This is a genomic window from Bradyrhizobium barranii subsp. apii (assembly GCF_011516635.5).
GTDB classification, from domain to species: domain Bacteria; phylum Pseudomonadota; class Alphaproteobacteria; order Rhizobiales; family Xanthobacteraceae; genus Bradyrhizobium; species Bradyrhizobium barranii.
In genome coordinates, this window is the sequence record NZ_CP096255.1 from 5888116 (window position 1) to 6000966 (window position 112851).

The following is a 112851-nucleotide window of genomic DNA, read 5'->3' on the forward strand; positions in this document are numbered from 1 at the left end:
TCATCGGATCAAGCACGTCGGCGCCGGTGTAGAGCGCAACCAGCCTGCCCTGCTGCGCCTCGGGCACTGAGAAGCCCGTATCGACCATGCCGAGGCGATCGAAGATGCGCGCCTTGAGGAAGGTGTCGAGCGCATGGCCGGAGACAACCTCGACCACGCGGCCGAGCACGTCGGTCGCGACCGAATATTCCCAGCCCGCGCCGGGATGATAGGACAGCGGCAGATCGGCGAGCTTGTCGATCATGTCGGAGAGCGGCGTCAACGGATTGAGCACGCGCGCCTCGTTATAGCCTTTGAACAGCACAGTGCCGGGATCGAAGATGCCGTAGCTGAGGCCCGAGCTGTGGGTCAGCAGCTGGCGGATCGTGATCGAGCTCTTCGCCGGCTCGACATCGGCAAGGCTCGCGGCACCCTGCTTCAGCACCTTGCGATTGCCGAGCTGCGGCAGGAATTTTTCGACGGGATCATCAAGCCCGATGCGGCCCTCCTCGACCAGCAGCATGATCGAGCACGTCACGAAGATCTTGGTATTGGAAAACGCGCGGAAAATATGGTCAGACCGGAGCGCCGTCTTCGCCTCGCGATCGGCAAAGCCGACGCATTGCTGGTCAACCACCTCATGACCACGGAGCACGGCCCAGGACACACCCGGAATGATCTCCTGATCGACATAGCGTTCCATCGCCGTCCGTGCGGCGGAAAAATCCGTTGTCCTGACGTCCATGTGTTTCCCCCAAATTATGGTTGGGATGGATATAGCGCGCTTTCGCGGGAAATGAAGACCGTCCGATCGGCCCTCAAATCTTCATCAGCGCCGTGACGTGCAGCCGGCGACGGATCTTCATGCCCTGCCGTTCGTACAGCGCAATCGCCGAGGCGTTATGAGAAAACACGTGCAGGAATGGAATTTCGCCGCGCGCCTCGATCCGGCGCGCGACCGCCGCGAGCAGCGCCTGCGCGTAGCCGCGCCCACGATAGTCCGGATGCACGCAGACGGCCGTCATCTCGACGAACTTTCCCGGCTTCATCCGCTCGCCCGTCATCGCAACCAATTCTCCACCAACGCGAATGCCAAGGAAGGTGCCGAGCTCATGGGTGCGCAACGCGAACGGACCAGGCTTGGTCAGCTCCGTCAGCGCCATCATGGCGGCGACGTCGGCCGCGCCCAATTTGACGATCTCGGCATCGCGAAGCGGACTGTCGGCCGGCGAGCCGATCATCTGCTCGCCGGTCTCGGCGAGCACGACCTTGAAGCCGGCGGGAACGTCGACCGGCTCCGGCGTGAACAGCGCGGCGACCTGCGAGCCCGCCAGGAGATCACCGAGCGCGGCGAAGCTTGCCTCAGACATGTCGACCATGTCGGCAAACGGCGTCATGTCCACGGGATAGCGCCGCGCGCGCGGGCCGCCCTCCGCCAGATGCTTCTGGCTCGTCGTCAGCGCACTCCAGATCGGACGATCCAGTAGCCGCTCATCGCCGTCGGACACCGGCCTAGTCCTTGTCGAAGCTGACGATGACGGCGGCGTTGGCGATGAGGATGGGATCGTTGGCCACTTCCGTGGCCGAGGGAATCTCCAGCCCGCCCTTGACCGCAGTCACGGTCACCGTGCCGTAAGGCAGCTCCTTCGCAACGGCGTCCTTGTCCACCGCCTCAGGGTTGGGCACCGCAATCGTGACGTCGACGAACATATCGTTCGCGGTCTTGCCGATCATCCGGAAGAATCCGAGGCTCGAATGCCTGATGGCATCCGATACGGCGCGCTTCGCCGCCTTGGTGGCGTCCCTGCCGTGAACGTCGACGCCCATGCCCATCTCGGTGATACAGCGAACGCGAGTCATGTCTTATTCCTGTGGTTGGTTGAGCTACGTTGATGCAGGTTGTTATCGGATTTTGGCTGATCAGCATACTCCGTCATTGCGAGGAGCAAAGCGACGAAGCAATCCAGACTGCCTCCGCGGAAAGATTCTGGATTGCTTCGCTGCGCTCGCAATGACGATGTGGCGAGAGCATCGACCACATCACGCCTTCGACTTCTCGTGCGCCCGCAGTTCATCTACCAGCACGCGCACATTCTCCGAATAGTCGATCGGGATCACGACCAGATGCACGCCACCCTCCTTGCAGGCCGCATCGAGCGTCGGGCCGAAGCTGTCGATGCTCTCGATGCGATGTCCCTTGGCACCGTAGGCCTTCGCGTAAAGGACGAAATCGGGATTGCCAAAGGTCATGCCGTAATCGGCGAAGTGATCGACGGCCTGCTTCCAGCGGATCATGCCGTAGGCGTTGTCCTCGAGCACCAGCACGACCAAATTGAGCTTGAGGCGGACGGCGGTCTCCATCTCCTGGCTGTTCATCATGAAGCCGCCGTCGCCGGCAACCGCGAGCACGCGGCGCTCGGGATAGAGCATCGCAGCCATCATGGCCGACGGCAGGCCGGCTCCCATCGTCGCCAGCGCATTGTCGAGCAGCAGCGTGTTGGCGACGCGGGTTCGGTAGTTGCGCGCGAACCAGATCTTGTACATGCCGTTGTCGAGCGCGACGATGCCGTTCTCCGGGATCACCTGCCGGATGTCGTGCACGATGCGCTGCGGTGTCGGCGGCCAGCGCGCCTCGGTCGCGCGGTCGGCGAGGTGCCTGAGGATCTCCTCGCGCAACGGCAAGAGTGCTGGCGCCTGCGGCAGCTTGCCTTCGAGCCGGTCGGCGAGCAGCTCCAGGCTCGGGCCGACGTCGCCGACGACCTCGGCATCGGGGAAATAGACCAGCTCGACGCTCGCCGGCGTGTAGCTGACGTGAATGACCTTCGGTCCCGACGGCCCCATGAGGAAGGGCGGCTTCTCGATCGGATCATGGCCGATCGCCACGATCAAATCGGCTGCATCGATCGCATCATGGACGTAGTCGCGCTCGGACAGCGCCGCCGTGCCCATGTAGAGATTGGTGCCGCCGGGCACCGTGCCCTTCCCCATCTGTGTCGTGAAAAACGGAATGCCGGTTCGCCGAACGAAGCTGGCGATGCCGTGGGTCGAGCTCGGCCGGCTGGTCGCAGCTCCCATCATCACCAAGGGACGTTTTGCGGCCAAGATCATCTCGGCCGCGCGGTCGAGCGCGGCGCGATGGGCGACCGGAATTTCAATCGGATGGACCGGGATCACGGGGACGGCCGGCACTTCGTCGCCCGCGATGTCCTCGGGCAGCTCGAGATGCACCGGCCCCGGCCGTTCCTCCATCGCCACGCGAAAGGCATCGCGCACCACGGTCGGAATGCTGGAGGCGCTGATGATCTGCCGGGAGAGCTTCGTCAGCGGCTTCATGGTCGCAACCACGTCCACGATCTGGAAGCGCGCCTGCCGGCTGCTCATGATCGGCTTCTGGCCGGTGATCAAAATCATCGGCATCGCGCCGAGATGTGCATAGGCGGCGCCCGTGGACAAGTTGAGCGCGCCCGGACCGAGCGTCGAGAGACACACTCCCGGCTTGCCGGTGAGCCGACCGTGCGTGGCGGCCATGAAGGCCGCGGCCTGCTCGTGACGGGTCAGGACCAGCTCGATCTTGGAGGTGCGCAGTGATTCGACGAGGTCGAGATTTTCCTCTCCGGGGATACCGAAGATGCGATCGACGCCCTCGTTCTCCAGCGCCGCGACAAACAGGTCCGATCCTTTTGCCTTGCGTTCCTGCCCGCTCATATCGCCTCCGCTCGCTGTGCGTCCCGTGGTCGGGAGCGATCACATGGTAGCGGCTCGTGGCGCAGGCACAACTCACAAAGAGGCGGGCGATTGTCCCAACATCGTCAATACGATCGCAGCGAAGCAATCCAGAATCTTTCCGCGGATATTTCTGGATTGCTCCGCCGCGCTCGCAACGACGCCGTTTCCGAATTCCGGTAGAGCGGATTGACCGACTGTTCGGGCATTTTGCCTGTCGGGCTACGAAGCTCTACAGCTTCGCCTCGGCAAAGATGCCTGATATCCAGTCGAGGAAGACGCGCAGGCGGAGTGCAAGCTGTCGGTTTTGTGGATAGAGCGCGGAGAGCGGCGTCGGCGACGGCGGATAGCCGGCCAGGACCTCGACCAGCGCACCGCTGGCGAGATCCGCCGCGAAGCGATAGCGGGGCGCCTGCGTCAGGCCGAAGCCGAGCCGCGCGAGATCTGCCATGGTGTCGGAATTGTTGACGCGAACCCGGCTTGGCAGCACGACATTGCGCAGCGTGCCGGCAACGGAAAACTCCAGCGGCAAAACATCGCCGGTGCGCGATGAGATGAACGCGACCATCTGATGGCCGTCGAGCGTATCAGGCGTCGCGGGCATACCGTGGCTGGCGAGATAGGCCGGGCTCGCCACCGTGATTTCCTCGACCGTGCCGAGGCGCCGCAAAATCATCCCGCTGTCCTCGGGCTCGCCCGACCGGATCGCGCAATCGATGCCCTCGCGCACGAGATCGACCAGCCGGTCGCCCTGCCCGATCTGCAAGTCGAGCTGCGGATGGCGCGCCAGGAATTCCGGCAGGTGCGGCAAGATGAAGGTGCGGGTCAGCAAAGGATGTGCGTCGATGCGCAGCAAGCCACGCGGTCGCGCATCGCGCATCGTGGTTTCGGCTTCCTCGACCTCCGCGAGGATGGCGACGCAGCGGCGGTAATAGTCCTCGCCGTCGAGCGTCGGCGTGACATGCCGTGTCGTGCGTTCGAGCAGGCGCGCGCCCAGCCGCGCCTCGAGCCCGCGCAAAACCTCGCTCGCCGTCGAGCGGGGAATGCCGAGGTCGGCAGCCGCAGCCGTAAAGCTCTGCCGTTCGACGAGGCGGACGAACAGGCGCATGGCGTCAAATCGGTCCATGGCCGATTGTTCACCACAGCCGACAAGTGATGACAAGTTTTTCGCGATTATCCGGTCGCGGCGATCGGGCATTCTCGAACAGGAGCAACCACACCCCATCACACGGAGAGACCCATCATGCCCTTCGCGAATATCAAGATCCCCCAGGCCGCCTTATCGCGGGCGCAGAAGGCGGAGATCGTGCACAACCTCACCGCGCTGTTCGCGCACTATTTCGGCGAAGCGGCGCGGACGCACACCATGGTGCTGATCGAGGAAGTGCCTGATGGCGGTTATGGCCGCGCCGACGAGGTGTTCGTGGTTCCCGACGCCTATCGCGCAAGCGACGCCGCTACCTCAGCTTCAGGCTGAGCTCGGTGCCGCCCTTGAGCGGCAACGTCATCGAGACGAAACCGTTTTTGGGATCGCGGATGAAATCGAGATAGTCGGGCTCGGCATTGTCGTTCATGACGTAGCCGCCGACGCGCAGCTGCGGCGCGACGATCCCGATCACCTCGCGCGCCAGCGAGGGACCGCTCTCACCCGGCCAGCCGTCGATCAGAACGAAGTCGACGGGACCGCCGAGATCGCGCAAGGTTTTTCGCGCATCGCCCTCGCGGATCTCGGCATAGTCGGCAAGGCCGGCCTCGGCGAGATTGCGTTTGGCGGTCTCGACCTTGGCCGGCACAATCTCCGAGCCGATCACGGTGCCGCCGCCATTGTCGCGGATAGCGGCCGCGAAATAGAGCGTGGACATGCCGACCGAGGTGGCGAACTCGGCCACGCGCGTAGCACGCAAGCCACGGCACAGCAGATAGATCAGTTCGCCCTGCTCGGAATGAATCGAAAAGCCCTGCTCGGCATAGGCGTGGGGATCACGGCTGTTGAAGGAGCCGCGCGGCCCGCCGCCGGCCGGCCGCTGCCGCGCGCCTTGGAGGCGCGCGAGGACGGCGTTGACGCGTGGGTCTTGAATCGGGCTGTGGGGCCGATCATTCATGTGTTGCTTCGCCTCTCAGTTATTTGCCGAGGATTTCCGCGGCGGCACGATCCAGGATCGCCGCGATGCGGCGCGCCTCGGCGGGGTCGCTGCCAAGCCTGGAACGCAGCGCGCGCTTGAGGTTGTGGCGGGCACGGTGCAATTCGTCGGAGGCGTCGGCATCGAGATCGCTGACGCCGGCAAAGGCCTCGCGCACCTCGTCCATGCGGCGCCCGATCCGCGACAGCGCTTGCAGGATCGCGTCCGCAGTCGCGCGGTTCTCGGCGAGATGCGCCTCGCCCTGCGGCGTGATGCTGTAGAGCTTTCGACCGCCATCCTGCTCGACGCTGCTGTGGCCGACCTCTTCCAGATAGGTCAGCGCCGGATAAATCACGCCCGGGCTCGGCGTGTAGAAGCCGTCGGACCGCTCCTCGATGATCTTGATCAGCTCGTATCCATGAGCCGGCTTTTCGGCGAGCAACGCCAGGATCACGAGTTGGAGGTCCTGCGAGGACAGCCGCCTTGCGCCGGGGAAATCGCCCCCCGGGCCGCGCCCGAAGAAGCCATGCCCGCCGCGGCCAAAGCGTCGACCGCCGCCGTGCCGGCCCATGACGAAATGGGCGAAATGCCCAAAATGGAAGTCTTTGTGGTCTCGTCCGTGGTGCATATCGTACGTCCTTTTGTAAAACATATCTTACGATATAGTTTGCGATAGACAGTCCGCAACCCACGAGTCTGTGATCGGCGCCTTGGCGCTGGTCCCGGCTCGGGGGAACAGCACCGCCGGCGACCGATTACTCCGCGGCTTCGCTGTGAGGAACGCCCTGCTCGACCTCGAGCTGAAGGATGTCGTTGAAGCGGTTGAAGGCACCGCAGAGCGCGATGCGCCAGGTCAGCTCGACGATCTGGGCTTCCGAGAAATGCGCGCGCAGGCGAGCGAAGATCTCGTCGCGAGTCTTGTTCCAGTTGTTGGTGACGGCGATGGAATATTCGACGACGAGCTTGTCGAGCTCATCGAGCTCGGGATGGTCCTTGTAATCGACGAGGCGCGCGGCGCCGTCCTCCGACACGCCCTGCACCGCCAACTTTGGTGCGTGGTGCGAGACACAATAGTCGCATTTGTTGAGCAGCGAGACCGTGACCAGCGCGAGCTCCAGATGGCGCTTCGAGACATTGCCTTCTTCAGCAAGATCGACCAGCAACGACCACATATGCTTGAAGATCGGCAGGCGGTGCGCCATGACACCGGCCTGGTTCTCGAACGCGCCGTAGGTCGTCATCTTGTCCCACAACGGCCTCAGCGCCTCCGGCAAATCGTCCCTGGTCTTGATCGAAACGCGCGACATGGCCATTCATCCCTGGTTGGAAGACGCATGTTGCCATAACGGCGGGCCTTTCGTCTCAAGTGCGAGCGCATGACACCCAAGACATTCGAAGCCCGCTGTTTGCGCCTGCCCGCAGCCACCAAGGCGGTGCAGTGGGAAGGCACCTCCGTGTTCAAGGTCGGCGGCAAGATGTTCGCGCTCGGCGGCGGCTTTGCCGCGGGCTCCGGCAGCTACATGTTCAAGGTCTCGGACATGGCCTATGCAGTGCTGATCGAGCATGGCGTGGCACGACCAGCGCCGTATCTGGCGCGCGCCAAATGGGTGCAGCTCACCAGCAACAACGCACTTCCCGATGCGGAACTCACCGCCTATCTGGCGCAGGCCCATGCCCTGATCGTCGCAAAGCTCACGCGCAAATTGCGCAAGGCGCTCGGGCTGGACTGAGCACTCTCCACAACGTGATGCGCTGATCATCATACTCCCATTGGACTTTTGCTGCACCGCACCTAGCTCGAAGCAAAGCCCATTCGAGATGGAGTGCTCCATGAGCAAGCCCAACACCACTGCAGCCAACACTTATCGCTATGAACTCGTGCATGATGATGATGACGCCGACTTCGTCGCTTACCAGCGCCGTCGCGAAGACGGGTTCTGGCAGACTTTTGCGACCTGGATGATTCCGCGCACGGTCTGCAACTAGAGCCGCGCGCTTTTCCTCGTACTTGTATCGGAGGCGGAAGCCGCCTCCGACTTTCCCAGCGGGAAGGCGCTGCCCGCTCAGCGTTTCTTCTCTCCGGCCGCCTGGGTCGCGCGCAGCAGGTTGTCGCGCAGCCGGCTCACCGTCTTCTGCACCACCGGAAAATCGTCGCCGAGACCGGTCGCCTCGATCACGGACTCGCCGAGATCCTGTTCGATCAGTTTTCGGCCGCCCGGCGTCAGGCTTACCCGCACCTGCCGCTCGTCGGCGGGATCGCGGTGGCGCTTGATGTAACCGATCTGCTCGAGCTTCTTCAGGATCGGCGTCAGCGTGTTGGATTCCAGAAACAGCTTGTCGCCGAGCGCGCTGACGGTCTGCTCGTCCTCGTCCGACAGCGCCACCATGGCGATGTACTGGGTGTAGGTCAGCCCGACCTTGTCCAGCAGGGGCTTGTAGGCGCGGCCGAAGGCCAGATTGGCCGAATAGACGGCAAAGCACAGGAAATTCGACAGTTTTCGGCCTTTGCCGGCGGCTTTGGCGGGACGGGACACGTGAACCTCCGCAATTCGTTATCTCCACGTCAATGTAAATCGCATCCGATTAAATCGGAAGAGCTTGACCGGACGGAGTGACAGGTTTATTTCGGCATGCATCCGCTTAGATCGGATACGATCTAAATCAAACCCGAAAGGATCCGCCATGACCACCGCTGCAAAGCTTCTCTTCACCGGCAAGACCCACGTCACCTCCGGCCCCGACGGCGCCGCGCACGCGAACGACGGCTCTCTCGATATCAAGCTGGCCCAGCCGCACCCGGCCGCCGAGAACCTGTTCGCCGCCGCCTGGTCGGCCTGCTACCTCGGCGCGCTCGGCCTCGCCGCCGCCCAGCGCAAGGTCAAGCTGCCGAGTGAGCCGTCGGTCGACACCACGATCGACCTGAACAATGCGAACGGCGCCTTCTTCCTGCGGGCCCGTCTCGACGTCAGCGTTCCCGGCGTCGATCGCACGATCGCCCAGGAGTTGATCGAGGCGGCGCACAGCATCTGCCCCTACTCCAAGGCCGTCCACGGCAACATCGAGGTGACCACCGCCCTCGTCTGACCCGCCATCAAGCGAACATCAGGAGCCGACCATGAGCCCCTATCCATTACGAACCCTGCGCATGCTTGCGGGCGCTGCCGTGCTCGCCACCAACCTTCTCACCCTGCCGGCGGCAGCCCAGCCGGCCGGCGTCACGCGCACCGACCTCCAGCGCCATGATCTCAGCGCGCCCGGTCGCGAGGCGGTCCAGGTCCGCGTCGACCTCGCGCCCGGATCTGCGTTCGGCCGGCACACGCATCCAGGCGAGGAGATCATCTATGTGCTGACAGGCGCCATCAAATACGACGTCGAGGGCAAGCCCCCGGTGACGCTTAGGGCAGGCGACGTGCTGTTCATTCCGGCCGGAGCGGTGCATGCGGCCAAGAACGTCGGCCCGGACACCGCGAGCGAGCTTGCGACCTATATCGTCGCCAAGGACAAGCCGCTGCTGACGCTGGTGAAGTGAGACCGGCCGTCTCGATTGACCCGCACACAATATCTGACTAAAGTCAGGTATCATGCTCGATCCCGTCTCCCGCGTCCGCCGCTTCAATCGCGCCGTGACCTCCGCCGTCGGCGCGCTCGACACCTCGTTCCTCGGGCGCGGCCGGCCGCTCGGGGCGGCGCGCGTGCTCAATGCGATCGGACATGGGCGCTCGGACGTGGCGGAGATTCGTGACTATCTCGGGCTCGATTCCGGATTGATGAGCCGGCTGCTCCGCAGCCTCGAGGACGAAGGGCTGGTCGAGACCACGACGCATGAGGACGATGCGCGCCGCCGTGTCGCGACGTTGACGCGTGCGGGACGGCGCGAGTTCGCAGCCTACGAGGCGCTGTCCAATACGCAGGCCGAAGGCTTCCTGGCGCAACATTCGCAGCGCGAGGCGCTGCTGGCGGCGATGGACCTGATCGCCTCGGCGTTGACGCGCGAGCGCGTCGGGCTGGAGGAGATGGATCCGCGGAGCGAAGCAGCACGTTATTGCCTGCGCGAGTACTATTCCGAGCTCGGCCGCCGCTTCAAGCAGGGTTTTGACGTGTCGCTGTCGCGCGATCCTGACGCCAAGGACATGCGCCGACCGCGCGGCACCTTCATCGTGGCGATGTCCGACACGCTGCCGATCGGCTGCGTCGGACTGAAAGGAACGGATCACGGCTATGCCGAGATCAAGCGTCTCTGGGTTGCCCCCGCAGCGCGCGGATTGCGGCTCGGCCGGCGCCTGATGGACGCGGCCGAGAATGCCGCACGCGACCTCGGCATCACGCTGCTGCGGCTCGACACCAACAGCGCGCTCGCCGAGGCCGGCCAGCTCTACCGCACCACGGGCTGGCGCGAGATCCCCCGCTTCAACGATGATCCCTACCCGGATCTCTTTTTCGAAAAGCAGATCCAGTCATAGACCTCGTCACGCCGCTGCCGCCGCGGCCTCGCCTTGCGGCTTCGCGAATGGCCTGAAATTCATCGCCATCAGGAAGGCGCCGAGGCCCATCGCCCAGGAGGCGATATAGAGCCAGGCGTAGCTGGAGAACGCGTCGTAGATCAGGCCGCCGGCGAGCGGGCCGGTCGCCATGCCGAGGCCGCCGGCCATCGCCGTGCCGCCGATCACCGTGCCCATCATGCGCAGCGGAAAGTTTTCGCGCACCAGCACGGCATAGAGCGGCATGGTGCCGGCATAGATGAAGCCGAAGACGGCGCCGACCGCGTAGAACGTCGCGAGTTGCTGCGCGAAGACATAGGCGAGCGCGCCGAACGCCTGCAACAGCAGCCCCGTCACCAGCACGCGCTTGGCGCCGAAACGATCGCCGAGCAGCCCGAAGGCGATACGGCCGCCCATGCCGGCAAAGCCCTCGATGCTGTAGATCGTCACCGCCGCGATCAGCGGGATGCCGCAGCTCACGGCATAGCTGACGGTGTGGATGATCGGGCCGGAATGGGTGGCGCAGCAGAAGAAGTTGGTGGCGAGCAGGATCATGAATTGCGGCGAGCGCAGCGCCTCGCCCAGCGACATCTCCCCTTGCGACGCGCTCTCGCCCGCAGGCGCGGCCACGGCATGCGCGAGCGCGGGCGGGCGTCGTACCAGGAACGAGACCGGGATCATGATGGCGCCGACCACCAGTGCCACGATCTGCATCGAGGTGCGCCAGTCATGGCCGGAGACGAGCCAGGCCGCGAGCGGCGCCATCGTCATCGGCGCCATGCCCATGCCGGCCGACACCAGCGAGACCGCGAGGCTGCGATGGGTGTCGAACCAGCCGGTGACGGTCGCCATCATCGGCGCGAAGATCGCCGCGCAGGAGGCGCCGACCAGAAGGCCGAACATGAACTGGAACGCCAGCAGCGAGGTCGCATGGCTTGCGGCGAACAGGCTGAGCGACAGCACTATCGATCCTGTCAGCACCACCGGCAGCGGCCCGTATCTGTCGGTCGCCGTGCCCCAGGCCATGCTGGTGAAGGCCATCGCCAGGAAGCCGATCGTCATCGCGCTGGAAATGCCGGTCACCGACCAGCCGGTGTCCTTGGCGATCGGCTGGAGGAACACCGGCAGCGAAAACATGCCGCCGATCGCGACGCAGCCGAGCAAGCCGCCGGCGGCGACGATCACCCAGCGATAGGAAGAAGCGTTCATTTGGGTCTCCCGTCAGGTCTGTCTGGGTGGAAGACGAATGGGAACTGCGCCTGCCGACAACGGCATCGAGGACACCAGATTTTTTTGGCGCCGCCAAACAAAAATCCCGAAAACAACCCCATGCACAGTAGCCGGCCGCCGCCGGATCAAGGACTTACCAACGACCCGCAACGTCAGGGCCGCGTTTGACACGTCGGGCAAAACACCGGCACAATGTCATCATCCCGCCAACGCGATCTCATCATGCTCGGACGCTGCCGATCTGGCGCACGCCACCGATCCGGTGCGCTGTCAATGCTCCGATTTCGGAGGGAATGCTTGCATGCCGAAGATTGATATAGCCACCGTGCCGGGCCGGAAAGGCTCCGGTTATCCCGCGCCGCTCGACGCGCCCTGCGCCGAGCGCATCCGCCAACAGCTGGGCAATGCCGGAAAGCTTAAGGATTTCGGCGTCAACCTGATGCGTCTGCCACCGGGCAGCTGGTCGAGCCAGCGACACTGGCATTCGCATGAGGACGAGTTCGTCTATGTGCTCGAAGGCGAGCTGACGCTTGTCGAGGACGAGGGCGAAACCGTGCTGAGCGCCGGCGACTGCGCCGCCTTCCCGAAGGGAAGCGGCAACGGCCATCACATGATCAACCGGTCCGATGCAACGGCCGTCTACCTCGAAGTCGGCTCGCGCTCGCCCGATGACCTCATCACCTGCTCCGACGTCGACATGATGAGCCCGGCTTCCAGCGGCCGGTTCCTGCACAAGGATGGCACGCCTTATCCGCGCGAATGAACGGCAACGGCGACGCCTCACATGGCTGCGCCACGCCGCCACTCGGTCACGGTCAGCCATACCGCCGAGACCAGGAAGTAGATCGCGCCGACCGCAGCGTAGCCCGCGACATTCGCGATCGTTGGAGACATCGGCGTCGTGGCCTGAAAGATGAAGAAGCCACCGGCCAGAGCCGACTGGCCGCCGCTGAGCACCATGGCCCACTGCGCGCCAAAACTTCTCCAGCGGCGAATCGCGGTCCCCAGCTGGAGCAATCCGGACAGGATCGCCCAGGCCCCGAAGACGCCGAGCACCCCGTTCATGCTCATCTGCAAGGCGACGAGGACCGCGACAGTGGTCACCAGGCTGACCAGAACGTTCAGCGCCTGCGTGCGATTTTGAGTGAGCCCGCCACTGCGCAACGCGTCGACCAAGTTCGCCGCCGCATCCCATGCCGGATAGAGCACGAGCAAGGCTCCTGCGATCGCCGCAGATGGCGACCCGACGGCAAAGGCGGCAACGACCCACGCGACGGAGAACGCCGCCCGGATGAAGTAGTAGAATTTCAGCCATTGCTCGCGGTCGGCCCGAACGAGATCCAATTGATGATGCGTCACTGCACTCTCTCCTTTACCTACTAGTTGGTAGCTTTCCCGCACAACAAGTCACCCTCGCCCGCAAGATCACCTGCGGGCGTGTCGTTGTCGTCTCGTCGATATGTTTCAGTGCCTGGCGGACAACCGATCCAGCAGCGGCCCGGTGATCACACCGAACATCTTTGGATCGCCATAGGCACGCGCCGACAGCATCGCGCCGTGAACGGTCGCCATGAAGCCTTCAGCCTCGATCTTCGCTGCGCTGGAGAGATGCAGCTGCCCCTTCCGCTTGCCGCGCTCCATCACCGAGGTCAGCCACGACGCCAGCGAACGGAAATGCGCGCGGACCTCAAGCGCCACCTGCTCCGGCAGGATCGGTAGCTCGCAGGCAAGCAGCGCACACACGCAGAAAGGCGCCGTCGCATCATTGATGCACGCCTCCCAATACCGGACATAGCTTTTGAGCTGGTCGCGGGGGTCCGCGACATTGCGTTCGAGCGCGGACAGTCCCGCCTCGGCTTCCGCGCGATAGCGCGACACGAGGGTTCGGACCAGATCGACCTTGCTGGCGAAATGGTGGTGGATGCTCGGCTTGCGGATACCGACGATTTCGGCCACGTCGGCATAGCTGAAGCCGTTATAGCCGCCCGCGATGATCAGGGTGCGCGCGCAGGCCAGGATGTCGTCGGCCGTCGAGGAAACGTTGGTCATGGCGGATTAACTACCTTCCAGTTGGTAGGTAGTCAAGAACGGGATGCTTCAACCATCCGTGAGTGGTAGGGAGCCTGCATGACCATTCGTCCCCTCCTCCGCTATCCCGATCGCCGGCTCGCGACGCCGGCCCATCCCGTCACCGCATTCGACGGCGCGTTGCGCGAGCTTGCAGCCGACCTGCTCGACACCATGCGCGCCGCGCCCGGCATCGGCATCACGGCGCCGCATATCGGCGTGCCCTTGCGCGTCGTCGTGCTCGAGCTCGACGCCAAGGCGGGCCCGCAAACCTACGTCAATCCGGAGATCGAGTGGGCTTCGCCCGAGATGATCCTGCACAAGGAAGGCAGCGTCTCGATGCCCGGCGTCAACGACGAGGTCCAGCGCCACGCACGGGTGCGGATCAGCTATCAGGATGTTGACGGCAACACGCACAGCGAGGAGTCGGACGACTTGCGCGCCGTCTGTCACCAGCACGAGATCGACCAGCTCGACGGCATGTTCTGGATTCAGCGGCTGTCGCGGCTGAAGCGGGAACGGCTGGTGAAGAAGTATGAGAAGATGTCGCGGGATTGAGCGCATCGCCAGTGCAGGCTCCCCGACAGCCGGGGTTGTGGCCGCGTGTCGCAATTCGGCGATGCTCATGGATTTCGGTAGAGGTCGGCACTGGGTCTCGGCATACAGAGCGAGATTTCAGAGAGAACTCCCGCCACTGCAGCTCCAGGTTTGCACGAAATTCAAGCCGATTGGCGTTGTACTTCCAGAGGGCGTGTACTCATTGAGGCGAGATGTCCGCTTTCGGATGCGAAGCAGAACTCACGTGCTCGATCCAAGCCTTACCGGTCGTGACCCAACTCGGACCTTCCGAGTTGCCGCACGCTTACTGCCGCCGTGCAACAGCAAATGCCGCCTCGGGGCAACAGGGCCCTCCCGCGATTACCGCTCACAGGTTCGCAACAAAGTGCTAGGCTCCTCCTGGCCCCAGCGACGAATTTTTGGCTGGCCGTTCGGAGAGCGCTGTGACGGAGCAGCGGGTTCAAAGGCGATTAGCGGCGATTTTGGCTGCCGACGTGGTCGGTTACTCTGCGTTGATGCAACGCGCTGAGGAAGCTACCTATGCCGAGTTCGAGCGGCTCAAGCGAGAACTGATCGAGCCGAGCCTCTCCCGCCACGAAGGCCGTCTAATCAAGACAACGGGTGATGGCGCACTCGCCGAGTTCGCCAGTCCCCTGGCCGCCATGAGATGCGCGGTTGAGATACAGGATCATCTCGCCGAGGGTAGCGGTCCATTCAAGCTACGCATCGGGCTCAACCTTGGTGAAGTGATCGTTAGAGTCTGTCCGGAAAGATTACCTTGGATTGCATAGCTTTCGCAGCATGAGTCGGATGGAGGCCAGCTTGAGAAAGGCGAGCGCCCTGTGATTGAAGCATTCCCAATCTTTGGACAGTCTTCGGCATCGCCCGATGCCAGGCAAAGGTACGCTCGACGATCCAGCGTTTGGGCAAGACGACGAAACGGTGAGCCTGATCGGAGCGTTTGACGATTTCGAGGTTCACGCGCTTCAGAGCGCTACGCAGCCCCTTCTGGAAATGTGGCCCTTGATATCCGCCGTCGGCGTAGAGCTTCAGAAGAAAGGGATAGAGGCCGAACAACGTTGCCATCAGGAGCACGCCGCCGTCGCGATCCTGGATGTCCGCCGCATGCACGATGGCGTGCATCAAGAGGCCTTGCGTGTCGACGAGAATGTGCCGCTTCTTGCCCTTGATCTTCTTGCCCGCGTCGTAGCCATGGAGATCATGAGGCCCCCTTTTTCAGCGCTTTTCACGCTCTGGCTATCGATGATGGCGGCGGTGGGAGAAGCCTCGCGCTCGGCCCTTTCGCGACATTCGACATAGAGGGCGTGATGAATTTTATCGAGCGTGCCGTTCCAGCTCCACAGATCGAAGTAGCCATACAGCGTCGAGCGCGGCGGCAGGTCCTTGGGGATCGCGCGCCACTGGCAACCTGTGCTCAGGATGTACATCAGCCCGTTGGCAATCTCGCGCAGGTCCACCGTACGCTTGTTGCCGCCGCGCTTGGCCGGCGGGATGCGAGGCGCGATCAGCGCCCACTCCTCGTCGGTCAAGTCGCTCGGATAGCGCAGGCGGCTGCGGTCGTAGCGTGCACGGTTCTCGGTAGTCCACATTGGCGGCGCGTCCCCATCGAATCAGGCCGCTCACCTTGAATCACAACCGATTCATTCGACTCAACATGTTTTGGAACAGACACTTAGACAGGACGACGACCTCTACGGCGACGGGATCAACATTGCTGTTCGGCTGGAGGGGATCGCCGATCCGGGCGGTATCCTGATTTCCGACAAGGTCTACAACGAAGTCGAGGGCAAGCTAGACGCTGGCTTCGAGGATCGTGGCGAGCAGCAGCTCAAGAACATCTCCAAGCCGGTCCGCGCCTACGCTGTCCGCGCCGGAGCGCCAGGGGCGCTGACAGAGGGGCTGAGTGCGGCCCCGCCACACCCGGACAAGCCTTCCATCGCCGTACTGCCGTTCGAGAACATGAGCGGCGATCCCGAACAGGAATACTTTGCGGACGGAATGGTCGAGGAGATCATCACCGCGCTGTCGCGCTTCAAGTCGCTGTTCGTGATCGCGCGCAATTCGAGCTTCACCTTCAAGGGGCGAGCGGTCGATATCAAGGAAGTCGGGCGAAGGCTCGGCGTGCGCTATGTCCTCGAGGGGTCTGTGCGGAAGGCGTCGGGGAAAGTTCGCATCACAGGGCAGTTGATCGATGCGGTTACAGGCGCGCACATCTGGGTGGACAGGTTTGAGCGTGACCTGACCGACGTTTTTGCTCTTCAGGACGAAGTAACGCTCGCCGTTGTGTCGGCCATTGAGCCAAAGATGCTTCAAACAGAAATTGAATTGGCGACGCGGCGGCGGCCAGAGAACCTCACCTCGTATGATTTTTATCTCCGTGCCATGCCGCAGTTCTACCTAAGGACCCGCGAAGGGTTGGCCGAGGCAATCCGACTGTTCCACCGCGCCTTGGAGCTCGCCCCTCGGTTCGGCGCTGTCGCGGCTCTGGCAGGTGTCTGCCACATGCTCAACGTCCTTTTGGGCTATGCCAACGATCCTCAGTTCGACCGCAAGGAAGCGGTTCGGCTTGCTCGTTTGGCATTGAGCATCGACGATGGCGATCCGGACACGTTAGCAAGGGCTGCCGTAATCTCGGCGTTCATGGTCGGCGATCGTGAAGCCGAGATCGAAATGGCTGACCGGGCGGTCGGGCTCAACCCAAATTCATGGCTCACATGGAGCTGCAGAGGCCATGTCTATAGAATTGCGGGGCTGCCGGAGGAAGCGATCTGGAGCTTTGAACGTGCCGTTCGCATGAGCCCAGTAGACCCGCTACTATACATGACGCTTACTGGCATTGGGCAGGCCCTTATCGAGCTTCGCCGCTTTGACGAAGCCATCGTCGTATTGAAGAAGGCCCTTCGTCAGAACCTTTATTTGGCAACTTACCAATGGCTCGCGTCCGCCTTCGCCCATCTCGGACGTGACGCTGAGGCGCACGACGCGGCGGCGCGTGTGCTTGAGATCGATCCCGCCTTTACAGTATCGGCGCTTATCGCCCGGGCCGGACTATCAAACGCAAAGCTGTTTATTGAGGGTCTTCGGAAAGCGGGGTTGCCCGATTAGCTCTCCATCCCATGAGGCGATTGAATAGCGGCACTCTGCTGCGACGCATGAGTCCGGTCATGGCCCATCGCTTCAGTTTGCGACATGTCCGGAGCGGGTAGTAGACCGGAAGTCGTCGAGCTACGGGCCAACCGACGCGATTGACCCAACTGAGACATTGGCGCACTAGTTTACTGTTGCGCAAGAATGCGGCAGGCGCTGTGGTGAGCTGCAACGCTCCGGCCCGAGCGGAGACAACGGTCACGGCAGACCTGAGCTTGGCTAGACCAGCTCCGCTGAGACCGACGCTGGCGGTCATAAAGCGGATTGCGATTGTCCATCCCAGCGAACCGTCCTCGGGTCTTGCGACGTCGCGGCCTCGAGATGCTTGGGAGCGGTGTGCGCGCGGGCGCCGGTCTCGATGCGCTAACGCACGAAGATGCCTTGCTTAGCGATGGTTGCGCGATATGGCGCCCGTCCTGTTCCTCGGCGGGAGGCGCATCACGACCGCAACTTTCAATTTAGGCAATCTTGGCGACGCGACCGAGACCGGCCGCACCTGCGCCACAGGTGCGCCCCATTGTCATCCCCTCACCTCCTTAATCTGCGTGCCAAGTCGGGGACGTGAATGGGGGGACCGCGGCCGCGCGGCTGGCGACATTGAAGATTTGGCAAACAAGCTGTATTGCCGGCGCGCTGACAGCGACTTCGCTTGTCGCGATTGGTCAGATCGCGGTACCGCGCCCAAGCATCGCAACGCCGAATGCAAGAGTGGCTGATGCATTCAGCGGCATCCCGCTGAATGTGACGACGGTTCTGTCAAATGCTGGCGCCGCGTTTCCGGCCCCGGCCATCGAGACGAAATTCGATACAGGATTATCGGCTAATGCGATCGTTGCGGCGGGATTCAGCGCCGCGGCGCCGGACTCGGTGCCGCCGTCCGATGTAACCACTTCGCAAGAGCCAATGGTGCAGGTCGCCAGCCTTGAGGCAGCGTCGCCCGAGAACTCGGCAACGCTACAGCAGGACCGTCCGCCCGTTGCTTCGCCCAATCCGGGCGAAGGCAAACCGTCGTATCTCAAATACTACGTCTACTCGGAAATTCCGCCGCCGGAAAAACCCGCAAAGATCGCCTTGTCGGCGTTGAGCGACGTTCCGCTCGGAACGCCCGTCCAGGAGATCGAACGTGCAGCCGAAGCGTTCGGTGTCGATGTCAACTTCATGAAGGCGGTCGCCAAAATCGAATCCGATTTCAATCCCAAGCAACGCACCGGCTCCTATATCGGCCTGTTCCAGCTGAGCAAGTTTGAGTTCAGCAAATACGGATCGGGCGACATCCTCAATCCTCGCGACAACGCTGTAGGTGCCGCCTACAAGTTTCTCAGCGAGGCTGCGCTATTCGAAATATTGACGCAGAAAAAGCCGACCCTTTCCGACCTCTACCTGATCCACCAGCAGGGCTGGGAAGGAGCCGCCCAACACATCAGCCGTCCGCAGCGGATTGCCTGGAAGTCGATGTGCGCAACCCGGGAGGGCTCGGCAAAGGGCGAGCGATGGTGCAAGCGCGCTATCTGGGGCAATACGCTGCCTGCGGTCAAACGCGAATGGAAGTCGGTCGATGATCTCACCTCGGGTGCGTTCGTGGCGATGTGGCGGGACCGCGTCGACACGCTCTATGCCCGCTATCCTGTGCTAGAGCGTTTTCCGATCACGTTGCGTCGTAACCAGCCGCGACGAGATAATTTTGACATTCCTCGGGTGAGAAGCGTTTGAGAGCGTTGGCGATTGCTTGCCAGAGATCGGGCATGGTGCGGGCTGCGGCGGTCCGCAACAGCGCTTTCAGTTTGGAGAAGGCCATTTCAATCGGGTTGAAGTCTGGACTGTAGGGCGGAAGATAGAGCAGGCTAGCTCCGACCGCCTGGATGGCCTCTCGAACGCCATGGACCTTGTGAGCGGGCAAGTTGTCCATGATAACGGTATCGCCCGGCCGCAGCGATGGGGCGAGCAATTGCTCGACGTAGGCCAGGAAAGCGTCGCCATCCATTGGACCGTCCAGAACAAGCGGCGCGATCAGACCGTCGGAGCGCAATCCAGCGGTGAACGTCGTCGTCTTCCAATGTCCGTGTGGGATAGCTGCACGACATCGCTCGCCGCGTGGCGAGCGCCCGTAACGCCGCGCCATTTTGGTGTTGGCGCTGGTTTCGTCGATGAAGACGAGACGCTCAGGGTCAAGGTCGATTTGCCCTTCGAACCACTCCTCACGTGCGGCATTTATATCGCCGCGCCGTTGCTCGGCGGCGTGCGCTGTCTTTTTTTAAGTGTGATCTTTCTGCGCTGGAAAAAACGCCAGAGCGACGCGATGCCAGTCGATATTCCACGACGTTTCAACAGTTCTCGCAACTCGGCAAGCGTGATATCCGGCCTCGCTGTCACCGCCTCCAGAATCAATTGCGAATGCGCTTCGATGCGCTGCGATTTGCGGTCACCGCCCTGGCGTTTAGGAACGATGTCGCCAACTTTCTTGAGGCGACCGCGCCAGCGGATTGCACTGGCCGCGCTGACACCAAAGCGCTCAGCAGCCTGTCGACAGGACATGCCACCGTCAATCGCGGCTACCACCCTTTGGCGAAGATCAACCGAAAGCGCCCTGGCCATACATGCTGGCCTCCCTCGCCAGCATGCAGCTTGAATCTGACTCGCGCCGTTTTGGGAATCTGGAGGGTTCTGTGAGGTCGCGCTCACGCGAGGGCGCGGCAGGCGCTTATGACGCGACCTCATTGAAGCCGGATTGAACGAAGGCGCGGGAGGCTATTCGCGGTTTTGCAGCTATGGGGATTGTTCGAGATCGCCATGCCCGATCTGCTGGCTCGGCGCGTGAGGCAGAGACACAGGAGTGCGCATCCTGGAAGAGTTGAGATCAGACGCGCTTCGCCTGAGATCGCGATAGGCCTTTTGCTGCATCGGACGGTTGTTGTCGCGCAGTGTGACAGCACGGATTCGACATCGTCCGCGATGATCGAGACGCTGGGAGCGAAATGACGAATGATGATCGTCGTGCACGACATGACTTGGCTCACGATGTGTCGCATCGGAACGGTGATGTTCGAGGGCTGGGGCGTCTGAAGCTATGTCGAAAGCGCTCAATGATGCGCATGACGCCACCACAATCGGGACAGGCAGGAACCTCGGCCCAGGTTTGAGCCTCCGAATCCACAGGCGACGGCTGGCCATCGTTTGGGGCTGTTCGCTCATGATCGAGAAGTTCGCGGCAAAGGGCGAGCTTGGCAGCGCGATGGCGGTTGGCCATGAAGCCGAAGTGGCGGATGCGGTGGAAGCCGTCAGGCGGCGTATGAAGCAGGAAACGGCGAATGAACTCATCGGGCTTGAGATTCATGATCTTTGTCGCGCTGTTTTGGCGATAGTCCTTCCATGAGAAGGCGACATGATCGTCGTCGAGTGCGACGAGCCGGCTGTTGGCGATCGCGACGCGATGGGTGTAGCGGCCGAGATAGGCCAGGACCTGTGCGGGTCCGCCGAAGGGCCGCTTGGCGTAAACAACCCAGTTGATGCGTCGCATGGCGTCGAGGTGGGCCGCAAAGGCAGCCGGCTCGGCCAGAGCTCCGAGATCGCCGAAGAAACGCAAGGCACCGGAGTTGAAGGCTGCCGACAGACGTTTGAGAAAAAGTGTGCGAAATAGTCTGGACAACGGTTTGACGGCCAGGAAGAAGTTCGGTCGGCAAGCGGTCCAGCGCGCGCCATCGGGCGAGAGGCCGCCACCCGGAACGACGCAATGGACGTGGGGATGATGCATCAGCGTCTGTCCCCAGGTGTGGAGGACGGCGACGCCGCCGATCGCACCGCCGAGCCGGCGTGGATTGGCGGCGAGCGTCGTCATCGCCTCGGCGGCAGCCTTGAACAGGATGGCATAGACGACGGCCTTGTTCTGGAAAGCGATCGCGGCGATCGGTGCGGGAAGTGTAAAGACGACGTGGAAATAGGGAACCGGAAGCAGGTCGGCTTGACGCGCGGCGAGCCACGCGGCTCGGGCTCTCCCCTGACACTTCGGACAGTGCCGATTGCGGCAGGAATTATAGGCAACGCGTGTCGTGCCGCAGTCGTCGCAAGCCTGCATGTGGCCGCCGAGCGCCTCGGTCCGGCACGCAACGATCGCGCTCATCACGCGCCGCTCGACCCGCCCCAGATGACCGGCATGTACACGGCGATAGGCGTCGCCATGCCGGCGCAGAATATCGGCAATCTCGATGGCGGGCCTGTTGGAGCGGATGTCGGAGCGGGTCATGACCCGCATCCCGCTGCGGGTCATCCAGGTGGCGTCACCTCCAGCGACAGGCGATCGAGCGGGCTCTGCGTCGCTCGGATCGTATCGGTGGCGACCTGCGTGTAGCGCGCTGTCGACGACAAATTATTGTGCCCGAGCAAGACCTGGATGATCCGGATATCGGTTCCGTTCTCGAGAAGATGTGTCGCGAAGCTGTGGCGCAGCGTGTGCAGCGTGACGCGCTTGGTCAGGCCCGCAGCCTTCACCGCCGACCGGCAGGCGGCATGCAGCACGGTCTGATCGATCGGATGATCTTCGTCACGACCAGGGAACAGATAAAGCCGCGGCCGGGCGAGCCGCCAGTAGGTGCGCAGGATGCCCAGCAGCTGGGGCGACAGCATCACGTTGCGATCCTTCGCGCCCTTGCCGTGGCGCACCTGGATGACGCCGCGGGCGCTGTCGATGTCTTCGATCCGCAGTCCCGCAACCTCCGAGGCCCTGAGCCCGGCCGCATAGGCGGTGGTGAGCGCGGCGCGGCTCTTCAGGCTCGATACCGCTTCAAGAAACTGAACCACTTCGTCGGCGCTGAGAACGACCGGCAGCTTGCGCGGTTCTCGCGCATAGGGAATGCGCTCTGGGATGAGCGCCTCGCCGAGCGTGACGCCGTAGAAAAACCGTAGCGCACAGACGATCTGGTTCAGCGCCGGCCATGAGATGCCGGTCGAGACCAAATGCACCTGGAAGGCGCGGACGTCTTCCAGCTCTAACCGGTCAGGCGATCGGCCAAAATAGCGGCTGAACTTCGAAACCGCGCTGATGTAGGATCTTTGCGTCGCCGGCGACAGATTGCGGACGGTCATGTCTTCGATCATGCGGCGGCGAAGAGGGCTCAAATCGGCCATCTCGATACTCCTGTCTGAGGGGGTGGGCTCCAACACCCACATCCTCTCAGCCAGGAGGCGATCTATGCCACCTTGCCCCCTACGCCGCGGCAGCGGCTTCGTTCAATCCCCACCCGATTCTTTCCGGTCGGAAAATGCTCTAACGGCGGCGGCCGAACGCTCGAGATAGAACAGCTTGCGACTGCGCACACGCACACCTCTGGGTCGACATTCGTTCCGTCGAGAAGCTGTGTCGGCAATCTAGTTTCCGGCGCCAGGTAAGTTTGCGTTCCGCTCAGAGACTGGGTGGCTGTTCGGCTCCCACGGCCGGATTGACCCAATACCTCGACCAGTGCCGCTCCGCGGCCCGGACTCCTAGATTATTCACAGGCAATCACGTCGGCTGATAACCCATCAGCGAAGTGACGACACTCCTCGTTGAGGTCCGCTTAGTGGGGTGAAGCGGACTGGATTTGCTCACTCTGAGTTCTTCGCATTTTGACCCAAAGCAGACTTTCACCGGCCTGATTACACTTCCAAGGCGCCACCTTTTGTCTGTACGATAGTTCGGCTTGGCTGAGGGCCGCATGAAACGGCGCAAGTTCATCACGGTTGTTGGGGGTATGGCTGCAACGTGGCCGTTCGCAGGTCATGCTCAGCAATCGACCAAGCTTCATCAGATCGGCGTGCTTTCACTCGGCCGCGGTGACAAGTCCGACGCAAGTCTAAAGACTCTCGATGCGTTTGTGCCGGCATTGCGTGTGCTCGGCTATACTGAAGGAAAGAATGTCGCGTTTTACCGTAAATTCGCAGACGGCGATGAGGACAAGCTCAACGAGTACGCGCAGGAATTCGTGACGCACCGCGGCGACGCAATTGTTGCTTTGGCTACCCCGGCCGTCCGCGCAGCCAAGAAAGCGACTTCCACCATTCCGATTGTCGGCATAGGCATGGCAGATCCCGTCGACGACGAACTCGCTTCCAGTCTGGCGCGGCCGGGCGGCAATGTCACCGGGACGGCATTTCTCGGCCCGGAGTTGGTGTCCAAACGGCTTCAACTGCTTAAGGAGATCGTTCCCGGTCTCTCTCACGTTGTCGTTTTGTGGCACCCTCGTGCATACGGTGAGCGCACAATGAAGGGGATGCTGAACGAGATTGAGAGCGCCGCCCGATCTCTCGGAGCAAGCCTTCAACTTGTGCCGGCGGATAGCCCCGCCGATCTCGAAAGCGCGTTTGCGGAGTTGGCCAAAGCGCGAGCGGATGGTCTCGTCGTGTTTCCTAGTCCGATGCTGTACAGCCAGTACTCTCGGATTGTACCCTTTGCCGAGAAGAACCGCCTCCCGACGATCTACGCCGCCAGAGAGGGCGTGGAGCTCGGTGGCCTTGTCTCTTACGGAGTCAACCTGCCTGACCTGTCACGCGCGACCGCTATCTATCTGGACAGAATACTCAAAGGCGCAACGCCAGCCGAGTTGCCGATACAGCAGCCAACCAAGTTCGAGCTGGTTGTAAACCTTAAGGCGGCCAAGGCGCTTGGTTTGGCGGCTGGTCGAGACTCTCTCCTGACCGCCGACGAAGTGATCGAATGAGCAGGCAGAATGTCTGCGATTGGCCCTTTTGAGGGGGATGTCCCGATCGCTGTTGAACTACGTCGGGTCGACGTTGCCGGAATGAATATTACGCAGCCCTCGTGACGTGGGCAACGGACTTGATTGTCATGCGATCGTGGTGAGCTTGAAGGGCCGCACGCAGAACCGACAATTGCTTATGCGCCTTCAATCGTCGGAAGCCCTTGTTGGCCTCGATCATACCGGCCGCGACCCATCGCAAGGCCATACCGGCATCCCGCCAGCGTTTAACGTTGCGCGTGACGCGGCGAATGGTGCCCATCATGTTCTCGGCGATATTGGTACAGGCGAGCGATCGGCGAAGCTCCTTCGGCAACTTCAACCGGACGACAGTCAGGATTTCGTCGAGGCCTTCGAGGATACTGGCCGCAACGCCGGGCCATTGCTGGTCGAGTCGACGCGCGAGATTGCGGATCAATTTTTCAGCCTTGTCGGCGTCATCGAGCTCCCAGGCCTGGCGCAGCACCCGGCGGGTGGCCGCATGATGCTCTTTCGGCAGGCGTTCCATGATGTTGCGCGCCTTGTGGATCTGGCAGCGCTGGATCGCAGCGGCCGAACCGAAGGTGCGGCGGATCGCCTTCGACAACGCCTTCGCGCCGTCGGCGATGAACAGTCTTGGCACCGTCGGGTCGAGCCCGCGCGAGACCAGGTTGTCCAGCAGGGCCTGAACCGTTGCTGCATTCTCGGTCGCCCCTTCCACCAGCGCCAGCGGATGCTTGTTGCCTTCGCCGTCAACCCCGATCGCGGCCACCAGCACGAGATCGTCGTCGAGATGCAGCCCGTCGATTTGGACCACCAGAAGGTCGAGCGCGGACAGATCGGCAGCCATGAAGTCGGCCAGCCGCGCCGCCGACAGAGCCACGAACCTCCGCGAGGCCGCCGACTTCGAAATCCCCGATCCGGGCGGTGCCGGCACGTCACCCTCGGGCAGCCGGACGGCGCGGCCGAACCGGCGCGTCGACACATTGATCAGCATCAGGTTCATCGCCCAGCGACCGAGCCAGTCCTCCTGCGCCGCCGTTTCCCAGCTCGGGATCGTGACCTCGCGGCCGTCCATGCCCCGGACCCGCGGGCGACCGACCTCGATCTTGCCGCCGTGGAAACCGATCCGCCCCCGCGTTCGGCCCCAACGGTGCGCCCGCCGCGCCGCATCACGACCGTGGCGCGGCCCGCAGGCCGCTGTCACATCCGCCTCCATCATCGTGCCGAGCGCCTCGATTCCTGCCGCAAGGCAGAACCGATCGAAGCTCGCTCGCACTTCCGCAAATGATTTCTCCACAGCCCCGGTCGCCGGCCAACCAGCCGGTGTGATATCTCTCGTCATGGCGTTGCTCTCCTTTGTGGAATCAGCACCCCGAGCCTACCGGCTCAAGGTGGGCAACGCCGACCTCTTCAGAAATTCAACAGAACCCGGGACATCCCCTGATGCTGCCCTTGTCCACGCCGCCCTCGAACAGCCGGCCCTGGTAGAACGGGCCGCCGGTCAGGGAGAACGGAAACGGCGCCGGCACCTTTGAAAGCTTCATCGTCACGGTGCGCGACGGCGAAGCCGGGAACGTGCCCTTGAACTGGCCGGCCGGCGGCTGCGTGTGATTGAACTGCTCGGCTGTGATCGTCAGCTCGCACTTCTTCGGCAGCGGGACCGCGACCGGCGCGGACACGCTGGTCACCCTGAGATAGGAATGATAGCGCGCGCGGGGGAAGATGGGGATCCGCGGCCTGCGGATCGGAAACGGAATCAGGGGGTCATCGAGCGCACTGAGCGAACCGGCCAGGCTCGTCAATCCCGAGCCCGCCGCCGCTTCATCTTCGTCCGCGTCGCCCACCGGCACCACGGGCCCCACCGGCGGGATCGGACCGATCACCGGCCGGCTCGAGTAGAGATCGCCGCTGACGATCAGATGGTCGGCGCCGCCGTCGGGTGCCGAGCGATCGACGCGCAGCGTGCCTTCAAAGGTCACGAAGCCCGCGGTCGGCCGGAAGTTGATCTGGTAGCAGCCTTCGCGGAAGTCGAGCCTGCACAGCCTGAACGGCGGAAACGGCTGTAGATCGGTCGAGGCCGGCTGATCGCCGGACTCCTCGTCGCTGAAGCTGATCTGGCGCGACAGCGGGACTTGCGGCTTCATCGCGGGCTCGACCGATGCCGCGGTCATCTTGGAAAGGCTGCCACTCGATTCATGCTCTGAGCAATTGCACATGTCGTCTTCTCCTCGTTGAAAGGGTGAGACGATCGACGTGAGCATCGGGCTCGTTCGCGGGTACAGCCGCGTTATTTCGGTCAGCTGTGGCGTGCGCAGTCCTACGCGCGCCGATAGGTCACGACACAGCCCTCTGAATCCGTAAACTCAAATCGGTCGGCCTTGAGTGAAATGCGATAGGTCACAAGTTCATCAGTCGCCGTCCCGACGACGAGTGTGTTGGAATCCTCGAGACGGTAGATTCCCGCGTCCCACCACACCATGCCCTGCCCTGGTCCGCGCATGCCGCGGTAGGTGCCGGTCGAGAATGTGAGAGTGGCGGGATATTTGTCCGCACACGCAGCCGACGTGGATTTGGTCCACGTACCAACCATGCCCTGTTCGTGTTTGTCAGCCATAGTGTCTCCATAGCTCTCATCGGCCGAGCGGCCGATTGGAGGCTATTTCAACATGCCGTTCTGGCGTGTGCAGCTCATTTGAGGCTGATGTGATGGCGGGTGTGTCAAATCGACCAAATTCACCACGTTCAATCACAACAGGTACTCTATCGCAGCATTGACGCAAGCGTGCGTGTGAGATGCTTCACACCGAAGGTGCGACAATTGAGCACCGGCGATGAGAGCGCGATGAAAGCGCGGCGGAGAAGCAGCTCAGTCCGCATCTTGCGAGAGCGGGCTCAAGTCAGAGCCGGCGACAATGAACAGGACATTGGATGGCGCGGTTGGCAGAGGCGTGGTCGCGTTGCAGCTTGGCAGCAGGCCTGACATTCACCGTGGGCACCAACTGACGCAAATTCAATCGGAGACGTTCGCTTCCGAGCCGTGCGGTTGACCTTGGTGTCCATCAAGGCGCTGAGAGGTCCGGTAGCGGCCGGGCGACATGCCATGATGTCGATGAAAGAGTTTCGAAAACGCCGCCGCTGTCTCGTAACCGACCTGGCTCGCGATCCGTGCGATGGGCTCATCGCTGGTTTCGAGCAGGAACGCCGCTTCCGCCATCCGGCGTTCGATCACATAACGATGCATCGACTGGCCGACGAGGTTGGTGAAGCGGGCCGAAAATACCGAGCGGCCGAGCCCCACGCGATGGCCGAGGTCGCTCAGGGTCCAGGGCCGCTCCGGGTTTTCGTGGATCAATTTGAGCGCCGGTCCGATATGCGGGTCCGATATGGCCCCGAGCCAGCCGCCTTGTCCGGGACTGAGAGACGCGATCCAGCTTCGGAGCACCTCGACAAACAGCACTTCCGTCAGTCGTGAGAGCGCGACGCGCTGGCCGGGACGCTCGAGCGCAGACTCGCTGACCATGCGCCGCAGGATGGCTTCGAGCCAGCCACCGTCCGCCGTCGGCTTCAGCAGAAGCACGGGCGGAAGCATCTCCAGCACGCTGCTGAACGAGGGCCGCGACACGGTGAAATTGCCGCAGATCATGGTCGAGAGCGGCTTTGCACGGCCGCCGTGACGAACGACGCCCAGACGTGCCGACGATCGATCGAGGTCCACAATCTGCAAAGGCTTGGCCCGGCGATCCGAATAAAACACATGGGGCTCGCCGCGTGTGATGACGACGAAATCGCCCTCGGTCATCTGGATTTCCTGTCCGAGTTCGAGCGCGAGGGTCGCGGAGCCCCGACTGAGATAGTGAAACAGCGCGTAGGGGCGCGCCGGCAGCGCCAGATTCCAGGGATGACCGAGCTCGAAGTGGAACAGCAGCGTCCCGCCGAGACGAACGCGATCGAGCACTTGGGCAAGGATGTCCATGCCGCCGAAGTTAGTCCGGTGGACGGTCGGACACAACATCCGGACGATTGATCCCTACCGTCCGAAAAGCCCGCGAACTAGGTCATGTCGCGGCGGGCCGACGTCATGTGCGGCAACCATTTCGCCAACGGCGGATGGAAGAAACCGCGACCAGGCAGGAAACGCCTGTCCATTCCCCCGGACCTTATTCCGTCCGACATATCAACAGGAACAATCAATGCTAAATATCCTTCTCTCAGCCGCCACCGTACTCCTGGCCGGAACGGCATGGGTCGGCCCCGCCCATTCCGCTGAGTTGCCCAAGGGAGCAGCCCACAACATCGTGCTCGTGCACGGCGCTTTCGTGGACCAGACGAGCTGGCAGCCCGTTGCCGATATTCTGTCGAAGAAGGGCTACAACGTCACGCTCGTGGAAAATCCGCTCACTTCGCTCGCCGCTGACGTCGATGCCACCAAGCAGGCGCTCGCGAAACAGGACGGCAGGACCGTTCTGGTCGGCCATTCATGGGGCGGCGTGGTGATCACGCAAGCCGGCAACGATCCCAAGGTCTCGGCGCTGGTCTATGTATCCGCCTTCGCGCCGGAGGTCGGTCAATCCCTGGCGTTGCTGGCCAAAGACGGCCCGCAGACCGAAGGCGTCAAGGCGATCCATCCCGACGCGAAGGGCAATCTGTATATCGATCCCAAGTTGTTTCCGTCAGCCGTCGCGGCTGACCTTCCTCCGGAGATCGCCGAGCACCTGGCCAACTCGCAGCTTCCGCTGAGCCTCGCTGCGTTCGAGGCGCCTGTCAGCATTGCGGCCTGGCGCGACAAGCCGACGTTCTACGTCATCACCACGAAGGACAAAGTCATCGCGCCCGAGGTCCAGAAGTTGTTCGCAGCCAGGATGAAGGCTCAGACGACGGAAGTCGCCGGCAGCCATGCCTCGCTCGTGGTCCATGCGAAGGAAGTCGCTGAGGTCATCGAAAAGGCGGCACTCGCGAAGTGACGAACCTGCTCCCGGCGCTGTCGCGCCGGGAGCGCACACGCTCGCTCGGAGGAATGCGGAACGCCTCGGACCGCGATGGCGCGAAGCGCCAGCGACATCCTGGAGGAAGGTTTCGGTCGCCGCGCTACGTGCCTCACCCGCTCGATCATTTCATGCCAAGCATCCGGAGTACGATATGACTCAACTCGACATCGCGAACCAGGACGCCCTCACACTCGAAACGGCGCCAACCCGTTACATCGAAGGCCAGGGAATCCGCTTCGCCTATCGCCGTCTCGGCCCCGCGACTGGAACACCGCTGGTTCTTCTGCAGCACTTCTCGGGAAACATCGACGGATGGGATCCCGCCGTCGTCAACGCTCTGGCCGCTGATCGCCCCGTGATCGCCTTTGACAACGCAGGGGTCGGCCGGTCGACCGGTCAAACGCCCGACAACGTCGCGACGATGGCACGAGACGCCGTGGATTTCATCGACTTGCTCGGCCTCCTCGAAGTGGACCTGCTTGGCTTTTCTCTCGGCGGCTGCGTCGCTCAGCAGATCGCCGCCGAGCACGGACTGCTGGTCCGCAAGCTCATACTCGTCGGTACCGCGCCGAAAGGCGGAGAAGAACACTTGTTAGCGGTTCTGCAGCAAGCGTTTTCCCAAACCGATGTGCCGGCCCCCCGCCTGCCGCTGTTCTTCACGAATTCATCCGCCAGCCGGTCTTCCGGCTTGGCCTTCCTGAAGAGGACCAAGGTGCGCAAGGATGATCGGGACACCGATAACGGCAGCGCGGTAACCGATCCACAGGCCAAGGCGCTGATCACCTGGTGCGCCACACCTGATCCCGGGCACGCCATTCTGCGCGCTATCCGCCAGCCCGTTCTTGTGGTCAGCGGCAGCCACGTTCCCCAGGCGCACTTTATCCATGAGAATTGTTACAGAGGACAAAATGACAATCGCTAAAATCGAAGTGGAGCGCTTCAGCCTCACGAGCTTAAAATCATTCGACACTATTGTGGCGGCGCTCAAGTCGGCGGTCGGGCAGCCCAACATGGTCGAATTTTTCAAGGAAACGAGGGCGACAAATTCCTTCCCGGATTTGGAGCGCGTTGTACGAAGCGGCCTCGGCCGAACGGACCTTATGCTCTTCGCGGAATTTGACTTGGGCGACATTCTGCGTCGCGAAGCCGGATCCAAGACGCCTAAAATCATACGGCTTGTGATCGGCAATCCACTCATCATGAAAGAAATGGTCAAGCACGTGCCCGATGCTGGATCTTACGCTCCGGTCACAGTGCTCATTGATGAGCGTTCCGATGGCGTGCATGTCTCTTACGACAAAATGGAGAGTTTTCTGCTGCCTTATGGCAATTCGGACGCACTCTCCGTCGCCCGAAATCTCGATGCGAAAATCACAACCTTGCTACGCGAATGTGCAAGCTGAACGCCCTCGACGTCTTCGGCCGATGGAAGTGCGATGGCCGGCTCGCCAGCTACGCCGTCCGCAGTACCAGCGCGGGCGGCTGCGACGGCCGGATCAGCGCGAACGCGACCTGGATGATGCCACCGGCCAAGCCCAGCGCCACGCCGGTGCGCCAGGCCGTGGTGTAGGAGCCGAGCGCGTCGTAGAGAACCCTTCCTCCGTAGGCGCCGAGGAAGCTGCCGATCTGGTGGCTCATGAAGACGAGGCCTTGGATCATCGCCTGCCAGCGCAGGCCGAACATCTCGGCGCCCGCGACCAGCGGGCCGACGCCCGTCCACGCGCAAAGAGCGGATAGCCTCGCACATTGAGTGCACTATCACCGTAATCGCGAGTTCGGTCGAGAGGCCGGCGGCGTCGCCCGTCATGATGGCCCGCACAGCACGCGCGAAGGCAAATCCCAGCGCGGCGCACCAGCAATGCCGGTTCGCTTTGCGCCCAGAATCCGCCCTCCTCGTCGGTTCGCTTTGTGAATGGTCCTGATGGGCGCTCGACAAACGAGGATAATGGCTCTCGTTCACCCGCCGTTAACCTGGAACTTCTTTTGATTGTGCGACACGTCTTGCGCAACCCCTGATTATGATCGACTTTAGGTTGATCACGACGCTCATGCGAACCCATCGGTTCGTTTTGATTGCAAGGTTCGCTGGGAATGAAATCCGACGCAAGAATGACGGCGGTCAAGGGGAGCGCCGAGCCGCCGAGAAACTCACATAAAATCGACGAGGATCCTCAAGCCGCCTGGCAGCTGTTCAACGCAAACTGGTTGATCATTGCCGTTATGGGGAGTCTGCTCGCGTTAGGGCTGACGTCCACCAATCTTCGTCTCGAACCGATCGCGTTTGGCACAACGCTGGCGATCGCGGCGGCCCTGCTCGCTGTCGCTTATCATCATCGGCTGACCAGGGGTGATCGCACCGATCCGAAGCTCTTTTTCTCGCTCGGAACGATTGGACAGGTCATTCTCACTTGCGCCATCGTAGGACCGCTTAGTTATGTCGCGGGAGCAATAGGGTATCCTCTCCAGGATCAGGCGCTGCTTTCTGTGGATCGCGCACTTGGTTTGGATCCCGAGCCCATCATTCGGTACGTCAACGACCACCCATGGCTTGCGATCATCTTGTCGCGCGCATATGGGCTGATCAAATGGCCACTGCTCGGCATTCCCATTGTACTCGTCCTCACGGCGCGGTACGCACGGTTGCAATTGTTCATGCTCGCAATGAGTGTTGCGCTCGCGGTCGCAATTGCCATCTCTGTTTTCGTACCTGCCATCGGCACCTACTACGGATTGCAGCTGCCACCGGCTCGGTACCCGAACATCGACACATCGGTCTATGCTGGACAATTGCGGGACATCCTGGCCTTGCGTGACGGCAGCCTGCGCGAACTCGGACTTTTCAAGCTGGCCGGTATCGTTTCATTCCCGAGCTTCCATGCCGCGTCAGCCGTGCTCTACATGTGGGCGTTGTGGCCGGTACGCGCCGTGGGAGGCATCGCGGCAACTATCAATATCCTGATGATCGCGGCGACCCCCGTGATCGGCGCACATTATTTGATCGATCTTGTTGGCGGCATTCTGCTCGCCGTAGCATCAATCCTGGCGGCGACGAGTTATCTCAAATGGCTCAAGCGGACCCAGAGGACATCCGCCGCGTCGGCACCCGACTGGTCGCAAAAGCTCGTCAATTGTGCGAACGGCAGCCAGACACTCTCGCCTTGAGTTGGAAGTTGGCAGTGCCATCATCTCGGGCGGACTGCGCTTGTCTCGTCGAACTCTCAGCAAGGCCACGCTCAGGGCAATTTCCGCATAGGCCGCGATGTCGCTTGGAGCGTTCGCAGCTCGGCTTCCGACCGGATTACGGCAAGCGTCGCCGGCGACCTGCCGCGTCAGTCGCGCGATATGGACAGCCCCGCGAGAAGCGGAGCGTACGCGGCGAGCCTGCGGGATACGAACTCGGTGAAGAGCCGCACGCGCTTCGTCTTGCGCGTCTCCCCCTGTGTGAGAAGCCAGAGCGTTCCGTACATGTGCGGGTCGGTGCCCGGCACCCTCACCAGCAAGGGATCGGCATCTCCGACAAAGCACGGCAGTGTCGTGATCCCGAGCCCTTGCCGTACAGCAACGATCTGCGCCCCGGCATCTGTGACCCTGAACGGAACTTCGGCGGTGCGAACCTCACCCTCGTGGGCCCAATCCGGAATTCCATGAATGCTTATGACGATCCACCTGACGGGATCAGGCGCGCCCGCACGCCACGCGGCCAGGCGATCCCTGGACATGTAGACGCCGCCGAACAGCTCCGGTCCCTTCAGGCCGTGAAGATTGAGCGGCAGGGTTTTGCGGTCGTAGACGACGCGGATCGCGACGTCGGCCTCTCGGTTGGTCAGATTTGCCAGCTCGCCGAACGACAGGATGTCCATCTCGATGTCCGGATGCAGACGCGCGAAATCGGCGAAATCAGGCATGAGCAGGTGTGTCGCCAGCGGCGGTGCCAGCGTCACCCGCAGAAGCCCGCGCACGCTCTGGTCGCGGCCGAACACGCGCGTCTCCAGCTGGTGCGACGACGCCTCCATCTGGTCCGCGAGCTCGAGGACCTCCTCCCCTGCAGCCGTCAGGCGGTAGCCCGAAGGCAGCTTCTCGAACATGAGCGCCCCGAGCCGTTCCTCCAGCTGGGCGACGCGTCGCAGCACGGTCGAATGGTTCACCCCGAGGCGCTCGGCGGCGGCCCGCACCGAGCCTCCGCGCGCGACGGCAAGAAAGTAGCGAACGTCATCCCAGTCGATCATGGTGCAATCCTGCACCGCTGGGGTGCGCCTTCCAAAGCCCGTCCAATACATCGAACAGCATCTCGTATGTGGGTAGCACGGGCGGTCATCGCAGCCTATGCCGGCAAGCGCGGCCCAATTCCGAACGGCGAACGCCAATCGTCGCGGCTGGCGCCAGCCGTCCAGCCGGATCGATTTCGCACCACCGCTGTGCGCGCTTCCGCACTCAACGCCTGACGCCGACGGACCTATGTCGAGGTCCTCGGGGGTCTCCCCGAACGACCAAAGACGGAGTCTCAAAGGAGAAGTCATGGGAAAGCTTGAAGGTAAGGTTGCAGTCGTCACGGGTGGATCGAGCGGCATGGCGCTGGCGAGCGCCAGGCGGTTCGTTGAAGAAGGCGCCTATGTCTTCATCACGGGCCGAAGGCAGGAGGCGCTCGACGAGGCCGTCAGGCTGATTGGCCGGAACGTGACTGGCGTGCGCGGCGACGCGGCCAATCTCGACGACCTCGACCGTCTGTTCGACACGGTCAAGCGGGACAAGGGCAAGATCGACGTCCTGTACGCAAGCGCCGGCATGGGCGAAGCCGTCCCACTGGGCGAGATTACCGAGCAGCATTTCGATGCTGCCTTCGGCCTGAATACGCGCGGCACACTGTTTACGGTTCAGAAGGCGCTGCCGCTGTTTGGCGATGGCGGATCGATCTTCATGACCGGGTCAGTTGCGTCGGTGAAAGGTTTTCCCGGTTACGGCGTGTATGCGGCGAGCAAAGCGGCGTTGCGCTCATTCGCGCGCACATGGCTCAACGAACTGAAGGGCAGGAATATCCGCGTGAACGTGCTGAGCCCGGGGCCGATCGCCACACCGATGCAGGACCAGGTTCTCACCGAGGAGGCGAAGCGGATGTTCGAATCCCTGATCCCGCGGGGAAAGATGGGTCGTCCTGAGGAAATTGCGGCGGTCGCGCTGTTTCTTGCCTCAGACGATTCGAGCTTCGTGAATGGAGTGGAGTTGTCTGTCGACGGCGGCTTCTCGGCCATCTGAAAATCGGAGACGCATGATGAGCTACGCAATTATAGGATTCGGCAAGGTCGGCCAGGCCCTCGCCCACGCCTTCGCCCGCAAGAACATCGAGGTAACAGTCGCGAGCCGCCGGCCGCCCGAGACGTTGGCGCCGCAGGCTCTGGCGATCGGCCCCACGGTCGTCGCCAAGTCGCTGCGGGAAGCACTCGAGGCCGAAACGATCATCCTGGCGGTCCCCTTCGGGGAGCATCGCGAGGTTGCGAAGGCCCTGCCGAGCTGGAAAGGCAAGACGGTCATCGACGCGATGAATGCGTTAGTTCCGCCTGAGGAGCTGGACGGTCTCCCGTCCTCCGCCTTCGTCGCGAAGGCGTTCACCGGCGCCAGGCTCGTGAAAGCTTTCAATCATCTGGTTGCGGCCAAGCTGGCCGCCGATCCGATCGTCGAGGGCGGCCACCGGGTCGTCTTTTTGTCTGGTGACGACGAGGACGCGACCGTTCCCGTGGCGGCCCTGGCCAAACAACTCGGCTTCGCACCTGTCAAGCTGGGAAAGCTCAACGAGGGTGGCGCGCTGGTGCACGCACGCGACCGCATCTGGGGCCAGCTCATCTTCCAGGATTTATTCAAAAAGGAGCAGTAGTCGATCTACGATCGTGTGATTTGGCCAGAGAAGTAGAATCTCAAAACGAATTGCGGTGACAGTGAATTCAACTCGCAAGCCTTCTTTGCCGAGCGATAGTTAAATGCACTGTCACCGTAATCCTATGGGTTTCGCTGCGCTCTACCCGTCTTACGCACTTGCTAGAGCGCGCTTTTCGAGATCGTCGGCCTCGTCCTTCATCGGCTTCACTTGGCGATTTGCATCCACCCAAAGCGCGCCGAGGGTTGAAGGCGCAGGCAGTAGTGAGAGCGCGAACATCACGACCGTGGTCCATTCGTAGCCTTCGATGACATCGTCCTGCGCCTTGTATGCGATCGCAACCAAGACGATTGCCAGAAGCACTGCAACGAACGAATTGATGCGAACGTATTTCCGGTATTCTTGGAAGAGCCGAATTTTGAAGATCTCGCACCTGCTTTCGAGCCGGTCCAGTTCCTCTTCCAGAGCCTTGGGCGGCCGTTCTCCGTCAGGAGCAAGGAATAGGCTCCGCGTACGGCCAATTGTCCGGACCAAGGGCGCAACCCCCAGCTCGCCGTACATCTGAAGCAGGGCGGTACCGACGTGCAGCCCAACTCCTAGTTGAACCAAGCTAGAAAAGTCCCCATATTTCATAGTCAGGCGCCCCACTGCCAAGGACGATTCGTGGCCTACAATCCGAACATTCTTCGCGAAGTTTTGCGAGCCCGTTCCCTCACCCGGGAGCAACTTTCGAAACGTCTCGGACTCAGTGTTACCCAACTCGAGTCCGAACTCCAGCGCGAACCAGAGCCGCGCCAAGGCATCTTAAATGACATCGCCAAAGAGCTCGCGCTTCCTCCGTTTATATTCTTCATGGAGCGAGCGCCTCAGTTTCACGATGTGCTACCAGATTTCCGATCGCCCAATCCGGCGCCCCGGGCCAAGTCGCGCGAGACGATAGAAGCCATCCACTTTGCCGAGGGCATCCAAAGGACGGTTATCGAAGGGCGCGTCCGCGGCGCACCACAGCTACCTGCATTCACAGCCACCAACAACGACGACGTTGACGAGTTCGCGCTTGCGGCTCGTCGCTTTTTCAACATCACGATCGAGGACCAGTCAAACGCGAAGGACGCGCGCGAGTTCTACAACGTTTGCCGGAATAGGATCGAAGAAAAGGGCATTTTCGTCCTTCATGACAGCTTCCCGCATGCCGATGGAAGCGGCTTTTGTCTCGCACATTTTCTGTATCCCGTCGTTGTCATCAACACGATGCAGCAGACTCGGGGACGACGCTTATTCACCCTCATTCAAGAGCTAGCTCATGTTCTCATGGGCAAGTCGGGTATCTCCGATCCGTTCGTGCGCGAAAATGTGACAGAGCGCCTTTGCAATCGCTTCGCTGGCGCTTTCCTTGTGCCCCGCAGCTATGTCGCGCCGCTTCTCGGCACCTCCTCGCCTGCAAATGACCCAGACCAAGATGACGTACGCTGGGCTTCGCGCAGACTGAAAATCAGCCAGGAAGCCACTGTACTACGCCTTGAGCAGCTAAGCTTCTACCGCTCCGGCAGTTACGACAAGTGGAAACGTCTCGTCCACAACGCCAACCCGGACTACTCTGAGAAAAAAGGCGGACCACCGCAACCGCCCGCGCAGGAAAAAGTGAAACTAGCCAAGTATGGCTATCAGTTCGCCCGCGCGTTCGATGCTCTCCTTAGCGACGGTCGCATAAGCGAAGTCAATCTCTACCGCTCGACCGGACTCAAGCCAAAGTACCAACGGCCCTACTTCGCGTACGCGAAATCGATCTCTGATGCCGAGCTCCGCGAGCTCCAAGATGAATGAGGCGGCGCCGAAGTGCTCTTGTGTTGTCGACACCAGCGGGCTTCACGCGATCGCAGCTGCATCTGGGAATCTACAATCTATTCTCATCGAAAAATTAGCTAGCGGCACGATCGGGGTGCCCGCCTGCGCCTGGCAGGAATTTGACGAGTTATACGAAGAGGAAGCTGCGATCCTGGCCCCGCACATCAGTAACAAGATCATAATGAAGAAGTCGACATATGTCGGAGCTGCACGCATCGCAGAAAAGCTGAACTCCGGCTTTCCGCGTGGGGCATACGACAATCACACTGAGCTCTACACCGCATCAATCGCATCGAACAACGGACATCGTGTACTCACGTCATCAGATCAAGTAGCCCAGTACGCCAGAATGGATTGCGACGCTGTCGACATCGAGACTTGGGTGCAAGAACTGCCAGACTGACCCACTTCGTGATCGCCCCCTACTCCCACTCAATCGTCCCAGGCGGCTTGCTCGTCACGTCGTACACCACCCGGTTCACGCCCTTCACCTCGTTGATGATGCGCGTGGCGGTCTCGCCGAGGAACTTCATGTCGAACTGGTAGAAGTCCGCGGTCATGCCGTCGGTGGAGGTGACGGCGCGGAGGCCCACGACGTAGTCGTAGGTGCGGCCGTCGCCCATGACGCCGACGGTCTTGACGGGAAGCAGCACCGCGAAGGCCTGCCAGATGTCGTCGTAGAGGCCGTGCTTGCGGATCTGGTCGATGTAGACGGCATCGGCCTTGCGCAGGATGTCGAGCTTGTCCCTGGTGATGTCGCCGGGGCAGCGGATGGCGAGGCCGGGGCCCGGGAACGGGTGGCGGCCGACGAAGATTTCGGGCAGGCCGAGCTCGCGGCCGAGCTTGCGCACCTCGTCCTTGAACAGCTCGCGCAGCGGCTCGACGAGCTTCATGTTCATGCGCTCAGGGAGTCCGCCGACATTGTGGTGCGACTTGATCGTCACCGAGGGGCCGCCGGTGAAGGAAACGCTCTCGATCACATCAGGATAGAGCGTGCCTTGCGCGAGGAAGTCGGCGCCGCCGATCTTCTTGGCCTCCGCCTCGAACACCTCGATGAAGAGGCGGCCGATGGTCTTGCGCTTGGTCTCGGGGTCGGTGACGCCTTCGAGCTCGCCCAGGAATTGCTTGGAGGCGTCCAGATGCACGAGCGGGATGTTGTAGTGGTGGCGGAACAAATCGACGACGGTCTTGGCTTCGTCGAGGCGCAGCATGCCGTGGTCGACGAACACGCAGGTGAGCTGGTCGCCGATGGCTTCGTGGATCAGCACGGCCGCGACGGCTGAATCGACGCCGCCTGAGAGGCCGCAGAGCACCTTGCCCTTGCCGACCTGGGCGCGGATCTTTGCGATCTCTTCCTCGCGGAAGGCGCGCATGGTCCAGTCGCCGGAGAGGCCGGCGATCTTGCGCACGAAATTGCGGATCAGCTTGGCGCCGTCGGGCGTGTGCACCACTTCGGGGTGGAACATCAGGCCGTAGTACTTGCGCGCCTCGTCCTGGATGATCGCGAACGGCGCGTTCGGCGAGGTGCCGGCCACCGAGAAGCCCGGCGGCATTTTCGTGATGCGGTCGCCATGGCTCATCCAGACCTGGTTCTTGCCGCCCGGCGACCAGACGTCCTCGAACAGCTTGCTCGGCGCCTTCACCTCGACATCGGCGCGGCCGAATTCGCGATGATGGCCGCCCTCGACCGTGCCGCCAAGCTGCTCCGCCATGGTCATCTGGCCGTAGCAGATGCCGAGCACCGGCACGCCGGAGGCGAAGATCAGCTGCGGCGCGCGTGGCGAGCCGGCCTCGTGCACCGACTCAGGCCCGCCGGAGAGGATCACCGCTTTCGGCTTCATCTCCTTGAAGGCCTCTTCGGCCTTGTTGAACGGGACGATCTCGCAATAGACGCCGTCCTCGCGCACGCGACGCGCGATCAGCTGCGTCACCTGGCTGCCGAAGTCGACGATGAGAATCTTGTCGTGCGCCGAGGCCACCGAGGGCGTCGACGCGGAGCGGTCGTTCTGTGCTGCTGTCATGGCCAGCAAATACGCGACCGTGCCCCTGCCCGCAACCGCGCGATGCGCGCGCCCACATTCTTCTTTGGGCATGGACAAATCGATATAGGTCAGTATTATTGACCTAATATGCCCTCACGCCAAACAGGGGGCCAATCAGGGAGAACGCGATGTCACAGCACCATCAGCCATCAACGCTTGCCGCGCTCGGCCGGACCTGGGTCGAGGCCTGGAACGCGCGCGATCTCGAGCGCGTGCTGACGCTCTACGCCGAGGACACCGTGATGACCTCGGACCGCATCCCCGCGATGGGGTTCGACGCCAGCGGCACCGTGCGCGGCAAGGACGCGTTGCGGGGGTATTGGGGCAAGGCGCTCGCCCTGCTGCCGGAGCTGCATTTTGCGCTGATCGACCTGTTCGTCAGCCCGGATAGCGTCGTGGTGTTTTACGAGAACGAGCGGGGGAAGCGGATCTGCGAGTATCTGCGGGTGAATGACGCGGGGCTAATCGTGCAGGGGTCGGCGAACCATTTGGCGCAGTGACGCTTGCGCGCATTGCTGTCGGCCACGCGCTTATCGTGTGCAGACGGTGCCGCCCCATCCACCGCTGTCATTCCCCGCGCAAGCGGGGAATCCAGTACGCCGCGGCTTTTCCGCATCACGGCGCGGCCTCTGGAATGCTGGATCGCCCGATCAAGTCGGGCGATGACACCGAGTATCGCCCGCAATGACGGAGACTGCCGGACACGCGTGCGCTAACAACAGCGCCGCCGGCTCTGACATAGGATTCCCCATGAAACTCCCCGCCTCTCCCTTCACCGTCACCGACTGGAGCAAGGTCGAGGCCACCACGCATCCCGGCGAGACCGGGCAGGCCAAGTGGCGGACGCTCAACATCGGCGATCTCCGGGTGCGGATGGTCGAGTATTCGCCGGGCTATCTCGCCGACCATTGGTGCGACCGCGGCCACGTGCTCTACGTGCTCGAGGGCGAGCTCGACAGCGAGCTGCGCGACGGGCGGAAATTCAAGCTGACCGCGGGGATGAGCTACCAGGTCTCGGACTTCGGCGACGCCGCGCACCGGTCCTCGACGGCCACGGGGGCGACGCTTTTCATCGTGGATTGAGGGCTGTCGGGCGGCTCATTTGCACCGCAAAATAGCAAAGCCGCGCCACATGCCGGCCCACGGGTGGTGCCTTGAAGTAGCCCCAAATTCTCGCTATATTGTGATCATCGATACTTGGCCGAACGACTGGGCCGCTTCGCTTCGTTGCAGACGGGCGCGCACGCTTCAGATGACTTCCCCAAACATCGACTGAACAGGATCATGGGCGCAATTTCGCGTACCGGTCCACGTGCGTATCCTCTCTAACTAACTAAAGGAAATTCCCATGGCTATGGGCACCGTGAAGTGGTTCAACACCCAAAAGGGTTATGGTTTCATCCAGCCGGATGACGGCCAGAAGGACGTGTTCGTTCACATCAGCGCCGTCGAGCGCGCTGGCCTCTCCTCCCTCAACGAGGGTCAGAAGGTCTCGTTCGACATCGTCGCCGACCGCCGCAGCGGCAAGTCGTCGGCTGACAATCTCCGCGTCGGCTAACGCCCACGCACCGTTCTGACCACGGACGTACCGGCAGAACGTCGAGTTAGAAAGCCCCGCGAGCTTCGGTTCGCGGGGCTTTTGTTTTGGGGGAACTGCGGCGCGGCACACGCGGTGCCGTAGGGTGGGCAGAGGCGCGCTCTTCGCGCGCAGTACCCACCATCTTTCAAACTGCGAATGGTGGGCACGCTTTCGCTTTGCCCACCCTACGAGAGCTACGTCTTCCGCAGCACCGAAACGAAGAACCCGTCCGTGCCCGTCCGCCGCGGCGTCATCAGCCAGCCTTCGTCTGACTGCAGTGCGGCCTTTGCGAAATCCTCCGCCTTGTCCCAGAGCACGCTTGCGGTCTGCTCGGGCGGCACGATCGCGAACTCTGGATGGCGGGCGGTGAACGCCCTCACCTGCTCGCCGTTCTCTTCCGCCAGCACCGAGCAGGTGATGTAGGCGATGCGGCCGCCGGCCTTGACCAGCGGCACGGCGCGCTCCAGCACCTCGGCCTGGTCGCGCAGGCGGATCTCCAGCGCGCCGGGGCGCATGCGCCATTTGGCGTCGGGGTTGCGGCGCCAGGTGCCGGTTCCCGTGCAGGGCGCATCGATCACGACGAGGTCGGCGGTGCCGCTGATGTCGGCCAGCGGATCGGCCTCGCCTTTGGGCGTGTGGACATCGGCATTATGGACGCCGGCGCGCGACAGGCGCTCGTGGATCGGGGCAAGCTGGCGCTTGTCGCTGTCGGTGGCGATCAGCCGGCCCTTGCCCTGCATCATGGCTGCGAGCGCCAGCGTCTTGCCGCCGGCGCCGGCGCAGAGATCGATCACCTGCTCGCCGGGCTTTGCCGCGGTGAAGCTGGCCGCAAGCTGCGATCCCTCATCCTGAACTTCAACGGCGCCCTTGATGAAATCCTCCTCCGCCTGGAGGCCGGGATTGCGCGCATCGGCCGAAAGCTCGATGCGCAGGCCGTTTGCGGACCATGGCGTCGGTTCCGCATGAAGATGAGCAAGCCCGCGCAGCACCTTGTCGCGATTGGATTTTAGCGTGTTGACGCGCAAATCGAGCGGCGCACGGCTCGCCATCGCGGCCGCCTCCGCGGCGCGCTCCTCGCCGAACACTTTCGCAAAGTACGGGTCGAGCCAGTCAGGATAATCGCCGGCGATCGCAGCCGGCGCGTCCTTGAGGGACCGCGAGACCAGCGCGGCCTGCTCGGCCTCGGTCAGCGGCGCCGGTGCAAACCGGCTGCCGTCGAACAGCGCGCCCATGGTGGCCGCGTCCATGTTGCGCTCGAGGCGGAGCATGCCGATCAGCCGCGCACGCGCGGTGTCGGCGTCCATCAGGAAGGCGCTCGAGGCATAGCGGCGCAGCACGTCCCAGACGAGGCCGGCGATGGCGGCGCGGTCGCCGGAGCCGGCGAAGCGGTGCGCGGTGCCCCACTCCTTCAGCGCCTTGGCCGCGGGCACGCGGTCCTTCTCGATGGTGTCGATCAGTTCGATGGCTGCGGACAGCCGGGCAGCGGGAGTCATTTGAATCTTTCAGGTCAGGATTGGCTATTTTTGTTTTGCGCATGATCTTGTCGGAAAACCGGTATCCACTTTGCGCTAACGCGGCCCTCCGGGTCCGGATCATGCGCGCGCCTAGATCAGCAACAGCATCTTCAGCGCGAAGTAGATCCACATCGCGAGCAGCACAAGCGCGCCCGCGAGCCAGATCGTGGAGCGCCGGCCGAGATCGTTGGAGGAGACGAACACGCCGGCATGGGCGAACCGCGTCACCACAAACACCCAGGACATCAGCACGATGAAGAGATCGGCATGGCGCAAGGGCAGCGCCAGCGCGATCAGCGCGTAGAACAGCACCGGCAATTCGAACTGCTCGCCCAGCGCAATGTCGCGGCTCTTGGTCTCGCCGGAGACCGGCGAGCGCCGGCGCGCCAGCGCCATTCCGATCAGGAGTACGAAGGTGAGACCGACCTGCACGAAGACAGGCAGCAAAACCATTTGGATGGACATCGGAACTTTCCCGTCAGGCGGAACACCGCGGACCGTCATTAGCCGCGACTGCTGGCGCTGACAATCAACGAGTTGAACCGGTGTTCCCGGTCCCGCGACCAAAGGCCGATAGTTAAAGCGATTTCGGTCCCCGGGGCCGCAAGGCGAGCTAGCGCCAAGAGGCTGACATGAACACCCTCTCCAGCCTTTTGACCGAATCCGCGGACGGCCGGCTCGGCGTCCTGATGTCGGCGCTCTCAGGCATGGCGGCGGCGCTCGCGGTCGCGCTGGCGATGACGGTGTACTTCCGCCTGGGCTACCGGAGCTGGCGCGACGTCGTCAGGCATGGCCTCGCCACTCTCGCCGCCCTCGCCCTGTTGGCCTTCGCCGCCTACGACATGCGCCACGCCGCGCTGGCCTATCTTGGCCTCAATCCCTCCAAGCCGGCGGTCGAGTTCGAGATCCGGATGCCGAGGGAAACGCTCACAGCGGTGTCCGACAGCCAGATCGAGCTGCGCACCGATCGCAACCAGACGCTGGCGCTGGTCGATGGCGTGCGCGAGCTCGGTGATGGCCGCTCGGTGCTGCGCGGCGCCGTGGCGCTCAACCACCGCACCGCCGACCGCGTGCTGGTCGTGAACCTGCCCGGCAAGGGCACCTTTGAATTCCGCCTCCGCCTGCCCGCCGAGCCGCACCGGTCCGAGCAGTTCGGACCCTGGCACCTCGCCGACCGCATCGCCTCGCCGGCCACCGGCAGCGTCGCTCCGCAGGACGCCTACACGATCCGCTATCGCGTGCTTTAAACTTTGTTTCATCGCAATGCATGCGCGCGCCGTCATCGTTCCGACGTGCGACAACGCGTATGCTCATGCCATGTCCGAATTTCGCCTCACGCAGATTTCCGACACCCATCTCGGCCGGCGCTTCCCCGGCCTGATCGCCAACTTCGATCGCGTCAGCGAGCACATCGACGCTGATAGGCCCGACCTCGTCGTCAACACCGGCGACGTCTCCTTCGACGGGCCGACAAGTCGCGACGATGTCGAATTCGCCAAGAGCCGGCACGACGCCCTGCCCGTCGCCTGCCGCTACATTCCCGGCAATCACGACATCGGCGACAATCCGACCGCGATCGGGCCTGCGCCCAAGCCGCCGGTCGAGGAAAAGCACCGCCAACAATTCCGTGACATCATCGGCGAAGACCATTGGTCGTTCGAAGCGGCCGGCTGGCATTTCATCGGCCTGAACTCGCTGGTGATGAATTCAGGGCTCGCCTTCGAGGCCGAGCAGTTCGACTGGTTGTCCCGGGAAATGGCGCGCATCAACGGCAGGCCGATCGCGCTGTTCGTGCACAAGCCGATGTTTCGCAACCTGCCCGACGACCCCGAGACGCCGGAGACCTCGATCCGCTACGTGCCGCAGCCGGCACGCGCGCGCCTGATCGAGATGTTCTCGACAGTGGACCTGCGCCTCATCGCCAGCGGGCACGTGCACCAGCGGCGCGACTTCACCTACCGCCACACCCGCCATGTCTGGGCGCCGTCGGCCGGCTTCAGGATCAACGACGCGCGCCAGGACCGGATCGCGATCAAGGAAGTCGGGCTCGTCGAATACCGCTTTCGGCCGAACAGTCTTGAAGTTCGTCACGTCAGGGCCGCGGGCCAGGTCGATGTCGATATCGAGGAGCTGCTCGCCCAGATGGGCGGCGAGCACTAGCCCAATTCACGGGTACAACACCTTACCAAATTACCTCCCTGCATCGAATTCGCGCCAAGATTGGCTAGAATCCGCTAATGACAACGTTGTCATTCCGACCTATCGTTCCCTGGCGGTCGAGGGGCCGCTGAGGGAGCGATGATGCAGTTCTTGTCCCGGTGGGAGAGCCAACGTCTTTCAACGACCACGCGGGGCATTCCCTTGGTCGATGGCCTGCCGATCGAGGAGATCGCCCGCCAGAATTGGCAGCCTTGCCGCGGCGATCTCGCTCTGCCCGCCCTCACCCTCGATGAAGCCGCCTTCGCGGCCAATCGCGAGCTCTTCCTGCGATGGTGCAATAGCGCCGGCGTTGCCGTTGCGCCCCACGCCAAGACGCCGATGTCGCCGGAGCTCGCCCGGTCGCTGCGCGAGGCCGGCGCCTGGGGCACGACGGTTGCCAACATCCAGCAGGCCGCCGTGCTACTCGCGAGCGGCGAGCGGCGCCTGCTGCTGGCCAATGAGATCGGCGGGCTCGCGGCCGGCCGGCGGCTCGGCGCGTTGCTCGGCGCCTATCCCGACGTCGCATTCCACGCCTTCGCGGATTCACCGGCGGCGGTCGCAGCGCTGGCGGAAGCGGCGCGGATTGCGGACCGCCGCGAATTGTCCGTGCTGGTCGAGCTCGGCGCGGGCCGGGCCGGCGCGCGAGATCGCGCCGCGGTCGAAGCGACGATCGCAGCCGTGCTCGCGGCCGACCGGCTCATGCTCGGCGGTGTCGCCACTTACGAAGGCGCGGTCGCAACGCCCGATGCCGACGAGACGATGCCCGCGATCGCGGCGCTGATGGAGCGCACCATCGAGGCCTTCGCGCTGGTACGTCATGCTGCTCCGGGCCGGCCGCTGATCATCAGCGCCGGCGGCTCGGCCTATTTCGACGTCGTCGCCCGCGCGCTCGCGCCAAGCGCGCAGGCAGACGGCAACGCCAGCGTCCTCTTGCGCTCAGGCGCGCTGTTCTTCGGCGATCACGGCATTTACGCGCGCGCCTTCGCCGAGCTCGACCGTCGCGGCGGTCTCGTCATCGACGGCGCGCGGCATTCGGCGGTCGAAGGTTTCCAACCTGCGCTTAAACTCTGGGCCGAGGTGCTGTCGCGGCCGGAAGCAGGTCTTGCGATCGCCGGCTTCGGCATGCGCGATGCCTCCTTCGATCAGGGATTGCCGGTGCCGCTACACGTCTTCCGCGACGGCGTCGCGCAGCAGGGGCTCGCCGAGACCTTGTCGGTCACCCGTCTCAATGACCAGCATGCATTCCTGTCCGTTGCGCCCGATGGCACGCTTGCGGTCGGCGACGTCATCGCCTTCGGCATCTCGCATCCCTGCACCTGCCTCGACCGCTGGCGCGTCATCCTCGGCCTCGACGCCGACGGCGTCGTGACGCGCGCCCTCCCCACCCAGTTCGGCTGAGGCGGCGCGCGCGATGAATTTCCTGCCGCTGTGGCGCTATCAGAACCAGCTCATCGACGGGGCCATCGTCACGCTCGAACTGACGGTGATCGCGGCGCTAGCCGGGCTTCTGATCGGCGTTGCCGGCGCGGTCGCGCTGAACGGCCGCATCACGCCGCTGCGCTGGCTGGTGCGCGGCTACATCGAGCTGTTCCGCAACACGCCGTCGCTGATCCAGATCTTCATCGTCTTCTTCGTGCTGCGGAACTTCGGCCTGAAGCTGCCGGCCTTCGAAGCCGCCGCCGTCGCGCTGTCGCTCTATTTCGGCGCCTATTCGGTCGAGATCATCCGCGCCGGCCTCGACTCCGTGCCGAAGAACCAGATCGAGGCAGGCCAGTGCCTTGGCCTGTCGGGCTGGCAGGTGTTCCGTCACATCCTGCTGCCGCCGGCGCTGCGCAACGCCTATCCGGCCGTGACCAGCCAGTTCGTCCTGCTGCTGCTCGGCACCTCGCTCGCTTCGCAGGTCGCGGCCGACGAGCTGTTTCACGTCGCGGGCTTCATCGAGAGCCGCACCTATCGCAGCTTCGAAGTCTATGCGGTGATCTGCGTGGTCTATTTCGCGATGGCGATGTCGTTCAAGGCGCTGTTCGCCATCATCGGTCTGGCGGCCTTCCGCTGGCCGCGGCGGCGCTGAGGGGAAAGCGATGCGATCCTTCACCCTCATCGATTTCGTCTCGCTGTTCGCGGCGCTGCGCTGGACAGTTGCGCTGGTCGTGCTCGCGCTCGCCTTCGGTGCGCCGCTGGCGCTGGCGCTCGCCACGGGCCGCATCAGCCGCGTCGCCGGCCTGCGCTGGACGATGGCGGCGTGCATCCAGGTGATCCAGAGCGTGCCGCTGCTCGGGCTGCTGTTCTTCTTCTATTTCGGCATGCCGATGTTCCTGGGCATCCAGGTGCCGGCCCTCGTTGCCGTCACCGTCGCCTACACGCTCTACACCGCCGCCTTCCTCGGCGAGATCTGGCGCGGCGGGCTGGAAGCCGTGAAGCAGGCGCAATGGGAGGCAGGCAGCTGTCTCGGCCTCTCGGCCTGGCAGCAATTCCGTCACATCATCGCGCCGCAGGCGCTGCGGCTGTCGCTGCCGCCGACCGTCGGATTCCTGGTGCAGCTCATCAAGGGCACCTCGCTCGCCTCGATCCTCGGCTTCGTCGAGCTTGCCCGCGCCGGGCAAGTGGTGAGCGCGGCGACGTTCCAGCCGCTGCTCACCTACGCGCTGGTCGCCGCGATCTATTTCGCGCTGTGCCTGCCGCTCACGCTCTGGTCCCGCTCTCTGGAGGCCCGCCTCGATGGCTCTCGTTGAAATCCGCGACGTGCACAAGACATTCGGCAAGGTCGAGGTGCTCAAGGGCGTCTCGCTCGACGTCGAGGAAGGCGAAATCGTCACGATCATCGGCCGCTCCGGCTCGGGCAAGTCGACCCTGCTCCGCTGCATCAATGCGCTGGAGAGCGTCGATTCCGGCGAGATCCGCGTCGAGGGCGAGAAGGTCCACGCCAGGATGCCTGACCTGAAGGCATTCCGTCAGCGCGTCGGCATCGTGTTCCAGGCTTTCAATTTGTTTCCGCATCTGAAAGTCGAGCGCAACATCACGCTCGCTCCGCTCCTCACCGGCCGTATCGACAAGGCCCGCGCGCGGGCGCTGGCCGAGGACGTGCTGACCAGGGTCGGCCTCGCCGACAAGATCGACGCCTGGCCGGAGCAGCTCTCCGGCGGCCAGCAGCAGCGCGTCGCCATCGCGCGCTGCCTCGCCATGGCCCCTCACCTCATGCTGTTCGACGAGGTCACCTCCGCGCTTGACCCCGAGCTCGTCGGCGAAGTCCTGAAGGTGATGGAGGCGATGGCGAAGCAGGGCATGACCATGATCCTCGTCACTCACGAGATGGGCTTTGCCCGCAACGTCGCCGACCGCATCGTCTTCATGCATCAGGGCCGCGTCTGGGAACAGGGAACGCCGGCAAAGCTGTTCGCCAATCCTGAAACCCCCGAGCTCGCCAGCTTCATCGCGTCCGCCAAATAACCATCCACCAATCCCCGATCAGGAGAGAGCCATGACACCACTGAAATCCCTCTTTGCGATCGCAGCCACCGCGCTCGCCGTGCTCGCTGCCCCCACTCTCGCGCAAGCCGACAAGCTCCAGGACGTGCTCGGCGCGGGCAAGCTGCGCGTCGGCCTGCTGACCGATGCCGCGCCGTGGGGCTTCAAGGACGACAAGGGCGAGATCGCGGGCCTCGACGCCGATCTCGCCCGGCTGATCGCCGCCGACATGGGCGTGAAGCTCGAGCTCGTGCCGGTGACGGGCGCAGCGCGCATCCCGAGCCTGCTCTCCGACAAGATCGATATCCTGATCGCGGGCCTCGGCGCGACGCCCGAGCACGCCCAGCAGGTGATGTTCTCGCAGCCCTATGCGGTGGTGAATCTCGGCGTCTATGGCGCCAAGGCAATTCCGGCCGCGACCGGCAAGAAGCCCGACAATCTCGATGGCCGCAGCGTTGCGGTGGCCAAGGGCTCGACGCTCGACGTCTGGCTCACCGACAACGCGCCGAAGGTGAAGCTGGTGCGCTTCGAGGACACGCCGGCCGCGCTCGCCGCGTTTCTCGCAGGACAAGCCGACACCTTTGCCGAGAACAGTGCCATCGCGTTGAAGGTTCAGGACCAGAACCCGACCAAGGAGGTCGAGCTGAAATTCCTGATCCGCCAGTCGCCAGCCCATGTCGGCGTGCGCCAGGGCGAGCAGAACTTGCTCAACTGGATCAACACCGACATCTTCTTCAACAAGCTCAACGGCAAGCTCGGCGCACTTCAGCTGAAATGGTTCAAGGAAGAGCAGACGCTGCCGACGCTGTGAACTAGCACACGGCTCCCGCACCAATGTGGGAGCCAAGCTTCACGAGGAGAATTTTGAGATGATCAAACGTTACGTCGTCGGCTCGCGCATGAGCCAGGCCGTCGCCGCCGGCGGTATGGTGCACATCGCCGGCCAGGTCGCTGACGACCGCAAGGCCGGCATCGTGTCGCAGACCCAGCAGGTGCTCGCCAAGATCGACGCGTTGCTGAAGGAAGCGGGCTCCGACCGGTCGAAGCTAATCGCGGTCAACGTCTTCCTGCCTCATATCACCGACTTCGACACCATGAACTCGGTCTACGATGCCTGGATCGATCCGGCCAACCCGCCGGCCCGCGCCTGCGTCGAAGCCCGCCTCGCCGATCCCGACCTGCGCGTCGAGATGACCGTTGTCGCCTTGCTGTAAAGCCAAGGCACCGCCACCCTTTCAACCTTTGGCCGGCGCCGGCGACGGCGCGGCCGCGAGGCAAGCCATGCATACCGGACTTTTCCACGAGATCGATTTCGAGAAAGACCAGAAATGGTCGGGCCATCTCGGCATTCCCTTCTCGATCGATCGCTCCCCCTACTACCAGCTCAAGATCCCGATCTTCCGGATCAGGAACGGCGCCGGGCCAAAACTGCTTTTGATGGCCGGCAATCACGGCGACGAATATGAGGGCGAGATCGCGCTGACGCGGCTGTATCGCCGGCTCGATGCAAAGGACGTCAAAGGCGAGATCACCATCCTGCCCTTCGCCAATTGGCCGGCCGTGATGGCGGCGCGGCGCCGCTCGCCGCTCGACGAAGGCAACCTCAACCGCGCCTTCCCCGGCGATGCCGCGGGCACGCCGACGTTCCGGCTTGCGCACTTCCTCGAGCACGAGCTGTTTCCGCGGCACGAAGTCGTCTTCGACATCCATTCCGGCGGCACCTCGATGGCGCATGTGCCTTGCGCGCTGATCGAGCGGCAGGGCACGCCCGAGATGTTCGGCCACGCGCTGCGCCTGATGGAGGGGTTGGGGATGCCCTTCGCCTTCGTCGCCGAAAACGGCGCGACCGCTCCGACCTCGATGGCCGCGGCTGCACGCGCCGGCGCGATCGGGCTCTCCGGTGAATTCGGCGGCGGCGGCACCGTCACGCCGCAGACCATGGCGCTCACGGCGCGCGCGATCGACCGGCTGTTGCTCGCGCTCAGCATCGTCCAGGCGCCGGTGCTGGGCCCTCACGCGCCGGTCGAGCGCGCCACCGAATTGCTGGCGCTGCAAAGCCATGCGCAGGCGGTGTTCGCGACCCGTCGCGGCTGGTTCGAGCCCGCCGTCATGGTCGGCACGCGGGTTGCGGCCGGCGACGTCGCCGGCTGGTACCATGATTTCGAGCGCCCGGAGCTGCCGGAAGAGGTGCTGCGCTTCCCCGCCGACGGCATCGTGATCTCGCAGCGCCTGCACACCGACAGCCAGAGCGGCGACTGCCTGGTCCAGGTCGGCCGCGCGCTGTCGCGCGACGAGCTGCCGGCGCGCTGAGTTTTGGAGACGATACCGACTGCGATTACACTCGGGATTCGATGACCGATCCGGCAAAGCCGACCTATGACGACGTTGTGCGCATTCCAGCGCCGCCCGGCCGCGCCAGCGCGAGCGGGCGGCCGCCGCGCATCGAGGAGGTCGCGGAGCGTGCGGGCGTCGCGCCGATCACGGTGTCGCGGGTGCTACGCCACCCCGAGAAGGTCAATCGCGAGACTCGCGAGCGTATCCTCGAAGTGATCGAGGCGACCGGTTACGCCTCCAACCCGCATGCGCGCGCGCTGCGCTCGGGGCGCTCGAATGTGGTGATGGCCTTCGTCTCCAACATTCTCAGCCAGCAGTTCGGGCTCGCGGTGCGCAGCTTCGCCGCCACGCTGGAGCCGGAAGGCTTCGAGGTGCTGGTCGGCCAGACCTCCTACTCCTATGCCAAGGAAGTCGCGATGATCCATTCGCTGCGCGGCATCCGCCCCGCAGCAGCGATGTTCACCGGCGTGATCGAGCTCGAGGAGAATCGCGCCGCGCTGCTCGAGCTCGGCATTCCCGTGATCGAGACCTGGGCGTTTCCGCGCGACCCCATCGACATGCTGGTCGGCCTGCCCAATGCGGATGCCGGCGCGATGGCGGCGCGCAGGCTGGCTGAGGGCGGACATCGCCGCGTCGCCTTCATCGGACGCAGCAGCGGCCGTGGCGCGCTGCGCCGCGACGGTTTTCGGGACGCAGCGGCAAAGCTCGGCCTCAAGATCGTCCACGAGATCGGCGTCGGTGAGATCACGGGCCTCGTCGACGGCCGCGCCGCCTTCACCGCCCTGCTCGAACGCGGCGGCGACGTCGATGCGGTGTTCTGCGCCAACGATCTGCTCGCGACCGGCGCGCTGATCGAGGCCCGCGCCCGCGGCCTCTCGGTGCCGCGCGATCTGGCGCTGCTCGGCTTCGGCGACAACGACGTCGCCGATCAGATCACGCCCGGTCTCACCACCATCTCGTTCGATGCGGCGGCCGTGGGACGGATCGCGGGCGAACTGCTTCTGGCGCGGCTATCAGGCACGCCGCGCGCCGAGCAGCGGCTCGCCGTCGAGCTGTTCCTGGTCGAGCGCGGCAGCGTCTGAGGATCGCGGATCAGGCGATGGTCTTGAGATCCTGCTGGATCGCAGCCAGCAGCGATTGCAGCGCATCGCTGTTCACCGGCCTCGCCTCCGCCTTCGCAGGCTGGACCTTGTCAGGCTGCGCAGCTTTGCCCGGACGTTTCGGGAATGGCGGTGGTGGCGCCGGCATCGCGGCTGGCGTGAAATCGCCCTCCTCGTCGACGTGGACGAACTTGCCATGGATGACGTCGTCGCGACGGCCCATGACGAACAGGGTCGCCCAATAGCCGGCAGCCAGAAGGATTACGCTGAAAATACCAATCTCTAAGAGTCTGTCCGGAAAGATTACCTTGGATTGCATAGCTTTCGCAGCATGAGTCGGATGGAGGCCAGCTTGAGAAAGGCGAGCGCCCTGTGATTGAAGCATTCCCAATCTTTGGACAGTCTTCGGCATCGCCCGAGCCAGGCAAAGGTACGCTCGACGATCCAGCGTTTGGGCAAGACGACGAAACGGTGAGCCTGATCGGAGCGTTTGACGATTTCGAGGTTCACGCGCTTCAGAGCGCTACGCAGCCCCTTCTGGAAATGTGGCCCTTGATATCCGCCGTCGGCGTAGAGCTTCAGAAGAAAGGGATAGAGGCCGAACAACGTTGCCATCAGGAGCACGCCGCCGTCGCGATCCTGGATGTCCGCCGCATGCACGATGGCGTGCATCAAGAGGCCTTGCGTGTCGACGAGAATGTGCCGCTTCTTGCCCTTGATCTTCTTGCCCGCGTCGTAGCCATGGAGATCATGAGGCCCCCTTTTTCAGCGCTTTTCACGCTCTGGCTATCGATGATGGCGGCGGTGGGAGAAGCCTCGCGCTCGGCCCTTTCGCGACATTCGACATAGAGGGCGTGATGAATTTTATCGAGCGTGCCGTTCCAGCTCCACAGATCGAAGTAGCCATACAGCGTCGAGCGCGGCGGCAGGTCCTTGGGGATCGCGCGCCACTGGCAACCTGTGCTCAGGATGTACATCAGCCCGTTGGCAATCTCGCGCAGGTCCACCGTACGCTTGTTGCCGCCGCGCTTGGCCGGCGGGATGCGAGGCGCGATCAGCGCCCACTCCTCGTCGGTCAAGTCGCTCGGATAGCGCAGGCGGCTGCGGTCGTAGCGTGCACGGTTCTCGGTAGTCCACATTGGCGGCGCGTCCCCATCGAATCAGGCCGCTCACCTTGAATCACAACCGATTCATTCGACTCAACATGTTTTGGAACAGACACTAATCTTACTGCGTCACAAACGGTGGTCTGTGAAATGGGCGAACTTGATTGCACAACAAGGACATCTCGACAACGTTCGGACCAGCCCTTGTTCGAGTCGCCGTCGCATCGTCGTGATCGAATTTGGAATGTGACGTTGGGTCCGTAGCGGCAGAACCGCGGGGTCTGTAATCCGCGGAAACGCGAGCGAGCGGGATCGGCCGGGCGCGCCGAGCGCCCGAGGGGGGAAACGCCTCCCGCTCGGAGATCAGGAATCCGAAGGCTGCAATGCACATCGTTGCGTGATGATGAAAGCCGCGCCAGCCGCGTCCCTCGAAGTGGCCAAGCCCGACCTCCTGCTTGAGTTCCTGATAGTCGCGTTCGATGCGCCAGCGCAATTTAGCCGTCTCTACGAGAGTCCGGAATGCCACATCCTCCGGCAATGTCGAGAGCCAGTATTTGGTAGGCTGGTCCTCGCCTTTCGGCCATTCGATCAGCAACCATTCCTCCAACCGCTGGGTGGTTTGCCAATAATCACGGTGCGCGGCACGGACCCGCACGCGGGCAAAGCGCGAGCTCAGCTTTTCGTTCGTTCCTTGCCGCCACGTGATGGTGCGCCAAGCTTTGGCCGGCAGGCCGATCGCGAGCGCTTTAACGGCGGCCGGCCGACGCTGACGGTTGCGGCGCATCAGTTTCGGGGGACGGCCGCGGCCCGACCATGGCTTCGGCGGCAAGGGACCGGTGCCGGGCGCCCATACCGTTGTGCTCGACAGAAGACCCGCCACATAGGTCAATCCCAGCGCCGTGATCTCCGTGCGCAGATCGCTGTTGTTGCCATAGCCCGCGTCCATCAGCACGACACCACGCGGAAGGCCGGTCGCACAGGCCCACCGCAACTGCTCCAGCGCGATCTCCGGCTTGGTCCGGAAGCCGACTTCGGCAGGAATGCCCACCTTGCGCCGCCGATCGCAATCCTCAGTCCATTCCTTCGGAAGATAAAGGCGGTAGGCAACAGGCAGGCTGGCGTGGTGATTGGCAATCGATAATGACACCGCCACCTGGCAATTATCCTGCTTGCCGAGCTGCCCGCAATATTGCCGTGCAACTCCAACCGAATGTCGCCCCTGCTTGGGAAATCCGGTGTCATCGATGATCCAAGCTTCGATCGGGCCCTGGCGTTCGATCGCCGGCAGGACCATCTCTCGTACCTTGCCCAGCACCTTCTCATCCGACCAGGCGCCGCTGCCGACGAAATGCAGCAGCGATTGATGTTGGGCGGCCGTCCGTTCCGGAGCCGTCATCGCCGCCATTGGCTCCACGCTCTTACGACCGCCACAGGCCATGAGGCCGACGCGATAGTCGCGCAGCGGTGCCTTCCGATCAGCATGACCGATGACGCTGGCAAGCCCTTCCAAATACGTCGCAAATCGCATCTCACTGGTCTTGGTGCCACGCCCGCTCATGTAGCCTCCTCGGCTGATGGTCCATGCTTCAACCATCGCTGATTCCGGCCGGATAAAGCCTGCGGTTTTGTGACTCAGTCGTACTAAGAGTCTGTCCGGAAAGATTACCTTGGATTGCATAGCTTTCGCAGCATGAGTCGGATGGAGGCCAGCTTGAGAAAGGCGAGCGCCCTGTGATTGAAGCATTCCCAATCTTTGGACAGTCTTCGGCATCGCCCGAGCCAGGCAAAGGTACGCTCGACGATCCAGCGTTTGGGCAAGACGACGAAACGGTGAGCCTGATCGGAGCGTTTGACGATTTCGAGGTTCACGCGCTTCAGAGCGCTACGCAGCCCCTTCTGGAAATGTGGCCCTTGATATCCGCCGTCGGCGTAGAGCTTCAGAAGAAAGGGATAGAGGCCGAACAACGTTGCCATCAGGAGCACGCCGCCGTCGCGATCCTGGATGTCCGCCGCATGCACGATGGCGTGCATCAAGAGGCCTTGCGTGTCGACGAGAATGTGCCGCTTCTTGCCCTTGATCTTCTTGCCCGCGTCGTAGCCATGGAGATCATGAGGCCCCCTTTTTCAGCGCTTTTCACGCTCTGGCTATCGATGATGGCGGCGGTGGGAGAAGCCTCGCGCTCGGCCCTTTCGCGACATTCGACATAGAGGGCGTGATGAATTTTATCGAGCGTGCCGTTCCAGCTCCACAGATCGAAGTAGCCATACAGCGTCGAGCGCGGCGGCAGGTCCTTGGGGATCGCGCGCCACTGGCAACCTGTGCTCAGGATGTACATCAGCCCGTTGGCAATCTCGCGCAGGTCCACCGTACGCTTGTTGCCGCCGCGCTTGGCCGGCGGGATGCGAGGCGCGATCAGCGCCCACTCCTCGTCGGTCAAGTCGCTCGGATAGCGCAGGCGGCTGCGGTCGTAGCGTGCACGGTTCTCGGTAGTCCACATTGGCGGCGCGTCCCCATCGAATCAGGCCGCTCACCTTGAATCACAACCGATTCATTCGACTCAACATGTTTTGGAACAGACACTAACATCGCAGCACCTAAAATATGCGCGATGATTCAATGCCTTCGCTCAGCCGTCAATGAACCGACGGTCACACCTGCGGCTTTTGCGGGCAGGTGTGGCCGATCGGTCACTCTTTGTTAACCATCGATGTCCGGGGTGTGACGCCCTTGCAACTAGGCCTTGCAGTTAAGCTTTGTCCGGCCCCACCCGCACCAGCTGCTTGCCGAAATTGGCGCCCTTCAGGAGCCCCATGAAGGCGCCGGGCGCGCTGTCCAGGCCCTCGGTGACGAACTCCTTGTACTTGACCTTGCCGTCGCGGACCCAGGTGGACATGTCGCGCAGGAAGTCGCCATGGCGGGAGGCGAAGTCGGAGACGATGAAGCCGCGGAAGGTGAGCCGCTTGGTCAGCGTCGCGCGCATCATCGCTGCGGCCCATTTCGGCGGCTTGGCCTCGGTGTCGTTGTAATGGGCGATCAGGCCGCAAACCGGCACGCGCGCGAACGGATTGAGCAGCGGGAACACCGCCTCGAACACGGCGCCGCCGACATTCTCGAAATAGACGTCGATGCCTTTCGGGCAGGCAAACTTCAGCTTCGCGGCGAAATCGGTTTCGCGGTGATCGAGGCAGGCATCGAAGCCGAGCTCCTTCACCACGTAGTCGCACTTGTCCTTGCCGCCGGCGATGCCGACTGCGCGCGCGCCCTTGATCTTCGCGATCTGGCCGACGGCCGAGCCGACCGCACCGGAGGCACCGGCGACGACGACGGTCTCGCCTTCCTGCGGCTTGCCGATGTCGAGCAGGCCCGTATAGGCGGTCATGCCGAGCACGCCGATGGAGGTCGAGATCGGACCGAGCTTCGGATCTACCTTGATCAAGCCCTTGCCGTTGGAGATCGCGTGCGACTGCCAGCCGGTACGGGCGCGCACGATGTCGCCCTTGGCGAAATCAGGATTGTTGGAGGCCGCGACCTCGCTGACCGCCTCGCCTTCCATCACGCCGCCGACCGGCACAGGTGCTGCGTAGGACGGACCGTCACTCATGCGCCCGCGCATATAGGGATCGAGCGAGAGCCAGATCGTGCGCAGCAGGACTTCACCTGCGCCGGGCGCCGGAATCGCGAATTCCTCCAGACGAAAATCGGATGGCTTGGGTTCACCGACGGGACGTGCGGCGAGAACGATGCGTTTTGCTTGGGACATGATGGCTTCCTCCGGATTTTGTTTCGACCGGACGGAAGCGGAGGGAAAGGAGCGCGTCAATACAAAAGCACACTCTCGCTGTCATCGCCCGCGAAGGCGGGCGATCCAGTATTCCGAGACGCCTGTGATTGAGCCGAATGGCCGCGGAGTACTGGATGCCCCGGTCAAGCCGGGGCATGACAGCGGTGTGCGGAGCGCCTAACCCGCGCCCGGATAGTTCGGGCTCTCGCGCGTGATCGTGACGTCGTGGACGTGGCTTTCGCGCAGGCCCGCGCCGGTGATGCGGACGAACTGGGCCTTGTCGTGCAGGTCCTTCATGTCCTTTGCGCCGACATAGCCCATCGCGGCGCGCAAGCCGCCGGCGAGCTGGTGCATGACGTTGCCGACCGGGCCCTTGTAGGGCACCTGGCCCTCGATGCCTTCAGGCACGAGCTTGAGCGTGTCCTTGATGTCCTGCTGGAAATAGCGGTCGGCCGAACCGCGCGCCATCGCCCCGACCGAGCCCATGCCGCGATAGGCCTTGTAGGAACGGCCCTGCCACAAGAACACTTCGCCGGGGGTCTCGTCGGTGCCGGCGAGCAGCGAGCCGACCATGGCGATGTCGGCGCCGGCGGCGAGCGCTTTCGCAAGGTCGCCGGAGAACTTGATACCGCCATCGGCAATAACGGGAATGTCGGATTTCTTTGCAGCCTCGACCGCATCCATGATCGCGGTGAGCTGGGGAACGCCGACGCCGGCGACGATGCGGGTGGTGCAGATCGAGCCCGGGCCGATGCCGACCTTGATGCAGTCCGCGCCCGCATCGATCAGCGCCTGCGCGCCCTCGGTGGTGGCGACGTTGCCGGCAACGACCTGCACGGAGTTGGACAGACGCTTGATGCGATTGACCGCATGCAGCACGTGGCGGGAATGGCCGTGTGCGGTGTCGACGACGACGAGATCGACGCCGGCATCGATCAGCCGCTCGGTGCGCTCGAAGCCGGTGTCGCCGACGGTGGTGGCGGCGGCGACGCGCAGGCGGCCCTGCGCATCCTTGCAGGCGAGCGGATGAGCGACCGCCTTCTCCATGTCCTTTACGGTGATCAGGCCGACGCAGCGATATTGCTCGTCGACCACGAGCAGCTTCTCGATGCGATGCTGGTGCAGCATCCGCCGCGCCTCGTCCTGGCTGACGTTCTCGCGCACCGTGACGAGGCTGTCATGCGTCATCAGCTCGGAGACTTTTTGCCGGCGGTCGGTGGCAAACCGCACGTCGCGGTTGGTGAGGATGCCGACCAGCTTGCCGGGCGTATTCTTGCTCGCACCGGTGACGACGGGAATGCCGGAGATGCCGTGGTCGCTCATCAGCTTGAGCGCATCGTCGAGCGTGGCGTCAGGGCTGATGGTGAGCGGGTTCACCACCATGCCCGACTCGTAGCGCTTGACCTGCCGGACCTGGGCGGCCTGCCCTTCGGGATCGAAATTGCGGTGGATGACGCCGAGGCCGCCGGCCTGCGCCATGGCGATCGCCATGCGGGCTTCGGTGACCGTGTCCATGGCGGAGGCCATGATCGGGATGTTGAGCGGAATGGCGCGGGTGACGCGGGAGCGGATGTCGACCTCGCCCGGCATGACGTCCGACAGGCCCGGCTTCAACAGCACGTCGTCGAACGTAAAGGCTTCGCGAATGCCTTGAAGTTGCACCGTGGCCATCTGCCAACTCCTTCCTGCGGCCCTGCCGCAAATAGCTATGGATGAGCGCCGCCCTCAGCGTGCCTTGCGGCATCGCCGGAGAATCGGAGCCCATCGGTGGGGTTGACGCGGGTCGATAGCACGGCCACGCGACGAATCAAAGCAAATCGGACCGCCGGCCAGCCATGCACAGGCATTTTAAGTAAATTCGGCGTGGATGGCCGGGCGGCGGCCACCCCTTGGCATTCCCCCGGCGCGACGAAGTCGCGAGCCCGGAATCCATCCCGCAGCGGTCTGTGGGGCCCGATGGATTCCGGGCCCGCCAAGGGGCGCGCCCCGGAATGACGAGGGAGCGCGTACACCCGCCGGCGAGGGTCACACCGTTGTTACGCAGGATTTAGGTGCTATGCGTTGATCCGCAATGGTCCCGGCGGGGCGGCGGTGATAAGCCGCAAGTCCACCTTTCCTTCTGATTTTCATTACCAATCCGTCATGGTCGACAAGCAACGCGTCATCCCGCTGATCGTGGCCACCGCTCTCTTTATGGAGAATATGGATTCGACGGTGATCGCCACCTCGCTGCCCGCGATCGCGGCCGACATCGGCACGAGCCCGCTGACGCTCAAGCTTGCCATCACCTCCTATCTGCTGTCGCTCGCGGTGTTCATCCCGGCGAGCGGCTGGACTGCGGACCGTTTCGGCGCGCGCATGGTGTTCGCGATCGCGGTCGGCGTGTTCATGGTCGGCTCGATCGGCTGCGCACTCTCGACCTCCGTCACCGATTTCGTATTCGCGCGCATCCTTCAGGGCATGGGCGGGGCGATGATGACGCCGGTCGGACGCCTGGTGCTGCTGCGCTCGGTCGACAAGAGCGCGCTGGTCAACGCGATGGCCTGGGTGACGGTCCCTGCCCTCATCGGGCCCGTGATCGGCCCGCCGCTCGGCGGCTTCATCACGACCTATGCGTCATGGCACTGGATCTTCCTGATCAACATTCCGATCGGGCTGCTCGGCATCTTCATGGCCTTGCGTTTCATCGATCCCATCAAGAGCGAGACGCGGGAACCGTTCGATCTTTACGGCATGGTGCTCGCAGGCGTTGGCCTCGCCGGCATCGCGTTCGGTCTGTCCGTCGCCGGGCTCAACCTTCTGCCCTGGAGCACGGTCGCGGCGCTGGTCGTGGGCGGAGCGATCTCGATGACACTGTACGTCCTGCACGCGCGGCGGACGGGTTCGCCGGTGCTGGATTTTTCGCTGCTGAAGCTGCCGACGCTGCGCGCGGCCGTTTTCGGCGGCTTCATGTTCCGGCTCGGCATCGGCGCGCTACCGTTCCTGCTTCCGCTGCTGATGCAGATCGGATTCGGGCTGTCGCCCTTCCATTCCGGCCTCGTCACCTTCGGCTCCTCGCTCGGCGCCATGGGCATGAAGACGCTGGCCGCGCGCATCATCCGCACCTTCGGCTTCCGCAATTTGATGACGGTGAACGCGATCGTCAGCGCGTTCTTCCTCGGCGTCTGCGCGCTGTTCACGGTGACGACGCCGCTGCTCATCATCTTGGTGATCCTGGTGGTCGGCGGCTTCTTCCGCTCGCTGGAGTTCACCGCGATCAACACGGTGGCCTATGCCGACGTCGAGACCGCGCAGATGAGCCGCGCCACCACGCTGGTCAGCGTCAACCAGCAGCTCGCGGTCTCCGCCGGCGTCGCGGTCGGCGCGGCCTGCGTGGAAACGACGATGTGGTTCAACCATGTCAGCGAGATCGACGCCACCGTGTTCGCGCCGGCCTTCGTCGTGATCGCGCTGACCTCGGCGGCGTCGAGCTGGTTCTTCTGGCAGATGCCCGCCGATGCCGGCCACGAGATCTCCGGCCGCAAGGCGGTGGAGATCGCCAGCCGCAAGGGGGCCGCAAAGAGCGCCGCGACCGCCGCCGTCAAGACGGCGACGGAGGATACGCAGGACGTGCGGGATCAAAGGCTGGGGTAAAGCGCTATCAGGCCCGAGCGACGTCGGTCAGAACCCGACGTCGTAAAATCGTCCACGATGTGGCGGGCACGGGCGGCCTCCCCCGGCCGGTCGGCCCAGCACTCGTGCCCAGCCGCCTTGACCTAGCTCAAGGAGCGAAAGCCGGACATGAGCCTCGATGACACCTGCAAACGGTGATCGAAGACCAAGCCATGGCTCTATTGGGACCGGATACTCCGTTCGGGGACGTACTTGATCCGATGGAACGGATCTCGGAGACTTTGTTCGGACTGATCATGGCCCTTACCTTCATCTGCTCGCTTGGTGTCGCGACCGGGACCAATATCAATGTTCAGACGATGCTGGTCGGTGCGCTCGGCTGCAACCTCGCCTGGGGCATCGTTGACGGCGGTCTTTATCTGCTGGCGCGCATCAATGACCGGGGAGACAAGATTCTGACCCTCCGCGCGATCCGCAAGGCGCCGGATCCCGAAGCAGCGCGCCGCGTCATTGCCGACGCACTGCCGCCGGAATTGTCGGCCATGCTGCCCGTAGAGCAATTGGAATCGCTGCGGCAACGGTTGCAACAATTGCCTGAGCCGGCTCCCGGTCCAGGGCTGACGAAGCGTGACTGGATCGGAGCGCTCGGCCTTTGCCTGCTGAGCTTCCTGTCGACCTTCCCGGTGGTCATCCCGTTCCTGTTCCTGAGCGATGCCAGACTGGCGCTGCGCGTCTCCTATGCCGTCGCCATCGTGATGCTGTTCTGTTGCGGTTACGTGTTCGGGGTTCGCAGCGGGCTGCGGCCTTCAGTGGCGGGACTTGCGATGGTGGCTGTCGGTAGTACGCTGGTTGGCATCGCGGTCGCTCTGGGAGGATGATCGACTTGCGGCGACACGAAGCATCGTTTCGGGGTGCAAGCGGCGCCTTATTTGCCGCGCTGGCCGGATTGTGGCTTGCACCCATGACCGGCGGTTTGGCGCTGGCCCAATCCCCGGCCGGGGCGCTCGGCCTCGGCAACCGCGGTTGGTCGGCGGCCGACACCTCCCACGCAACGCCTGCCGACGATCTCGAATTCAGCGCTCGCGCGGGGCTTGCATCCGACTACATCTATCGCGGGACCACGCTGTCCGATCATGGCCCCGCAGCCGGCGCCGCCTTCGAGACGAGATGGGGCCCGCTCTACGCCGGCACAACGGTCGCCACCGTCAAGCTGCCGACCCAACCGGCCGCCGAACTCACCTTTGCCGCCGGCGTGCGCCCGCAGATTGCCACGATCGATTTTGATCTTGGGGCGACCTATTTCGCCTATCCCGGTGAAAGACTTCCTGGCGAGACCAACGGCATCAATTATTGGGAGATCGTGGTCCGCGGCGATCGACGCATCGGCGATCAGTTCCGTGTCGCCGGCGGTTACGCCTATTCTCCGAACGTCTCGAACACCGGCGCCTGGAGCCAATATGTGGCGGCTGGCATCGGCTTCGACGTGCCGGAGCGGTTTCTGCTGAAGAACCTGACCGTGTCGTTCACCACCGCCGCCGGCTATTCCTGGTTTGGCAACCAGACCTCGCAACTCGGCGGCTTCCCGCTGCCCGCCTATCTCAACTGGCAGGCCGGCGTGACGTTCACGCACAAGGCGCTCAACCTCGATCTGCGCTACTACGACACCAATCTGTCGAAGGAAAACTGCTTCGTCTTTACAGGCGATCCAAATGCGCGGCCGGGCGGCCGCGCCAATCCGATCACCAACCCGGACGGCCTGGTCTCGAACTGGTGCGGCGCGACATTCGTCGCCAAGGTCTGGTTTGCGTTCAACTAACTTAGGGAACCACCGTCGGCGGCAATATGCGGTAGAGCACGACACCCAGCCCGAGCGCGTCGCCCGTCAGGACGAGCTTTCCGCTATTGATCGTTCGCTGCAGTAATATCCTCTGCAGGTTGGGATCGGGGTGGGTCGGATCGGAATAGAACTTCGCCAGGTTGCTGGTATTCGCATCGATCAGGTAGCGCTCAATCGTCACGGTCGAGCCGTCGCTGAACGGCAGGCTGTCGACCTCAAGCGAAATCCCCTCCGGCGTCTCGGTCGAAATGTTGTTGCCGAATACACGTGTCGGATCATAGTTGTAGACCATGATGTTCGCGGTCGAGTTAGCGCCATCCCAGGTCGCGAACGCGTTGAGGTGGGAGCCCGACCCGCCGGTGAGCGCAGCCTGCACCCGCTGGCCTGACATCTTGTTGTACATCTTGAAGAGGTTCGCGACCGGCTTCGGGTAGTAATCGGCCGGGTTATCGCCATGCGGCACCTTGTGCAGCAGGCTGGCCTGGCCGTGGAAAGGTGTGATGTTCGGATCCCCCTGGCCGTCGCCGATAATGAGGTAAGACCCCATCGATATCTTCTTTTTCACGGCTTCGGACAGGAACGCCGCCGTCCAGGCCGCCCCCTTGTGCGAATAATTGACGTCAGTCGCCTCATAGGCCGTAGGGCCCCATTCCGACAGGAACAGTTTAACGTCGGGCATGTTGGCATTGTTCTTCTTCAAGGCGTCCAGCTTGGCCTTGGCCTTGTCGACCAGATTGTCGAAGAACGCGAAACCGCCGGTGCCGTCTGTCGAGCCGTAATAGTGGAACGAAAAACGATCGAGCCGCGCGTTGAATTTTGCCAAGTAGGTGTCTGCCAGCGGATTGAAGGTCTGGTCGAGGAAGACTTCCTCCAGCGTCGGACGATTCTCCGCCGGATAATAGTTGAAGCTCAGTCCGACCAGGGCCGGCCCGGCCATTTCCAGCGTCTTGCCGTTATAACTCTGGTTGGCGGCGAGTTCGTTTCTGATGTTCACGATCGCCTGCGAGAAGACCTTCTGAACCGGCAAGAGCTGCCTGGGCAGACGGCGCGCATCGAGCCCGTAGGGGTACGACAAGGTCGGATCTTCGGCGTTGGACATCACGTGGGTCTGCAGCGGGGTCCACTGCTGGAGGACATACTTGGCCGGATCGATCCACCACAGCCAACGGCCCCATGACCCCAATGGCTTGAGCCTGTAGGCGGATGGATTGGTGTCACTCCAGTTCTCCGGGGCTGAATCGGCGATATCAGCCTCGTTGCTGACCTCGAAGATGACGGATGACGCCCCGCCGTCGAACGATTTCTTCGCGATATAGCGCACGAGAGCGTTGGCGTATTTCTGGAAAAGTGCCGGAGCCGGCCCGTTCCGATTCCAACTCTCGCCAGGTCCGTATTGCACCAGGCGCGGCGGCATGAAGGCCGCGACCGCCACGTGAGGCGAGAGCCCGCGACCCAGGGCCCACTCAAGATGCCAGGCCAGAGGCTGGCAGTCGCCCGGATGGAAAACGCCGTCCTGCGTGTACCCGAACACATCGCCGGTCTGATCGACATCGCAATAGACATCGCTGAGCAGCAGGCGCGTCCGCTTCATGCCGGTATCGGTGATGATCTGGTTGAACTGGTCGAGAGCCTGCTCGGACGGGCTGTTCGCGCTCTGGTAGATCTTCTTGAGATCACCGAGATCGTCGTTGCCGCTGAGGCCGATATTGTAAGGCCTCTGGGTGCTGACCGTGATCGACGTCCCTGCACGCGACGTCGTCGCCGAAGCAAAGCCGAGCGACGCCAACGCCAGAAAGGAGACCGAGGCAAGGGACAGGCGATGCTTGCAAACGCGCAAGCGTTGTCGATGAAGGCACGGCATGGATTGATCTCACCCGCTGGAATTGCAGATGATGGATCTATCAGCTCAAGATGTTATCGATGTGAATGTCATGCTCATGTGAGCGTGACACGTCAGCCCGGGTCCGGCTGCCCGCCGCGAAACCCCGTCGCCAGCACATAGCGCTCGGAGGAATCCTGTCTGCTGGCCGCGGGCTTCACATGCCGCACTGTCGCAAAATCGCGCTTGAGCTGGGCCAGCAGATCGGCGTCGGCGCCGCTCTGGAACGTCTTGGCCAGGAATGCCCCGCCCGGTTTCAGCACGTCGCAGGCGAACGCGGCCGCCGTCTCGATCAGGCCGACAATGCGGAGCTGATCGGTCTTGCGGTGGCCGGTGGTGTTGGCGGCCATGTCGGACATCACGATGTCGGCGCCGCCCCCGAGCATCGCAGTGAGCTTCGCGGGTGCGTCGTTGTCCATGAAGTCGAGCTGCGCGAAGTCGACGCCGGCAATCTCGGGCATGTCCAACAGGTCGATCGCGACCACCTTGCCCTTGCCGTCGACCGAGCCGACGCGCTTGGCGGCGATCTGGCTCCAGCCGCCCGGCGCAGCGCCGAGATCGACCACCGCCATGCCGTGTTTCAGCAGGCGGTATTTGTCGTCGATCTCGAGCAGCTTGAACGCGGCACGCGAACGATAGCCGAGCGCCTTCGCCTTGACCACATAGGGATCGTTGAGCTGCCGCTCCAGCCACAGCTTCGACGACAATTTGCGCTTGCCGCCGGTCTTGACCTGGACGTGCAAGCGGCCGGTGGTGTCCTTGGCCATCTCACCAGCTCCTGAGTGCGCCGTCCTCGCGCATCATCTCGACCAGCATGCCTTCGCGCAGGCCCCGGTCGGCGACGCGCAGGCGCGGCAACGGAAAGGCGCGGCGGATCGCATCGAGGATGGCGCAGCCGGCCAGCACGAGATCGGCGCGCTCGACGCTGATGCAGCTGTTGTTGGCGCGCTCCTCGTAGCTCATGCCGAGCAGCTTGCTGATGGTCGCGGTGATGTCGGAATCGTTCATCCAGATGCTGTCGATGCGGCGGCGGTCGTAGCGCGCGAGGTTGAGATGGATGCCGGCGAGCGTCGTCACCGTGCCTGAGGTGCCGAGCAGGTGCATGTCGGCGAGATCGCCGCCGTGCGCTTCGGCGAACGGTGCGACGTGGTTGGCGACCTCCTGCTCCATCGCGGCATAGATTTCCGGCGTGACGTCGCGGCCGCCGAATTGCTCGGCCAGCGTCACGACGCCCAGCGGGATCGACATCCAGGCCTTGATGCGCGGCTCCGGATTTTGCGGATCGCGCTCGATCCGCACCAGCTCGGTCGAGCCGCCGCCGATGTCGAACAGGATCGCGCCCCGGCCCCTGGGGTCGACCAGCGGCGCGCAGCCGAGCACGGCGAGCGAGGCCTCGGTCTCGCGGTCGATCACTTCGAGCTCGATGCCGGTCTCGGCCGCGACCCGGCTACGGAAACCTTCCGCATTCGAGGCGGCCCGGCAGGCTTCGGTCGCGATCAGCCGCAGCCGCTTGGCTTTGCGCAAATTGATCTTGTCGCGGCAGATGCTGAGTGCGGCGACGGCGCGCTCGATCGCGGCCTCGCTGATGCAGCCGGTCGCCGAGACGCCCTCGCCGAGCCGGATGATGCGCGAGAAGGAATCGACCACGCGAAAGCCGTCGCTGGTCGGACAAGCGATCAGGAGCCTGCAATTGTTGGTGCCGAGGTCCAGCGCCGCATAGACGCCGGTTCCCGGCGCTTGCGCGGCGACGGCCGGTTCGGGGGCCAACGCCACCGCCGCCATCGACCCCTCCAGCCCACCGTGCGGCGCATGGCCGTCGCGGAGCCGCGTGTGGTCATTCATACAAATTGTCTTTCCGCGGCCCGATGGGGCCGATCTGGAATTGCTTTTTCGCCTGAAACATTAGCAGCGCGGCAAGCCTGCGCAACAACGCATCACATGGGACCATGCCCATTCGTGCGTTGTCGTGAACGGGACCGTGGGTTATTTTTGGTGGGTCCGGTCCTCCAGGCGCCCCCCAAAACGCGCGATTGCCGGCTTTTCAGGTCAATTCCATGCAAGAACACACCAAATCGTCCACGCTCGAAAACGCTATTGCACTGCAAAAATACGGCGTCGGGCAGCCGGTCCGCCGCAAGGAAGACGATACGCTGGTGCGCGGCAAGGGCCGCTACACCGACGATTTCAACCTGCCCGGCCAGGCCCATGCCGTGGTCGTCCGCTCCACCCATGCCCATGGGCTCATTCGCGGCATCGGCACCGACGCCGCCAGGGCGATGCCCGGCGTGCTGGGGGTGTGGACCGGCAAGGACCTCGATGCCGCCGGATACGGCCCCTTCACCTGCGGCCTGCCGCTGAAGAGCCGCGACGGCTCCCCCCTGCTCCAGACCAACCGGCAGCCGCTGGCGACCGACAAGGTCCGTTTCGTCGGTGATCCCGTCGCCTTCGTGGTCGCCGACACGCTGGCGCAGGCGCGCGACGCCGCCGAAGCCGTCGAGCTCGATATCGAGCCGCTGCCGGCGGTGACCGATCCCGAGGAAGCCGCCAGGCCCGGTGCGCCGCTGCTCTATGACCACATCCCGAACAATGTCGCGCTCGACTACCACTATGGCGACATGGACAAGGTGAACGCGGCCTTCGCCAGTGCCGCCCACGTCACCAAGGTCGACATCGAGAACACCCGCGTCGCCGTCGTCTCGATGGAGCCGCGCGTGGGGCTCGCCTCCTACGACAAGAAGACCGAGCGCTACACCATCCAGATGCCGACGCAGGGCGTTGCGGGCAACCGCGCCAACCTCGCCAAGAATCTGAAGGTGCCGAACGAGAAGGTGCGGGTCCTCACCGCCAATGTCGGCGGCTCCTTCGGCATGAAGAACGTCAATTACCCCGAATACATGTGCATCCTGTACGCGGCCAAGGAGCTTGGCCGCCCGGTGAAGTGGCTGGACGAACGCTCCACCAGCTTCCTCTCCGACAGCCACGGCCGTGCGCAGAAAATCCATGCCGAGCTGGCGCTCGACGCCGAAGGGCACTTCCTCGCGGCAAAGCTTGAAGGCTATGGCAATCTCGGTGCCTACATCACCGGCGTCGCGCCGGGGCCGCTTTCGCTCAACACCGGAAAGAACTTTTCCAGCGTCTACCGCACGCCGCTGATGGCCGTCGACATCAAGACGGTGCTCACCAACACCACACTGATGGGCGCCTATCGCGGCGCCGGCCGGCCCGAGGCGAACTACTACATGGAGCGGCTGATCGACCGCGCCGCCGACGAGATGGGCATCAACCGGCTGACCTTGCGCAAGCGCAACTTCATCAAGCCGAACCAGATGCCGTTCCCGGCCTCCTCCGGCGTGACCTATGACAGCGGCGACTTCCAGGCGGTGTTCAACAAGGCGCTCGAAATCTCCGACCACGAGAACTTCACCAAGCGCAAGAAAGAGAGCAAGAAGATCGGCAAGCTGCGCGGCATCGCCGTCGGCTCCTATCTCGAGGTCACCGCGCCGCCGAGCCCCGAACTCGGCAAGATCGTGTTCGATCCCGATGGTTCGGTACAGCTCAACACCGGCACACTCGATTACGGCCAGGGCCACGCGTCGGCATTCGCGCAGGTGCTGTGCGCGCAGCTAGGGGTGCCGTTCGACAGCGTGAAGCTGGAGCAAGGCGACAGCGACATCGTCCACACCGGCAACGGCACCGGCGGTTCGCGCTCCATCACGGCAAGCGGCATGGCCATCGTGGGCGCCGCCAAGCTCGTGATCGAGAAGGGCAAGCGCGCCGCCGCGCACATGCTGGAGGCCTCCGAGGCCGACATCGAGTTCGCCGACGGCAGCTTCACCATTGCCGGCACCGACCGCAGCATCGACATCATGGAGCTCGCCAGGAAGCTGCATGACGGCAAGGTGCCGGACGGCGTGCCTGACAGCCTCGACGTCGACCATACCAGCGAGCCGGTGCCCTCGGCGTTCCCGAACGGCTGCCACGTCGCCGAGGTCGAGATCGATCCTGATACCGGTGTGGTGCAGATCGTGCGCTACAGCGCGGTCAACGATTTCGGCACGGTGATCAACCCGCTGCTGGTCGCGGGCCAGCTTCATGGCGGCGTCGTCCAGGGCATCGGCCAGGCGCTGATGGAGCATGTCCGCTACGACGAGAGCGGCCAGCCGATCACGGGCTCGCTGATGGACTACGCGCTGCCGCGCGCGGAGGACGTTCCGAACATGACCGTCGGCGATCACCCGGTGCCGGCCACGACCAACCCGCTCGGCAGCAAGGGCTGCGGCGAAGCCGGCTGCGCCGGCAGCCTGTCGACGGTGGTAAACGCGGTACTCGACGCCCTCTCCGACTACGGCATCAAGCACATCGATATGCCGCTGACCCCGGAGCGGGTGTGGCGTGCGATCCAGGATGCTAAGGGTAACGCGGCGTAGGGGGAGTTCCGCGATCGTGACAACGCCGGGGGTTCGACCGGCATTCCGAAAGAGATCACTTGATCGCCGTTTCGGCGGCGATCAACTCCTTTCCCTCCGTGGTCGTGATCGTTAGCCGTATCTTTTCCCCGCTACGGCCGTCGGCAATCGCTGCCGAAATGCGATTTCCGTTGTTCGGATCGGCGCTCACGACCCCTCTGAACAGAGCCGTGTCACCCTGTTTCAACGTGACAAGCAACGGGATGGCCGGTTCGACGCTGAAGAACTCGAGAACGGCGCGAGACGCCTCGGCCGAGAAATTGATCAGGATTTTCTCGTTCGCATGCGTCACGTTGCTCATGCCGACGGTCGGGCTGTAGGTTTCCGGAATCGACACCTCACTGCGTGCGGGAAAGTCTGTGCTGTGGAAAAACTGATCTGACACGCCCGCCCATAATTCGACATACGGCCGCCACTCGTTCGGATCCTTCCGGGCATCGGTTTCGCCGGTGAACGACGGAAACCCCCACGTCCACATTTTCAAGCCCCGCGTGAGAGTATTGTCCGCAATGCGAATAATTCCTTCTGCATTGTCATGGTTGATGACGCCCCAGAAATTCCCGCCCTGCATATCTGGTGCAGCATAGGCGATGCCCATCGTTGGCCAGTTCTTGAAGTAGCGCAGATTTTCGAAGCGCCGCCTGCCCATACCCGCGCTCTCGTCGCCGTCTGCCAGATTGGTCGACCAGGCAGGCGTCGTGTAAGTTCGGATCGGCGCGATGATTTCGGCGCCGCCCGTTGCCCTGGGATTTTTCGGCTCCGATCCCGGAGCGAGCGTCGTGCACATCCAGTACTCATATCGCACAGCCTCGTCGTTCGGATTCTTCAGCACCACGCGCGCGTCGAGTGCGGCACGATCGGCCTTCAGCGTGACGTAATAGTTCGCCTCGATGCCGGTCGCGCCCCTGAACTTGCTCGGCCGCGCGGAATAGTCGAAGTCATCACGGAACGACATCACGACCGTGACTTCGCCGGCGCCCTCCTTCACCACCCGGAAAGCCCACGGCTTCAGCCACGTCTTGCCGTGCTCGGCATCCGGGAACGTGGGAAAGATTCCGCCGTACACCATCAGCCAGTCGTAGTAGAAATTTCCGGCCTTCATGCCGTAGGGCACTCCGACTTCCGTTCGATAAAGCTGCTCGTGGCCGGTCGGCTTGTAGACCATGGAAAGAATACGCCCTCCGAATTCGGGCACGAGCGTTACCCTCAGATATCGATTCTCAAGCACGTAGGATTTGAAAGTGCGTTCGACGATCACGCTCTTGTCGAGCGACCCGTTGACAAAGCCATTCTCCGCATCGACGGCGAACTTGACGGTGCTCCACGTCGTCGTCTGCTCGCTGAGCGACACACTATCGGACACCGGTGCGGCGGCATGCACGACGCAAAGCGCCTGGAGTGACAAAAGGAATGCTATTCCAAAACAAACGAGGGCGCGCAAGGAGACCTCAACTGGCTTTCAGGCCGCCGCCTGCTCGCGCGGCTGGTAGATCGCAGTATGCTGGCAGTGCGCCAGCGGCGTCGTGCCGTTGGCTACGACCAGCGCGTCGAGCTCGACGAAGCGGTGGCCCTTCTTCTCGTAGTTCGCGGTGACTTTTGCCCGCGCGGTGATCTCGTCGCCGGCGCCCGCGGCTGACAGCAGCTGCATGCGGCTGCCGACATGGATCCACGGGCCCAAAATCGTGTTGTCGACGAGGACGCGGTTCATCACGCGCTGGATCAGGCCGGGATGGCCGAGCCCCTCGCGCGCAAAAATCGGATCGGCCTCCCTGATGTCGGCAAGATAGTCGGTCGCATCCTGCCCAGCCCAGCGTCGGGGCGTCGTGCCCAGCCATTTGCCCACCTCGAACGCTGCCGGGCTCACAGGCTTGCGCTCGGCAATGGCCGCGACCTCGACAAAGTCGTTCAATGACACCACGGGCGCGGCCGCCGGGAGCGACGCTGTCCCCGTGGCGCAGAGCTCGGTGCGGCTGAAGACCTCGATCGTGAGCAGGCCGTTGTGCTCGGTCGCATCGACATCGGCGGTCTCGCCATCATAGACCGGCTTGATGAAGCGGGCCTCGACCAGCCCGCGCGACAGGAAATCGTGGCCCCAGCGGGCCACCGGCACGTGCATCATGTAGGCGAAGACATCGACGCCGGGGACCAGCCCGCCGGAAAAGCCGAAGCGGCGCGCCACCGTGTCGTCATGCATCTTGTTTTCGGACTGTTTGGCGGTGTTGTAGGCCTCGACGCGGTAGGTTTCGAGCCGGTTCGGCATGGCGGGCCTTTCCCTGAATTCTTGTTGTTTCAGGGTTGATCGTAGGCCCCCGGGAACACCGGTCAATCCCCTCGCCTTTGCGGCCCGAATGGGGTACCACGCGGCGAATGACTGACACCCCCACCCGCATCTATGTCGACGCCGACGCCTGCCCGGTGAAGGACGAGATCTACCGCGTCGCGCTCCGGCACGGAGTGCCCGTGAGCGTGGTTGCCGGCAACTTCATCCGCGTTCCGCAGGACCCGATGATCGAGCGGATCGCGGCCGGCGCCGGCATGGATGCCGCCGACGACTGGATCGCGGAGCGGGCCAAGCCGGGCGACGTCGTCGTGACATCAGACATTCCGCTGGCGAGCCGTTGCGTGAAAGCGGGCGCCGACGTGATCGCGCCGAACGGCAAGCCGTTCACGGAAGAGTCGATCGGGATGACGCTGGCGGTGCGCAATCTGATGACAGATCTGCGTTCGGCCGGCGAGGTCACCGGCGGCCCACGGTCGTTCGCGCCGCGCGATCGCTCCGCGTTCCTCTCCGCGCTCGACCAGACGCTGCGCCGGATCCAGCGCCGCCGTGCCGACCAGGCCGCGACGAGCCAGAATTTGAATCAAGGCTAGTCATGGCGCCGCCCCTGATCCAACTCAAAGACATCAAGCTCACCTTTGGCGGCACGCCGCTGCTGAGCGGCGTCGAGCTCAACGTCGCGCCGAGCGAGCGCGTCTGCCTGATCGGCCGCAACGGCTCGGGCAAGTCGACGCTGCTGAAAATCGCGGCCGGTCTGGTCGAGCCCGACGGCGGCACGCGCTTCGTGCAGCCCGGCGCCACCGTTCGCTATCTGCCGCAGGAGCCGGATTTCGGCGACCACAAGACCACGCTCGCCTATGTCGAGGCGGGCCTCGCGCCCGGCGACGATCCGTACCAGGCGCGCTACCTCGTGGAGCAGCTCGGGCTTACCGGCAACGAGAACCCGGCCAACGTCTCCGGCGGCGAGGCCCGCCGTGCCGCGCTGGCACGCGTGCTGGCGCCCTCGCCCGACATATTGCTGCTGGACGAGCCGACCAACCATCTGGACCTCTCCACCATCGAATGGCTGGAAAAGGAGCTCGACAGCCGCCGCGGCGCGCTGGTGATCATCAGCCATGACCGCCGTTTCCTCACCAATCTCTCGCGCTCGACCGCATGGCTCGACCGCGGCAAGATCAAGCAGATCGATCGTGGCTTCGCCTCGTTCGAGAGCTGGCGCGACGAGGTGCTCGCCGAGGAAGAGCGCGACCAGCACAAGCTCGACCGCAAGATCGTCGACGAGGAGCACTGGCTGCGCCACGGCGTCTCCGGCCGCCGCAAGCGCAACGTCAAGCGGCTCGGCAATCTGCATGCACTGCGCGACCAGCGCCGCAACTATCGCGGCACGGCCGGCACCGCCAGTCTCGCTGCGTCCGAAGCGGAGCAATCCGGCAAGCTGGTGATCGAGGCCAAGGGCATCACCAAGGCCTTCGGCGACCGCGTGATCGTCGACAATTTTTCCACCCGCATCCAGCGCGGCGACCGGCTCGGCATCGTCGGGCCGAACGGCGCCGGCAAGACCACGCTGGTCAACCTGCTGACCGGCGGCGCGGAGCCTGATTCCGGCATCGTGCGGCTCGGCGCCAATCTTGAGACGGCCACGCTCGACCAGCACCGCGAAAGCCTCGATCCCAAATCGACGCTGGCCGAGGCGCTAACCGGCGGCCGTGGCGACCAGATCATGGTCGGCGGCAAACCGAAGCATGTGGTCGGCTACATGAAGGACTTCCTGTTCGCCCAGGAGCAGCGCGGCACGCCTGTCGAGGTGCTCTCGGGCGGTGAGCGCGGCAGGCTGATGCTGGCGCGCGCGCTGGCAAAGCCCTCGAACCTGCTGGTGCTGGACGAACCGACCAACGATCTCGACCTCGAAACGCTTGACGTGCTCGAGGACATGCTCGGCGACTACGAGGGCACGGTGATCCTGATCAGCCACGACCGCGACTTCCTTGACCGCGTCGTCACGTCCGTGATCGCCCCCGAAGGCAACGGCAAGTGGACCGAATATGCCGGCGGCTACAGCGACATGCTGGCGCAGCGCGGTGCCGACCTCAAGCGCGAGACCACGAAGGCGCAAGCCCCCGCGGAAAAGAAAGAGGAGCGGCCAGCTGCTCCGTCTGCCACGGCAAAGCGGCGGCTGAGCTTCAACGAGAAGCACGCGCTGGAAACGCTGCCGAAGAAGATCGAGACCCTGCACGCCGACATTGCCAAGCTGCAGCGCTTCCTCGATGATCCCAATCTCTACACCAAAGACCGCAAGAAATTCGACGACACCTCCGCCGCCATCGCCAAGGCGCACGACGAATTGTCCGCCGCCGAAGAGCGCTGGCTCGAACTGGAAATGCTCCGCGAAGAGATTGAACAGGCTTAACTCATGACCACTCCCCTCGCCGCCAAGATCGCCCGTGAATATGGCACGCCCTGCGCCGTCATCGACATGGACCGGGTCGAGCGCAACATCGCGCGGATCCAGAAGGCCTGCGACGATGCGGGTGTCGCCAACCGGCCGCACATCAAGACGCACAAGAACCCGACGATCGCGAAGCTGCAGGTCGCAGCGGGCGCCAAGGGCATCACCTGCCAGAAGCTCGGCGAGGCCGAGATCATGGCCAATGCCGGCATCGACGACATCCTGATCAGCTACAATCTGCTCGGCGAAGAGAAGATGGCGCGCCTCGGCGCGCTGCAGGCGAAGGCGAACATGACGGTCGCCGCCGACAATTCGACGGTCGTCGCCGGCCTGCCCAGGGCGGCCGCAGCCTCGGGGCGTCCGCTCTCGGTCGTGGTCCAATGCGACACGGGGCGCAAGCGCGCGGGCGTCGAGACCCCGGCTGAGGCGATTGCGCTGGCCCGCGAGATAGCCGGGTCCAAGGGGCTCGAATTCGCCGGCTCATGCTGTACCCGACCGAGACCGGCTGGGCCGACGCGCAGAAATTCTACGACGAGGCGCTGGCCGGCGTGCGCGCGCACGGACTGGACGCCAAGATCGTCTCGACCGGCGGTACGCCGAACCTGAAGAATCTCGGCAAGCTCAAGGGCGGCACCGAGCATCGCTTCGGCACCTACATCTACAATGACCGCATGCAGGTCGCCGCCGGCTCCGCCACCTGGGACGACTGCGCGCTGCACATCTATTCGACGGTCGTCAGCCGCGCCGCGCCCGAGCGCGGCATTCTGGACGCCGGCTCGAAGACGCTGACGACGGACACCGGCGGGCTCGACGGCCACGGCCTGATCCTGGAGCACCCCGAAGCAAAAATTGCGCGCTTCGCCGAGGAGCACGGCTTCCTCGACCTCTCCCGCAGCAACACGCGCCCCAATGTCGGCGACGTCGTCCGCATCGTGCCGAACCACGTCTGCGTCGTCGTTAACATGATGGACGAGGTGGTGATGGTGCGCGGCGAGGAGATCATCGGCACGCTGCCGGTGGCGGCGCGCGGGAAGCTGCGCTAGGCGCGAATTAGAGCTTGCAGCTCCCGATCCAGTCCGTCGCGGAACAGGTTGATCGGGCGAGTCAGTCGCCCGGCCGGCGGGCGATGCACCAGCCATGCGCGCACGGCGGGATTGAACTCCCGCGCAGCGACCGGCTTGAGCTTGTCGCGAAATGCGCTGCGCTTCAGCCCGATCGGCGTGACCAGGCCGACGCCCAGACCGCGTGACACCAGCGACAGCCGAAGCTCGCTGTCCAGCGCCTCCACAGCGACGGTAAACGGTAAATGCTCTGCATCGAAGCGACGCTTGAGTGTGTCGCGAAATCCGCAACCGTCCTGGTTGATCACCCACGAGAGCTGCGACAGGCGCTCCAGGTCGACGGTGCGCGGAATCTTCATGTCGCGCGCGACGACGAACACCACCGGCTGCGACCCGAGATCGTCGGCGACGAGATCGGCAGGCGGCATTGCCCCGTCAGGCAGGCAGATCGCGGCGGCATCCAGCTCGTTGCGGCTGACCCGCTCGACTTGGTTGGGCGACCAGCCCGAGACAACGCGCACGCTCAGTGCCGGAAATTCGGCACGCACCGCGTCGAGCGGCGCGCTGAGTCCGGCCTCGGAGAGAAACGGCGTGAGGCCGAGCCTAAACTCGCCGCGCACAACGCCGTCATTGGCGACGCCTGACTTGAGGTCGTCCAGCATCCGAAGAAGGCGCCGGCCCTGCTCATAGGCCTCACGACCTGCGGCCGTGGGCTTCAACGGTTTCGACAGGCGGTCCAACAACTGCGCGCCCAGCATCTCCTCGAGATTCTGGATGCGCCGGGTTACGCCAGGCTGCGTGAGATTGAGGCGCGTCGAGGCGGCAACGATTGATCCGGTCTCGACCACAGCGACGAAGGCGACAAGGTCATGGGTATTCATAACGAACTCGCATATTCTTTATAGTCTTAATTGAATTGTAGCATATTAGTCACCCCGCTTAAAGGGGACCCCGTACCCTGCCCGCGAGGTCCCATGACCATCTCCGAAACCACCAAGCTCGCATCCCCGAAGCAACTTGCCGAGCGATCCCTGATCTGGCTCGGCGCCATCACCACCGGCGTCGTGGTCACCAATTTGTTCGCGCCGCAGATCCTCGTTGGACTGATCGGCCGGTCGCTGGCCATGACCGCCTGGCAGGCTGGCCTCGTCAGCACGCTAACGCTGCTCGGCTATGCGCTCGGCCTGTTGTTGCTGGTGCCGCTGGTCGATCTCATCGAGAACCGGCGCCTGATCCTGCGCACGCTCGGCTGCGCGATCTTCGCGGCGCTGGCAACGGCGCTAGCGCCGACGCCGTCGCTGCTATTGCTCGCCACGTTCATTCTCGGCGCCTCCTGCGCCGCGATCCAGATGATGGTTCCGCTCGTGGTTTCGATGGTGGCGCCCGAGCGTCGCGGCCAGGCCATCGGTGAAGTCATGAGCGGATTGATGATCGGCATCCTGCTGTCGCGGCCAGCAGCGAGCCTGATCGCAGATCTCTGGAGCTGGCGTGCCTATTATCTCGCCTCAGCCATCCTGATGACGTTCCTCGCGGGTGCGCTCGGCCGTTATCTGCCGACGCTGCGACCGGCAGCCCGCGTCGGCTACGGCGAATTGCTCCGCTCGTTCCCAAAGCTGCTGCGGGAAGAACCTGTGCTGCGCGTGCGGGCCTGGACCGCATCGCTGGTCATGGCCTCCTTCACCGCCTTCTGGTCGGCGGTCGCGCTCCGCCTGCCGGAGGCGCCATTCGGCCTCGACTCCAAGGGCATCGCGGCCTTCGCGCTGATCGGCGTAGCAGGCGCCGCGGCGACACCGCTCGCTGGCCGCTGGGGCGATAAGGGCTGGGCGCGCCCGCTGTTTCTTGTGGCGCATCTGCTCATTATCGGCTCGCTCGCGCTCTGCGCCGTGGCCGGTGCGATGGAGTCCCGCATGGCGGCTCTGCTGGTATTGAGCCTCGGCACGATCCTGCTCGACGTCGGCATCACCGCCGACCAGACGCTCGGCCGCCGCGCCATCAATCTGCTGCACCCCGAGGCGCGCGGCCGCATCAACGGCCTGTTCGTTGCGCTGTTCTTCATCGGCGGCGGCGTCGGCTCCGCAGCGGCCTCGCTGGCCTGGAGTTTTGGCGGCTGGACCGCTGTCTGCGTGGTCGCGGCGAGCTTTGGTGTGCTAGGTCTTCTCACCGATCTTCTGACCAGGACCGGTACGTCGTGATCAGGACGACGCGAGCCATCGCAACACGCCCCTTCCGGCCGCCGCCCCCGTCGCAAACGACGCCTGCAACAGATAGCCGCCGGTCGGCGCCTCCCAGTCCAGCATCTCGCCGGCGGCGAAGACGCCGGGCAGCTTGCGCAGCATGAAGTGGTCGTCGATCTCGTCGAAGGTGATCCCGCCCGCCGTCGAGATCGCGCGCTCGATCGGGGCAACGCCGGTGAGCTGAACCGGAATGGCGTTGATCAGCTTCGCAAGGTCCGCCGGCGAGAACGTCGCCAGCGGACGGCCGGATGCGATGGCGGCCTCCTGCATCAGGCCGATGCCGACCGGCGACAGCTGCGCCGCCTTGCGCAGGAAGTTCGCCAGCGATTGCTTGCTGCGCGTGCCCGACAGGCGCGTGGTCAGCGCGGCCACGTCGAGCTCGGGCCGCAATGCGATCGTCAGCGTCGCCTGCCCAAGACCCAGCACCGCCTCGCGCAGCTCGGCCGACAACGCGTAGATGGCGCCACCTTCGATGCCGCTGCGCGTGATCATGGCTTCGCCACGGACCGTATGCGCCCCGATCCTCAGCGCCACGCCCTTGAGCGGCTGGCCCTCGAAGCGGTCGCGGAACACATCGGACCATGCGACGGTGAAGCCGGAATTGGCCGGCCGCAGCTTTGAGACCGCAACGCCTTTGGACGCAAGGATATCGGCCCAGCCGCCGTCGGAGCCCAGCCGCGGCCAGCTTGCGCCGCCGAGCGCGAGGACTGTGGCCTTGGCCGCGATGGCCTGCACGCCGTCGGCTGTTTGAAACCGAAGCCGTCCTTGGTCGTCCCAGCCGGTCCAGCGATGACGAAACGCGAAACGCACACCGGCGGCGTCGAGGCGTCGCAGCCAGGCGCGCAGCAAGGGCGAGGCCTTGAACGCCTTTGGAAACACGCGCCCGCTGCTGCCGACGAAAGTCGGCTCGCCCAGCGCCGCGCTCCAGGCGCGGAGCCCATCGGGCGAGAACGCCGCGATCGCCGCTTGCAGCATCGGCGCTGCCTCGCGGTAGCGCGCCATGAACTCCGGCAGCGGCTCGCTGTGGGTGAGATTGAGCCCGCCGCGGCCAGCCATCAGGAATTTGCGGCCCGCGGACGGCATGGCATCGTAGACAGTGACGCGGGCGTCGCCCTGCGCCAGCACCTCCGCCGCCATCAACCCGGCGGGACCGGCACCGATGACGGCGACGTCAGTCAGAGCTTGATCCCCGCCCGTGCCGCGGCCTGCGCCACATACTTCTGCGTCTGCTCGAACGCGCCCTGCAGCGCCTTCGCCTTCGACATGTCGCTGATCTCGGCGAAATGCGCGGCGACCGCATCCGGCGTCCATTCGGATTCCGGCAGGTTGATGCCTTCGCTCTCCACAATCTTGATCACGGCGAAGGAGCCGGCACCGGCGCCCATGATGGTGCGGGTCGGTGCGTCCTCGCTCAACATGTACTCGACAGCGGGCGTGATCGCGTTCGGCTTCATCAGTTGCAGCGCCTGCGGCGGCAGCAGCTCTTCCGTCATGCGGGTCGCCGCGGTCGGCGAGATGATGTTGACGCGGATGTCGGTCTTGCGGCCCTCTTCCGCCAGCACGTTCATCAGGCCGACCATGCCAGACTTGGCCGCGCCGTAATTGGCCTGGCCGAAATTGCCGTAGAGGCCTGAGGACGACGTCGTCAGCACGATGCGGCCGTAATTGCGGTCGCGCATGCCGGCCCAGGCCGCCTTGCAGCAATAGAAGGTGCCGACGAGATGCACGTCGAGCACCTTCTGGAAATCGGCGGCCTCCATCTTGCCGAACGACTTGTCGCGCAGGATGCCTGCGTTGGCGCACATCAGGTCAACGCTGCCCCACTCCTTGGTGGCGCGCTCGACCATGGCGGTGACCTGCTCGAAATTGGAGACGTCGGCGCCGTCGGCCATCGCGGTGCCGCCGGCTTTGCGGATCTCCTCGACGACGGCTTCGGCCGGCGACAGCGAGCCGCCGCTGCCGTCACGCGCGCCGCCGAAATCGTTGACGACGACTTTTGCGCCGCGGCTGGCCAGCCCCAGCGCATGCGCGCGTCCGAGGCCATTACCCGCGCCGGTGACGATGGCGACACGTCCGTCGAACCTGATTGCCATTGTGAGTCCTTGTGCTTTCTTCCCTTCTCCCCTTGTGGGAGAAGGTGGCGCGAAGCGCCGGATGAGGGGTCTCTCTCGGCAGATGAGCGTGTGGAGAGATACCCCTCACCCGGCTTCATCTCGCTCCGCTCGATTTCGCCACCCTCTCCCACAAGGGGAGAGGGTGCACCGAGCGCGATTTGGTCAGCTTTTGAGCAGCGATGGGTTGCCGGGTCAAGCCCGGCAACGACACATCGGGTCAGGCGAAATAGATCAACCCCAGCCAGTCGGCGACCAGCGCCGGCTTGTCCTCGCCCTCGATCTCCACCGTGACGTTGGTGCGGGACTGCAACTCGTTGGGCTTGCGCAGCTTGGCTTCGGCCAACATGAAACGGCCGCGGACGCGCTTGCCCGAGCGCACCGGCGAGATGAAGCGCAGCTTGTCGAAGCCGTAATTGACGCCCATCGTGGTGCCGGCGATGACCGGCATCACCTCGTACGACATGATCGACAGCAGCGACATCGTCAGGAAGCCGTGGGCGATGGTGGTGCCGAAGGCGGTCTCTTTCTTCGCGCGCTCCGGATCGACATGGATGAACTGGTGATCCTCAATCACGTCGGCATAGGTGTCGATGCGGGGCTGATCGACCAGGTGCCACGACGACACGCCGATCTCCTTGCCGACCATGGCCTGATAGGCTTCGAGGGAAATCGGCGGCTTCTTCCAGACTTCGTTCACTTAGGTCTCACTCCGTGTTTTCGGCAGCTCCGGAAAATCCTCTTCCCGGAATTCGCGACCGCGCAGCGGATCGTTGCGGTCGTCGTCGCGCTCCAGCCGTCGCAGCTGCACGCGGCGGATCTTGCCCGAGATCGTCTTCGGCAGCTCGGTGACGATTTCAAGGCGGCGGATGCGCTTGAACGGTGCAAGGCGCGTGTGCAGATGCCTGAAGATGGACAGCGCGGTCTCGGGCGAGCGCTCCGCACCTGATGTCAGCAGCACAAAGGCCTTGGGGATCGCGAGCCGGATCGGGTCCGGGCTCGGCACCACCGCAGCTTCTGCGACGAGCTCATGCTCGAGCAGCACGCTCTCGAGCTCGAACGGGCTGATGCGATAGTCGGAGGATTTGAACACGTCGTCGGAACGGCCAACGAAGGTGAGATAGCCATCCTCGTCCGCGAACACGACGTCACCGCTGCGGTAGAGCGTGCCTTCCGCGCCCGAGAGCTTGCCGTCGTCGCCCTGATAACCCTGCATCAGGCCGGCCGGACGGTCAGCACCCAGCACCAGGGCCACCTCGCCTTCCTTCGCCGGATGGCCGTCGGCGTCGCTGACCTGTACGCGATAGCCCGGCAGCGGCCGGCCCATCGAGCCGACCTTGATCTTTTGCCCCGGCGAGTTGCCGGCCAGTGCGGTGGTCTCGGTCTGGCCGTAGCCGTCGCGGATGGTGAGGCCCCAGGCGGCCTGCACCTGGTCGATCACTTCCGGATTGAGCGGCTCGCCAGCGCCGCAGACCTCGCGCAAGCTCACCTTGAACGACGCAAGGTTCTCCTGGATGAACAGCCGCCACACCGTCGGCGGCGCACACAGCGTGGTGACGCCGCAGCGGCCGATGGTGGCAAGCAGCCCCTTGGCATCGAAGCGCGGCTGGTTGACCACGAACACGGTCGCGCCTGCATTCCACGGCGCGAAGAAACAGCTCCAGGCGTGCTTGGCCCAGCCGGGTGATGAGATGTTGAGATGGACGTCGCCCGGCTTCAGCCCGATCCAGTACATCGTGGAGAGATGGCCGACGGGATAGCTGCGCTGGCTATGCAGCACGAGCTTTGGTTTTGCCGTGGTGCCCGAGGTGAAATAGAGCAGCATCGGGTCGTCGGCATTGGTCGGACCGTCAGCCGTAAAGCTCTCCGAAGCCTTCGCTGCCTCGTCATAGGCAAGCCAGCCATCGGAAGCCGCACCGACGACGATGCGGACAACATTCTCGGCACCAAGGCTTGCGAATTTCGCGACCTGGTCTTGCGCTGCCACCACCGCCTTCGCCTTGCCGCGATCGAGCCGGTCGCGCAGCTCGTCCGCGGTGAGCAGCGTGGTCGCGGGAATCACGACGACGCCGAGCTTCATCACAGCCAGCATCGTCTCCCACAACGGCACCACATTGCCGAGCAGCAGCAGGAGATGGTCGCCGCGCTTCAGGCCCTGCGCGCGTAGGAAGTTAGCGACTTGGTTGGAGCGCTGCGAGAGCGCCGCGAAAGACAGCTTGGTTTGCTTGTCCTGTGCGGCATCGACGATCCAGAGCGCGGGCCGGTCCTTGGCGTCCGCATCCTTCGCGAGCTCGTCGAACCAGTCGAGCGCCCAATTGAAGGGAACCGGATCGGGCCAGCGGAAGTCTTTGACCGCTGTCTCGTAATCCGTGCGGTGTTTTAGCAGAAACGCGCGCGCGTCCTGAAATGTCGTCATTAGGCTTTCCCGGCTAGCCCCCTAACGTGCTTGATAATTCCGGAAAAATCCACCCCGCCCTGCCCGGCGGCATCGAAGGACTGATAGATCTCCTGCGCATGCTTGCCGAGCGGCGTGGCCGCGCCCGCGGCCTTTGCGGCGTCCTGCGCCAGCGTCAGATCCTTTACCATCAGCGCCGAGGCAAAGCCCGGCTTGTAATCGTTGTTGGCGGGCGAGGTCGGCACCGGGCCCGGCACCGGGCAATAGGTCGTCAGCGACCAGCACTGGCCCGACGAGGTCGAGGCGACGTCGAACAGCGCCTGATGCGAGAGCCCGAGCTTCTCAGCCAACGCAAAGGCCTCGCTCACCGCGATCATGGAGATGCCGAGGATCATGTTGTTGCAGATCTTGGCCGCCTGACCTGCGCCGGCGCCGCCGCAATGCACGATCTTCTTGCCCATCTTCTCCAGCACGGGCTTTGCCGCAGCAAACGCGCCCTCCTCGCCGCCGCACATGAAGGTGAGCGTCGCGCCCTTGGCACCACCCGTACCGCCGGACACCGGCGCGTCGACCGAGAGCACGCCGTGCTTGGCCGCCAGCGCATGCGCCTGACGCGCGCTCTCGACGTCGATGGTGGAACTGTCGATGATCAGCGCGCCCTTGGCCATGGCCGGAACAACCTCGCTCCAGACGCCGAGCACGTGCTTGCCAGCCGGCAGCATGGTGACGACGACATCGGCTCCCTTCACCGCACCCGCAGCGCTGTCGGCAATGCCGGCGCCATCGGCCTTGGCCTGGTTGCGGGAGGCCTCGGCGAGATCGAACGCCATCACCTTGTGGCCGGCCTTGACCAAATTGGCCGCCATCGGGCCGCCCATGTTGCCGAGACCGATGAATGCGATCGTGGCCATATCGATATCCTCCGCTAGACGTTTCGTTGATTAGTTGAACTTCAGTTCGTCGGCGCCGATCTCGGCGAAATACGGCGCAATCATCGCCGGCGTCACGTCCTCGATGCGCGGCGGCGACCAGGTCGGATTGCGGTCCTTGTCGATCACGGCCGCGCGCACGCCTTCGCGGAAATCGTCGCTGCGAAAGACCTCCAGCGCGGCGCGATATTCGCGCACCAGGCACTCTTCCAGGCTCGATGCGGTGCGCGCGAGCCGCAGCAGCTTCAACGTCACCACCATGCCGCGCGGCGATTTCTCGTTGAGCGTCTTCAGCGTCGCCTGCGCGAACTCGGAGCCGTCGCGCTTGAGCGCAGCGACGATGTCCTCCATGCGGTCGAAGCCGAACAACGCGTCGATAACAGGCTCTTTCGCGCCGACCGGCCCCGCGGTCTCACCGGTCGCAAAGCCGTTGACGAGTTTGCTCACGTCGGCCGCAGTCGCCCCCTGACCAACCTTCGTCAGCGCGCTGCGCAGCTCCGGCCATTTGGCGGCCGGCACGACAGCATCGGCGAACCTCGCATGGATCGCATCGGGCCCGTTCATGGTCTGGCCGGTCAGGCCGAAATACGTGCCGATCTCGCCCGGCGAGCGCGACAACAGAAAGGTGCCGCCGACATCAGGGAAGAAGCCGAGCCCGACCTCGGGCATCGCGAGCCTGGTGCGGTCGGTGACGACGCGGTGGCTGGCGTGGGCGGAGAGCCCGACGCCACCGCCCATCACGATGCCGTCCATGAACGCGATATACGGTTTCGGAAACTTCTTGATCCGGGCGTTGAGGATGTACTCCTCGCGCCACAGGATCTTGCCGAGGTCACCATTGACCTTCGAGCTTTCCCAGAGCGTGCGGATGTCGCCGCCGGCGCACAGGCCGCGCTCGCCGGCCCCCTCCAGCAGGACCACGGCGACGGCCGGATCAGCCTCGAAGCGGTCGAGCGCCTTTTCGATGTCGCGAAACATCTCCAGCGTCACGGCGTTGATCGCCTTCGGACGGTTGAGCCGGATCACGCCGGCCGCACCCTCGACGCGGGCGACCAGATCGCCCTCCTCCACTGAACTCATCGCGCGCCCTCGATCAATTTGCGCGCCACGATGAGCCGCATGATTTCATTGGTGCCTTCGAGGATCTGGTGCACGCGCAGATCGCGCACGATCTTCTCGATGCCGTATTCGCTGAGATAGCCGTAGCCGCCATGGAGCTGGAGCGCCTGGTTGGCGACCTCGAAGCCGACATCGGTGCCGAAGCGCTTTGCCATCGCGCAGAGCATGGTGGCATCGGGGTCCTTGCGGTCGAGCGCGGCCGCTGCGCGCCACAGGAAGGTGCGCGCGGCCTCGAGCTCGATCGCCATGTCGGCGAGCCGGAATTGCAATGCCTGGAATTCGTCGAGACGTTTTCCAAAAGCCTTGCGCTCCTTCATGTAGGTGCGCGCCTTGTCGAGCGCGGTCTGCGCGCCGCCGAGCGAGCATGCGGTGATGTTGAGGCGGCCACCGTCAAGGCCGGCCATCGCGATCTTGAAGCCGATGCCCTCCTCGCCCAGCCGGTTCGCGACCGGCACGCGCGCGTTCTCGAACATCACGGCGCGGGTCGGCTGCGCATTCCAGCCCATCTTGCGCTCGTTGGCGCCGTAGGAGACGCCGGGCGTGTTGCCGTCGACCACGAGGGTCGACATGCCGCCGGGGCCGTCACCGCCAGTTCGGACCATGGCGACAAGAAGATCCGTGCCGCCGGCGCCGGAGATGAACTGCTTCTGGCCGTTGAGGACGTAATGGTCGCCGTCGCGCGCGGCACGGGTGCGCAGCGCTGCCGCATCGGAGCCGGCGCCCGGCTCGGTCAGGCAGTAGCTCGCGATCAGCTCCATCGAGCAGAGTTTTGGCAACCATTTGTGGCGCTGGGTGTCGCTGCCGAAGGCATCGATCATCCAGGACGCCATGTTGTGGATGGAGATGAAGGCCGAGGTGGTCGGACAGCCCGTCGCCAGCGCCTCGAAGATCAGCGCCGCGTCGAACCGCGTCATGGCGGAACCACCGACATCCTCGCGGATGTAGATGCCGCCCATGCCGAGGGTCGCCGCCTCGCGCATCACGTCGACGGGGAAATGCTTTTCCTCGTCCCAGCGCAACGCGTGCGGCGCGATCTTCTCGGCCGCAAACGCCAACGCCATGTCGCGAACCGCGACCTGATCCTCGTTCAGAGCGAACTGCATGCTGGGCTGCTCATTTTTCTCTCGTCATTGCGAGCGAAGCGAAGCAATCCAGACTGTCTCCGCGGAAAGATGCTGGATTGCTTCGTCGCTACGCTCCTCGCAATGACGGCCGAGGGAGTTTACTTCATCAGCGGGATCGAGAACTCCGCACCTTCCTTGACGCCGGACGGCCAGCGCGAGGTCACCGTCTTGGTCTTGGTGTAGAAGCGGACCGAGTCCGGGCCGTGCTGGTTGAGATCGCCGAAGCCCGACTTCTTCCAGCCGCCGAAGGTGTAATAGGCGATCGGCACCGGGATCGGCACGTTGACGCCGACCATGCCGACATTGACCTTGGCCGCGAAGTCGCGTGCGGCGTCGCCGTCACGGGTGAAGATGGCGACACCGTTGCCGTAGTCATGATCCGACGGCAGCGCCAGCGCTTCCTTGTAGTCGTGCGCGCGCACGACCGAGAGCACGGGTCCAAAGATCTCTTCCTTGTAGATCCGCATGTCCTTGGTGACGTTGTCGAACAGCGAACCGCCGAGATAGAACCCCTTCTCGTAGCCCTGCATCTTGAAGCCGCGGCCGTCGACGGCGAGCGTCGCGCCTTCCTTGATGCCGATATCGATGTAGCTCTTGACCTTCTCGACCGCCTCGCGCGTGACCAGCGGACCGTAGTCGGCGGACGGATCGATTGAGGTGCCGATCTTGAGCGACTCGACGCGCGGGATCAGCTTTTCCATCAGCCGGTCGGCGGTGGACTTGCCGACGGGAACGGCGACAGAGACGGCCATGCAGCGCTCGCCGGCCGAGCCGTAGCCCGCACCGATCAGCGCGTCGACCGCCTGGTCCATGTCCGCGTCGGGCATGATGATGGCGTGGTTCTTGGCGCCGCCAAAGCACTGGCAGCGCTTGCCGGTCTGGGCTGCGCGCTCGTAGATGTATTGCGCGATCGGCGTGGAGCCGACGAAGCCGATGGCCTTGATGTCGGGATCATCCAGGATGGCGTCGACCGCTTCCTTGTCGCCGTTGACGACGTTGAGGATGCCGGCCGGCAGGCCCGCCTCGATCATCAGCTCAGCGAGCATCATCGGCACGCCGGGGTCGCGCTCGGACGGCTTCAGGATGAAGGCATTGCCGCAGGCGATGGCGGGGGCGAACTTCCACATCGGGATCATCGCCGGGAAATTGAACGGCGTGATACCGGCGACCACGCCGAGCGGCTGGCGCATGGAATAGATGTCGATGCCGGGGCCGGCGCCTTCAGTGTATTCGCCCTTCATCAGATGCGGGATACCGCAGGCGAATTCCGCGACTTCCAGGCCGCGCTGAATGTCGCCCTTGGCGTCCGGCACGGTCTTGCCGTGCTCACGGGCGAGCAGCTCGGCGAGCTTGTCGTAGTCGCGCTGCACCAGTTCCACGAACTTCATCATGACGCGGGCCCGGCGCTGCGGGTTGGTCGCGGCCCATTCCGGCTGGGCGGCACGGGCGTTCTCCACGGCAGCGCGGACCTCGGCCTTGGACGCCAGCGCCACCTTGGCCTGGACGTCACCGGTCATCGGCTCGAATACGTCCGCCGTCCGGCCCGAGGTGCCCTTGACCTCCTTGCCACCGATGAAATGTCCGATTGAACGCATGGAATGATCTCCTGAGGTCGAGCGTGAACGCTTTGACAAATCCTATCGACCTGCATTTTATAGGATTCAAGTCTGAGATAATGCACCATAGATGTGCGAAAATGCTGGATCAAGGTAGCATCGACTGGGACGACTTCCGCTTCGTGCTGGCCATCGTGCGGGGCGGCTCGGTTTCGGCTGCGGCTAAACAGCTCGGAGTGGACCACGCCACCGTGATCCGCCGCGTCGACCGGCTGGAGAGACACCTCTCGGCGAAGCTGTTTGACCGGCGCAAGACCGGCTATCTCCTCACCGAGGCCGGCCAGCGCGTCGCCGACAGCGCGGAAGCCATGGAATCGACCATCGTCGCCAACCAGGAGCAGGTCGGCGGCTCGGTGGCGCGGCTGACTGGCACGGTGCGGATCGGCGCGCCCGACGGGTTCGGCACCGCCTTCCTGGCGCCGCGGCTGGCGCCGTTCGCCGACCGCTATCCCGACCTCGATCTGCAACTTGTGGCCACCGCGCGGCTGTTCAGTCTCTCCAAGCGCGAAGCGGATATCGCGATCAGCCTGACCATGCCGAAGGAAGGCCGCATCGTCGGCCGCAAGCTCCTGGACTACCGCCTCGGGCTTTATGCGGCGCCGGCCTATCTCGACCGCTTCCCGAAGATCACCTCGCGGCAGGACCTGCCGCAGCATCGCTTCGTCGGCTATATCGAGGAGCTCCTGTTCACGCCCGAGCTCGATTACCTCCCGCAGGTATCGCCGCGGATTTCGGCGCGCTTCCGCAGCGCCAATCTGATCGCGCAGCTCAATTCGACGCTCGCGGGCTTCGGCATCGCCGTGCTCCCGCATTTCATGGCGAGTGATTATCCGCAGCTGGTGGCCGTGCTGCCGGAGGAGATATCGATCACGCGGACGTTCTGGATGCTGATGCACGCGGACAGCAAGGATCTCGCACGGATACGCGCGGTAGCCGATTACATCGGCGAGATCGTGGAGCGCGAGCGGGCGTTGTTTGCGGGAAGGTAACGACGGTCTCGTAGGGTGGGCAAAGCGAAAGCGTGCCCACCATGTCTCTTGCAGGCGTGGAGAGATGGTGGGCACGGCGCTGGAGCGCCTTTGCCCACCCTACCGCAGCTCAGTTCTGCTTCGCCTTCTTCGCCGCAGCCATCTTCGGCTCGCGCTTCGCGCCATCGAGCGCGCTGTCCTTGCCCGCCTTCAGCACCTCGTCCGACAGTTCGCTCGATCCTGCGATGCGCGCCAGCAGCATGGTGCCGGCCATCGTGGCCAGCGTCGCGATCGCCTGCTTGCGCGCGGCCTTGCGCGGCAGGTTGGGGATGAAATCGGTCATCATCTCGACCATCTCGTCGAGCTTTCCGGCAAAGGCCTTGCGCGTCTTCGGGCTCTCGCGGGCGATCTCGGCGCCGAGCGCGGGAATCGAGCAGCCGTGGCCGGGATTATCCCGATGCAGCGCCGAAAGATAGGTCTCGACGATCTGGGTCAGTTGCTTTTCGGGCGCGACCTGATCGGACTGCTTGCGCCAGTGCTCCATCGAGCGGTCCATGGCGTAGGCAAAGGCCTCGATCACCAGCGCCTCGCGCGAGTCGAAATGCGCGTAGAAGCCGCCATGGGTCAGGCCCGCCTCCTTCATGAGGTCGGCGACGCCGATGCCGTGGGCGCCTTTTTCCCGCAGCCGCACGGAGGCCTTCTTCACGATTCGGTCGTGGGTTTCCTGCTTGTGTTCCCGGGAATAGCGCATGCGGGTCTCATTGAATGTCGGAGATCATCTCATAACACAGAAACGGACCAGGCGGTGCATTAATTCATGTTAAGTTGTCGCGCCGATCATGGAAAAGGTTGCAGTTGCATGGACTGCGAGCGCGCCCTTGCCGTCGCGCACGAAACCTTCCGTGTAGCTGGTCTGGCGTCCCAGCTTGATGATCTTGCCTTCGGCCGAGATCAGCCCGGAACGGACCGACAGCGGGCGCAGGAAGGTCATTTTCAGGTCGAGCGTCACGGACGATTGCCCGGGCTCCAGCCGCGTCGAGAGGGCGCAGCCCATGGCGGTATCGATCAGCGCCGCGGCGGTCGCGCCGTGCAGGAGGCCGATGGTATTTTCGAGATCCTCACGCGGCTCCAGTTCCATCACGATCCGGCCCGGCTCGACCACGGCCATGGTGAAACCGATCAATTTTGCGAAGGGCGGCGGCGGCAACCGGCCGTCGCGGATTCCCAGCATCGCGTCCATGCCTGAAAGCCCCATCGCTGCTTTTGCAACCGGCGCAGGCACCTGCCAGTCCACCACGCGCTCACGCCGCTGCGCGGGCGAAAACAGGTCGAGTTGATCGTTACAGGTCATGGCGCCCTCTTTGTATGATGTCTGTAATACTATGTCACGAACTTCGCCATGGCAACTCCGTCCCCCACCCGCTTGACAAGCAGGGCGTTTCGGCACCGAAGTGATCCCGACCCGCGCGCCTCGCGCATGTCCACGAAACTCCGAGATGCCCCGATGGAAATGCTCAACAATCACTGCGGCGTGACGCGCGATGCGCGCGGCGTCGTTCATGTCGCGATCTGCAACGCCGGCTCGCTGAACATTCTGGGCTCGCCCGTCACCGATGCCGTGCGCGAAGGCCTGCAGACCCTCGCGACTGACCGCAGCATCCGCGTGGTGGTGCTGCGCGGCCAGAGCGAGAAGAGCATGATCGGCGGCGCCGACATCAAGGAGATGGCCAAGCTCGACCAGAGGTCAGCCGAAGCCTTCATCAGCCGCCTGCGCGATCTCTGCGAGGCCGTGCGCCAATTCCCCGCCCCCGTGATTGCGCGGATGCCGGGCTGGTGCCTCGGCGGCGGCCTCGAAGTCGCCGCCGCCTGCGATTTCCGGATCGCCGCGCATGATGCGCATTTCGGCATGCCGGAGGTCCGCGTCGGCATCCCCTCGGTGATCCACGCCGCCCTGCTGCCGCGCCTGATCGGCTGGGCCCGCGCCCGCTGGCTGGTGATGACCGCGGAGAACATCGACGCGCCGACGGCGCTGGCGTGGGGCCTGGTGGACAAGGTCGCCCCCGAGGGCGGGCTGGATACTGAAGTCGAGCATCTCGTCAACGCGCTGCTCGAATGCGGCCCCGAGGCACTGCGCTCGCAGAAGGCCCTGCTGCGGCAGTGGGAGGAACTGCCGCTGACGGAGTCGGTAAATCTCAGCGTCAAGGTGTTCGGCGAGTCGTTCCTGACGGACGAGCCGACGCGGCTGATGCATGCGTTCGTGAACAGGAAGCGGTAGACTGCCTCCACACTGACGGTGTCATGCCCCGGCTTGACCGGGCCATCCAGTACGCCGCGGCTGATCGGTTCGATCACCACCGCCTCTGGAATACTAGATCGCTCGATCAAGTCGGGCGATGACAGTGCCGTGCGGAGCGACTGCCACGCCAAAGTCCGCGACAGTCACGTCACCTCCTCCAATCGAACGACCAAATCTCATCCGACCCACGACAATTTCTCATGCCGGTCGCGGTTGCATTTTTTGCGCCGCATCATATGATGATCATAATCTTTTCCGTCATCGCTGGGAGTTTCATCATGGCCGAAGCCGCCGATCCCGTCGTCATCGTCTCCGCCGCCCGCACCCCGCTCGGCCGCTTCATGGGCGAGCTGTCGCCGCTGGCGGCACACAAGCTCGGATCGCATGTGATCAACGCCGCGCTGGAGCGCGCAAAGCTTGCGCCTGAGAAGGTGGATGAAGTTTTCATGGGCTGTGTGCTGCCGGCCGGACAAGGCCAGGCGCCGGCTCGCCAGGCGGCGCGCGCGGCCGGCCTGCCCGACGCCACGGGCGCGACCACGGTCAACAAGGTCTGCGGCTCCGGCATGAAGGCGACCATGCTGGCGCACGACATCATCCGCGCCGGCTCGGCCGAGATCGTCGTCTCTGGCGGCATGGAGAGCATGAGCAACGCGCCCTATCTGCTCGCCAAGGCGCGCGGCGGCTACCGCGCCGGGCACGACCGCATCATCGACCACATGATGATGGACGGGCTGGAGGATGCCTATGAGACCGGCCGCTCCATGGGCGATTTCGGCGAGGCCACCGCGGAAGCCTATCAGTTCACCCGCAAGGACCAGGATGCCTATGCGATGGAGACGCTGAGCCGTGCGCGCAAGGCGGTCGAGAGCGGCGCGTTCAAGGCCGAGATCGCGCCGATCACACTCACCGAGAAAGCAGGCCCGCGCATCGTCGCCAATGACGAACATCCGATGAAGGTCGATCCTGCGAAAATCCCCGGATTGAGGCCGGCGTTCCGCGCCAACGGCACCATCACGCCGGCCGCCTCCTCCGCCAATGCCGACGGCGCCGCCGCGCTGGTGCTGACGAAGCGCTCGCTGGCTGATCGCAACGGCCTGCCGGCAATTGCCGAGATCAAGGGTCACGCCACCCACAGCCAGGAGCCGCAATGGTTCACGACGGCTCCGATCCCGGCGATCCGCAAGCTCCTCGACAAGATCGGCTGGAGCGCCGGCGACGTCGACCTGTTCGAGATCAACGAGGCCTTCGCCGTGGTGGCGATGGCGGCGCAGCGCGATCTCGGCATCCCGCGCGAGAAACTGAACATCAATGGCGGCGCCTGCGCGCTCGGCCATCCCATCGGTGCCACCGGCGCGCGGCTGATCGTGACGCTGCTGCACGCGCTCGAGGCGCAAAACCTCAAGCGCGGCGTTGCGGCACTCTGCATTGGCGGCGGTGAAGCCACGGCCATCGCCGTGGAGCGTCTGACGCACTGACCTAGACACGTCCGAAAATGAGGGAACTCTGTCATTTTCGACAGACACGTTCCGTGCCATTCTGCAAGCTCGTGCAGGTGTCTCAAAGCCTGCCCATCAAACATTGAGGCCCAATGATCTCGAACTGGCTCGCGGCGACACTCAGCCGCCGCAATATCCACTACGGCTGGGTGATGGTCGGCGTGACCTTCCTCACCGCGCTGATCAGCGCCGGCACGGTCGGCGCGCCCGGCGTCTTCATCGTCCCGCTTCAGCACGAGTTCGGCTGGAGCACGGCGCAGATTTCCTCCGCGCTGTCGATCCGCTTCATCCTGTTCGGGCTGATGGCGCCGTTCGCGGCCGCCTTGCTCAACCGCTACGGCCTGCGTAACGTCACGCTGACCGCACAGATCATCGTGGTCTCGGCGCTGGTCCTTTCGCTCGGCATGACTGAAGTCTGGCAGCTCGTGTTGCTGTGGGGCGTCGTGATCGGCATCGGCACCGGCATGACCGCGCTGGTGCTGGGCGCCACCATCGCGACGCGCTGGTTCGCCGCGCGGCGCGGCCTCGTCGTCGGCATCATGACCGCGAGCGTCGCCACCGGCCAGCTCGTATTCCTGCCGCTGCTCGCAAGCCTGACCGAACGTTACGGCTGGCGGCTCGCGCTCGGCTTCGTCTGCATCGCGCTCGGCGTCTCCGCCGTGGCGGTTCTCCTCGCGATGCGCGACCGGCCGAGCGATGTGGGCCTGCGCCCGTTCGGCGACGAAGGCACCGAGCCCCTGCCGGCCCCGCCGGTCAGCCATGGCTCGATCACGGGCGTGGCGCTCGGCACGCTGCGCGACGCCTCGAAGTCGCGCGCGTTCTGGATCCTGTTTGCGACCTTCTTCGTCTGCGGCGCGTCGACCAACGGCCTCGTCCAGGTGCACCTGATCCCGATGTGCCTCGATTTCGGCATCCCGCAGGTACAGGCGGCAGGCCTGCTCGCCGCGATGGGTATCTTCGACTTCTTCGGCACCATCATGTCGGGCTGGCTGTCGGACCGCTACGACAACCGCTACCTCCTGTTCTGGTACTACGGCCTGCGCGGGCTCTCGCTGATCTTCCTGCCTTTCAGCGACTTCTCGTTCTACGGGCTGTCGCTGTTCGCAATGTTCTACGGGCTCGACTGGATCGCCACGGTGCCGCCGACGGTGCGGCTCACCGCGCAGAAATTCGGACCCGAGCGCGCCAATCTGGTGTTCGGCTGGATCTTTGCCGGCCATCAGCTCGGCGCCGGCACCGCGGCGTTCGGCGCCGGTTTCTCGCGGACGGTCTATGAGAGCTACCTGCCCGCGTTCTTCATCGCCGGCGCGCTCTGCGTGTTCGCCTCGCTGATCGTGCTGGCGCTGTCGCGGCAACCGAAGGCCGAGCCGAAGCCGGCGATGGCCTAGTACCTGATCGTGGTGGTGACGCCGAACACTGCGGCGTCACCGATCCGCGACACGCCGGTCGGATCGTTCGGATTGGGGATGCCGCCGGAGGGGCGGAACACGTATTGGAAGTAAGGCGCGATCAGCCAGCCCGGCTTGATATGCGCCTCGTAGATCATCTCGATCAGCGTCTCGTTGCTGCGCACCGGGCTCTGGATGCCGGTGAAGGCCTGCGTATCGAGATCGAGATTGCGCGCGGTGTTCGAAATCCGCATATAGGCCATCGCCACGCCGAAGCGATCGAGCGGACGGCCTGGCGTGAAGCCGACGAAGCCGATGCCGCCGTCCACATAAAGGTCGATCAGATTGCGGTCCGGCGGGCTGTAGGCAATGCGGCCGAACGCGGTGACGCCCGGGATCGAGGCTGACGTGCTGTTGTCCTTCACTTCCGGCGGGCGATAAAGCACCTGCTCGATGACGGCGAAGATACCGTAATTGCCGCGCAGTCTTGCAGGCACACCGCTTCCGCCGGGATCGGCGATCGAGAGCCCCTCGGCCGTAAAACGCTGGCTGTCGAACGAGCCGTAATGCTTCCAGGCGCCCGGCGTGAAATTGCCGGCGAGCGGCCGGCCGCCGATATCGATATCGTAGTTGAAGCGGACCTGCCCGATCACCCACGGCGGATCGTTGACGCGGAACGCCAGGCCATGGTGGTCGCGCAGCTGCGGATCCGCCTCGCCCGGACCTGACGGATCGCCGTTGAACACCGCACCGAACGCGGTGATGTTCTCGGTCAGCGCCGCCTTGATGCGGATACCGGGCACAGCGATCGGCGGTGCCGGGCCGCCGGCCGGAAGATTGCTCGCCTTGATCGCGGGCCAGCCGAAGGTGCCGTTGATGAAGAGGTCGTCGGTCTGGCTGTCGAAGAACTCGACGTCGGCGGCCTGCTGGCCGGCCCTGATGTTCAGGCGGTCGCCAAAGAAGCCCTGCTCGAAATAGGCGTTGTAGAGCCGCTGGTCCGGCAATGCCTCGATCTCGCTGATGGTGGCGAGGTTCATCACGTAGTTGCGGCTCAGCCCCTGGCCGTAGATCACAAACGCATTGGCGTAGAAGCGGCCGCCGGCCCAGCCGACGAGCTTGTCGAGATCGGCATCGACCGAGAGATCGAGGCGCCCGAAATGGATGGCGCCGCGCTTCACGCCGCCGGAGACGTTGGCGATGTTGTCGGCGATATAGGTGGCGCCGAAGTTCAGGCCCTTGTTGGCAAGCCCGTCATGCCATTCGTTGAACCATTTCGGCGCCAGCCATTCGGCCGCGCTTTCGTCCTTGGCGCCGGCGAAGGCGCTGGTGCTCGCCATTGTCGAGGCCAGCGCAATCGCGGCCGCATTTCGCAGCGGAAATCTGTGGGACGTCCCGATCACGGCTGATACCGGCTGCGTACGCTACCTGAAGATACCCGTGCGCCGCATGAACAGATAGGCCGCGCCGACCGACGAGGCCATCAGGAGCGCCGCCCAGAGAAATCCGCTCTCGACGTCGGTGAGCGGCAGGCCCTTGGTGTTCATGCCGAAGATGCCGGTGATCAGGGTCGGCGGCAGCAGCAGCGAGGTCACGATGGAGAGCGTGTGGAGGTGGTGGTTGCTCTCCTCCTCGTTCTTGAAGCGCAGCTCCTCCTCGAGCAGGCGGCTGCGTTCGCGGAGCTCGACGATGTCGTGATCGAGCCCGTCCAGCCGCTGCGCCAGCTTGCCGGCGTGGATGCGCAAGGCCGGCGCGAGATGATCGGTGTTCTTCTGATCGAGGCGGTGGAACAGCACGCGCAGGCCGGTGAGCTGGCGATGCAACCTGACGCAGGTCCGGCGCAGCCGGCCGAGATTGCGGCGCATCTCCGGCTTGGCGTCGTCGGCCAAAATCCGTTCCTCGATGTCGTCGATCTCCTGGCCGAGCTTGTCCGCCATCCGGTCCAGCGTGTCGGCGACCTCGTCGACGATCTTTTCCAGGAGATGGGCGACGTTGTCGACGCGGTAGCCACCTTCGAGCACGCGGCGCGTCGCATCGGCCGAGCACAGCGCCTGATGCCGGCCGCTGACGAGAAGATGCTCGGTCATGGCGAAACGCAGGAACGCGGTCTCTTCGGTCGCGCTGTCGACATCGCGCACGAGATCGGAGAAGACGCCGTAGACGCAGTGGTCGATGACGTGAAGCTGCTGGAAAGTGTCGTTGGACAGCAGGAGGTCGCGCGCGAGCGGCGGCAGCTGTGACGCTGCGATCCAGGGCCGTGCGCGCGCATCGGTCAGGTTGAAATGCAGCCAGAGCCGGCCGTCGTGGCTGAACTCGATCGGCTGGTCGATCGGCAGCGCCTCGGCACTGCCGTCGCCGTGCAGCCGGAACGCCCAGACCAGGCCGGGAATGGCGGGCACGGAATCCGATATCGCGCTGACAAGCTTCGCCGGCTCAGCCATGGCCAACCCCAACCGTCAACAAATGCCCCGCTTCCGGAAGATGGCTGACGGCATCCTCCGGACCTCTCACGGGTACTCAATTACGGCTTTGTTACAGTTTGATGATGCTGCCGCCCTACTCCGCGGCCAGCCCCGTCGCGGCCATCGCCTCGGCCTCCTTGACGTAGTCGTGCACGACGCGGCCGAACGGCAGCGTGAGATCGGCGATGTAGTGGTGCGCGCCCAGGCAGCGGCGAACCGGGAAATCCGCGACCGGCGCGTTGACATGCGGCACCAGATGCAGCCGGCCGGGCCCCATCCAGGAGCCCTTCGGCACGATGTCGATGAGGTTGATCGCGACGAGCTGACAGACTTCGAGACGGCCGTCGACGCCCGGAATCATCTTCAGATTGATCTGCGTCTTCGACAGCGTCGCACGGGTGCGATCGCCGTTGCCGGCCATGCTCTCGTGCTTGTAGCCCATCGTGCCCATGGCGACGAGCTGGCCGGCATATTCCAGCGTGCCCGTCAGCGTGTCCTTGACGATCTCGAGCTTGGGATGGGCGTATTTCTTGGGAAAGCCCCAGATCTCGCGGCCCGACGCGATCGGCGGATCATCATCCAGATACATCTGCGAGACGAAATTGACTTCCTCGCCGTTGAGGCGCGCGGGGATGACGAGGCCGGATTCGGTGTAGCTACCGAAGCCTGAGGAGTCCGGCATCTTGATCCATTCGTAATGCACGATTGGCTGGTCGATCGGCTCCAGCGGCTCAGGCAGGCCGGCGCGGATCAGCTCCGGATCGGTCTCGTAGGTGATGACGAGGAATTCGCGGTTGACGAAGCGATAGGGCCCGGCCGGATAGCTCGGCCCCGCCGCCGGCATGGACGGAAGTCTCAGCACGTCTTCCCTGCGCATCCTGATCTCCTGTGTGTGATGCCCGCCCGGCGGCGTCAGGCCTGGATCGCAAATTGCTAGCCGCCGTCATTGACTGCGATGTGAAGGATTTCCGTCAGGCGCACGACCTCCCGCCATTCCCGCTGCGGTCGACCTGCATGCAGACGATGCATCGGCGCTGAAATTGTCATCACGCCGTCACTACCGGACGCAATCGTTTGGTCCACGCTAGGAGGCCCCCATGGACGCCCGCACGTCGCAACCGGCTCATCAGACGCATCAGCCTCCCGCACGGGGCTGGCGCCCCGAACGCTGCGACCGCGTCGCGCTGGTGCTGCAAGGTGGCGGCGCGCTCGGCGCCTACCAGGCCGGCGTCTACCAGGCGCTGCACGAAGCCGGCATCGAGCCCGACTGGGTCTGCGGTGTCTCGATCGGTGCAATCAATTCCGCCATCATCGCCGGCAACAAGCCGGAGAAGCGGCTGGAGGCGCTGCGCATCTTCTGGGAGCGCATCACCAATCGCAAGATCTGGCATTACACGCCCGACGGCGACATCTTCCGCCAGTGGCGCAATCTCACCAGTGCGTGGATGACGTCGGCGATGGGCCAGCCCGGCTTCTTCACCCCGCACCAGGTCAATCCCTGGTTCAGCCCGGTCGGCGCGCGCACCGCCACCAGCTACTACGACACGATGCCGCTGAAGGAGAGCCTGCTGGAGCTCGTCGACTTCGACCTCATCAACGAGAAGAAGGTCCGCTTCGCGGTCGGCGCGGTCAACGTGCTCTCGGGCAACTTCATCTATTTCGACAACTCCCATGACGAGATCGAGCCGAAGCACATCATGGCCTCCGGCGCCCTGCCCCCGGCGCTGCCGATGGTGCGGATCGGCACCGATCATTTCTGGGACGGCGGCATCGTCTCCAACACGCCGCTCCAGCATCTGCTCGACCAGGAGGATGCGCTCAATTCGCTGGTGTTCCAGGTCGACCTGTTCAGCGCGCGGGGCGTGCTGCCGCGCTCGATCCAGGACGTGATGGCCCGCCACAAGGACATCATGTATCCCTCGCGCACGCGCCACAACACCGACGTCTACCGCCGCACCCACAACCTCAAGGTTCTGCTCTACAAGGCGCTGGCGAAAGTCCCGGACGAGCAACTCTCCGACGAGGATCGCCAGCTCAAGTCGAGCCTGCGCCGCATGCCGGAGATCGCGATCCTGCACCTGATCTACCAGCAGAAGGCCTATGAGGGCGACGCCAAGGACCATGAGTTCTCGGGCACCTCGATGCGCGAGCACTGGACGAGCGGCTACGAGGACACCAAGCGCACGCTGAAGCGCCGCGACTGGATCAAGATGCCGGACGAAGGCATGGGCCTCGTGGTGCACGACGTGCACCGGGAAACGGAGAGCGCGTAAAGCGCCGCGCGCGCTGCTCCAAACAAAACTGCGAAAACAACCCCATGCACAGTAGCCGGCGCGTGGCGGATCAATGACTTACGTTTTACCGAAGTAAACTTGACTCGTCGGGCAAAACAGGAGCATGATGGCATCATTGCAAAATCGCACGATGCATCCGCTCCAGGCCGATCGCGCCACATGGTCAGACTGCGCCGCATCCCCTAGATTGCGCGCGGAATGACGTTGGGAGGCTGGCTTGCGCGCCATCAGCGAAGCCGCTTACTTCTTCGACAGCGACAGATTTTTCCCTCCGCAGGAGCCTTCGGGGCGAGCTTGCGGAGCGAAGAGGCGTGCTCCGCCCGATCTGCTCCAGTCGTTGCTTGAAACGCCAGAACGGTCGTCGCGTCAGGTTGCCGTTCGCGTCGGCCGGATTGTTATGAAGTTCTAACCGCAAGACGATCAAGCAAATCGCAGGAGACACCATGTCCAAAGGAAAAGTGCTCGTTGTCGGCTCCAATGCCACCCGTATCGAAATCCAGGGCGGCGGCACCGGACCGACCGGCCAGTACCTCAATGAAACCGTCGTGCCGGCGATGGCCGTGATCGATGCCGGCTACGAGGTGGTGCTGGCGACGCCGAACGGCAAGCAACCGTACATCGATCCGGCCTCCGATCATGCGGCCCATTTTGACGGCGACGAGAAGGCCTACCGGCGGGGACGCGACTTCTTCGACAAGGACCCGGCGATGACCAACGTCCATACGTTGCGCGCGATCGTGGACGGAGGACTGGATCAATACGCCGCCGTTTTTGTCCCCGGCGGGCAGGGCCCGGTCGTCGACCTCATGCAGGATCCCGAGCTCGGCAAGATTCTGCGATATTTCCACGAACGGAAGAAGATCACGGCGCTGCTCTGCCACGGACCGATCGCAGCTCTGGCCGCCCTGCCCGACGCCAAGGCCTATCGCGCCGCCCTGATCGCCGGCGACAAGGCCAAGGTCGCGGAGCTGGGCAAGGGCTGGCAATATGCGGGATACAAGATGACGGTGTTCACCGCCTCGGAAGAGATACCGATCGAGGAGCAGTTCCTGCACGGCAAGATCTACTTCACCATGCCGGACGCGCTGGGAGCTGCGGGTGCCGAGGTCAGCCGAAGCGCCGTCGACTTCGAGCCTTACGTCGTCGAGGACCGCGAGCTGATCACCGGCCAGAATCCGCGGTCCGACCATCCCATCGCGGCCAAGCTGATCGCAGCGCTCGACCGCGCCACTGTGGCGGCGTAAGCGTTTACTCCAATGTCATCCGGCCCGGTGCGCAATTGCGCACAGGGGCCGGGAGGAAATCGGGACGGAAGCGTGCCTCAGCGGCATCCGGCTTCTTTCGGACCGCGTTCCGTGAAACTAACAGGTCTTCTGCTGCAAGTGCTGCACGCAGGTGCAGGTCTTCGCCGCCGGATATTTCACGTCGTAATAGGGAAAACTCGACGTGGCGGGGGTGTTCGTCGAGCAGCGGGGGAACAGGTAATAGCTGTCGGACAGCTTCACCGTGCCGGCGATCGTGAAGCCGAGGTTGGGCGCGTAGTCGTAGGACACCTCGCTCAGGATGAGCGAGATGTTGGCATTGCTGGTGCCGCCCGGCGCGGTAAAGGACGACAAGGTCATCTGCTGACCGGCGGCCCTCGCCCCCGACGTACTGGTCGACTTGCTCCATTGCACCGTCGCGTTGCCATTGCTGTCGGTCGAGACCTCGGAGACCGTGATCGTCATCAGCGAGGTGCTGCCGTTCTTGATGGGATAGGGAGCCATGATGGAGCTCGCCGCAGCGAGAATGCCGTCCATCTGGGTCGACGTGACGGCCGTGTTCTGCGAGATCATGTCGGCAACGCTGTGCGCAGTCGCGCTGACCTTGACGTTCATGGCGAGCCCGTTCCCGAGCTCGACGCCGCCGACATAGAGCACCAGCATGAACGGCGTCACGATGGCGAACTCCGTCGCTGCAACAGCGCGTACATCGGTCAACATCTGCCGAGCGCGAGACGACAGGGCGGAGATCATCAGGTAGCTCCTGGCTCGTTCTGGAACGCGGCGGACGACATGAGCAGCCGGTTGCCATTGCTAAGGTTCGAGAGATTGAAGCCGAGCGGCCCGAGCACGACCGGCCAGACATACATGACGCGGAGAACGACGATATCGCCGGAATCGCCCGGATTGTATTGCCAGCTGTTGGTCACATTGCCCGAGCCGTCGAAGGTCAGCGTGGGCGTCGCCGTGTTCGCGGAAGACCAGGACGTTGCGACCTGCATGTCGACCATCAGACCGCTGCAATTGAACAGGATCACGATCTGATCGCAGACCTTCTGCTTGAAAACCGCCTGGTTCATCTGCGCCGACTGAACCTGCCCCGTCATGACGAGACGCGCCGACTGGCGCACCACGGTTTCAAGCATCTGCTGGGCAAAGAAAACCAGAAACGTCTGGATGAGCGCGATGATGAGGGCGAGAAACGGCGCGGCAACGAGCGCGAATTCGACGGCCGTGGCTCCGCGACTATCGCCGGCGAAGGCGGCGCAACGGTTGCGGCGTCTTTTCGTTGTCGTGACCTGTCGGGTCATGGCGCCTTCCCTACTGCACGAGGCTGGCCGTGCTGGACGCAACCTTGATGAAGAGGTTGGTCAGCGCCGCGGAAATGTCGCCACCTGTCTGCACGCTCGCATACAGACCGGGCGATGCACACGATTGCAGCCGTGTCGCGATCGTGCCGGTTGACGAGGATGGATTGTTGAACTGCGAGATGCGGCTCGTGTACCAGCTGTCGCTCAGCTGCAGATACTCGGTGTAGAGGACCGCGATGCGAATGCCGCGGTTCTTGATCGTCGTGCAGACCCTCGTGTCGAGCGGTTGCTGGCACCGCAAGGTCGTCGAGTTGGCTGTCGGAAGCGCATAGGTGGCATTGGGGTCGCAGGAGCCCCCCGTCTTCGGGATGAGCTTGTCCTCGACGCCGTCGGTGACGAGGAAGACCACTTCCTGCGGCGTATCGCCCGCCTGATTGGTGCCGGTGCCTGGCGCAGGCATCACGGTGTTGACGCCCGTGAGCCCGCCAGAGATATCCGTGCCGTAGTCGGTGGTGTAGGTGCAGTTGCCCTTGCTATCGACAATGGGGCAGTTCTGGTGGTCGACCGTTAGGAGCTGAATGTTGTTGATCTTCGTGGCGGCGGTGTCCGGCGTGGTCAGCACCTGAATCGTGTTGAGGGCGTAGTCGAAGGTGTAGATGGCGGCCTTGTAGGTCGTGTTGTTGAGCGCCGACATGCACTGCATGACGCCGCCCGTCACACCCGCCTGCGGGCACGTCCAGGGTCCCTTCAGCAATTGCGTAACGGCGTTGGTCACGAGATCGATGCCAGCGTGATGTTGTTTGCGCGTGCGACGGTGAGATTGTCCTTGTTCGTCGAGCTGGCAGTTGCGTTGTTGGGACGCGCCTCATGGCAGGCGAACGAGCAATTCTTCGCGTAGCTGGGCTGGTTCTTCGTGGCCGCGATCATGTTGGTGATGTCGGCCTGCGTCGCAGCAAGCGCCATCGACGGCGAGTCGTCCAGCAGCAGGTAGAAGTTCATGTTGGGCGCACTCGACGCCTTCGCCGTTGAGGAGCCAGAGACGTCCCAGGTCTGCTTGCCGAGAACGCTGGGGAAATTATTGACGGACTGCGCGGTGTACGAAACCGTGATGCTTCGTGCGAGGCCGGAATCCGTGACGGTGATGGTCGGCGTCGGCGTCGCCGTCAGACCGGGAAGATTCGCCTTCGCTGCAAAGACGGCTGCGGCGGTCGCCTGGACGACCGTCTTGTCGGTCTGGGTCAGCATCGCCGGCCGCACGGCTGCGATCGCGGCCGCGTCGGCGGCTGCGTTCAATTGTTCCCGCTTGCGGACGGCCTGCGTGTAGTCGAGCGTCATGCCCAGGAGAAAGACGATCGGCACCATCGTGAGGGCGAAGATAACGGCGATGTTGGCCTTCCGGTCTCTTGCGAAACGCAGCACTACCCGGCGGAGCATGACCTTCATCCTGATTGCCGTCGTGGCGGCAGAGAGCAATTCCTAAGAGCCTGACTCAAAATTGCATTGCTGTTTTTATCGCTGCGATGCGCCTTGTCATGAGTTGGACAGAGGCGAGGAAGAGCCAGGCAGTTGCGCTTTCGATGGTTCGCTCGAAGTCCTTGGCCAATCTGCGGTTGCGGCCGAGCCAGGCGAAGGTTCGTTCGACCACCCAGCGGCGCGGAAGCACCTCGAAGCCCTGTGCGGCATCGGAGCGCTTGATGATCTCGACAGTCCACCGGCCGATCTTTTCCAGCACCGCCTTGAGCTTTTCGCCGGCATAGCCGCCATCGGCGAAGATATGGCGCAGCCAGGGGAAGCGGTAGCGAATGCTGCACAGGACATCTGGCGTGCCGTCACGATCCTGGACGTCGGCAGCGTGAACGATCGCTCCGACCAGGAGCCCTTGGGTGTCGGTGACGATGTGGCGCTTTCGACCCTTGATCTTCTTTCCCGCGTCGTAGCCGCGAGGGCCGCCACTTTCCGTGGTCTTGACCGATTGGCTGTCGATCACGCCGGCCGTCGGCGAGGCCTCCCGGCCGATCGCCTCGCGCGCCAGCATCAGGAGTGCGTGGTTGATCGATTGCCACAATCCGCTGTCGCGCCATTGGTAGAAATAGTACTGCACCGTGGTCATTGGTGGAAACAGAGTGGGCGGCAGCATGCGCCACGGCAATCCGCCGCGCAGCAGATAGAGTACTGCCTCGACGATGTCGCGATAGCTCCATTTCGGGCGCCGCCCGCGATTGGCCCGCACAGGAAGCAACCTCTCCAGCACGCCCCATTCCGCATTCGTCAAGTCGCTTGGCAAACGCAGCTCCTCTCGGGCAAACTGTGCCCGGGTGATATCAGTCCACATTCTCGATCCCTTTGATGCTTCGCAACACCGATGGAATCAGAACTCGCTGATATCACTCAACTTATTTTTCGGTCGGACACTAAAGTCTTTTGATCGGGGCAACCGGTGGGATTACCGCTGCCGGTCAGCCCGCCAATCGCAGGCTGGAATATGGATATGGCCTTCTTAATCAACACTTACGGGCAATCCACAAACAGGGAGTGCAACGGAGTGAGATGTTCCATATCGAGAAGACATCATTAACGTCGGTTAAACGCGATCGCAGAGATTGAGGGGTAAGCGGCCTCAGGTGCGGTCGATACGGCCTCAACGCCGGCGCTGGCGGGTGCGTCCGGTGGGCTGTGCAGCATCACCGCGCAGCAGGCACGCCGGTCTGGTTAAGGACGGCTATGGCACAGAGGCCAAGGCATCATGCCGTCATTGGGCATCTGCGCCATCGTCGTCTTCAACTTGCAGAATGGTGTCGGATAGCAGAGCGGCGGCCTTTTGAAGCGGCGCTATGAACCGGTCCAGTTCGGCGAAGCTCACGCGGGCCACCGGTACAGAGACGCCGAGGCAAGCGATCAATTCCCGATCCGGTGACAGAATGGGGACGGCGCACCCCACCACCCCCTTGACGTACTCTTCGTTTGTCTTGGCCCAGCCGCGTTGTCGCGTCTCCTCGAGAACCTTCATCAGCGCGTGGACATCGACGATCGTCGTTTCGGTGAATTTGGTCAGGGGTAGCGCGCGGCACAGCTTCGCCCGGATCCGCTCGGGCAGTCTGCTCATATAGATCTTTCCGGTCGACGTGCAGTGTAACGGCGCCGCTTCCCCCGGATTGAACTGAAGACCTTGCGGCTCCGAAACGCGAACGCTGTCGACATAGGCAACGACGTTGTCGCGTACGACGCCGATCTCACACTGTTCGCCGATTTCTCCCGCGACCGCCCGAAGCACCGCATGCCGCCGCGCAGTACGAAACGCAGCGCCGATGACGGTGGCCGACAGTGTGACGAGCTGGTTGCCCACAACGTACCGCTTGGTACCCAACGCCTTCTGAAGCAATCCGCGGTCTTCGAGGTTTCCGATCAACCTGTGTGCCGTTGGAAGCGGCAGCGAAAGAGCCTTTGCGATCTCCGCGGCCGAGACGGCTTTGCGCTGGTCGGCAACATGCCGAACGATCGCGAAAGCCCGATCCAACGGTCCTTCCTGCCCAATTCGCTTCGTCATTTCCCACCCGGCCAAAACTGGAAGTGAAATCAAGATCAACGCCGAGTATTATCATTTTTCGGAATAAAACCTATTGAAATTCGACATAATCGATTGTCGAAATCCTGAAAGCTCATATTCTTGGCGTCACCGGCGATTGACCAGAAATTGTGCAGTGCGGTCTCGCCGTTCCGAAAATCGCGCTCCGCCGCTTGGCCGGGAGCCAAGTTCTGCCGGCGCGCTCAACAGGAGATGTGCATGTCTCGTCATTACGACGTGGACGCCGTGAGGAAGGAATTCCCCGCCGTCGAACGGATGGTCTATCTGGATTCCGGGTTTCAAACGCCGCTCGCGCGTCCCGTGAAGGCCGCGATCGAGCTTTTCCTTCGCGAGGGCTTCGAGACAGCCGGTCCGAAGAGCATCTGGCTCGATCGGGTCGAGCAGACCCGTGCCAAGGTCGCCCGCTTTCTCGGCGTGACGGCGGATGAGATTGCCTTCACGAAAAACACGTCGGAAAGCATGAACATTGCGGCAAACGCACTGCCGCTACAGGCCGGCGACAATGTCCTGATGATCCACGGCGATCACCCGAACAACGCCTACGCGTTCCTCAATCTGCAACGGAAAGGCGTCGAGGTCCGCTTCATCCCAATGACGGAAGTCGTCGACGCCGACAGCTTTGCTCCCTTCATCGACGAAAGGACGCGTGCGATCTCGATGTCGCATGTGACTTTTCACGCCGGTCACCGCTTTGACATCGAGAGCGTCGGCGCGATGTGCGTCAGGAACAAGCTCCACTTCGTGGTGGACGTGATGCAGGCCATCGGAGTCGTGCCTGTTGACGCCAAGGCGATCGGCGCAAGCTTCATCGGCTCCGGCAGCCACAAGGGATTACTGGTTCCGCAAGGGCTCGGGCTGCTCTATTGGGACAAGACGCTCAAAGAGCTCGAGCCGACCTATTTGGCGGCTGCGAGCCTCGCCGAGATCCCGAGCGATCTCATCGCGCGTGCCGACGGGATGGCGCCCTCGCCGGCCGCCAGGCGCTTCGAGCTCGGCAACTTCAATCTGCCCGCAGTCCACGCCCTCGGTGCTTCGCTCGACATGATCGAGCAGATCGGGGTGCAGAACATCCAGAACCACTGCTTCGATCTCGGCGATCACCTGATTGCGCGCCTGGACGAGCTGGGCGTCCGCCTCGTTGGTCCGCGCGAGCGCAAGCATCGCGCTCCGCACATCTACGTCATCGCCCTGCCCGCGGCAGACTGGCTCGGCCATTTCGAGGAGAACGGCGTGCGCGTGTCGCCCGAACGAGATGGCATTCGCGTCTCGCTCGGCATGTTCAACACCGCCACCGACATCGATCGCCTGATCGACGTCATCCGCCGGCGGGGGCTCGGACGCCCGTCCGTCGCAGCTTGAATCTGACAAACGATGGGAAGGCAAAAACCATGAAGAAGCTCGTTCAGGTATTGGGACTTCTCCCGGCGCTCCTGGCTGTCAACGCAAGCCCGTCCGCGGCAGCCGACAGCCCGACGCTCGACAAGATCAAATCCAGCGGCTCGATCACGATCGGCTACCGTGAGGCTTCGATACCGTTCTCGTACCTCGGGCCGGACCAGAAGCCGATCGGCTCCTCGCTCGATCTCTGCGCGGCGATCGTCGATCGCATCAAGGATGAGCTGAAGTTGCCCAGTCTGAAGGTCAACTACACGCCGGTAAACTCCTCGAACCGAATTCCCCTGATCCAGAGCGGGACTGTCGACATCGAATGCGGCGGCACCGCCAACGACAAGAAGCGGCAGGAACAGGTCTCGTTCTCGGTCGCAACGTTCGTCAGCCAGCCGCGCTGGCTCGTCAAGGCCGCCAGTGGCGTGAAGACCGCCGGCGACCTGAAAGGCAAGACAGTTGTCGTCACGCAAGGCTCCAACGCGGTGGGTTTCGCGCAGAGCGTCAACGCCAAGGAACAGCTCGGCCTCAACATCGTCCAGGCCAAGGACCATGCGGAATCTTTCCTCATGCTGAACACCGGCCGCGCCGTCGCCTTCATGGAGGACGATATCCTTCTCGCCGGGCTCAAGGCTGCGGCGCCGAATCCGGACGCGCTCCTGTTCCTTTCCGAGGGCTACGCGAAGATCTACTATGGGCTGATGTTCACCAAGGGCGACGCCGGCTTCAAGAGGCTCGTCGACGACGTTCTCTCCAAGCAGATGGCATCCGGCCAGTTCGAGAAAACCTACGCGAAATGGTTCACCAGGCCGATTCCGCCCAAGGGTGAGAACCTCGCATTCCCGCTCACCGACGAGTTGATGGAGCGGATCGCACATCCCAGCGATGCCGTCGACTGATTGACGGAGCTGATCGTCCCGGAAAGTCATCCTCGTCCGCACCTGCAACCCGGAGGCTCGCGATGTTCGGAGTGCTTTTTGAACAGGCGGCAGACGGCCAGCGCTATATCGACTGGCTTCTGTCGGGTCTCGGTTGGACCCTGGCTCTGGCCTTCTTCGGTTGGTGGATCGCCTTCGGCATCGGCGTGTTCGTCGGCGTGGGCCGCACAGTCCAGAATCGCTTCGTCTCGATTCCGGCCCGGCTCTACGTCGAGATATTCCGGAACATCCCTGTCCTGGTGCAGATGTTCCTCTGGTACTTCGTTTTCCCGGAGGTGGTGCCGGCCGCGCTCGGAAATGCCATCAAGCAGATGCCGCCGCCTTGGGCATCGTTCTTCCCGGCTCTCCTTTGCCTGGGGCTCTACACGGCGTCTCGGATAGCCGAGCAGGTCCGGGCCGGCATCGAAGCGCTTCCGAAGGGGCAGATCGAGGCCGCCAACGCTCTCGGCCTCAGCGGCTACCTTACCTATCGCTACGTCGTCGTGCCGCAGGCTCTGCGCCTGATCGTGCCGAGCCTCACCAGCGAGGTGATGGGTATATACAAGAACACCTCCGTCGCACTTACGATCGGCTTGATGGAGCTGACCGCACAGGCGCGCCAGATCAGCGAGGCGACGTTCCAGACATTCTCGGCATTCGGCGCGGCGACGATCATCTATCTTTGCCTGGCGCTGGTTGCGTATCAGATCATGACGCTCATCGACAAGGCCGTCAGGATTCCAGGCAGCGCCCCGGTGAAGTTCACTGCTGAACAGGATCTCGCCGCCGACATGCAGCAAGGCAGCGCTCTGCCTGGCGCCATGGAGACCGTGAAATGAATACCCTCGATTTCTCGATCGTCGCGCAGTCGTGGCCTTATCTCTGGTCGGGCCTGCTCTTCTCGCTTTCGCTCACGGCGGCCGCATTCGCCATCGGCATGGTCCTCGGAACCTGTCTTGCGCTGGTACAGCACTTCGAGGTCCCGGTGTTCGCCCAGATCGTCCGCGGCTACGTCGCGATCATCCGGTCGATCCCGTTGATCCTCGTTCTCTTCTGGTTCTTCTTCCTGGTGCCGATCGTGCTTGGGCACCTGAGCGGCAACGGCCGCCCGATTCCGATCGGGGCGACCTACACGGCGTTCATCACCTTTGGCTTGTTTGAAGCCGCCTACTACTCCGAGATCATCCGCGTCGGACTGCGGGCCGTGAACAAGGGGCAGTTCGAGGCCTGCCAGGCGCTCGCGCTGTCGACCTACGACACCTACCGCCATGTCGTTCTGCCGCAAGTCCTTCGCGTGGCGAGCCCGATCATCCTGAGCCAGACGATCATCCTGTTTCAGGACACGTCTCTCGTTTACGTGCTGTCGTTGACGGACCTTCTGGGCGCGGCTTCCAAGCTCGCACAGCTCAATGGACGTCTCGTCGAGATGTACCTCGTCGTCGCGGTGGCCTACCTCGCCATCAGCTCGGCGGCCTCCCAGTGCGTCGCCACCCTTCGCAAGCGATACGGCCTTGCCACGGCACGATGATCATCGGGATACCAAACGGCCTCGTATTCGGGAGACGAACATGCCTCAAGCGACTGTCAGCAATGCCACGCAGCCCAGTGCAATCGTCCTCGTCGAGAATGTGATGAAGCGATTCGGCGCATTCAATGCGCTGAACGACGTCAATCTCAGGGTCGGCAAGGGCGAGAAGATCGTGCTGTGCGGCCCCTCGGGCTCCGGCAAGTCGACGCTCATCCGGTGCATCAACCATATCGAGAAACACGACGGCGGCAGGATCGTCGTCGACGGTGTCGAATTGAGCAACCGCATGGCCGACATCAACAGCGTGCGCTGCGAGGTCGGGATGGTCTTTCAGAGCTTCAACCTCTTTCCGCACCTCACGGTCGCCGAGAACTGCATGCTGGCTCCGATCAAGGTTCGCGGCATCTCGCAAGCGGAAGCGCGCGATCGCGCACTCGGCTTGCTGCGGAAGGTCCGCATCCAGGATCAGGCGGACAAGTATCCCGCACAATTGTCGGGTGGCCAGCAGCAACGCGTCGCCATCGCGCGGGCGCTGTGCATGCAGCCCAAGATCATGCTGTTCGACGAACCGACGTCCGCTCTCGACCCCGAGATGGTCAAGGAAGTGCTGGACACCATGGTCGAGCTGGCGCGAGATGGAATGACGATGGTCTGCGTGACGCACGAGATGGGATTCGCCCGCGAGGTCGCCGATCGGGTCGTCTTCATGGATCGCGGAAGCATCGTGGAGGAAGCGGATCCGGAGACATTCTTCCGGGCTCCGCGCACGGAACGGGCGAAGGGCTTCCTGAACCAGATCATCCACTAGGATTCCGCTCGGCCGAGACCAAGCGCCGTCGGTGGCGGCAGCTGCTCGGCGCGTTCGTCCACGGTCCCCCGCTTCGAGACATATTGCCATTAGACTCCCCGCCGCAAACGTGGAGAATACCCCCGCACGTTACGCGCGCAGTGCACACCAAGATGCGCCAGGGGAAACAAAATGCCGGCTGCCTTCCCGTCCTCCCTACCCACCATCCCGACCGCTCCTTTGACCGCCCGGATGCGCGATGCGTTGCGCGCGATCGTCGGCGAGAAGGGCCTGATCGAGGACGAGCACGGCAAGCAGCCGTTCGTGACGGATTGGCGCGGATTGCTGGTTGGCGGCGCGGGCGCCGTCGTTCGTCCTGGCAGTACCGAGGAAGTTTCGAAAGTCGTCCGGCTTTGCCACGAGCACGGCGTCGCGATCGTGCCGCAGGGTGGCAACACCGGTCTGATGGGCGGGGCCACGCCCTGGCCGGCGCACACCGGCATCGTATTGTCACTCGGCCGCATGAACCGCGTGCTGGACGTCGATGCCGTCGGCTACGCGATGACCGTCGAGGCCGGCTGCGTTCTCCAGACGCTTCAGGAGACCGCAAGCCGTCACGACAGGTTCCTGCCGCTCAGCCTTGGCGCCCAGGGCTCATGCATGATCGGCGGCAATCTGTCGACGAACGCCGGCGGCGTGCAGGTGCTCCGCTATGGCAATGCCCGCAATCTCGTCTTGGGGCTCGAAGTCGTGCTGGCCAACGGGGACGTCTGGGACGGACTGCGTGCGCTCAAGAAGGACAATACGGGCTACGACCTCAAGCACCTCTTCATGGGCGCCGAGGGAACGCTGGGCATCATCACGAAGGCCGTCCTCAAGCTATGGCCCGCGCCGAAGGACATCTGCACAGCGTGGCTGGCGATCCACGATCCGCGCGCGGCGCTGGAGATCCTGTCCGAAGCCCATGCGGCATCAGGGGACAATGTCGGCTCCTGCGAGCTGATGAGCCGCAGCGCCATCGACATGGTGCTGCGCCATATTCCCGGCACCCAGGATCCTCTCAAGGCCGACACGCCATGGTACCTCCTGCTCGAATGGTCGTCCTCGCGGGCCCGGCAGGACGGGACCGAGGGCATGACCGAGAAGCTGGAGCAGTTTCTCGCTGATCAGCTCGAGGCCGGCCGCGTGCTCGACGCGGTGATCGCGCACACCGGAAATCAATCGCGCAACATGTGGCGCATCCGGGAAAGCGTCGCCGAGGCCTCCCGTGCCGAGGGGCCGGGACTGAGCTACGACGTGTCGGTGGCCATCTCCAGGATTCCCGGCTTCATCGACCAGGGGCTCAAGGCCGTGCTCGACATTCTCCCGACCATTCGCCCCTATCCTTTGGGGCACATCGGCGACGGCAATCTGCATTTCTCGTTCATGGGCCCCAAAGGCATGGATCAGCAGACGCTGACCCAATATTCGTCCGCCATCACGCGGGCCGTGAACGATCTCATCACTTCCATGGACGGCTCGATCTCGGCGGAGCACGGCATCGGCATCGACAAGCTCGACGAGCTCAGTCACTACCGCTCGAAGACCGAGCTCGACATCATGCGCACCATCAAGCGCGCGCTCGATCCGCAGAACATCATGAATCCAGGCAAGGTGCTGCGGCTGTGATCGACGCCGGATAGCCTCGTCTACAACGATGCCTGCCTTCGCGCGACCTCCACGCGAGCGCCGTAGTCGGACTGGCCAACGGAGAAGTGAAAAAGACTGAGAGCGTCTCCGGTCAGGACCGCGTCGCCGGACGTGAGATGATTGAGGCCAACCCAGCCATCGCGCATCCAGACCACCCCGGGCTTGACGTCGTCGGTGACGCAGGCCTTTGCCGCGAACTCGCCCCGCTGATTGTAAATCCTGATCGCATCCCCGTTGCTGAGTTGACGCGCCTCTGCATCCACCGGCGATATCCAGAGTTGCGGGGCGACATTGTGCTTTGCCAATGCCGGGAGAGCCTGGCCCCCGTCATAGAACGAATGAAAATGTGTCAGCGTCCTTCCGAAGCTCAGCGACAACGGATAGGGCGAAGCCTGGTCGCCGCCGTGCACCGGAAGCGGCGGAAGCCCGAGCCTTGCCGCCTGCGGCGAGCAGAATTCGATCTTCCCGGACGGTGAATCGAATTTCCGATCCGCATAGGCGACCGCGGGCACGTTAAGAGGCAAGAAGCCGCCGGCAGCGCGCAGCGACGCAACAGTCGCATGGCCGGTTGTCGTGTCATTCAAGATGACATCGATCACCTCTTCGATCGACGCCCACGGAAAGAAGTCAGCAAGCCCGAGGGAGTGTGCCAAAGAACTCAGGATTTCATAGATCGGGCGCGTCTCTCCCTCCCGCTCCAGTGCACGCTCCATCAGATAGAGGTGCGTGTTCGTCACCTTAAATCCCAATTCCTCGAGCCAGGCGGTTCCAGGCAGCAGCACATCGGCGAAACGCCGCGCCGTTTCATTCATGAACAGATCGACGCAAACGACCAGACCCGTCTTGTCGAGACCATGGGAGATTTCACCGGCGTCCGCGAAGGACGACAGCATGTTGGTCCCCAGCAGGAGCAAAACCTTGAGCTGCCCGTCGGACAAGGCCTTTGCGATGTCGGGCATTTGATTGGCAACATAATTGCCCGGCGCGCGCGCCACACCCGTATTCAGATTGCACATGGCCGCACTGTGGGCGCCATGACGTGGGCCGAGACCACCGCCTGCAACCCCAAAATTGCCGGTCAACGCCGGCAGACAGCTGATCGCACGCGCCGCGTGCCAGCCGTTGGCACTCTTGTGCATGGAGCTGCCGCCGAGAAGGATCATGGCTGGTCGCGTGGACGCGTACGCTCTGGCGAACGACGCAATCTGGCCTTCCTCAAGACCGGTCTCGGCTGCTGCCCAGGCCGGCGTGAAGGGCAGAACGTGAGACGACAATTCCGCGAAGCCGACGGTATGCGCTTCGATAAACTCAGAGTCGTAGAGCTTTTCAGTGACGATGACGTGCATGACGGCCAAAGCGAACACAGCGTCCGATCCAGGGCGGATCAGGAAAACTTCATCCGATTGAGCCGCCGCTTCCGTTCTCCTTACATCGATCGTGATGACTTTTGCCCCGCGACGCCGAGCCGCGACGATATGACGGGCGGTATTGGGCTGACTCGAAATGTTCGCGCCCCAAAGCACGATCATGTTCGAGTTCTCAGCCATATCCTCCTTGGTATTGACCTTGAGCGCGCCCGTCAGACCCACTCCAAAACCGCCAAGCCCCCAACAGACCATTGCAGGATGCCAGTTCTGGCATCCATACATATGCGCGAAACGCTGCATCAACTGCACCGTCACGGCACTGCCCACGGTGAAGCCGCCATGCCCCGCCCATAGACCCACCGCCTCGGGTCCAGCCGACCGCATCCGCTTCGCCATGAAATCCAGCGCCTCGTCCCAGCTTACGCGGCGCCAGATGTCGGTGCGGCGATCGTCGCGAATCTGGGGGTAGAGCAGTCGCTTCGGATTGCCGAAGATCTCGCTGGTCGCGCGCCCGCGAACGCAAAGAAACCCGGCACTGTCCGGATTATCCTTGTCTCCGCTCAGCGTCTTGAGCCGACCGCTCTCGACCTCAACCTGCATTCCGCAAAACGTCGGGTGGCAGTTCATCGGACACATGGTGCGGACGATCTTCGCATCGACAGCCGACATGAGCGAGCCCTCCCGGTCTCATTCCCGAGATGATCTTATCAGAGACGGGATAGGTCGGCAGCCCCAATGAGTTCCCCGTTCGCGCCGCTACGGCCGTATCGTCACGGGTTCATTCGCCGTTGTTATTCGACACGCCAGCGCTATTGTGCGCGGGCGGCGCAGCCGCGGCATTCATCCAATAATTCAGATTATGGGAGAATCGCATGAAATTCATTACAACCTGGAGTGTACCTCAAGGCACCTTCAATGCAGCCGTCAGCCGTTTTCTGGAAACCGGCGGAGCGCCACCCGAAGGCGTCAAGATGCTGGGCCGGTGGCATGGCATGAACGGACAGGGATTTGCGATCTCTGAATCGAGCGATCCAAAGGCGATGTATCGCTGGCTCGCACAGTGGGCTGACCTGCTCCCATTGACCGTCACACCCTGTCTGGAGGATGGCGACGCGGGCGAAGTGATGGCCTCGCTGCCCAAGCGCTAATCGTCAATCCTCATGTCGCTGCCGCCGAAGACCGGCGGCAGTGACATCCCCGGCAGGTCTAAAATGTCGATCTGTCCGGCCGAAGGCCGTGGCCGTTTCCGTGGCGGCTTACAACGAATGTGTTTGCGGGTATTTCGATAGGGCCGTCAGTGACGGCCGCGATTCCTTTAGCGCTCAGGTGGCGGGCGCGGAATCACCCATTGCTCGAGGCGATCGATTGATGCCTCCCGTTCATGCTGGCCCAGCCAAATCGTAAAGAGAACCAGCGCGGCGGCGAGAGCCCCGATGCCGAAATACAGGTTCCTCATGCGCGTTTGAATGCACCGCGCCGGAAATGGTTCCATCCATCACGACTTTCACCGCGCCGCTCCACGAGGAGCGAAGCGACGAACCAATCCAGACGGCCTCCGCGGGTAAAGTCTGGATTGCTTCGCGGAGCCCGTCATCGGGACTTCGCTTCGCGCGCCCCCGGTTGCTCGCCATGACCGCAACCTACGGCCTGATCGTCATGTTCTCCGGCGGCCCCGCCTTCCGCAGCGGCTCGGCCAGCCTTGCGAACTCGCACAGCAGCGACCGCGTCTTCCGGGGATCGATGATCTCCTCGACCCAGAATTTTTCGGCCGAGCGGAACGGCGATCGTAGCTTGTTCAGCCGTTCCTGGATCTCGTTGAGCTTGCCCGCCTTGTCCTCGGCCGCATCGATGTCGGCGCGGTAGGCGGCTTCGATTCCGCCTTCGAGCGGCAGCGAGCCCCAATAGGCTGACGGCCAGGCGTAGCGGATCGAGAAGCGGTCGGCCGGCTGATGCACCACGCCGGCGACCCCGAAGGCGTTGCGCAGGATCACGGTGCACCAGGGCACGGTGGTCTGGTTGACCGCGGCCATCGCGCGGACGCCGTGGCGGATGGTGGCCGCCTTCTCGGCATCGAGGCCGATCATGAAGCCCGGGCAGTCCATGAGATAGACGATCGGCAGGTGGAAGGTTTCGGCGAAGTCGACCCAGCGCACCACCTTCTGGCACGCATCCGCGGTCCACGAGCCGCCATAGTGAAAGCTGTCGCTCGCAAGCACCATCACCGCCCTGCCCTCGAGCCGGGCGAGACCGACGATGACAGGCTTGCCGAAATTCTTGGCGACCTCGAAGAACGAGCCCTTGTCGACGACCTGCTCGACGATCGGCCGCATCTTGTAGACCTGCTTGCGGCTGCGCGGCACCGCATTCATCCGCGCTTCTTCGGTGCGCTCCGGATTGTCGGTGCAGGGCAAGGTCGGCGGCAGCTCATAGACCGATGACGGCAGATAAGAGAGGAAACGTCGCGCGCAGGCGAACGCCTCTTCTTCCGTATCGACGGCGTGATCGACCGCGCCGGCGCGAGTCTGGATGTCGGCGCCGCCGAGCTCCTCCTTGGTGAGGTCCTGCCCCAGCGCCTTCACCACCGGTGGCCCCGCGACGAACATCGCGGACTTCCGGGTCATGATGGAATAGTGGCTGGCGGCAAGGCGTGCCGCGCCAAGGCCAGCGACCGAGCCGAGGCCGAGCGCGACGACCGGCACGCGCGACAAATTCTCCGTCGTGAAGCGATACCAGCGCGTGCCGCCAATGCCGCCCGGCAGATTGGCCGCGCCCTTGGTCTCGATGGTCTTGACCGAGCCGCCGCCGCCGGACCCCTCGATGATGCGGACGATGGGCAGGTGGAAATCATGCGCCATCTCCTCCGCCATCAACGGCTTTGCCGAGATCGACGCATCGGCCGAGCCGCCGCGCACGGTAAAATCGTCGCCGACGACCACCACGGTGCGGCCGTCGACACGCGCGCGGCCGAACACGCAGTTCGCCGGCGTCAATTTCTGCAGCTCGCCGCTGGAATCGTACTCACCGATTCCGGAGACGGCACCGATTTCGTGAAAGCTGCCTTGTCGATCAGCTTGTCGATACGCTCCCGAACAGTCAGTCGGCCCTGGTCATGCTGACGCTTGACCTTGTCAACGCCGCCCATCTCCCGCGCGAAGGCTTCGCGCCGG

Annotated in this window: 106 protein-coding genes and 7 pseudogenes (3 of these 113 running past the window's edge); 54 read left to right on the plus strand and 59 right to left on the minus strand. The window is 63.7% G+C overall.

The window, feature by feature from the left end; all coding sequences use genetic code 11:
- From HAP41_RS28120 to HAP41_RS28140, 5 genes are all read right to left on the minus strand, one after another.
- Positions 1-724: the 5' portion of a serine hydrolase domain-containing protein gene (locus HAP41_RS28120; protein ID WP_175618071.1), read on the minus strand. Its footprint begins 461 nt before the window's first position; the window shows 724 of its 1185 coding nt (coding positions 1-724); it begins with the start codon at positions 722-724; its stop codon lies off the left edge, out of view.
- Positions 725-797: 73 nt separating this feature from the next.
- Positions 798-1487 (minus strand): GNAT family N-acetyltransferase, encoded by a 690-nt coding sequence (locus HAP41_RS28125; protein ID WP_166095706.1) that lies wholly within the window; start codon positions 1485-1487, stop codon positions 798-800.
- Positions 1488-1491: 4 nt separating this feature from the next.
- The gene (locus HAP41_RS28130; RefSeq protein WP_063983745.1) at positions 1492-1839 is read right to left on the minus strand and encodes a Lin0512 family protein; all 348 of its coding nucleotides are present in this window, start codon (positions 1837-1839) and stop codon (positions 1492-1494) included.
- Between the two features lie 180 nt (positions 1840-2019).
- A complete protein-coding gene (locus HAP41_RS28135; RefSeq protein WP_166095700.1) occupies positions 2020-3684 on the minus strand; it encodes an acetolactate synthase large subunit in 1665 nt (554 codons plus the stop codon).
- A 250-nt stretch (positions 3685-3934) separates the two neighbouring features.
- Entirely contained in the window at positions 3935-4828 is an 894-nt protein-coding gene (locus HAP41_RS28140; protein WP_135215237.1) for a LysR family transcriptional regulator, read from the minus strand.
- A gap of 117 nt (positions 4829-4945) precedes the next feature.
- On the opposite strand from HAP41_RS28140, the gene HAP41_RS28145 reads away from it, so the two are divergent.
- Positions 4946-5179 (plus strand): tautomerase family protein, encoded by a 234-nt coding sequence (locus HAP41_RS28145; protein ID WP_085402808.1) that lies wholly within the window; start codon positions 4946-4948, stop codon positions 5177-5179.
- Here HAP41_RS28145 and HAP41_RS28150 read toward each other — a convergent pair.
- The 3 genes from HAP41_RS28150 to HAP41_RS28160 all read right to left on the minus strand — a co-directional run bounded on the left by HAP41_RS28150 (position 5160) and on the right by HAP41_RS28160 (position 7129).
- On the minus strand, positions 5160-5804 hold the full coding sequence (locus HAP41_RS28150; RefSeq protein ID WP_085402807.1) for an O-methyltransferase: 645 nt from the start codon (positions 5802-5804) through the stop codon (positions 5160-5162). The two genes, HAP41_RS28145 and HAP41_RS28150, sit on opposite strands and share 20 nt — an antisense overlap.
- A 19-nt stretch (positions 5805-5823) precedes the next feature.
- Entirely contained in the window at positions 5824-6450 is a 627-nt protein-coding gene (locus HAP41_RS28155; protein WP_063983749.1) for a PadR family transcriptional regulator, read from the minus strand.
- Between the two features lie 127 nt (positions 6451-6577).
- Positions 6578-7129, minus strand: a complete 552-nt coding sequence (locus HAP41_RS28160) for a carboxymuconolactone decarboxylase family protein (RefSeq protein WP_166095692.1) — start codon at positions 7127-7129, stop codon at positions 6578-6580.
- A 69-nt stretch (positions 7130-7198) separates the two neighbouring features.
- On the opposite strand from HAP41_RS28160, the gene HAP41_RS28165 reads away from it, so the two are divergent.
- Both HAP41_RS28165 and HAP41_RS28170 read left to right on the plus strand, forming a co-directional pair.
- Positions 7199-7552, plus strand: a complete 354-nt coding sequence (locus tag HAP41_RS28165; protein WP_166095685.1) for an MmcQ/YjbR family DNA-binding protein — start codon at positions 7199-7201, stop codon at positions 7550-7552.
- Between the two features lie 100 nt (positions 7553-7652).
- Positions 7653-7808, plus strand: coding sequence for a hypothetical protein (locus tag HAP41_RS28170; protein ID WP_094184234.1), 156 nt, complete (start codon positions 7653-7655; stop codon positions 7806-7808).
- Between the two features lie 77 nt (positions 7809-7885).
- Here HAP41_RS28170 and HAP41_RS28175 read toward each other — a convergent pair whose 3' ends face one another.
- Positions 7886-8356: a MarR family winged helix-turn-helix transcriptional regulator gene (locus HAP41_RS28175; protein ID WP_166095682.1), complete on the minus strand. Its 471-nt coding sequence runs from the start codon at positions 8354-8356 to the stop codon at positions 7886-7888.
- 148 nt (positions 8357-8504) lie between these two features.
- On the opposite strand from HAP41_RS28175, the gene HAP41_RS28180 reads away from it, so the two are divergent.
- The 3 genes from HAP41_RS28180 to HAP41_RS28190 are packed head-to-tail and all read left to right on the plus strand — an operon-like array spanning position 8505 to position 10282.
- Positions 8505-8906, plus strand: coding sequence for an Ohr family peroxiredoxin (locus HAP41_RS28180; protein ID WP_166095678.1), 402 nt, complete (start codon positions 8505-8507; stop codon positions 8904-8906).
- 31 nt (positions 8907-8937) lie between these two features.
- Entirely contained in the window at positions 8938-9351 is a 414-nt protein-coding gene (locus tag HAP41_RS28185) for a cupin domain-containing protein (protein WP_166095671.1), read from the plus strand.
- A 52-nt stretch (positions 9352-9403) separates the two neighbouring features.
- Positions 9404-10282 carry a bifunctional helix-turn-helix transcriptional regulator/GNAT family N-acetyltransferase gene (locus HAP41_RS28190; RefSeq protein ID WP_166095668.1) on the plus strand — a complete coding sequence of 293 codons (879 nt, stop codon included), beginning with the start codon at positions 9404-9406 and terminating at the stop codon, positions 10280-10282.
- A 6-nt stretch (positions 10283-10288) separates the two neighbouring features.
- Here HAP41_RS28190 and HAP41_RS28195 read toward each other — a convergent pair whose 3' ends face one another.
- On the minus strand, positions 10289-11509 hold the full coding sequence (locus HAP41_RS28195) for an MFS transporter (RefSeq protein ID WP_166095663.1): 1221 nt from the start codon (positions 11507-11509) through the stop codon (positions 10289-10291).
- A 322-nt stretch (positions 11510-11831) separates the two neighbouring features.
- Between HAP41_RS28195 and HAP41_RS28200 the strand changes: the two genes are divergently transcribed.
- Positions 11832-12293, plus strand: coding sequence for a cupin domain-containing protein (locus tag HAP41_RS28200; RefSeq protein ID WP_166105746.1), 462 nt, complete (start codon positions 11832-11834; stop codon positions 12291-12293).
- 17 nt (positions 12294-12310) lie between these two features.
- Here HAP41_RS28200 and HAP41_RS28205 read toward each other — a convergent pair whose 3' ends face one another.
- A complete protein-coding gene (locus tag HAP41_RS28205) occupies positions 12311-12889 on the minus strand; it encodes a DUF308 domain-containing protein (protein ID WP_135215228.1) in 579 nt (192 codons plus the stop codon).
- A 105-nt stretch (positions 12890-12994) separates the two neighbouring features.
- Complete coding sequence (locus HAP41_RS28210) at positions 12995-13579, minus strand: TetR/AcrR family transcriptional regulator (protein WP_063983759.1); 585 nt, start codon at positions 13577-13579, stop codon at positions 12995-12997.
- Between the two features lie 78 nt (positions 13580-13657).
- Here HAP41_RS28210 and HAP41_RS28215 point away from each other — a divergent pair, with 78 nt between their 5' ends.
- Both HAP41_RS28215 and HAP41_RS28220 read left to right on the plus strand, forming a co-directional pair.
- Positions 13658-14155 carry a peptide deformylase gene (locus HAP41_RS28215; protein WP_135215227.1) on the plus strand — a complete coding sequence of 166 codons (498 nt, stop codon included), beginning with the start codon at positions 13658-13660 and terminating at the stop codon, positions 14153-14155.
- 443 nt (positions 14156-14598) lie between these two features.
- The gene (locus HAP41_RS28220; RefSeq protein WP_224580723.1) at positions 14599-14946 is read left to right on the plus strand and encodes an adenylate/guanylate cyclase domain-containing protein; all 348 of its coding nucleotides are present in this window, start codon (positions 14599-14601) and stop codon (positions 14944-14946) included.
- Here the strand turns inward: HAP41_RS28220 and HAP41_RS28225 are convergent.
- Positions 14929-15765 (minus strand): annotated as a pseudogene (locus tag HAP41_RS28225) (IS5 family transposase). The gene HAP41_RS28220 and the pseudogene HAP41_RS28225 sit on opposite strands and share 18 nt — an antisense overlap.
- A gap of 70 nt (positions 15766-15835) precedes the next feature.
- Between HAP41_RS28225 and HAP41_RS28230 the strand changes: the two are divergent.
- On the plus strand, positions 15836-17281 hold the full coding sequence (locus HAP41_RS28230) for a tetratricopeptide repeat protein (protein ID WP_224580722.1): 1446 nt from the start codon (positions 15836-15838) through the stop codon (positions 17279-17281).
- Between the two features lie 750 nt (positions 17282-18031).
- A complete protein-coding gene (locus tag HAP41_RS28235; RefSeq protein WP_224580721.1) occupies positions 18032-19033 on the plus strand; it encodes a transglycosylase SLT domain-containing protein in 1002 nt (333 codons plus the stop codon).
- Here HAP41_RS28235 and HAP41_RS28240 read toward each other — a convergent pair.
- The 3 genes from HAP41_RS28240 to HAP41_RS28250 form a co-directional block, all read right to left on the minus strand.
- Positions 18969-19915, minus strand: a protein-coding gene (locus HAP41_RS28240) for an IS630 family transposase (protein WP_166063836.1) whose coding sequence is annotated in 2 segments (ribosomal slippage) — positions 18969-19576 and positions 19576-19915 — 948 coding nt in all. Because the reading frame shifts where the segments join, the coding sequence is not laid out codon by codon here. The two genes, HAP41_RS28235 and HAP41_RS28240, sit on opposite strands and share 65 nt — an antisense overlap.
- A 418-nt stretch (positions 19916-20333) precedes the next feature.
- Positions 20334-21560, minus strand: a complete 1227-nt coding sequence (locus HAP41_RS28245; RefSeq protein ID WP_166053869.1) for an IS91 family transposase — start codon at positions 21558-21560, stop codon at positions 20334-20336.
- A gap of 20 nt (positions 21561-21580) precedes the next feature.
- Positions 21581-22441, minus strand: coding sequence for a tyrosine-type recombinase/integrase (locus HAP41_RS28250; protein WP_029085027.1), 861 nt, complete (start codon positions 22439-22441; stop codon positions 21581-21583).
- A gap of 566 nt (positions 22442-23007) precedes the next feature.
- Here HAP41_RS28250 and HAP41_RS28255 point away from each other — a divergent pair.
- Positions 23008-24009 (plus strand): ABC transporter substrate-binding protein, encoded by a 1002-nt coding sequence (locus tag HAP41_RS28255; protein WP_166095652.1) that lies wholly within the window; start codon positions 23008-23010, stop codon positions 24007-24009.
- Between the two features lie 88 nt (positions 24010-24097).
- On the opposite strand, the gene HAP41_RS28260 is transcribed toward HAP41_RS28255, so the two are convergent.
- From HAP41_RS28260 to HAP41_RS28275, 4 genes are all read right to left on the minus strand, one after another.
- Positions 24098-25372, minus strand: coding sequence for an IS256 family transposase (locus tag HAP41_RS28260; protein ID WP_166080342.1), 1275 nt, complete (start codon positions 25370-25372; stop codon positions 24098-24100).
- A gap of 76 nt (positions 25373-25448) precedes the next feature.
- The gene (locus HAP41_RS28265; protein WP_224580720.1) at positions 25449-26201 is read right to left on the minus strand and encodes a hypothetical protein; all 753 of its coding nucleotides are present in this window, start codon (positions 26199-26201) and stop codon (positions 25449-25451) included.
- Between the two features lie 146 nt (positions 26202-26347).
- Positions 26348-26644 (minus strand): hypothetical protein, encoded by a 297-nt coding sequence (locus tag HAP41_RS28270; protein WP_063983776.1) that lies wholly within the window; start codon positions 26642-26644, stop codon positions 26348-26350.
- Between the two features lie 396 nt (positions 26645-27040).
- The gene (locus HAP41_RS28275; protein WP_166105742.1) at positions 27041-28003 is read right to left on the minus strand and encodes an AraC family transcriptional regulator; all 963 of its coding nucleotides are present in this window, start codon (positions 28001-28003) and stop codon (positions 27041-27043) included.
- 217 nt (positions 28004-28220) lie between these two features.
- Between HAP41_RS28275 and HAP41_RS28280 the strand changes: the two genes are divergently transcribed.
- From HAP41_RS28280 to HAP41_RS28290, 3 genes are all read left to right on the plus strand, one after another.
- Positions 28221-28991: an alpha/beta hydrolase gene (locus tag HAP41_RS28280; protein ID WP_063983778.1), complete on the plus strand. Its 771-nt coding sequence runs from the start codon at positions 28221-28223 to the stop codon at positions 28989-28991.
- Positions 28992-29166: 175 nt separating this feature from the next.
- Entirely contained in the window at positions 29167-29937 is a 771-nt protein-coding gene (locus tag HAP41_RS28285; protein WP_224580719.1) for an alpha/beta fold hydrolase, read from the plus strand.
- The gene (locus tag HAP41_RS28290; protein WP_166095631.1) at positions 29924-30418 is read left to right on the plus strand and encodes a DUF302 domain-containing protein; all 495 of its coding nucleotides are present in this window, start codon (positions 29924-29926) and stop codon (positions 30416-30418) included. Before HAP41_RS28285 ends, HAP41_RS28290 begins: the two co-directional genes overlap by 14 nt.
- 49 nt (positions 30419-30467) lie before the next feature.
- Here the strand turns inward: HAP41_RS28290 and HAP41_RS28295 are convergent.
- Positions 30468-30734, minus strand: a pseudogene (locus HAP41_RS28295) (MFS transporter); the annotation flags it as partial.
- Between the two features lie 390 nt (positions 30735-31124).
- On the opposite strand from HAP41_RS28295, the gene HAP41_RS28300 reads away from it, so the two are divergent.
- Positions 31125-32177 (plus strand): phosphatase PAP2 family protein, encoded by a 1053-nt coding sequence (locus HAP41_RS28300; RefSeq protein ID WP_166095627.1) that lies wholly within the window; start codon positions 31125-31127, stop codon positions 32175-32177.
- A 167-nt stretch (positions 32178-32344) separates the two neighbouring features.
- Here the strand turns inward: HAP41_RS28300 and HAP41_RS28305 are convergent, their stop codons facing one another.
- The gene (locus tag HAP41_RS28305; RefSeq protein WP_166095615.1) at positions 32345-33241 is read right to left on the minus strand and encodes a LysR family transcriptional regulator; all 897 of its coding nucleotides are present in this window, start codon (positions 33239-33241) and stop codon (positions 32345-32347) included.
- A 289-nt stretch (positions 33242-33530) separates the two neighbouring features.
- Between HAP41_RS28305 and HAP41_RS28310 the strand changes: the two genes are divergently transcribed.
- Both HAP41_RS28310 and HAP41_RS28315 read left to right on the plus strand, forming a co-directional pair.
- Positions 33531-34265, plus strand: coding sequence for an SDR family NAD(P)-dependent oxidoreductase (locus HAP41_RS28310; RefSeq protein ID WP_166095607.1), 735 nt, complete (start codon positions 33531-33533; stop codon positions 34263-34265).
- 16 nt (positions 34266-34281) lie between these two features.
- Complete coding sequence (locus tag HAP41_RS28315) at positions 34282-34881, plus strand: NADPH-dependent F420 reductase (protein WP_248577121.1); 600 nt, start codon at positions 34282-34284, stop codon at positions 34879-34881.
- Between the two features lie 150 nt (positions 34882-35031).
- Here the strand turns inward: HAP41_RS28315 and HAP41_RS28320 are convergent, their stop codons facing one another.
- On the minus strand, positions 35032-35514 hold the full coding sequence (locus tag HAP41_RS28320; RefSeq protein ID WP_166095600.1) for a hypothetical protein: 483 nt from the start codon (positions 35512-35514) through the stop codon (positions 35032-35034).
- 30 nt (positions 35515-35544) lie between these two features.
- Between HAP41_RS28320 and HAP41_RS28325 the strand changes: the two genes are divergently transcribed.
- Both HAP41_RS28325 and HAP41_RS28330 read left to right on the plus strand, forming a co-directional pair.
- Positions 35545-36705 carry an ImmA/IrrE family metallo-endopeptidase gene (locus tag HAP41_RS28325; RefSeq protein ID WP_166095584.1) on the plus strand — a complete coding sequence of 387 codons (1161 nt, stop codon included), beginning with the start codon at positions 35545-35547 and terminating at the stop codon, positions 36703-36705.
- Entirely contained in the window at positions 36698-37129 is a 432-nt protein-coding gene (locus HAP41_RS28330) for a hypothetical protein (protein ID WP_166095580.1), read from the plus strand. The genes HAP41_RS28325 and HAP41_RS28330 overlap by 8 nt, the downstream gene beginning before the upstream one ends.
- A gap of 19 nt (positions 37130-37148) precedes the next feature.
- Here HAP41_RS28330 and guaA read toward each other — a convergent pair whose 3' ends face one another.
- Positions 37149-38747 (minus strand): glutamine-hydrolyzing GMP synthase, encoded by a 1599-nt coding sequence (guaA, locus tag HAP41_RS28335; protein ID WP_166105740.1) that lies wholly within the window; start codon positions 38745-38747, stop codon positions 37149-37151.
- Positions 38748-38896: 149 nt separating this feature from the next.
- On the opposite strand from guaA, the gene HAP41_RS28340 reads away from it, so the two are divergent.
- From HAP41_RS28340 to HAP41_RS28350, 3 genes are all read left to right on the plus strand, one after another.
- The gene (locus HAP41_RS28340; protein ID WP_166095575.1) at positions 38897-39268 is read left to right on the plus strand and encodes a nuclear transport factor 2 family protein; all 372 of its coding nucleotides are present in this window, start codon (positions 38897-38899) and stop codon (positions 39266-39268) included.
- Between the two features lie 250 nt (positions 39269-39518).
- Complete coding sequence (locus HAP41_RS28345; RefSeq protein ID WP_063983785.1) at positions 39519-39851, plus strand: DHCW motif cupin fold protein; 333 nt, start codon at positions 39519-39521, stop codon at positions 39849-39851.
- A 265-nt stretch (positions 39852-40116) separates the two neighbouring features.
- Entirely contained in the window at positions 40117-40326 is a 210-nt protein-coding gene (locus HAP41_RS28350; protein WP_008141931.1) for a cold-shock protein, read from the plus strand.
- 215 nt (positions 40327-40541) lie between these two features.
- On the opposite strand, the gene HAP41_RS28355 is transcribed toward HAP41_RS28350, so the two are convergent.
- Complete coding sequence (locus HAP41_RS28355; protein WP_166095566.1) at positions 40542-41840, minus strand: RsmB/NOP family class I SAM-dependent RNA methyltransferase; 1299 nt, start codon at positions 41838-41840, stop codon at positions 40542-40544.
- Between the two features lie 111 nt (positions 41841-41951).
- Entirely contained in the window at positions 41952-42326 is a 375-nt protein-coding gene (locus HAP41_RS28360) for an MAPEG family protein (RefSeq protein ID WP_166095561.1), read from the minus strand.
- Positions 42327-42493: 167 nt separating this feature from the next.
- On the opposite strand from HAP41_RS28360, the gene HAP41_RS28365 reads away from it, so the two are divergent.
- The 10 genes from HAP41_RS28365 (at position 42494) to HAP41_RS28410 (ending at position 50941) form a co-directional block, all read left to right on the plus strand.
- Positions 42494-43108, plus strand: coding sequence for an acriflavin resistance protein (locus HAP41_RS28365; RefSeq protein ID WP_166095558.1), 615 nt, complete (start codon positions 42494-42496; stop codon positions 43106-43108).
- A gap of 70 nt (positions 43109-43178) precedes the next feature.
- On the plus strand, positions 43179-44021 hold the full coding sequence (locus HAP41_RS28370) for a metallophosphoesterase family protein (RefSeq protein WP_166095550.1): 843 nt from the start codon (positions 43179-43181) through the stop codon (positions 44019-44021).
- Between the two features lie 141 nt (positions 44022-44162).
- Positions 44163-45458, plus strand: a complete 1296-nt coding sequence (locus HAP41_RS28375; protein ID WP_166095545.1) for an amino acid deaminase — start codon at positions 44163-44165, stop codon at positions 45456-45458.
- Between the two features lie 13 nt (positions 45459-45471).
- Positions 45472-46131: an amino acid ABC transporter permease gene (locus tag HAP41_RS28380; RefSeq protein ID WP_166095542.1), complete on the plus strand. Its 660-nt coding sequence runs from the start codon at positions 45472-45474 to the stop codon at positions 46129-46131.
- A gap of 10 nt (positions 46132-46141) precedes the next feature.
- Entirely contained in the window at positions 46142-46792 is a 651-nt protein-coding gene (locus HAP41_RS28385) for an amino acid ABC transporter permease (RefSeq protein ID WP_166095537.1), read from the plus strand.
- Entirely contained in the window at positions 46779-47507 is a 729-nt protein-coding gene (locus tag HAP41_RS28390; protein ID WP_166095534.1) for an amino acid ABC transporter ATP-binding protein, read from the plus strand. Before HAP41_RS28385 ends, HAP41_RS28390 begins: the two co-directional genes overlap by 14 nt.
- Positions 47508-47538: 31 nt before the next feature.
- Positions 47539-48336: a transporter substrate-binding domain-containing protein gene (locus HAP41_RS28395; protein ID WP_166095524.1), complete on the plus strand. Its 798-nt coding sequence runs from the start codon at positions 47539-47541 to the stop codon at positions 48334-48336.
- Positions 48337-48394: 58 nt separating this feature from the next.
- Complete coding sequence (locus HAP41_RS28400) at positions 48395-48739, plus strand: RidA family protein (RefSeq protein ID WP_166095512.1); 345 nt, start codon at positions 48395-48397, stop codon at positions 48737-48739.
- Between the two features lie 67 nt (positions 48740-48806).
- A complete protein-coding gene (locus HAP41_RS28405) occupies positions 48807-49835 on the plus strand; it encodes a succinylglutamate desuccinylase/aspartoacylase family protein (RefSeq protein WP_166095507.1) in 1029 nt (342 codons plus the stop codon).
- Between the two features lie 41 nt (positions 49836-49876).
- Positions 49877-50941 (plus strand): LacI family DNA-binding transcriptional regulator, encoded by a 1065-nt coding sequence (locus HAP41_RS28410; protein WP_166095504.1) that lies wholly within the window; start codon positions 49877-49879, stop codon positions 50939-50941.
- A gap of 10 nt (positions 50942-50951) precedes the next feature.
- Here HAP41_RS28410 and HAP41_RS28415 read toward each other — a convergent pair whose 3' ends face one another.
- The 6 genes and pseudogenes from HAP41_RS28415 to guaB form a co-directional block, all read right to left on the minus strand.
- Positions 50952-51278 (minus strand): hypothetical protein, encoded by a 327-nt coding sequence (locus HAP41_RS28415; protein WP_166095501.1) that lies wholly within the window; start codon positions 51276-51278, stop codon positions 50952-50954.
- A pseudogene (locus tag HAP41_RS28420) lies at positions 51263-52098 on the minus strand (IS5 family transposase). The gene HAP41_RS28415 and the pseudogene HAP41_RS28420 overlap by 16 nt, the downstream one beginning before the upstream one ends.
- An 88-nt stretch (positions 52099-52186) precedes the next feature.
- A complete protein-coding gene (locus HAP41_RS28425; RefSeq protein WP_166105738.1) occupies positions 52187-53623 on the minus strand; it encodes an IS701 family transposase in 1437 nt (478 codons plus the stop codon).
- A 104-nt stretch (positions 53624-53727) separates the two neighbouring features.
- Positions 53728-54563: pseudogene (locus tag HAP41_RS28430) on the minus strand (IS5 family transposase).
- Between the two features lie 249 nt (positions 54564-54812).
- Positions 54813-55826, minus strand: coding sequence for an NADPH-dependent curcumin/dihydrocurcumin reductase (locus HAP41_RS28435; RefSeq protein WP_166095494.1), 1014 nt, complete (start codon positions 55824-55826; stop codon positions 54813-54815).
- 198 nt (positions 55827-56024) lie between these two features.
- Entirely contained in the window at positions 56025-57518 is a 1494-nt protein-coding gene (gene guaB / locus HAP41_RS28440) for an IMP dehydrogenase (protein ID WP_166095491.1), read from the minus strand.
- A 471-nt stretch (positions 57519-57989) separates the two neighbouring features.
- Here guaB and HAP41_RS28445 point away from each other — a divergent pair, with 471 nt between their 5' ends.
- From HAP41_RS28445 to HAP41_RS28455, 3 genes are all read left to right on the plus strand, one after another.
- On the plus strand, positions 57990-59480 hold the full coding sequence (locus tag HAP41_RS28445) for an MFS transporter (protein ID WP_071914852.1): 1491 nt from the start codon (positions 57990-57992) through the stop codon (positions 59478-59480).
- 173 nt (positions 59481-59653) lie between these two features.
- On the plus strand, positions 59654-60337 hold the full coding sequence (locus HAP41_RS28450; RefSeq protein WP_166095482.1) for a VIT1/CCC1 transporter family protein: 684 nt from the start codon (positions 59654-59656) through the stop codon (positions 60335-60337).
- An 83-nt stretch (positions 60338-60420) separates the two neighbouring features.
- The gene (locus tag HAP41_RS28455) at positions 60421-61275 is read left to right on the plus strand and encodes a TorF family putative porin (RefSeq protein WP_166095474.1); all 855 of its coding nucleotides are present in this window, start codon (positions 60421-60423) and stop codon (positions 61273-61275) included.
- Between the two features lies 1 nt (position 61276).
- On the opposite strand, the gene HAP41_RS28460 is transcribed toward HAP41_RS28455, so the two are convergent.
- From HAP41_RS28460 to HAP41_RS28470, 3 genes are all read right to left on the minus strand, one after another.
- Positions 61277-63133 carry a hypothetical protein gene (locus HAP41_RS28460; protein WP_166095470.1) on the minus strand — a complete coding sequence of 619 codons (1857 nt, stop codon included), beginning with the start codon at positions 63131-63133 and terminating at the stop codon, positions 61277-61279.
- A gap of 116 nt (positions 63134-63249) precedes the next feature.
- Positions 63250-63942 (minus strand): RlmE family RNA methyltransferase, encoded by a 693-nt coding sequence (locus tag HAP41_RS28465; RefSeq protein ID WP_063983800.1) that lies wholly within the window; start codon positions 63940-63942, stop codon positions 63250-63252.
- Position 63943: 1 nt separating this feature from the next.
- The gene (locus HAP41_RS28470; RefSeq protein WP_071914860.1) at positions 63944-65017 is read right to left on the minus strand and encodes a Ppx/GppA phosphatase family protein; all 1074 of its coding nucleotides are present in this window, start codon (positions 65015-65017) and stop codon (positions 63944-63946) included.
- A gap of 212 nt (positions 65018-65229) precedes the next feature.
- Here HAP41_RS28470 and HAP41_RS28475 point away from each other — a divergent pair, with 212 nt between their 5' ends.
- A complete protein-coding gene (locus HAP41_RS28475) occupies positions 65230-67602 on the plus strand; it encodes a xanthine dehydrogenase family protein molybdopterin-binding subunit (protein ID WP_166095465.1) in 2373 nt (790 codons plus the stop codon).
- Positions 67603-67657: 55 nt separating this feature from the next.
- Here the strand turns inward: HAP41_RS28475 and HAP41_RS28480 are convergent, their stop codons facing one another.
- Both HAP41_RS28480 and HAP41_RS28485 read right to left on the minus strand, forming a co-directional pair.
- A complete protein-coding gene (locus HAP41_RS28480; protein WP_166095461.1) occupies positions 67658-69082 on the minus strand; it encodes a DUF5107 domain-containing protein in 1425 nt (474 codons plus the stop codon).
- Positions 69083-69100: 18 nt separating this feature from the next.
- Positions 69101-69901: a hypothetical protein gene (locus HAP41_RS28485; RefSeq protein ID WP_166095457.1), complete on the minus strand. Its 801-nt coding sequence runs from the start codon at positions 69899-69901 to the stop codon at positions 69101-69103.
- A 107-nt stretch (positions 69902-70008) separates the two neighbouring features.
- Between HAP41_RS28485 and HAP41_RS28490 the strand changes: the two genes are divergently transcribed.
- From HAP41_RS28490 to HAP41_RS28500, 3 genes and pseudogenes are all read left to right on the plus strand, one after another.
- Positions 70009-70512 carry a YaiI/YqxD family protein gene (locus HAP41_RS28490; RefSeq protein ID WP_063983805.1) on the plus strand — a complete coding sequence of 168 codons (504 nt, stop codon included), beginning with the start codon at positions 70009-70011 and terminating at the stop codon, positions 70510-70512.
- Positions 70513-70514: 2 nt separating this feature from the next.
- Positions 70515-72326 carry an ABC-F family ATP-binding cassette domain-containing protein gene (locus tag HAP41_RS28495; RefSeq protein ID WP_166095436.1) on the plus strand — a complete coding sequence of 604 codons (1812 nt, stop codon included), beginning with the start codon at positions 70515-70517 and terminating at the stop codon, positions 72324-72326.
- 3 nt (positions 72327-72329) lie between these two features.
- Positions 72330-73408 (plus strand): annotated as a pseudogene (locus tag HAP41_RS28500) (D-TA family PLP-dependent enzyme).
- Here HAP41_RS28500 and HAP41_RS28505 read toward each other — a convergent pair.
- Positions 73405-74307: a LysR family transcriptional regulator gene (locus tag HAP41_RS28505; RefSeq protein WP_166095420.1), complete on the minus strand. Its 903-nt coding sequence runs from the start codon at positions 74305-74307 to the stop codon at positions 73405-73407. The pseudogene HAP41_RS28500 and the gene HAP41_RS28505 overlap by 4 nt on opposite strands.
- Before the next feature lie 93 nt (positions 74308-74400).
- Between HAP41_RS28505 and HAP41_RS28510 the strand changes: the two genes are divergently transcribed.
- A complete protein-coding gene (locus HAP41_RS28510; RefSeq protein ID WP_166095404.1) occupies positions 74401-75618 on the plus strand; it encodes an MFS transporter in 1218 nt (405 codons plus the stop codon).
- On the opposite strand, the gene HAP41_RS28515 is transcribed toward HAP41_RS28510, so the two are convergent.
- From HAP41_RS28515 to HAP41_RS28550, 8 genes are all read right to left on the minus strand, one after another.
- Positions 75619-76797: a BaiN/RdsA family NAD(P)/FAD-dependent oxidoreductase gene (locus HAP41_RS28515; RefSeq protein WP_248577122.1), complete on the minus strand. Its 1179-nt coding sequence runs from the start codon at positions 76795-76797 to the stop codon at positions 75619-75621.
- 38 nt (positions 76798-76835) lie between these two features.
- Positions 76836-77753 (minus strand): SDR family NAD(P)-dependent oxidoreductase, encoded by a 918-nt coding sequence (locus HAP41_RS28520; protein WP_071914878.1) that lies wholly within the window; start codon positions 77751-77753, stop codon positions 76836-76838.
- Between the two features lie 238 nt (positions 77754-77991).
- Complete coding sequence (locus HAP41_RS28525; RefSeq protein ID WP_166095395.1) at positions 77992-78471, minus strand: MaoC family dehydratase; 480 nt, start codon at positions 78469-78471, stop codon at positions 77992-77994.
- Entirely contained in the window at positions 78472-80187 is a 1716-nt protein-coding gene (locus tag HAP41_RS28530) for an AMP-binding protein (RefSeq protein ID WP_166095388.1), read from the minus strand. It lies immediately after the preceding gene.
- On the minus strand, positions 80187-81077 hold the full coding sequence (gene mmsB / locus HAP41_RS28535) for a 3-hydroxyisobutyrate dehydrogenase (protein ID WP_166095384.1): 891 nt from the start codon (positions 81075-81077) through the stop codon (positions 80187-80189). The genes HAP41_RS28530 and mmsB overlap by 1 nt, the downstream gene beginning before the upstream one ends.
- Positions 81078-81107: 30 nt before the next feature.
- Positions 81108-82175: an enoyl-CoA hydratase/isomerase family protein gene (locus HAP41_RS28540; RefSeq protein WP_166095366.1), complete on the minus strand. Its 1068-nt coding sequence runs from the start codon at positions 82173-82175 to the stop codon at positions 81108-81110.
- Positions 82172-83317 (minus strand): acyl-CoA dehydrogenase family protein, encoded by a 1146-nt coding sequence (locus HAP41_RS28545; protein WP_166095360.1) that lies wholly within the window; start codon positions 83315-83317, stop codon positions 82172-82174. The genes HAP41_RS28540 and HAP41_RS28545 overlap by 4 nt, the downstream gene beginning before the upstream one ends.
- 119 nt (positions 83318-83436) lie before the next feature.
- Positions 83437-84933: a CoA-acylating methylmalonate-semialdehyde dehydrogenase gene (locus HAP41_RS28550; protein ID WP_063983817.1), complete on the minus strand. Its 1497-nt coding sequence runs from the start codon at positions 84931-84933 to the stop codon at positions 83437-83439.
- 101 nt (positions 84934-85034) lie between these two features.
- On the opposite strand from HAP41_RS28550, the gene HAP41_RS28555 reads away from it, so the two are divergent.
- Positions 85035-85943, plus strand: a complete 909-nt coding sequence (locus HAP41_RS28555) for a LysR family transcriptional regulator (RefSeq protein ID WP_028157678.1) — start codon at positions 85035-85037, stop codon at positions 85941-85943.
- A 109-nt stretch (positions 85944-86052) separates the two neighbouring features.
- Here the strand turns inward: HAP41_RS28555 and HAP41_RS28560 are convergent, their stop codons facing one another.
- Positions 86053-86673, minus strand: a complete 621-nt coding sequence (locus HAP41_RS28560) for a TetR/AcrR family transcriptional regulator (protein ID WP_166095354.1) — start codon at positions 86671-86673, stop codon at positions 86053-86055.
- Positions 86674-86742: 69 nt separating this feature from the next.
- The gene (locus HAP41_RS28565) at positions 86743-87273 is read right to left on the minus strand and encodes a PaaI family thioesterase (protein ID WP_166105734.1); all 531 of its coding nucleotides are present in this window, start codon (positions 87271-87273) and stop codon (positions 86743-86745) included.
- 153 nt (positions 87274-87426) lie between these two features.
- Between HAP41_RS28565 and HAP41_RS28570 the strand changes: the two genes are divergently transcribed.
- The 3 genes from HAP41_RS28570 to HAP41_RS28580 all read left to right on the plus strand — a co-directional run bounded on the left by HAP41_RS28570 (position 87427) and on the right by HAP41_RS28580 (position 91102).
- Positions 87427-88197 carry an enoyl-CoA hydratase gene (locus HAP41_RS28570; RefSeq protein ID WP_166095349.1) on the plus strand — a complete coding sequence of 257 codons (771 nt, stop codon included), beginning with the start codon at positions 87427-87429 and terminating at the stop codon, positions 88195-88197.
- Between the two features lie 299 nt (positions 88198-88496).
- Positions 88497-89693 carry an acetyl-CoA C-acyltransferase gene (locus HAP41_RS28575; RefSeq protein WP_166095333.1) on the plus strand — a complete coding sequence of 399 codons (1197 nt, stop codon included), beginning with the start codon at positions 88497-88499 and terminating at the stop codon, positions 89691-89693.
- 113 nt (positions 89694-89806) lie between these two features.
- Entirely contained in the window at positions 89807-91102 is a 1296-nt protein-coding gene (locus HAP41_RS28580; protein WP_166095329.1) for an MFS transporter, read from the plus strand.
- Here the strand turns inward: HAP41_RS28580 and HAP41_RS28585 are convergent.
- From HAP41_RS28585 to HAP41_RS28595, 3 genes are all read right to left on the minus strand, one after another.
- Complete coding sequence (locus HAP41_RS28585) at positions 91099-92502, minus strand: carbohydrate porin (protein WP_166095325.1); 1404 nt, start codon at positions 92500-92502, stop codon at positions 91099-91101. The two genes, HAP41_RS28580 and HAP41_RS28585, sit on opposite strands and share 4 nt — an antisense overlap.
- Before the next feature lie 21 nt (positions 92503-92523).
- Positions 92524-93540 carry a transporter gene (locus HAP41_RS28590; RefSeq protein ID WP_166095316.1) on the minus strand — a complete coding sequence of 339 codons (1017 nt, stop codon included), beginning with the start codon at positions 93538-93540 and terminating at the stop codon, positions 92524-92526.
- 115 nt (positions 93541-93655) lie between these two features.
- Positions 93656-94438 carry an acetoacetate decarboxylase gene (locus HAP41_RS28595; protein WP_166095308.1) on the minus strand — a complete coding sequence of 261 codons (783 nt, stop codon included), beginning with the start codon at positions 94436-94438 and terminating at the stop codon, positions 93656-93658.
- A 220-nt stretch (positions 94439-94658) separates the two neighbouring features.
- On the opposite strand from HAP41_RS28595, the gene HAP41_RS28600 reads away from it, so the two are divergent.
- Positions 94659-95834 carry a patatin-like phospholipase family protein gene (locus HAP41_RS28600; RefSeq protein ID WP_166095301.1) on the plus strand — a complete coding sequence of 392 codons (1176 nt, stop codon included), beginning with the start codon at positions 94659-94661 and terminating at the stop codon, positions 95832-95834.
- A 464-nt stretch (positions 95835-96298) separates the two neighbouring features.
- Positions 96299-97099 carry a type 1 glutamine amidotransferase domain-containing protein gene (locus HAP41_RS28605; RefSeq protein ID WP_166095295.1) on the plus strand — a complete coding sequence of 267 codons (801 nt, stop codon included), beginning with the start codon at positions 96299-96301 and terminating at the stop codon, positions 97097-97099.
- A 117-nt stretch (positions 97100-97216) separates the two neighbouring features.
- Here the strand turns inward: HAP41_RS28605 and HAP41_RS28610 are convergent, their stop codons facing one another.
- From HAP41_RS28610 to HAP41_RS28630, 5 genes and pseudogenes are all read right to left on the minus strand, one after another.
- Positions 97217-97870 (minus strand): TadE/TadG family type IV pilus assembly protein, encoded by a 654-nt coding sequence (locus HAP41_RS28610; RefSeq protein WP_028157690.1) that lies wholly within the window; start codon positions 97868-97870, stop codon positions 97217-97219.
- The gene (locus HAP41_RS28615) at positions 97870-98427 is read right to left on the minus strand and encodes a TadE/TadG family type IV pilus assembly protein (protein WP_135214335.1); all 558 of its coding nucleotides are present in this window, start codon (positions 98425-98427) and stop codon (positions 97870-97872) included. Before HAP41_RS28615 ends, HAP41_RS28610 begins: the two co-directional genes overlap by 1 nt.
- A 10-nt stretch (positions 98428-98437) precedes the next feature.
- Positions 98438-99861: pseudogene (locus tag HAP41_RS28620) on the minus strand (TadE/TadG family type IV pilus assembly protein).
- 55 nt (positions 99862-99916) lie between these two features.
- Positions 99917-100759, minus strand: coding sequence for an IS5 family transposase (locus tag HAP41_RS28625; RefSeq protein ID WP_166095277.1), 843 nt, complete (start codon positions 100757-100759; stop codon positions 99917-99919).
- A gap of 417 nt (positions 100760-101176) precedes the next feature.
- Positions 101177-101971: an IclR family transcriptional regulator gene (locus tag HAP41_RS28630; protein ID WP_166095274.1), complete on the minus strand. Its 795-nt coding sequence runs from the start codon at positions 101969-101971 to the stop codon at positions 101177-101179.
- 237 nt (positions 101972-102208) lie between these two features.
- On the opposite strand from HAP41_RS28630, the gene HAP41_RS28635 reads away from it, so the two are divergent.
- From HAP41_RS28635 to HAP41_RS28660, 6 genes are all read left to right on the plus strand, one after another.
- Positions 102209-103369 carry an aminotransferase class V-fold PLP-dependent enzyme gene (locus tag HAP41_RS28635; RefSeq protein WP_175618070.1) on the plus strand — a complete coding sequence of 387 codons (1161 nt, stop codon included), beginning with the start codon at positions 102209-102211 and terminating at the stop codon, positions 103367-103369.
- Positions 103370-103398: 29 nt separating this feature from the next.
- Positions 103399-104295, plus strand: coding sequence for an amino acid ABC transporter substrate-binding protein (locus HAP41_RS28640; RefSeq protein WP_166095264.1), 897 nt, complete (start codon positions 103399-103401; stop codon positions 104293-104295).
- Between the two features lie 62 nt (positions 104296-104357).
- On the plus strand, positions 104358-105152 hold the full coding sequence (locus HAP41_RS28645; protein WP_166095259.1) for an amino acid ABC transporter permease: 795 nt from the start codon (positions 104358-104360) through the stop codon (positions 105150-105152).
- Entirely contained in the window at positions 105149-105841 is a 693-nt protein-coding gene (locus HAP41_RS28650) for an amino acid ABC transporter permease (RefSeq protein ID WP_166095254.1), read from the plus strand. Before HAP41_RS28645 ends, HAP41_RS28650 begins: the two co-directional genes overlap by 4 nt.
- Positions 105842-105881: 40 nt before the next feature.
- Positions 105882-106649 (plus strand): amino acid ABC transporter ATP-binding protein, encoded by a 768-nt coding sequence (locus HAP41_RS28655; protein WP_166095239.1) that lies wholly within the window; start codon positions 105882-105884, stop codon positions 106647-106649.
- Between the two features lie 171 nt (positions 106650-106820).
- A complete protein-coding gene (locus HAP41_RS28660; protein ID WP_166095234.1) occupies positions 106821-108296 on the plus strand; it encodes an FAD-binding oxidoreductase in 1476 nt (491 codons plus the stop codon).
- A gap of 20 nt (positions 108297-108316) precedes the next feature.
- On the opposite strand, the gene HAP41_RS28665 is transcribed toward HAP41_RS28660, so the two are convergent.
- Positions 108317-110353 carry a molybdopterin-containing oxidoreductase family protein gene (locus HAP41_RS28665; RefSeq protein WP_166095229.1) on the minus strand — a complete coding sequence of 679 codons (2037 nt, stop codon included), beginning with the start codon at positions 110351-110353 and terminating at the stop codon, positions 108317-108319.
- Positions 110354-110556: 203 nt separating this feature from the next.
- On the opposite strand from HAP41_RS28665, the gene HAP41_RS28670 reads away from it, so the two are divergent.
- Positions 110557-110832, plus strand: a complete 276-nt coding sequence (locus HAP41_RS28670) for a DUF3303 domain-containing protein (RefSeq protein WP_038941960.1) — start codon at positions 110557-110559, stop codon at positions 110830-110832.
- A 492-nt stretch (positions 110833-111324) separates the two neighbouring features.
- Here HAP41_RS28670 and HAP41_RS28675 read toward each other — a convergent pair.
- Positions 111325-112851: pseudogene (locus tag HAP41_RS28675) on the minus strand (acyl-CoA carboxylase subunit beta); it runs 32 nt beyond the window's last position.
- Positions 112813-112851, minus strand: the end of a protein-coding gene (locus tag HAP41_RS28680; protein ID WP_166095222.1) for an IclR family transcriptional regulator. The gene runs 948 nt beyond the window's last position; only the last 39 of its 987 coding nucleotides appear in the window; its start codon lies beyond the right edge, outside the window; the stop codon is at positions 112813-112815. Before HAP41_RS28680 ends, HAP41_RS28675 begins: the two are co-directional and overlap by 71 nt.

Excerpts from the sequence above, each read along its gene's own strand:
- HAP41_RS28530 (WP_166095388.1), bottom strand. The coding sequence starts at position 80,187 with ATGACGACATTTCAGGACGCGCGCGCGTTTCTGCTAAAACACCGCACG.
- HAP41_RS28330 (WP_166095580.1), top strand. The coding sequence starts at position 36,698 with ATGAATGAGGCGGCGCCGAAGTGCTCTTGTGTTGTCGACACCAGCGGG.
- HAP41_RS28185 (WP_166095671.1), top strand. The coding sequence starts at position 8,938 with ATGAGCCCCTATCCATTACGAACCCTGCGCATGCTTGCGGGCGCTGCC.
- HAP41_RS28380 (WP_166095542.1), top strand. The coding sequence starts at position 45,472 with ATGAATTTCCTGCCGCTGTGGCGCTATCAGAACCAGCTCATCGACGGG.
- HAP41_RS28495 (WP_166095436.1), top strand. The coding sequence starts at position 70,515 with ATGGCGCCGCCCCTGATCCAACTCAAAGACATCAAGCTCACCTTTGGC.
- HAP41_RS28575 (WP_166095333.1), top strand. The coding sequence starts at position 88,497 with ATGGCCGAAGCCGCCGATCCCGTCGTCATCGTCTCCGCCGCCCGCACC.
- HAP41_RS28145 (WP_085402808.1), top strand. The coding sequence starts at position 4,946 with ATGCCCTTCGCGAATATCAAGATCCCCCAGGCCGCCTTATCGCGGGCG.
- HAP41_RS28150 (WP_085402807.1), bottom strand. The coding sequence starts at position 5,804 with ATGAATGATCGGCCCCACAGCCCGATTCAAGACCCACGCGTCAACGCC.
- HAP41_RS28300 (WP_166095627.1), top strand. The coding sequence starts at position 31,125 with ATGACGGCGGTCAAGGGGAGCGCCGAGCCGCCGAGAAACTCACATAAA.
- HAP41_RS28285 (WP_224580719.1), top strand. The coding sequence starts at position 29,167 with ATGACTCAACTCGACATCGCGAACCAGGACGCCCTCACACTCGAAACG.
- HAP41_RS28340 (WP_166095575.1), top strand. The coding sequence starts at position 38,897 with ATGTCACAGCACCATCAGCCATCAACGCTTGCCGCGCTCGGCCGGACC.
- HAP41_RS28305 (WP_166095615.1), bottom strand. The coding sequence starts at position 33,241 with ATGATCGACTGGGATGACGTTCGCTACTTTCTTGCCGTCGCGCGCGGA.
- HAP41_RS28415 (WP_166095501.1), bottom strand. The coding sequence starts at position 51,278 with ATGCAATCCAAGGTAATCTTTCCGGACAGACTCTTAGAGATTGGTATT.
- HAP41_RS28360 (WP_166095561.1), bottom strand. The coding sequence starts at position 42,326 with ATGTCCATCCAAATGGTTTTGCTGCCTGTCTTCGTGCAGGTCGGTCTC.
- guaA (WP_166105740.1), bottom strand. The coding sequence starts at position 38,747 with ATGACAGCAGCACAGAACGACCGCTCCGCGTCGACGCCCTCGGTGGCC.
- HAP41_RS28615 (WP_135214335.1), bottom strand. The coding sequence starts at position 98,427 with ATGACCCGACAGGTCACGACAACGAAAAGACGCCGCAACCGTTGCGCC.
- HAP41_RS28485 (WP_166095457.1), bottom strand. The coding sequence starts at position 69,901 with ATGCCGAACCGGCTCGAAACCTACCGCGTCGAGGCCTACAACACCGCC.
- HAP41_RS28455 (WP_166095474.1), top strand. The coding sequence starts at position 60,421 with ATGACCGGCGGTTTGGCGCTGGCCCAATCCCCGGCCGGGGCGCTCGGC.
- HAP41_RS28210 (WP_063983759.1), bottom strand. The coding sequence starts at position 13,579 with ATGACCAACGTTTCCTCGACGGCCGACGACATCCTGGCCTGCGCGCGC.
- HAP41_RS28135 (WP_166095700.1), bottom strand. The coding sequence starts at position 3,684 with ATGAGCGGGCAGGAACGCAAGGCAAAAGGATCGGACCTGTTTGTCGCG.
- HAP41_RS28590 (WP_166095316.1), bottom strand. The coding sequence starts at position 93,540 with ATGGCTGAGCCGGCGAAGCTTGTCAGCGCGATATCGGATTCCGTGCCC.
- HAP41_RS28670 (WP_038941960.1), top strand. The coding sequence starts at position 110,557 with ATGAAATTCATTACAACCTGGAGTGTACCTCAAGGCACCTTCAATGCA.
- HAP41_RS28410 (WP_166095504.1), top strand. The coding sequence starts at position 49,877 with ATGACCGATCCGGCAAAGCCGACCTATGACGACGTTGTGCGCATTCCA.
- HAP41_RS28465 (WP_063983800.1), bottom strand. The coding sequence starts at position 63,942 with ATGGCCAAGGACACCACCGGCCGCTTGCACGTCCAGGTCAAGACCGGC.
- HAP41_RS28595 (WP_166095308.1), bottom strand. The coding sequence starts at position 94,438 with ATGCGCAGGGAAGACGTGCTGAGACTTCCGTCCATGCCGGCGGCGGGG.
- HAP41_RS28400 (WP_166095512.1), top strand. The coding sequence starts at position 48,395 with ATGATCAAACGTTACGTCGTCGGCTCGCGCATGAGCCAGGCCGTCGCC.
- HAP41_RS28650 (WP_166095254.1), top strand. The coding sequence starts at position 105,149 with ATGAATACCCTCGATTTCTCGATCGTCGCGCAGTCGTGGCCTTATCTC.
- HAP41_RS28425 (WP_166105738.1), bottom strand. The coding sequence starts at position 53,623 with ATGAGCGGGCGTGGCACCAAGACCAGTGAGATGCGATTTGCGACGTAT.
- HAP41_RS28520 (WP_071914878.1), bottom strand. The coding sequence starts at position 77,753 with ATGGCAATCAGGTTCGACGGACGTGTCGCCATCGTCACCGGCGCGGGT.
- HAP41_RS28250 (WP_029085027.1), bottom strand. The coding sequence starts at position 22,441 with ATGGCCGATTTGAGCCCTCTTCGCCGCCGCATGATCGAAGACATGACC.
- HAP41_RS28385 (WP_166095537.1), top strand. The coding sequence starts at position 46,142 with ATGCGATCCTTCACCCTCATCGATTTCGTCTCGCTGTTCGCGGCGCTG.
- HAP41_RS28275 (WP_166105742.1), bottom strand. The coding sequence starts at position 28,003 with ATGGACATCCTTGCCCAAGTGCTCGATCGCGTTCGTCTCGGCGGGACG.
- HAP41_RS28505 (WP_166095420.1), bottom strand. The coding sequence starts at position 74,307 with ATGAATACCCATGACCTTGTCGCCTTCGTCGCTGTGGTCGAGACCGGA.
- HAP41_RS28265 (WP_224580720.1), bottom strand. The coding sequence starts at position 26,201 with ATGACCGCGGCATCGGTCGAGCCCGCGATGAAGCCGCAAGTCCCGCTG.
- HAP41_RS28395 (WP_166095524.1), top strand. The coding sequence starts at position 47,539 with ATGACACCACTGAAATCCCTCTTTGCGATCGCAGCCACCGCGCTCGCC.
- HAP41_RS28660 (WP_166095234.1), top strand. The coding sequence starts at position 106,821 with ATGCCGGCTGCCTTCCCGTCCTCCCTACCCACCATCCCGACCGCTCCT.
- HAP41_RS28365 (WP_166095558.1), top strand. The coding sequence starts at position 42,494 with ATGAACACCCTCTCCAGCCTTTTGACCGAATCCGCGGACGGCCGGCTC.
- HAP41_RS28390 (WP_166095534.1), top strand. The coding sequence starts at position 46,779 with ATGGCTCTCGTTGAAATCCGCGACGTGCACAAGACATTCGGCAAGGTC.
- HAP41_RS28625 (WP_166095277.1), bottom strand. The coding sequence starts at position 100,759 with ATGTGGACTGATATCACCCGGGCACAGTTTGCCCGAGAGGAGCTGCGT.
- HAP41_RS28345 (WP_063983785.1), top strand. The coding sequence starts at position 39,519 with ATGAAACTCCCCGCCTCTCCCTTCACCGTCACCGACTGGAGCAAGGTC.
- HAP41_RS28570 (WP_166095349.1), top strand. The coding sequence starts at position 87,427 with ATGGAAATGCTCAACAATCACTGCGGCGTGACGCGCGATGCGCGCGGC.
- HAP41_RS28315 (WP_248577121.1), top strand. The coding sequence starts at position 34,282 with ATGAGCTACGCAATTATAGGATTCGGCAAGGTCGGCCAGGCCCTCGCC.
- HAP41_RS28160 (WP_166095692.1), bottom strand. The coding sequence starts at position 7,129 with ATGTCGCGCGTTTCGATCAAGACCAGGGACGATTTGCCGGAGGCGCTG.
- mmsB (WP_166095384.1), bottom strand. The coding sequence starts at position 81,077 with ATGGCCACGATCGCATTCATCGGTCTCGGCAACATGGGCGGCCCGATG.
- HAP41_RS28510 (WP_166095404.1), top strand. The coding sequence starts at position 74,401 with ATGACCATCTCCGAAACCACCAAGCTCGCATCCCCGAAGCAACTTGCC.
- HAP41_RS28645 (WP_166095259.1), top strand. The coding sequence starts at position 104,358 with ATGTTCGGAGTGCTTTTTGAACAGGCGGCAGACGGCCAGCGCTATATC.
- HAP41_RS28290 (WP_166095631.1), top strand. The coding sequence starts at position 29,924 with ATGACAATCGCTAAAATCGAAGTGGAGCGCTTCAGCCTCACGAGCTTA.
- HAP41_RS28320 (WP_166095600.1), bottom strand. The coding sequence starts at position 35,514 with ATGAAATATGGGGACTTTTCTAGCTTGGTTCAACTAGGAGTTGGGCTG.
- guaB (WP_166095491.1), bottom strand. The coding sequence starts at position 57,518 with ATGGCCACGGTGCAACTTCAAGGCATTCGCGAAGCCTTTACGTTCGAC.
- HAP41_RS28310 (WP_166095607.1), top strand. The coding sequence starts at position 33,531 with ATGGGAAAGCTTGAAGGTAAGGTTGCAGTCGTCACGGGTGGATCGAGC.
- HAP41_RS28170 (WP_094184234.1), top strand. The coding sequence starts at position 7,653 with ATGAGCAAGCCCAACACCACTGCAGCCAACACTTATCGCTATGAACTC.
- HAP41_RS28515 (WP_248577122.1), bottom strand. The coding sequence starts at position 76,797 with ATGGCGGCGGAGGTGCTGGCGCAGGGCGACGCCCGCGTCACTGTCTAC.
- HAP41_RS28195 (WP_166095663.1), bottom strand. The coding sequence starts at position 11,509 with ATGAACGCTTCTTCCTATCGCTGGGTGATCGTCGCCGCCGGCGGCTTG.
- HAP41_RS28270 (WP_063983776.1), bottom strand. The coding sequence starts at position 26,644 with ATGGCTGACAAACACGAACAGGGCATGGTTGGTACGTGGACCAAATCC.
- HAP41_RS28280 (WP_063983778.1), top strand. The coding sequence starts at position 28,221 with ATGCTAAATATCCTTCTCTCAGCCGCCACCGTACTCCTGGCCGGAACG.
- HAP41_RS28640 (WP_166095264.1), top strand. The coding sequence starts at position 103,399 with ATGAAGAAGCTCGTTCAGGTATTGGGACTTCTCCCGGCGCTCCTGGCT.
- HAP41_RS28375 (WP_166095545.1), top strand. The coding sequence starts at position 44,163 with ATGCAGTTCTTGTCCCGGTGGGAGAGCCAACGTCTTTCAACGACCACG.
- HAP41_RS28435 (WP_166095494.1), bottom strand. The coding sequence starts at position 55,826 with ATGTCCCAAGCAAAACGCATCGTTCTCGCCGCACGTCCCGTCGGTGAA.
- HAP41_RS28355 (WP_166095566.1), bottom strand. The coding sequence starts at position 41,840 with ATGACTCCCGCTGCCCGGCTGTCCGCAGCCATCGAACTGATCGACACC.
- HAP41_RS28635 (WP_175618070.1), top strand. The coding sequence starts at position 102,209 with ATGTCTCGTCATTACGACGTGGACGCCGTGAGGAAGGAATTCCCCGCC.
- HAP41_RS28445 (WP_071914852.1), top strand. The coding sequence starts at position 57,990 with ATGGTCGACAAGCAACGCGTCATCCCGCTGATCGTGGCCACCGCTCTC.
- HAP41_RS28255 (WP_166095652.1), top strand. The coding sequence starts at position 23,008 with ATGAAACGGCGCAAGTTCATCACGGTTGTTGGGGGTATGGCTGCAACG.
- HAP41_RS28580 (WP_166095329.1), top strand. The coding sequence starts at position 89,807 with ATGATCTCGAACTGGCTCGCGGCGACACTCAGCCGCCGCAATATCCAC.
- HAP41_RS28405 (WP_166095507.1), top strand. The coding sequence starts at position 48,807 with ATGCATACCGGACTTTTCCACGAGATCGATTTCGAGAAAGACCAGAAA.
- HAP41_RS28140 (WP_135215237.1), bottom strand. The coding sequence starts at position 4,828 with ATGGACCGATTTGACGCCATGCGCCTGTTCGTCCGCCTCGTCGAACGG.
- HAP41_RS28540 (WP_166095366.1), bottom strand. The coding sequence starts at position 82,175 with ATGAGTTCAGTGGAGGAGGGCGATCTGGTCGCCCGCGTCGAGGGTGCG.
- HAP41_RS28490 (WP_063983805.1), top strand. The coding sequence starts at position 70,009 with ATGACTGACACCCCCACCCGCATCTATGTCGACGCCGACGCCTGCCCG.
- HAP41_RS28350 (WP_008141931.1), top strand. The coding sequence starts at position 40,117 with ATGGCTATGGGCACCGTGAAGTGGTTCAACACCCAAAAGGGTTATGGT.
- HAP41_RS28215 (WP_135215227.1), top strand. The coding sequence starts at position 13,658 with ATGACCATTCGTCCCCTCCTCCGCTATCCCGATCGCCGGCTCGCGACG.
- HAP41_RS28630 (WP_166095274.1), bottom strand. The coding sequence starts at position 101,971 with ATGACGAAGCGAATTGGGCAGGAAGGACCGTTGGATCGGGCTTTCGCG.
- HAP41_RS28260 (WP_166080342.1), bottom strand. The coding sequence starts at position 25,372 with ATGACGAGAGATATCACACCGGCTGGTTGGCCGGCGACCGGGGCTGTG.
- HAP41_RS28200 (WP_166105746.1), top strand. The coding sequence starts at position 11,832 with ATGCCGAAGATTGATATAGCCACCGTGCCGGGCCGGAAAGGCTCCGGT.
- HAP41_RS28655 (WP_166095239.1), top strand. The coding sequence starts at position 105,882 with ATGCCTCAAGCGACTGTCAGCAATGCCACGCAGCCCAGTGCAATCGTC.
- HAP41_RS28610 (WP_028157690.1), bottom strand. The coding sequence starts at position 97,870 with ATGATCTCCGCCCTGTCGTCTCGCGCTCGGCAGATGTTGACCGATGTA.
- HAP41_RS28565 (WP_166105734.1), bottom strand. The coding sequence starts at position 87,273 with ATGACCTGTAACGATCAACTCGACCTGTTTTCGCCCGCGCAGCGGCGT.
- HAP41_RS28470 (WP_071914860.1), bottom strand. The coding sequence starts at position 65,017 with ATGAATGACCACACGCGGCTCCGCGACGGCCATGCGCCGCACGGTGGG.
- HAP41_RS28370 (WP_166095550.1), top strand. The coding sequence starts at position 43,179 with ATGTCCGAATTTCGCCTCACGCAGATTTCCGACACCCATCTCGGCCGG.
- HAP41_RS28190 (WP_166095668.1), top strand. The coding sequence starts at position 9,404 with ATGCTCGATCCCGTCTCCCGCGTCCGCCGCTTCAATCGCGCCGTGACC.
- HAP41_RS28165 (WP_166095685.1), top strand. The coding sequence starts at position 7,199 with ATGACACCCAAGACATTCGAAGCCCGCTGTTTGCGCCTGCCCGCAGCC.
- HAP41_RS28600 (WP_166095301.1), top strand. The coding sequence starts at position 94,659 with ATGGACGCCCGCACGTCGCAACCGGCTCATCAGACGCATCAGCCTCCC.
- HAP41_RS28180 (WP_166095678.1), top strand. The coding sequence starts at position 8,505 with ATGACCACCGCTGCAAAGCTTCTCTTCACCGGCAAGACCCACGTCACC.
- HAP41_RS28155 (WP_063983749.1), bottom strand. The coding sequence starts at position 6,450 with ATGCACCACGGACGAGACCACAAAGACTTCCATTTTGGGCATTTCGCC.
- HAP41_RS28555 (WP_028157678.1), top strand. The coding sequence starts at position 85,035 with ATGCTGGATCAAGGTAGCATCGACTGGGACGACTTCCGCTTCGTGCTG.
- HAP41_RS28245 (WP_166053869.1), bottom strand. The coding sequence starts at position 21,560 with ATGACCCGCTCCGACATCCGCTCCAACAGGCCCGCCATCGAGATTGCC.
- HAP41_RS28560 (WP_166095354.1), bottom strand. The coding sequence starts at position 86,673 with ATGCGCTATTCCCGGGAACACAAGCAGGAAACCCACGACCGAATCGTG.
- HAP41_RS28605 (WP_166095295.1), top strand. The coding sequence starts at position 96,299 with ATGTCCAAAGGAAAAGTGCTCGTTGTCGGCTCCAATGCCACCCGTATC.
- HAP41_RS28130 (WP_063983745.1), bottom strand. The coding sequence starts at position 1,839 with ATGACTCGCGTTCGCTGTATCACCGAGATGGGCATGGGCGTCGACGTT.
- HAP41_RS28545 (WP_166095360.1), bottom strand. The coding sequence starts at position 83,317 with ATGCAGTTCGCTCTGAACGAGGATCAGGTCGCGGTTCGCGACATGGCG.
- HAP41_RS28475 (WP_166095465.1), top strand. The coding sequence starts at position 65,230 with ATGCAAGAACACACCAAATCGTCCACGCTCGAAAACGCTATTGCACTG.
- HAP41_RS28550 (WP_063983817.1), bottom strand. The coding sequence starts at position 84,933 with ATGCGTTCAATCGGACATTTCATCGGTGGCAAGGAGGTCAAGGGCACC.
- HAP41_RS28665 (WP_166095229.1), bottom strand. The coding sequence starts at position 110,353 with ATGTCGGCTGTCGATGCGAAGATCGTCCGCACCATGTGTCCGATGAAC.